Genomic DNA, 115,343 nt, shown 5'->3' with positions numbered 1-115,343 from the left:
ACCCTCGACCGGGACGGCCCGGCGGCCCTGCGCGTGGTGAACCTCCCCAACGCCTGCAGCAACGCCACCGCCTCCAGCGTGGCCATCCGCTTCGCCCTGCACGGCATCAACCTCACGCTCTGCAACGGCGCCACGTCCGGGCTGGACGCACTCGGCTGGGCAGCGCTCGCCCTCGCCACCGCAAGGGCCCGGCGGCTGCTGGTGATCGGCGTGGAACCCGCCGGTCCCGCGGCACGGCACTGCGCCGGCGCATCAGGAACGCTGGACGGCGCGGCAGCGCTCGTCCTGGAGTCCGCGGACGCCGCGGCCGGGCGTGGTCGCGCGACCCTCACCGGCTACGCCAGGCGCACGAACGCGGACGCGGCGATCGCAGCGGCCGCGGCCGCTGCGGGGCCGGCAGGCCGGGCCACCGGCTGCGGGCTGTGGCTGCCGCCGCAGGAGGGGGCGATCGGCGTGGGCGCCGTGTGCCACCCCGATACGCCGGAAGACCGGGCAGCCAGGGCCGCCCGGGCACCCCGGCCGGGGTTTGATCCCGGGCGCCGGGACCGCGACACGGAGGGGGACAGCCACCACCCGGACGGGATCGGCTACGCCACGGTCTGCGACCTCGGCCGGGCCCTCCCGCCGGCCTCCGGCGCCTTCGGGGTGCTCCAGTGCGTCGCGGCCACCGCCTGGATCACCGCCGGTACGCCCGCCGGTGTCCCGCCCACCGCGCTGGCCGTGGCCGGCGGCGGCCGCGCGGACGACGCGGCAGCGGCTCTTCTGCTCTCCGCCGCACACCACGCCGGCGCACCCGACGAAGGAGAAGAATGACGCAAGTCCTGATCACCGGAGCAGGAGCGGTGTCCTGCCTCGGTGCCGGGGTGGAAGCCATGTGGCAGGCCCTGTGCGCCGCCCCCGGCAGCCGCCCCCTGCGAGCGGCCGACCCCGGCGCCCGGATGCCGCTGCCCCTGGTCTACCGGGCCCCGGTCGGCACCGGACCCGGTGGCCGCGCGTCACGCCTGGCCGTCATGGCGGCCCGGGAGGCCGTCGGCGACGCCGGGCTCGACGACACCGACCACGCGCGGAGCGCGGTGGTCATCGGCACGGGCGGCGGGAACGCCGACCACTGGGAACGACCGCTGGACCCCGGGCGCACCGACACCACGCCCTTCCCGGTCGCCTCGGCGGTGGCCGCCGCACTGGGGGCGGGCGGCGGCGCGACGTGCGTCAGCAACGCCTGCTCGGCCGGCGGCTTCGCCCTCGCCATCGCGGTGGACATGATCCGCTCCGGGGAGGCCGACGTCGTCCTCGCCGGGGGAGCGGAGGCGTACAGCCGGGTCGGGCTCGGCTGCTTCAACCGCATGCGCGCCGTCGATCCGCACGCCTGCCGGCCGTTCCACCGCGACCGGGCCGGCACCATCCTGGGCGAAGGCGCCGCCGTCCTCGTCCTGGAGTCGGCCGGCCACGCCCGGCGGCGTGGAGCGGCGCGTCACTACGCGACGCTGGCGGGCTCGGGCTGGAGCTGCGACGCCCACCACCTGACCGCACCCGGACCGGACGGTGCCCAGATCCGGCGCGCCATGACGGCCGCACTGACCGACGCCGGGGCACCGGCGGATGCGGTGGGCTGCGTCGTACCGCACGGCACGGGCACGCGGCTGAACGACGTCGTCGAGAGCGAGGCCCTCGGCGCCGTCTTCGGCGAACGGCTCGCCCGGCTGCCCCTCTACAGCCTCAAGGCGCTGACCGGTCACACCGCGGGGGCCGCCGGCGCCCTCGGTGTCCTCACGGCCGCCCTCATCCTCGACCGCCGCACCGTACCGCCCAACGTGCCGCTCGGCGCGGAACAGGACGCCCAGTGCCCGGTCAGCCTGCCGCAGGAAGTGCCGGTCCCCTTGGTCGGACGCCATGCCATGGCCAACGCCTTCGCGTTCGGGGGCAACAACGTGTCGTTGGTTCTGGAAGGGCGGACGCCGTGAACCCCGACGACCTGGTGGTGACCGGCATCGGCGTCGTCTCGCCCCGCGGCTGCGACCCGGCCGCACTCGACCTGGACGGCACCGCCCCTGCCGACGACTCCTGGTTCGACGCCACGGCCGAACTCGGCGCCCGCGGCTACAAGTACGTTCCTCCGGCGGGCCGTTACCTGCTCGCCGCCACCCGCAGGGCCGTCGCCGACGCGGGCGACCCGCTGGCCGGAGTGCCGGAGGGTGAGCGCGGCATGGCCCTCGGCACCAACAGCGGCATCGCCGCGCTCATCGACGCCATGGACGCCACCATCACCGACGCCGGTGCGGAGCGGCTCAGCCCGGCGACCGCCCCGTACTTCTCCATCAACACCCTGGCGGGCCGGGTGGCCATGGACCACGGGGTCAAGGGCTGGAACCTCACGCTCACCTCACCGCGCACGGCCGGGATGGAGACGCTGCTCGCCGGCGCACGAGCGGTCGCCGCGGGGCGTTCCGCCGTCCTGCTGGCCGGTTCCACCGAAGCCCCTCTCCCCGTCCACCACCCCGGCCACGCCCTCTCCGAAGCCGGCGCGGCCGTGCTCTTCCTCGAACCCCGCGCCGCGGCCGCCGCCCGCGGCGCGACGCCCTACGGCACCTGCCGCACCGCCACGTTCTTCCTCACCACCGCAGAACGGACCGTGCACGAGGCACTCGCCCGACTCGTCGAGGACGCCGGCGCACCGGACGGCACCACCTTGCCGGCCCGCCTGATCTGCGACCCCTGCCCGGCGGGCACGGCCCTCGCCGGCCACCTGCGCCGTCTGGGCGTCCCCGCCGACATCGTCCCGCCGGGCGCCGGAACCCTCCTGCCGTTCCTGCACCTCACCCGGGGCCTCGCCCGTCCCGGCCCCCCGCACCTGGTCGCCGCCGCGAGCTCCGACGGTGCCTGCGCCCTGACCCTGGTCCAGCCCCTGCCGACTCCACGACCCCGAGCATCCGAACAGGAGCCACGATGAACGCCGAGAGCACCACCGTCGACCTTGAGCAGCTGCGTGCCGCCATCGCCGAGGTCCTCGAACTCGACCCTGCGGAGGTCACCGACGACGCCCACTTCGTCCGGGACCTGGGCGGCGACTCCTTGCTGGCCCTGGAGATGCAGATCGTCCTGGAAACGCAGTACGGCGTCCGGCTGACGGAGGACGACCTGGGCGAGGCGACGTCGCTGCGCGGCATGTACGAGTTGGTCCTGAAGAAGACCGCAGCCGGCTGACGGCGGAAGGGGGACGGACGTTCGCCGCCTCAGCCCGGTGACCGCCGCCGGAACGCGCGTCCCTCAAGGGGACGCGCGTCGGTGTGCAGCGTGCGGGTGCTGCTGCCTCAGGGGGCGGCGGTGCCGATCACTTGTCGCAGTCGATGTCGTTCCACCACCAGTGGTTCAGCTCGCGCCAGGTGTCCTTGCCGATGATGCCGTCGGACGCCAGCCCGGCGCACTGCTGGAACGCCTTGGTCGCGTTCTTGGTGTCGGTTCCGAAGACGCCGTCCACCACGACGTGCCGCTTCAGCACGCTGTCCAGCTGGCACTGGGCCTGCTTGACCGCCGCGCCTCTGGAACCGACCGAGAGGGTCGGTTCGTCGTCGGTGTGGTTGCATGCGTAGCGCGGGACGCCCGCAGGGGCCTGCGAGGATGCCTGGGCCTGGGTGGCGATCCCCCCGAGCCCCAGGAACGCGGTGGCGGCCACGATCCCCGCCGCCCTGACCGTACGTGTCAACTGCATGACGTTCTCCTCTGTGTCACGTGCCGGACTGGTCGTTCGTGCGGTTGCGCGGACCCAGCTTGCGGGCCGTGGCCACGCGACGTCGTCCTCATTCGGTCGTCGGCGAAACACCGCCGGATCCCCTGCACGGAGAGAGGGGTACCGAGCGCACCTGCGGCGACAAAACGTACAATGTTGCCTATAACGGAACTGCATCCAATAAAACGGTTAAAAATTGATGCCTATAGTATGGCGGGTGTTTTCGCGATCAAACTGCAGAATTAAGTTCGCCGCGTGGCGTCGACCACGGGCGATCCTGTGGGCCACGGCGGGTGTGGCGGCCCTCGGACTCCTCATCGCGCTGGAGATCGCCGCGCGTCGCTACGGCGGCGCGCCGGGGCCGATGACCAACCAGGCGAAAGAGGTGATATTCGCCCCCAAACCGGGGCCGCTGTACGGCGGCATGGCGTTGATGATGGTGGTGCTCACCTGGCGGCAACGGTTCATCGCAGCCGGTGCCGCGATCGGCATCGACGTCGTCTTCGTTCTGGTGCGGTGGGCGGTCGGCGCCGACATGACCGAAGGCCGGTACTTCGGCAACGGCGCGCTGTGGGTGATGCTGGGCTGTGCGGTCATCGCTGTCACGCGCCGCACCGGACGGGAACGCGTCCTGCTGCTGAAGGGCGTGGGGCTGGGCCTGCTCCTGGTGGCCGCCCGCAAAGCCGGCGACACCTGGCTCCTCATCACGTCGAAGACACGCCCGACGGTGCTCGACCCGTACGTGGCGACCGCCGACCACGCGCTGGGCAACCCGTCGTGGCTGGCGGGCCGGATCCTCAAGGCCACCGGCCCGATCGGCGACCATCTTCTCGGCGTGATCTACGCGCAGCTTGCGGTGGCCGCGGTCGTCGTCGCGCTGTACCAGCTGCGCAACGTGGCGGCCGAGCGCCGCTTCCCCAGCCACTACCTGGTGCGCACCTTTCTGGTGATCGGCGTCCTCGGGCCGGCCATCTACATGGTCTTCCCGGTGGTCGGACCGGTCTTCGCCTACGGGCCGGGCGCCTCCGGCACCGGCGGCGTGCACTGGGCGGTGGCCAACCTGTGGCCCAACACGCCGCCGCCGATCAACGTTCCGCATCCGGTGATCTACGACGACATCACCCCACGCAACTGCATGCCCAGCCTGCACACGGCCTGGGCCACCGCGATCTTCATCCACACCCGCAAGGGCCCGCGAATCCTGCGATGCGCAGGGGCGTTCTGGCTGATCGCCACCCTCAGTGCAACGCTGGGCTTCGGCTACCACTACGGCGTGGATCTCCTTGCCGGGGTGGTGTTCGCGCTCACGATCGAGGCGGGTCTGCGTTCGCTCGACCGTGGCTGGGACCGGTCGGGAACCCGGCTGGTCGCCTACGGCGCGACGGTCTTCGCTGCGCTCCTGGCGTCGTACCGCTATCTGCCGGTGGAGATGGCCGAGCATCCGTGGGTGTCCGGCCCCCTGCTCCTTCTGGCGATGAGCTCAGTGATCTACGGCTACGTGCGGACCACCCAACGGTGGGAGCAGAACGCGCCGAAGGCCGCACCGGCACGGCAACCGGAACCGCAACCCGAACTGGTTTGAGTCACGGTGCCGAGGCCAGGTCTTACGCCGTGCCTTCCGGGTGGCCGCCCGGAAGGCACGGAGCGGGTGGACTCGCCTGCCCGTCAATGGGTGTACAGCCACCAGTAATAGCGGTACTTGTCGTTGTTGTATTCACGCTTGCACCGGTAATCGCTCCAGGTGCCGTGGCTCTTGCCCTCCTTGCCGGCCTTCTGGCAGGAGTTCTCGTCGTCGTAGGAGCCGCGCTTGTCCCAGTGGCCCTTCGACAGGTCGTCGTCCTGCGGGCTTGAGGCGCTGCTGGCCGGGCTGGGGGACTCCTCCGACGGAGCTGCGACGGCCGCCCCCGCCGTTCCGGCCATCAGCAGCCCCGCGGTGACCGCCGCCACCACCGGCGCGAGGCGGAAGGTCCTCGATTTCATGAGGTTTCCCTCTCTCTTTGGCATCTTCCCTGATGGTGGCCGCGGAACGCAGCCTCCGGAAGGCCGGTGCCCGGGCGTGCGGGAGCGGGATCCCCGGGTCGTCCCGCGCGGGCGGGCCTGAACTTCACGCGGCGTGAGGAGGCAGGGCTGCCACATGACAACCTCTGCTTCCGCCTCGAAGGCCAAGGCCAAGGCCCGAGCCAGGACCAGGGCCATGCTGCCGACGCTGTGAGCGGAGCCATATGCCGGGGGAGTGCCCGTCTGCGATCATGCGCCGATGGGAGCGGGAGGCGAGCACGCACGGCTGTGGACCGCGGCCGGCAGCCCGCAGGTGGAGCTGCTGGCCGCCCGTTTCGAGCGCTTCGCCTTCGACCGGCACAGCCACGAGCAGCTCTCCGTCGGCGTCATCGAGCACGGCGCGGAGGGACTGCACGTGGCCGGCGGCAAGGTCGTCGTCCCGGCCGGGCACCTGGTGATCCTCAACCCCGGGCAGGTGCACACCGGTTTCGCCGCCGCGGAGTCCGGCTGGCGGTATCGGATGTTCTACTTCGACACCGCCATGGTCGACGAGCTGGCCCACGAACACCTGGGCGCCCGGGACGTCTGGTTCCCGGAGACGGCCGTGCGGGACGCCGGGCTGTTCTCCCGGCTGCGGTGCGCCCACCGGGAACAGGAGCGCGCCGCCGACCCCCTCACCGCCGAGTCCCTGCTGATCGGTGGCCTCGGCGCGGTGCTGCGCCGGCACGCCCGTACCGGCCGGGTGTCCGTCGCGGGGGCTCCGCGGGGCGTGCGCCGTGGACCGGATCTGGCCCGGCAGTTGCTGCACGACCGGTGGACCGAGCCCGTCACCGTCGCCGAGCTCAGCGCCGCCGCGGGCATGCCGCGGGCCTCGCTCATCGCCGCGTTCCGCCAGGCGTACGGGTTGCCGCCGCACGCCTATCTGCTGCGGCTGCGCGCCAACCGGGCCCGCCGCCTGCTGCTGGCCGGACAGCGGCCGGCCGAGGTGGCGGCCGCCACGGGCTTCGCCGACCAGGCGCACCTCACCCGTATCTGCAAGCGCTACTTCGGGGTGACGCCGGGGGCCATCCGCCCCTGAGCCTCGTGGCGTCGCCCGGTGATCGTTCCGCGACTTTCGTTCAAGACCGCCGCCCGCCCGCGCCGCCAGGCTGTGCCGCAGCCGTACGGCGAGAGAAGACGAAAGGCGGCTCGAACACATGGTGTGGGCAATAGCGGTGTCCCCGCTCGTCATGGTGCTGGGAATGATCACCGGGCTGCGCCGGCCGGCGCACTGGGCGGCGATCGCAGGCGCCGCGCTGGCGGCGGTGCTGATCTGGTGGCTGCCGGACTTCACGCTGCCGGGCGACGAGCTGGCCACGGGGGCCGGGGGAGCCGGCCTGCTGGTGCTGAACGCCGCCGCGGTGATGCTGCCCGGCGTCTACCTCAGTCAGGTGCTCACCCGCCGGGAGGTGCACCGGTCGCTGCAGGAGTGGGTGCGCGGCCTGCCGCTGCCGGGACCCGCGAAGATCGCCCTGGTGGTGGCGGGCATCGCCCCCACGGTGGAGTCGCTCACCGGCTTCGGGGTGTCGCTGCTCGTCACCGTGCCCGTCCTGCTCGCCCTCGCACCGGCTCCGACCGCCCTGCGGCAGGCCATGCTCGGCATGAACATCATGCCGTGGGGCACCCTCGGTCTCGCCACCGTCATCGGCGCCACGCTCACGGGGACGGGGGTGTCCGCTCTGGGCACCGCCACAGCGGTCACCAGCGCCCTCGTCTTTCCGCTGGTGACCGTGTGGGCCGCGCTACTGGCCCGTCCGCAGCGCCGGTTCCGCACCGCCGCCGTGGCCGCGGCTGCGGGCGGGGCGCTCTCGCTCGGGCTCCTGGCACTCGACGCGGCGGGCGTGGTCCAGCCGGCGGGTGTCATGGCCGGGCTGCTCACCACGGGCATCGGGCTGACGCTCTGCGCCGTCCGCCGGTCCCGCTCCGGCGGCGCGGAGCCCGCCGGCCGGCTGCTGCCGCCACGCGCGGTGCTGCACGCCTACGGCCTCGTCCTCGGCGGCATCGCCCTCACCCGCGCGGCAACGGCCGCCGGAGTCCCTGCCGTGGCACTGCACGCGGGCAACGCGAGCTTCGCGCTCCTCACGTCACCGGGCCTGCCGCTGCTGGCCGCCGCCCTGCTCCTGGACCGCGGGCGCCCGAACGGCCAGGACGCCCGCGCCGCGCTGACGCGCGTCGGCCGGCCGCTGCTCGCCCTGACCGGGTTCGTCACCCTCGGCCGGCTGATGGCCGACAGCGGCATGATCGGGGAGCTGGGCACGGCGGTCGCCGGGGCGCCGCCGCTGGTCATCGCGATGGCCGCACCCGCGCTCGGCATGCTCGGCGGCTTCATCACCGGCTCGAACGTCGGCGGCAACGCGATGATGATGCCGCTTCAGGAGCGGCTCGCCCCGAGCGGCGCCGGACTCGATACGTGGTTCGCTGCCTTGCAGAACAGCGCGGCGGGCCACACCGTCTTCACCTCACTACCGATGATCATGCTGATCCTGGCGGTGGCCGGCGACCGGGCGAAGAGCGGCGGCGTCTCGGAGCACACCCTCCTGCGCTTCGGCCTCAAGGTGGCGGCCGCGGTCTATGCGGCTCTGGCGGCGACGGCGGTGGTCATCGTCTCCTGCGCGTGACCACCGGGTCGGTGCGCCTGTCAGGAACCTGCCATGCGCCTTGTGGGGCCTGGTACCGGAGATCAAGATGGGCGTCTGTAACGGCTGCATGAATGGAATGTTTACCGGAACAGGCACCCACGGGGGGTATCTGCATGGTCGTCGATGTCCGTGAGGTCGCTCGGGCCTACCTGCGTCGCGTCAATTGGGGGAGCGGGGTCTTACACGCGGGATTCGAGGCTTCCGATATACCGGAAGAGCTGGTCCGGAAGATAGCCGGCCGTTTCCACGAGCAGCCGCACCGGCCCAACGACCCCGAAGCCCGGGACCAGTACCTGCAGATGGCCGACGAGGCGAGGGCTCAGCTCTCCTGCATGACCGACATGGGAATCAAGGTCCGCCTCTACCCGCACCCCGGGCAGCCCTACGGCACGTCCCGGGAGCTCTGCGACGCCCTCGACGCGGGAAAGGACCTGTACGTCTACCCCACCGAGCACGGGCACGGGCCGGCGGGGTACGAGGACCCGGACAACCCGCTCCTGCTGCGGTCGGGCGTCGAGATCGACGGTGCCCGCGCCCTCCACAACGACGTTTTGCGGGCCACGCACGACTACTTCGGACATTATCTGGCCCGGGCCCCGTTCAACCTCCCGGGCGAGCTGTCCGTGGCCTACGCGCATCTGGGGATGTTTTCCCCCGAGGTGCACGGAGCGGTGCTCAACGAGTTTGTCGGGCAGATTTCGTGGTTCTATTACGGACCGCACATTCTCCGGGCGGACGGTTCCGTTCCACGCTGTGGTGACGACGACTGGATCCCTCCCTCGGAGCGCCCGTTCGCGGATCAGAAAGTCAATCTCATGCCGTCCGAATGGGTTGCGGAATTCCTGGAGTGGGGTCGTGCCCAGAGCACTGCGCACGACGTCGTGGAACGTTGCGAGGAGTTGGTATGAGTCCGCGTCCGAGGATCCTCGACGGAGGTACGGCGACCGGCCTGCAGGCGGCCGGCATCGCCATCGCCGAGCCCTGGCTCACCAGCGCGGCGCTGCGCGACGCAGCGGGCACGGACGCGCTGGTGGGCGTCCACGCACAGTTCCTGCGCACCGGCAGCGACGTCCTCACCGCCAACACCTTCCGCGCCAACACCCGGGCCCTGTCCCGCATGGGCGTGGCGGAGAACGAGCACGCCGACTACGTCCACCGGGCCGTGGACTGCGCCGTACGGGCCCGCCGGGACGCCGCCGCGCCGCACGCCCTGGTAGCCGCCTCGGTCGCCCCCGTGGAGGACTGCTACACCCCGGCGCTCGCCCCGGACCAGGACACCCTGCGGCGCGAACACCGGTGGATGGCCGGCGTCCTGGCGGACTCGGAGGCCGATCTCATCCTGGTCGAGACGCAGTGCACCCGCCGGGAGGCGGTGATCGCCGTCGAGGCCGCCGCCGAGCGCGGGCTGACGGCCTGGGTCAGCTTCGTCGTCACCGCCGAGGCGACGCTCCCCGACGGCGACGCGCTCCGGGACGCGGCACGGGCCTGCGTCGAGGCGGGCGCGAGCGCCGTGTCCGTCAACTGCCTGCCCCACGCGGCCGTTCCCCGCGCCCTGGAACTGCTCGGCGGCCTCGGCGTGACCGTGGGCGTCTACCCCAACCTGGAGGACCGCGCGGCGCTCGACGAGTGGGAGCACAGCACGCACAGCCTGCCCCCGGCCCTGTCGCCCGCCGCCTTCGCCGACCTGGCACACGGCTGGGCCACCGAGTTCGAGCTCGGCTTCGTCGGCGGCTGCTGCGGAACCGCACCCGAGCACATCAGCGCCCTGGCCGCCAGGCGTCCCGCGGGGGCGACTTCGTGATATTCCTCGCGCGTGGCCCGGACGATCACCTCGGCTACGCTTCCCGGGGCGGGGAGGCCCCCGCCCCGGCGTGGTGGGGCCGGGTGCACGCGGCAGAGGGAGGGGTGGCGTGGTGACGCTCAGGGAGTACGCCACGGCGGACGGCCTGTCCGCCGGCTACTGGAGCGCCGGTCCGGAGGACCCCAGGGCCTCGGCCGCATGGCTCACCGCGAACCGGTGGCCCCAGGACGGCGTGCACTTCCTGGAGGTCCCTGCCGCCGGCGCGGCCTGCGCGGTGCGCACCCAGGACGACCACGCCGGCTTCCCCCGCATGAACTGCACCGACATCGTGGCCGGTACGGGCCGCGATGTGGCACAGCCGGAGGCGGAGCTGGCGCAGGCCCGGGCCGAGGGGCTGCGCCAGCTGAACGTCTGCGCCCTCGGCTACGGCCAGTCCGTCTTCCCCGCGCACGTTCCCGCGAACGCGGCGGAGTCCGGCCCATCGGCGGACGGCGCGGACTTCGACGGCTTCGACGCGTCGGCGGACGGTGCGGGCGACGCGGCGCCGGGTGCCGCGGGCCCCGCCCTCGACGCGGGTGCCCTGGTCACCGCTCTCGAAGAGCACGCGGAGTCCCGGGGACGGCTGCTCACCTTCCTCCACCTCGACGAGGCCGACCCGGTGCTGCCGGTCCTGAGGGAACGCGGCTGGCACGTGGGCATCACCGACCAGTACTTCCTGATCGAGGACACCGGCGCTGACGAGGCCGGCTACCTTGCCCGCTTCCCTGCGGACCGACGCCGCCGGCTGCGGCGGGAGTTGGCCTCCCTCGACGAGGCCGGCGCGACAGCCGAGATCCACCGGGGCGACACGGTGACCGACGAGATCCAGCAGGAGGTCGCCCGGCTGGAAGCGTGCGCGGACGAAAAGCACGGCATCCCCGGCGATCCGGCCCGCCTGTTGCGCGTCAACGAACGACTGCGTACCGCCCTCGGCTCCCGCTACGGTGTGGCGCTGGTCCGTGACCGTACCGGCCGGGCCGTCGCGAGCGCCACCCTGGCCCTGGGCACCCGCGACGTCCTGCTGCGCATGGTCGGGCTCGGCCCGGGCAGCGAGGAGACCGGCGCCTACTTCCACGTCGCCTACCACCTGCCCATGCGACTGGCCCGCAGCACGGGAGCGACCCGGGTCCTGCTCGGCCCCGGCAGCGGCACCCCCAAACTGCGCAGGGGGGCCACGGCGAAGCCGTTGCTGAGCGCCGTACCGCCCGGCGCCGCCGCGCACGGCGCACTGCTGCGCCGTACGGATGCGGCCTTCGCCGCCCGCCCCTGACGGCCCCTGGCCAGGGGACCGGCCCGGCGCGCGTGACCCTGTGAACCGGCGATCGTCCCGCCGACGCCGACCGTCCCGGGCCCGCCACGGCCTTCCGGACCCCACCCGTTCCATTCCGCCCCTCCTGCCACCCCTGAAGGATCGAGGTCGCCGTGCACCAACCTCCCACCGTCCTGATCATCGGCATCGGACCGTTGCGTGAACGATTCTTCGCAGCGGCGGAACGCAGGGGCGTCGACACGATCCTGGTGGACGAGACCGCCTACTCCCGCTACGACCGCCTGGCCACCGAGAACCACGCCTGGCGCCTGACGGACCACCAGGACCCCGGACCCGACCTGCACTTGCTGGACTCGCTCGCCGGCCGGGTGGACGGCGTGCTGGCCCTGACCGACTGGGGCACCCGCATCGCCGCCCGGCTCGCGAAGGAATGGGGCCTGCCCGGCGCCGGCACGGCCGTGGCCGACGGCCTGGCCCACAAGGCCGACGTCCGCCGCCGCCTGGCCGGCACCGGGGCCGAACTGCCCTTCGCCCTCACCGCGGACGCCGACGAGGCCGCGGAACTCCTGCGTTCCGCACCGTCCGGCGCCGTCATCGTCAAGCCCGTCGACGGCGCGGCCAGCCTCGGCGTCCGCCGGGTGTCCGACCCGTCCGGGCTCGCCGACGCGATAGCGGCCGTGAGGAACACGACGGGTCAGCCGCAGGCCCTCGTCGAGCACTTCGTGCCGGGGCCCGAGGTGTCCCTGGAGGCCGTCGTCTCGGGCGGACGCGTACGGTTCGTGGGAGTCACCGAGAAGACCTGCGCCGCACCGCCGTCGTTCGTGGAGACCCGGCACGTGATCGACCCCGCCGCCCAGGAGCGGCTGGCCCCCTCGGCGACCCGCTTCGTCGAGACCGTGGTGACGGCCTTGGACATCGACAGCGCCGTGCTGCACCTGGAGGCCAAGCACGACGGCGACCGCTGGCACCTGATCGAGGCGGCCTTCCGTCCCGCCGGCGGGCTGATCAGCGACGTGCTGCTGCGGGCCACCGGGCTGGACCTGTACGACGCCGCGCTCTCGATCGCCCTCGGCGACCAGGACCCCGCGCGCCCCCGCACGGAGCGGACGCCGCAGGTGGCGGCGGTGGAGTTCGTGGCCGCCACCGGCACCGTCGCCGACGCCCCCACGATGGCGGGTGTGCGCGACGGGCTGCCGCTCGTCTCGCACGCCGAACGCCTGCTGCCGCCCGGCACGACCCTGGGCGGCGTGGACGCCAACTGGTGGCGGGCAGGCTACGTCCTGGGCAGCGGACCCGACCGCGGCGAGCTGCTGGCACAGCTGTCCGAGGCCAACTCCCGGCTGCTCGGCCTCCTCGGCCTGACCAGGGTGCCCGACGCGTGAGCAGCACGAGTCAGGCACCGCTGCCCCGGCTCATGGTGTCGGCGATGGTCGTCGACGCGGTGGGTTCGGGGATGTTCATGCCGTTCGCGCTGCTGTACTTCGTACGGGTGCAGCACCTGGGCGTCGGAACGGTCGGCACCACGCTCACAGTGGCGAACCTCGTGCTGATCCTGGCGAGCGCCCCCCTGGGACGCCTGGTGCAGACGTACGGCTCGATGCGCTCGCTGATCGCGGGCAACGCCCTGCGTGCCCCGCTGTTCGTCCTCTACGCGCTGACCCTGCCCGCCCCCGTGGCCGTGGGCGCGCTGGTGCTGTCCGCCGTCCTGGACAAGGCGGTGTGGGTCTCCCTCGGCGCCACCATCGCCCGACTGGCGCGCGGCCCCCAGGCGCGACGGGCGTTCAGCACCGTGGGCTGGGCCCGGAACATCGGGCTGTGCCTGGGGTCCCTGGCCGGCGGCGCACTGGCCTCGGCCCAGAGCGCCACCGGCCTCCGCGTGATCGTGCTGATCAACGCGGTCAGCTTCGCCGTCACCGCGGCGGCGCTGCTGCGACTGCGTGGACAGGCCGACGCCGTGGCACCGGCTGCCCGGGAGAAGACCGCCCGGGACGACGCCGCCCGGGACAAGGCCGAGCGGGAGCCGGAGTCGGCTGGTGGCGGTGGCGCCCTGCAGGTGCTGCGCCTGCCGGGGTTCGCGCTGCTGAGCGCCGCCAAGACCTGCTTCGCGGTGTGCGCCACGGTCGTGTCGATGTTCACCGGCCTGTACCTCGTGGACCACGCCGGTCTGGACGGCTGGGCGGCGGGGACGGTGCTGGCGGTGAACGGCGGACTCGTCGTGCTGTTGCAGCAGTCGCTGGTCAAGCGCACCGCGGACCGTCCCGCGCCGCGGATGATGCTCGCCGGCGGCGCCCTGTACGCCGTGTCCGGCCTCGGCTTCGCGCTGATCGCCCCCCTGGGGGACACGGTGCTGCCCGCGGTCACACTGGCCGTCGCGCTCGTCGCGATGACGCTCTACACGCTCGGCGAGATCGTGATCGCCCCGGCCAGCGACGGCTACGCCGCGGACCTCGCGGAACCCGGCTCGGAGGCGACCTGCATGTCGGTCTATCAGGCGTCCTGGTCCCTCGCCTCGGTGGCCGTCCCGGTCGCCGGCTCCTGGTTGCTGGTCGCCTCGGCCTCCGCGATCTGGATCGCCTTCACCGCCGTGGCCCTGCTGGGCACCGTCCTCAGCGCCCTCCTCGCCCGCACCCGGGCACCGGCGCCCGCGCCGGCCTGACCGCCCGGCCGTGCCGCTACGGGGCACGGCCGGTCACCTCCGCCACCCCGGTCACCTTCGCTGCTGCGGTCCCCCGGACGGGCGGACGGGCTCAGTTCCCCGTCGGCTGCGTGCCGCCCCTCGCCCGGGCGGCCGCGCCGCCCGTAGCCGGTCGCTCCCCACGGCCTGCACACCGACGCACCACGGCCGTCGGCAGTGCCGGCAGGGAGGCGGCCCGGCCGGGCGTCGCGTCCGTCCCGGCATGCCGCCACCGCCGGACGGGAGTATGGTCCGAATGAGGACGGTGGAGCCGCGCTCACCAGGCGTAGCACGCCGTCCGCCACGACCCGCGTCCGGTGCTGCCGCGGGCGCGAGTGCGGGCCGGCGACGGCAACCGCAGGGCGTCCGGCGCAGGGTGTCCGGTCCGCTGCGCCCGGCTCCGCCCGCGCCGGCGGAGCCCCCGGCCGGTGAGGAGCTCCTCTGTGACTGGGCGCGGTGAGCAGCCGGGTGCGACGGATCCCCTGGGCGAGGCGCTGGCGACCGCAGTGCACCGCACGGGAGCCATGGCCGGGAGCGTCTACGTGCTGGACCCGGAGGAACCGGTCCTGAGCCTGGTGGTGATGTGCGGGACCGCGGTCGACGCCGCCGAGCCCTGGTGGCGGATGCCCCTGGCCGCCCAGGCCCCGCTGCCGGAGTCGGTACGGGAGGAACGCCTGGTGTGGGTGGGCTGCCAGGAGGACATGGCCCGCCGCTACCCGCGCGCCGCGATGGCCTTCCCTTTCCAGCTCGCGATGGCCGCCACCCCGCTCAGGGGCGTCAGCCGCTGCTGGGGAGCGCTGGTGCTGCTGTGGCCGCCCAGCCGTCCGGACCACCTCACCCTTCGCCGGCGCGGGCACATCGTCTTCAGCGCCCGGCGCATCGCCCGCGTTCTGGACGAAGCCGCGCAGCCGCCGGCCATACCGGAACGGCCCCGTCTGGTGCCCGTGCACCATCCCGACGCCGGACCGGGACGCTCCGCACGCGCGGTCTCCGGCTTCGTCGAACGTCTTCCCCTCGGTGCCCTCGCCCTGGATCTGGAAGGCCGTGTCTCCTTCGCCAACGCCGCCGCTGTCGAACTGCTGGGCCGGTCCGCCGAACAGCTGCTGGGCACCCTGCCCTGGCAGTCCCTTCCCTGGCTGGACACCCCCGACTGGGCGGACACCTACCGCACGGCCGTCAGCAGCCGTGAACCGCTCGCCATGACGGTCCTCCGCCCACCGGACCGCCGGCTCGATTTCCGTCTCTACGCGGACGACAGCGGTGTGAGCGTCCTCATCACTCCGTCCCCCACCGCCGCCCAGCCGGGCCGGCAGTCCCCCGATGCGCCGCCGGCCGGTACCCCCTCCACGGGCAGGATCTACCGCCTGATGCACCTGGCCGCCGCACTCACCGAGACCGTGAGCGTGCAGGACGTCATCGACCTGACCGCCGATCAGGTGCTGCCCGCCTTCGGTGCCCGCGGCATGATCATGTCCACCGCAGAAGCCGGCCGGCTGCGGGCCATCGGTCACCGCGGCTACGACTCCGACGTCATCGCGCACCTGGAGGGCCTGCCCATCGACGCCGACCTGACCCCCGTCGGCCGCGCCCTGGTCACCGGCGCCCCCTCCTTCTTCGCCAACCGCGAGGAACTGACCCGCAGCTATCCCGGGGCGCCCCAGATCAGTGACAAGCAGGCATGGGCGATCCTCCCGCTGATCACCTCCGGACACCCCATCGGCTGCTGCGTCCTCGCCTACGACCATCCCCACGTCTTCACCGCCGGTGAACGCTCCGTCCTCACGCCCCTGGCGGGCCTGATCGCCCAGGCACTGGACCGCGCCCGCCTCTACGACGCCAAGCACAACCTCGCCCACGCCCTTCAGCAGACCCTCCTGCCCCACACCCTGCCCACCATGAACGGGCTCGACGTCGCGGCCCGCTATCTGCCCGGCAGTTACGGCATCGAGGTGGGCGGCGATTTCTACGACCTCATCCGCCTCACCGACACCACCGCCGCCGCGGTCATCGGCGACGTACAGGGCCACGACGTGACAGCCGCCGCCCTCATGGGGCAGGTCCGCACCGCCGTCCACTCCCACGCCACCGCCGGCGCGACCCCCGACGAGGTCCTCACCCGCACCGACCGCGACCTCGCCGACCTGGACGCGGGCCGTTTCGCCACCTGCCTCTACGCCCACCTCGACCTCGCCCGCCACCAGGCGGTCCTCGCCAGCGCCGGGCATCCGCCCCCGCTCCTGCGACCTCCGGGAGGGCAGGGGCACGTCGTCGACATCGACCCCGGTCCACCGCTGGGATTCGGCCTCGGGGCGTCCTACCCGGTCACCACCGTGTCCGTGCCCGTCGGGGCCGTCCTCGCCCTCTACACCGACGGCCTCGTGGAAATCCCCGGCACCGACATCGGCCGGACCACCGCCGACCTCGCCCGGCACCTCACGGCCTCCGGCGACCTGGCCCTCCACCACCTCATCGACAGCCTCGTCCAGCACACCCGCCCCACCGGCCGGCACGCCGACGACATCGCCCTGCTCCTGCTCCAGCCCACGAACGGGGCGACCGACCCCCGATGACCGGCCGGACCGGATGCGTTGGAGGGCTCAGTCGTCGAGCAGCCGCCCTGCGGTGAGGGCGAGCCCGGCCCGTACCAGCCCGGTGGGCTCCAGGTGCGAACGCCTAGAGTGACGATATGGGTAACGTTTTCGGGGGCGGGGAGCTGGACCTCTCCATGAGCAACGGCGGAACGGCGGTGTTCGTCGAGGTGCTGACGCTTGCGGTGTCCGATCTCGTGGAGGAGCCGTGGGACTTCCGGTTCGCCGCCCTCCTCGCCCTCCAGGACCAGAGCTGCATGGGCCGGGGAGTCGTCGGGTTCGACCTCGAAGAGGTCGACTGGGGCGCGTCGTCCGGGGAACGGGCGAGGAACAAGGCGTTCGTCCTGCGCGTCATCGACCTCGCCCTGAGTGAGCACCGGTGGGACGAACTGACCTACGATCCCCCCTTCGCCGCCGACTACCTGCGCACGTTCAGGACGATCGTCGAGGCGTTCGACCCGGCGCTCCACGACAGCTCGGCCCACCGCTTCCCCGGACCGGAAGAAGCGGCGATGGCGTCGTGCGTACAGCACCGGGTCCTCACCGGGATGCCGCACTGGGAGGTGTGCGTCTTCTGCAGCGGGTAGCTCCCCTCAGAGCCGGTGCACCTGCGCGGCTTCCTGAATCCAGTGCCAGTCGACCGGCGCCCACTGCTTCTTCAGGGCCGTGCGCTCCTTGGCGTAGCCACGCAGTGCCGCTTCGACTGCCTGCCCCAGGTCGCCGAGGTCGTCGGGTATGGGCACGCGCAGGATCAGGTGCTGCTTCTTGTGGACGAGGAGCAGTTCGCCGGCGGGCGAGCAGGACATCAGGGTGAAGCGGGTCAGGGGCTTGAAGGTCTTGGTCCCGGCGTCCAGCTTCGCCCGTAGTTGCCCGCTCCTGTTCCAGGCGTAGAGTCCGTAGCGGTTGAGGTGGAAGGCGTGGCCGCGGCCCGGGTCGGCGACCACGGTGAAGCAGAAGCCGGTGAAGGGGCTGTCGCGCCACAGGTCCATTCCGTGCAGGCGTCCGGTCATCTCGCCCTGGTCGTTGAGCAGGGCGAAGACGAACGGCTGGCCCCGGCTTCCGCCACGGAACGTACGGGCGAAGACCGGAACGACGAAGAGGTCGTCGGAGAGCGGTGCGGGTCGGCCGAGCCGGGACTGGTCCCAGGCGAAGCGGTTCGTCTCCGGCGCCAGGAGCTCCGTGAGCGAGGGCCTCGGCCGGTTCTCCAGGCCCACCGGCTCCCCCTGGAACAGCACCTGCGGTCGCAGGTCGGCCTCGGTCTGGTGGGCCGGCCGGGGATCGAGCGAGGCGATCGCCCGCACGGTCGGCTTGGAATGCGCGCCCAGGGCGCCGCCGTCCGCCAGCCCGACGATGTTGGCGATGCTGTTGCCGTAGCGGTGGACCCCGTACTCCGTGGTCACGCACAGCAGGTGGCCCGACGGAGTGACGTTGATCGAACTGGCGAAGTGATCACCCGGCACCAACTTGTCCGAGTAATTCCGCCCGGGCGTCGCATAGGTGGCCGTGACGGCACTCAGATCCGGCGCCATCAGCGTGGTGCAGTCCGGATGGGCGTTCACCGAGAGCGTCCCGTCCGGCAGGACGCACAGGGTCATGTCGTTGCCGTTGGCCACGGCCGACGGCGTGCCGTCCGGCAGCGACGAGCAGCAGAGCGCGGTCGCCAGCGGGACACCCTCCGGCGAGTAGCGGGTGATGAGCCGGTACCCGAAGTTCGCCACGGCCGGATCCTCTTCGTCCCTACTGACGTTCCACGTGTGGCGGTACACCCCGTACAGCGCGTACGTATCGCCGGACGGGGCGACCACGACGTCGTACGCCTCGACTCCCCATCCGGTCGAGTAGAGCGCGGACAGGTCGATGCGGTGGTGCTCCACGAGGGATGCGGGCAGGGGCAGCGGAAGCGTGTGCAGCATGGCGACATTCTCTGTGGACCCACTGACAGTCGGCCGTCCCCGTGCCCCGGCCTCACGCCGCCGCCCCGTCGAACGCCCGCCGGGCCGCGTCAACGGGCCGGTAGGGCCCGGGGATTCGTGGTGCAGCGGCCGTGCCACCGCCCCTGATATGTCGTTGGTTTGTTACGGCGGTAGCGGGACCGCACGTCCGTTGCATGGATGGCGTATGCCACTGGAGTAACAAACGGTCAGCATGCGACAGTTGTGATCAGATGCTGAGCGTCTTTGTCCGTACTCAGTGGTCACTTCATGTGTTTTCCGCCGCGCTGGATACACCCTGCGCATTACGTTCCGTAGCGATGGCGATTCGGCGCGTCGACCGGGTAGCTTCGACCGCAAAGAAAACGCAAGGAGACCCCGGGCGGCAGCCAACCAGATCCGGGGTCCCTCACTGCAATGATCGGAGGACACATGTGTCCCGACCGTGGACGGTTTTGTTGCCGGGTAAAGCATCGCTTCCGTCGCCTTGAAGCTAGCATGGCCGCGCCCTGGGGCGGGAAAACCTGGCGGGCCAGTGTTTTTGAGGTCATGGGGCATGCGCCCCGGTTCGTCGCCGTCCCCGTCCTGCCCATCGTCTTGGTGGCAGGCGTCTCCTCCGGGACCGGCGGCGCCGACCTGTTCGGTGTGCTGATGGCTCTGGCCGGCGGTATGACCTGGCGCTACCGGCTGTTTTCCGTCACCACGCCTGTCTGAATCCGGTCCGTCGTCGTCGCAGTGGTGCCGGTCCGATGGGGGCGGGCCGGCACCACCACAGGCTCCGGGCACGACTGCGGAACATGCTCCTTTCCGGCACGCCGGACAGCCTTTACGGCCGCCGAGCGAGCGAGAAGCGCACTGTTCCGGGCTGAAAACCGCACAGCGAGTCCCTCGGAAGAGGTATCCCCATTGACGATCTCTCCAGGTCCGGGTCCGTCCTGCACCCGTTGCCGATCCTGCAACGCCGAGCTCTCCTACAGCGGGCGCGGCCGTCCCAAGACGTACTGCAACCGCTCGTGCGCCCGCCGCAAGGACAGGCCGCCGCCCGCCGTCCCGCAGTACGACATCGTGCGCCGCACCCTCATGGAAGGCGTGCACCAGGTGACCGGGGCACTGCTCGACGCAGAGTTCCAGCAGCAGAGCGACCTGACGGGCCGTCTCGCAGGGGCCAGGACCCTCTGGGAACGCATCGAAGCCTACGAGGCCATCATCGTCCGGCAGATGCGCGCCGAAGGAAAACCATGGGACGAGATCGCCCACGTCCACGGCATCAGCCCCTCGACGGCCCGCCGCCGCTGGGCGGCAGGCCGCACCGATCGCCTCATCCAGCGCCTCAGGACCATTGCGCCGGCGCCCGAGCCCGTGCATCCCGTGCATCCCGTGCACCCCGTCCATCCCGTGCCCCGGCAGCCCGTGCTTCCCAGGCAGCGACGCGACCTGGCCGAGACCGCCGGTACCGATCCCGGCGCTCCACCGGGGACCCACCACCCCGGCCCCGCCCCACGCGAAGAACCCCCCGGTCTGTCCAGTCGTCAGAAGCTGGCCCGCGCGCTGTCCCACCTTCAGCGCTCCAGCGACATTCCCTTACGCGAACTGGCGGACCTGGCGGACATCTCCGCCTCCTACGTCTCCCGCATCCTCTCCGCGGAGCGGCTCCCTTCGTGGAAGGTGACGCGAAAGCTGGTCCTCGCCTGTGACGGCGACCCCGCCGCCATCCGCACCTTGTGGAGCGCCGCCCGGGGCGTGACCACCACCGGAAAGATCCACCCCGACGACGCGGCCGCCGCCCTCCACGCCGCGCTTCGCGGTCTGCACCTCTCGGCCCGCAAACCGGACCCCGACACCATCCGTGTGCTGAGCGGCGACACCCTCAGCACGTGCGAGATCACGCAAGCCCTGGAGGGAAAAGCCGTGCCCGACTGGCAACAGCTCGGCAGCCTGGTACTCGCTCTCGACGGCCGCCCCGCCGACATCCGCCCCCTGTGGAACGCCGCCCACCGCGGCACCACCACCTCGACCCACGCATCCGATTCCCTGCCCAGCCCGCCCGGCACACCGCTGCACGCCTTCTCCTCGGCCAACGGCTGACGCGATCACCACCCAACCCCGGCTCCAGCCCCGACCCAACCCCGACTCCAGCCCCGCAGAGCACCCGGAGGGGAGACGAACATGACGCGCCCCACCACCTCACACCACCCACACCTCCTGGCGACGAACACGAGCGTGAACGCGAACGCGAACGCGAACGCGAACGCGAGCACGGGCGCAGGCGCTAGCACGGGCGCGAGCGTCAACCCGCTCCCCAGCCCCGGCGGCCCCCGGCTGCCGCTCGACTTCACGGCCTTCCACGAACTGTGCTCCGTGCCCTACCGGCACTTCACGTGCCTCCGTCTGGCCGACCCGGACGCCGCCGAGGCCACCGTCTGCCGTGCCTTCGCCGACCTGGCCCACCAATGGGCGCGCGTCCTGCGATGCCCCCGGCCGGCCGCTGTCGCCTGGCAGCTGCTGTCCGCCCACATAGCCGAAGCCCTGGTTCAGCAAGGTGCCGCCCTTCCTCCGACCGTGGCCCGCACTCTCTACGCCCTCATGCCCGAACACCAGGCCGACCTCGTCCTGCTCCGTCACCTCCAAGGGCTCTCCTGCGAAGCCATAGCCGAGCTCGTGGGCCGCGAGCCGGCCGACGTGGCCTACCAGCTGAAGGCGGCCCACCGTTGCCTGGCCGTCCGGCGTCTCCTCACCGAATCCCGCTCGGCACAAAGAGACTTGCCCGGCCACCACGAGTGAAGCAACCTATGCGCAGTGGCTGTACGGGCATCGCTCACGGGGGAATGAGGAATCGCCTTGCGCAAGCTCACGTACTTCATCGCCTGCTCGATCGACGGATTCATCGGCGACCCGAGCGGTGACGCCTCGTCCATGTACGCGTTCGTGACCGAGGAGTTCCTGGAATTCCTCAAGACGGAGTACCCGGAGACCATCTCGGTCGAGGGCCGCCGGATCCTCGGTGTCGACGACGCGGAGAACCAGCAGTTCGACACGGTAATCCAGGGACGCGGCAGCTACCGGCTCGCCCTGGACGCCGACATCACCAGCCCCTACGCGCACCTGCGCGAGTACGTGGCGTCGCGGACGCTCAAGGAGTCGCCCGATGCGAACGTCACGATCCTCTCCGAGAACGTGGTGGGTGCGGTGCGCGCGCTGAAGGCGGAGGACGGCGGGCTCGGCATCTGGCTCTGCGGAGGCTCCCGGCTCGCAGGCGAGCTGCTCGACGAGATCGACGAACTGGTGATCAAGACCTACCCGCAGGTGTACGGCTCGGGCATGCCGATGTTCGATTCGGACTTCGCGGTCACCGACTTCACGCTGGATTCGGTCCGCGCCTTCGACAACGGCGTGCTGGTGAGGAAGTACGTCCGTAAGCGGTAGCCCCGGCTGCCCCTGCCTCGACGGAGGACCGGCGAGAGCCGCCCGCGCGCCTCTGCCCGGTACCCGCCCGGCCGTGTGATCGTCGTTGTCACCACGACGGCCGGCGTCCGAGGCGCCGAACCGGAGGATTCCGTGCCAGCCCTGCTCTCCGCACTGTTCGCCCTGTTGACAGCCGTGGCCAACGCCACGGGTACGGTGCTGCAGCGGATTGCCGCGCGCACCGTACCCCCGGGAGACGCCTTCAGCGTCCGACTGGTGAGGCACCTGGTCCACAGCCCGGCGTGGCTCGGCGGCATCGCCGTGATCGTGGGCGCCGCGGCCTGCCAGGCGCTGGCCCTCAACCTCGGCTCGCTCTCACTCGTCCAGCCCATCCTGGTGACCGAGCTGCCCTTCACCCTCCTCATCGCCTGCGCGTTCTCCCGGCGGCGGCTGCCCGCGGCCGGCTGGGCCGCGTCCCTCCTGGTGGCCTTCGGGCTGGGCCTGGCGCTGGCGGCCGCCGCACCCTCCGGCGGTCACAGCCACGTCTCCGCCGGCATGTGGGTCCTGACCCTGACCTCGACGGCAGGCGCAATGACCGTGTGCGTCGTCGCTGCCCTGCCGAGACCGCGGGGCATGGCACGCGCCGCGCTCTTCAGCTCCGCCTCGGCCATCGGCTACGCCCTGACGGCGACCTTGATGTCGTCCGCCACCGACATCTTCGAACAGCAGGGAGCCGACGCCTTCTTCACCTCGTGGCAGACCTACGGATTCGTCGCTTCCGGGGCGATGGCGCTGTTCCTGCTCGCCAACGCGATGGAATCCGGGCCGCTGGTGGCCTCCCAGCCCGCCCTGACCCTGGGGGAGGCGCTGGTCAGTCTGGCCCTGGGCATGCTCGTCTACGGCGAGCGGGTACGCACCGGCTGGTGGCTGGTCCCGGAAGGCGTGGGCGCCGTGATGGTCACGTGGGGCATCCTGATCCTGCCCGGAGTCGACATGGAGAGCCGCGAGCCGTCGGCGACCTGACTCACAGGTCACTCACCTCCCGTCCCCTCACGTCACTCACTCAATCTCAATCACTCACCAGAGCCTTCACCGCCGCCACGAAGTCCTCGGTGCTGGGATGCGTGGGGTGCGCCGGACGGACGAGGTAGACGGTGGCCGCTGGTGCGTCGCTGACGCGGACGTACCGCACGCCCGGATGGGTGCGGCACTCCACGGTGCCTTCGGCGGCGATGCCGACGGCCCCGCCGACGGCGACGGCGTTGAGCCACTCGTCGACGTCGTGCACCTCGGTGCCGGCCGTCGGCCGTTCCTCGGGCCCCCACAGTTCCGGCCCCGACGTGCTCACTGCGCGCCACGTCACCAGCGTTTCGCCGGCCAGCTCGGCCAGGCCGACTTCCCGTCGCCCGGCCAGCGGATGGTCGTCGGGGAGCGCGGCGAAGCGGTCCTCCCGGTAGAGGGCCTCGGCGCGCAGCCGCGGGTCGCCCGGGTCCGCGCGGACCACCGCCACGTCCACGGCCCCGGTGGCCAGACCCGCCGTGCTCTCGTCCTGCCGGCGCAGCTCCAGCGGGACCTGCGGGTGGTCACGCTGCCAGGACCGCAGCAGCGGAGTCGTGGACCGCCCCAGCAGGGCGCAGTTGTAGCCCAGGCGCAGGGGCCGGGCTACGGCTGCGGCGTCGGCCAGGGCGGCATCGACGTGGGCGAGGATGGCCCGCCCGTGGTCGTACAGCGTCCGCCCGGCCTCGGTGAGGGCCGTACGGCGGGACGCTCCCGTGGACCCGCGGTCCACCAGGCGGGTGCCGACGCGCTGCTCCAACTGGGCCAGGGTCCGGGAGAGGGCCGGTTGCGTGATGTGCAGCAGGGCGGCCGCCGCGGTGACGGTGCCCTCGTCGGCGATGGCCACCAGGGCCCTGAGATGCCGCAGTTCCACGTCCATGCGTGGGAAGCATAGTCCCTGACCAGAAGGCATTTCCGGACGGGTGAGCGGGTCCGTACGGTCGGAGATGCGACGGCCGGTGAGGCCGTGGCACACCCCTCACGCTCCGGTCGGCGAAGTTCGCACCGGTGCGGCGAAGCAACGAAAGGGAACCCCTGTGAAGATCCTCCTCATCGGCGCCTCCGGCACCATCGGCAGTGCCGTTCACACCACCCTCATCGAGCGCGGCCACGAGGTGGTGACCGTCGGCCGCACCAGCGGCGACATCCGCCTCGACGTCTCCGACCCGGAGGCCGTCGGCCGGCTCTACGAGCGGACGGGCATGCTGGACGCGGTGGCGGTCGCGGCCGGCGACGCCGTCTTCGGGCCGCTGGACGCTCTCACCCACGACGACTTCACCACCACGCTGCGCGGCAAGGCGCTGAGCCAGCTGGAACTCGTCCGCCGAGGAACCTCCCACGTCGCACCGCGCGGCTCGTTCACGCTGGTCACCGGTGTGCTCACGCACGAACCCGTGCCCGGCGCGGCGGCCGCCGTGGCGGCGAACGGCGCAGTGGAGGCGTTCGTACGGGCGGCGGCGATGGAGCTGGCGCCGCAGCGGGTGAACGCAGTGAGCCCCGGCCTCGTCGAGGAGAGCGCCGCCGCGTACGAGGGAGTGTTCCCCGGCATGGAGCCGGTACCCGCGGCCCGGGTGGCGACGGCCTACGTGCGGGCGATCGAGGGAGCAACGACGGGGCAGGTGCTGCGAGTGGGGCACTAGCCCAGGTCACCGCGGCCCGGAGGTGCCTTCCGGCAGGTGGAAAACAGGTGTCCTGGCAAGCGCAGTTCCACGATCATGGGATCGGACACCGACCCGTAGCACCTGAGGAATTGCCCGCCCATGCCTGTACCTGCCGACCCCACCGCTCTCCATCCGATGCCCGAGCAGCCCCGGGTGGTGCTGCTCAGGCCGCTGGTGAAGTCCCCGTTGATCGAGGTCGGGGAGTACTCCTACTACGACGACCCGGACGACGCGACCGCGTTCGAGACCCGCAACGTGCTCTACCACTACGGGCCCGAGAAGCTGGTCATCGGCAAGTTCTGCGCACTGGGTACGGGGGTGCGGTTCATCATGAACGGCGCCAACCACCGTATGGACGGCCCCTCGACCTTCCCCTTCCCCACGATGGGCGGCTCGTGGTCCGAGCACTTCGACCTGCTCACCGGCCTGCCGAATCGGGGGGACACCGTCGTCGGCAACGACGTCTGGTTCGGCTACGGCGCGACGGTGATGCCCGGCGTGCGCATCGGACACGGCGCGATCATCGGCTCCGGCGCGGTGGTCACCACCGACGTACCGGATTACGGGATCGTCGGCGGTAACCCCGCCCGTCTCATCCGTACCCGGTACAGCGAAGAGGACGTTGCCCGGCTTTTGGCGGTGGCCTGGTGGGACTGGTCTGCCGAGCACATCACCGAGCATGTACGGACGATCATGTCGGGCAGCATCACCGACCTGGAAGCCGCCGCTCCGGGCACGCCTCACGCCTGACGCGGGGTTCCCTGCGGGACGCCACGGCTCGGTCCTGCTTGTAGGAACGGGGCATGACTACTGCATGCCTTGACCCCATGGATCGTCTGATGGCCGAGCGAGCGTCTGATCGTCGAGTTCGTCCGTGAGCTCGACCTGGGTGACCCGGGTGCGGTGGCCGGACTGTTCACGACTGACGGCGTCTGGGAGTGGCCCGAAGGCGACCGCAGGGTTGAGGGTCGTGACGCATTGCGGGCGTACTTCGGCTCGCGTCCTGCCGACCGGCTCTCGCGCCGTACATGCACCAACATTCTGGTGAGCGTCACGTCCCCGTCGACAGCCACGGCGACCTCCTACCGGTGGGGCACTACGAGGACACTTTCCGGAAGGTCGACGGCCGGTGGCTTCTCGCCACCCGCACCACGTTCCTGGCCTTCGCCGGACCGACGGAGCGTCTCGGATCGGCCGACAAGGCGTAGCGCGCCGTGCAGACGGCCGAACAGGGTGTTTCCCTAGGCCGCTCCCGTTACTGTCGCAGGGCGGAGAGGGCCTGAGGGGGCCTGGGATCCGAGTGCGCCCGGCCGGGCAGTGGCGCCTTCGCGCCAACCTGCCCGGCCGGGCGTCGTGCGTCTGCCGCTCCCGGTGCCGCGACGATAACCTTCGCCTGGTTCGCGCCCCGGCACCCGGGGCGCACCGGTTCAGTACGGCTCCTGGTCCGTGTACTTCCGTCCATCGACGAAGACAAAGGGGACACATGAAGTCGCACTTCCGCTTGCCCGGAATCCTGGCTGCCACCGCGGCACTGCTCCTCACCTCAGGTGTGACCGCGGCCTCTGCGAGCACACCGCAGGACACCGCCAAGCCGGAAAGACGCACGCAGAACGGGGCCGACAGCTACGGCTGGGTCCGCAACGCCAACAGCGCCCACTGCCTGGCCGTGCCGGGCGCCAGCACGGACAACGGCAAGGGGCTCATCCAGTGGGGCTGCGGTACCTGGCGTGACCACTACTGGCAGTTCGAGTACGCCTTCTCCAGCGGCGGGATGAGCTACTACCGCGTGCGCAACTACAACAGCGGCCAGTGCCTGGCGGTCCCGGGCGCCAGCACCACCGCCGGCACCCAGGTCATCCAGTGGCCGTGCGGCACGTGGCCCGACCACTACTGGGGCATCGAGTACACGAACAAGGGCAAGCGGCTCGTGAACTGGAACAGCAGGCAGTGCCTGGCCGTTCCCGGCGCGAGCACCGCGCAGGGCGAGAAGGTCATCCAGTGGCCCTGCGGCACGTGGGCCGACCACTACTGGAACTTCTGAGGCACGGTCCGAAGCGGCCTGACAGCGCGCACAGGCGTGCTCTGCGGGGGACGATGGCCCCCCGAGACGTCCTCAGGGCCGCGTCAGGGCAGGGTCAGGGCCGTCCCGGATGAGCAGGTGATCTCGGCGCGGGAGGCTTGGGAGCGTTCGTTCCCCCCTGATCGGAGTCACCATGCGCTGCTCATCGGCCCTGACCCTGGCCGCCGCGACCGTCGTATCGCTGGCCTTGACGGCGGGCGTGTCCGCAGAGGCCACGCCCGCCGTGCGCACACCTGCGAAGCTGGACAGCGCAGCGCTGCGCGAGGCGGTCGCAGTGCACCCGGGCGACGGCATGGCCGGTGCCGTGGCCCAGGTGTACAAGTCCGGGCAGACCTGGCGGGGCGCGTCCGGGGACGTCGTGACCGGCAAGCGGGTCACACCCGACGCGCGCTTCCGGATCGGCAGCGTCGCCAAGCCGATGGAAGCGGTCATCCTGCTGCAGCTCTCCGCCGAGGGCCGAGTGAACCTCGACTTAACCGTGCAGCACTACCTGCCCGGCCTGCTGCCGGACACCTTCGATGACATCACCGTGCGGCAGTTGCTCAACCACACCAGCGGCCTGCCCCAGGACTTCGACGGCGCTCCCGCACCGTCCCAGGACGAGGTCGTCGAAGGCCGTTTCGGCTTCTACACCTTCGACCAGGTCATTCAGCAGACGCTGCGGCCCGAGGGCCGCCACTGGCCGGGCCCGAGATTCGCACCCGGCAGCAAGCAGGAGTACAACTCCCTCGGCTACCGCATCGCCGGTGAGCTCATCGAGAAACTCACCGGCCGCTCGTTCCAACAAGCGGTGACCACCCGCATCCTGGCGCCTCTGAAGATGAAGGAAACGTCCGCCTCGACCCGCACCGCGCGGATACCGGGCCCGTACGTGCCCGGATACGTGCCGACCGGCAAGGGCGAGCGGGTCGACGTCAACGAACAGGGCGGCCTCCCGACCAGCATGATCTCCACGACCGCCGATCTCGACCGCTTCATGACGGGTCTCCTCAGTGGCCGCCTCCTGGGCCCTGCCCAGGCCGCCGAGCTGTTCGCCGTCCCGCGCGACGGGAACGGCAAGCCGCTGCCCTACGCGGACGGCTCCCATTGCAACACCGGTCCCGCGAAGGGCTCCGCCTGCTTCAGCACGGTCCTGATGTCCGTTCCGCTGCCGGACGGCTCGGTGATGTGGGGCAAGACGGGAGGCGACCTCGGCTACCGCAGCGCTGCCTTCGCCACGCCGGACCTGAACCGCCGCGTCGTCTACGGCTACGGCACAGCCGCTCTCGACGGCGGCGGCGCGCCTGGCATAGCCACCCGCCTCATCGCGGCGGTCAGTGCCGGCTGAGGCTGCTGGTGCAGTGCCGGCTCCCGGCTCCGAATCTGACCGACATTGCGCTTTCTCGATAGCCCTCTGGCAAGTGAACATTGCATGTGCACATCAGCTGGGATCGCTCGCAGTACGGCAACGACTGGCAGGGTGCCAGAGCCTGAAGCAGAGAGGTGACTCAGTGAGAGATCAGGCAGCGTTCGGATCCAGTGCATTCGGGAAGGCCCTCGTCGCGCTACTGATGGCCTTCCTCGGGCTCATGGCAGCGCCCAGCGCCTGGGCCGCAACCGGGCCGGCCGGCGGAAGTGCCGGTGCGGACTTCTCGGCGCAGGCCAGGAGCCTCGGGCTGAGCAACGCTCAGGCCAGTGACCTGCAAGACCGGGTGGACGCCTACCTGGCCAAGACGCACGGAACGCAGGTGGCTGCGAACAAGATTGCCCTGGACCGCGGCGGAGTGCTGCTGCTCACGCTGCCCGGGGAGGAACGGGCTCGTGACCTCGACGCCAAGGGTGACGCCCTCACGACGGCGCTCGCGCCCTGCCCGTACACCTACGTGTGTGCCTATAGCGGCCAGAACTTCACGGGCGACGAGCTGCGCCTTTTCACCTGCAATTACCCGGTCCGCATCTATTGGAACGGAACCGGGTCGTGGATCAACAACCAGCGATCCACCCTGTACGCCAGGTTCTACGACAGCAGTTACAGGGTCGGCTGGACCTCACCCGGTGGGTACAGCGAGGACCGCGCGGCCCCCTGGGGCTGGGTTTGGTGGCTCAGCCCCTGCTAGGAGCAGCAGGCCGGTCACCTGATCGCGGAATGACCGCGGAATGACCGCGGAATGACCGCGGAATACCGTGGAATTTCCGGGGAATTGAGCGGGGGCCGGGCCATAGGCCGGTTCGCCGCCGCTGGACAGTAAGACCGGCACGGAGAGCCGGCACGGCGCCGGGAAGCGGTGCCGTGCCGGTTGTGGGGCCGGGCGGGTCAGCTGAAGCTCACCGAGCTGGCCTGGTCGTTCATGGCGTCGCCGACATACGGCACGGCGCCGCTGTAGGTCTGGCTGAAGCCGAGGAAGTTGCTGTGCTGGTACAGGATGACGTTGCACTGGCCGGAGGCGACGGAGCTGATCCGGTCGTTCCAGTCGTACAGGTTCCCGAACTCGGAGTAGCGCGTGCAGCCGCGGCTGCCCAGCAAGGCGACCGATCCGCCGCCGAAGTCCTTGTCGCCGTAGATCGTGCCGAGCACGGACGAGGCGTTCATCGCGAGCTTGGCTCCGTGCTCGCCGCGCGGACCGCTGAGGCGTTCCTGGAACTTGGTGTCCCGCACGGCGGCCCGGATGTCGTTCGGGGCGTCGGTGACACGGCCGCCGGTGGCGAAGGCGACGGACTCTCTGTAGGTGGAGAAGCAGGACTTGGTGCCGTTGTCGGTGTCGACCACGCAGTGCCGGCTCGTCGTGGCGCGGGCGGAACCGGCATCCTGGGCGAGGGCGGGCGTGGAGACTGCGGCCAGGGTGGCCAAGGTGCCCAGGCCGAGGGCGACGAGGGTGCGTGCGGGCTTCATGGGGTTCCTCCCTGAGGAGAGTGCTGGGGCCGGCGCCGGTACGGGCGGTGGCCGTTGTGGCCACGTCGCAGACACTGCCGTCCTCCGTTCACCGCGGGATAAACGGTGGTGCTGGCGCTCGTCGACCGGCCAGCAAGTGGCGGATCTGCTGAGCGTCCTGGTGCGACCGGAGCCGCTCGAAGAGGTCCAGGGCACCGCGCAGGCAGGCATCGGCTCGGGCGTGCTGTCCCAGGTGGGGGAGGCTGCGGCCGAGGGTCCTGAGCAGGCCGCCCTCCAGCATGGCGCTGACACGGCGGGCCAGCGGCAGGAACGTCTCCGCGGTGTGCGCCGCGAGCGCGTACTGCCCCTCCTCGGCCTGCAGTTCGGCGATCAGATTGCCGGACGCGGCCTCGAAGGAGGACACGTTCAGGGCGCGGAAGAGGACCAGGCCCTCATCGGCCCTCCGCAGGGCCTCCTCCCGGACGTCGCACAGACGCAGGACCCGGGCCAGGTAGTACAGCCCGATGGCCTTGGACACCGATTCCCGTCCGCCGACCAGCCGGGCGCCGCGCTCGGCGGCCGCCCGTGCCTCGGTCAGGTGACCCTGCCGGGCGTAGTTGAAGGCCAGTTCGCCCAGTGCAGTGCCCTCGGCGGTCGCCGCACCCAGGGCACGGAAGAGCCGCACCGACGCCTCCCCGTGCACGACCGCCGCGTCGAAACGGCCGTGGACCCGGGCGTTGGCACACAGCGTGAGATGTGCCGAGGCGCGTAGCCGTACACCCGCTTGCCCGTCGCTGAGCTCCAGACTGCGGGTGAGTTCGGACTCCGCCTCGGGGAAGGAGTTGGCGTGCCACAGGGCGTTCCCCCGTACGTACCGTGCCAGGGCCTCGGACGGCCGGTCGCCGCGCCGCGCGGCGACCTCGGCGACCTGCTGGGCCTGTTCCGTCACCGCCGTGAGATGAGCGATGCCGGAGAGCACGGTGTTCAGGCGGTCGATCAGGTCCGCGGCCTGGGACAGCGGCAAGGTGTCGTCGGCGCAGGCGCGGGCGATCAGCATCCGCTGCAGGGCCGTTTCCTCCCGCATCCAGTCCGTGGCCTCCTGGGCGGTCCCGAAGGCGAGCCCGGGTGAGGCCACCGCGACGTCGATGAGCGTGCGTTCGCCGGGCTCCGTCGAATGCGCGACCGCGTCGGCGTTGCGGGCCGTGGCCAGAGCGAAGTCCAGGAGTCCGGCGACGGCCCGGGCCGTCGTGCCGGGGGAGTCCTCCCGGGTGCTCCTCGCCCGGGCGAAGGCGCGTACCAAGTCGTGGAAGTGGTAGCGGTCCAAGCGGTGCGACTCCAGCAGATTGAGCTCCACGAGGGATTCGAGGAGCTCCTCGGCCTCGTCGGTGCCGAGACCCAGGAGGGCGGCCGCGCTCGGCAGGGCGAGGTCGGGTACGTCCACCACGGACAGCAGCCGGAACGCGCGCGCCTGACCGGCGGTGAGGGTGGCGTAGGAGAGCTCGAACGCGGCCTCCACGGCGGTCTCCCCGGTGCGCAGTTCATCCAGGCGTCCGCGTTCGTCGGTCAGGCACCGGACCATGTCCACGAGCGTCCGGCCGGGTTCCGCCGCCAGGCGGGAGGCGACGATCCGCAGGGCGAGGGGCAGGAAGCCACAGGCGGCCGCGAGGGCGGCGGCCGCTTCGGGATCGTCGTCCACGGCGCGGTCGCCGACGGTCCGCCGGAGGAGGTCGAGCGCCTCCGCCAGGGGCATGACGTCCAGCCGCAGGTGGCGGGCCCCGGGCAGCCCGGTGAGCCAGGCGCGGCTGGTCACCAGGACGGTGCAGCCGGCTGCACCGGGTATCAGCGGCCTGAGCTGTTCGCAGGACGCCGCGTTGTCCAGCAGCAGGAGCATCCGGCGCTCGGCCAGCAGCGAGCGGTAGCGCGCCACGCGCTCCTCGGCGTCCTCGGGAATGTCCTCGTCGGCGGTGCCCAGCTCCCGCAGGAATCCCTCCAGTACGGCGTGCGGTTGCAGCGGCTCGGCGTCGGCGCCGCGCAGGTCGGCGTACAGGCGGCCGTCCGGGAAGGCGTCGACGAGCCCGTGGGCGGTGTGGACCGCGAGCGTGGTCTTCCCGACGCCCGCCATGCCGTTGACCGCCGAGATCACCACGGCCGCGGTGTCCGGCCGCGTGAGGCTCTCGGTGAGCTCCCGGACCTGCTCCGTACGCCCGGTGAAGCCGCCGACGGCGGAGGGGAACGCGTGGCCACCCGGAGGCTTGGGCTGGGGATCGGTCGCGGGAAGCCGCAGTGACGGGTCCGAGCACAGGATCCGCCGGTGCAGCGCGGCCAGTTCCGCGCACGGCCCGCGCTGCCCCGGCGGCACGTGCCCGAGCTCGGCGGACAGGTACCGCCGGGTGTCCTCGTAGACGCCCAACGCCTCGGCCTGGCGGCCGGAACGGTACAAGGCCAGCATCTGCACCGCGCGCAGCCGCTGGCTCGCCGGGTACTCCATGACCAGGGCACCCGCCTCCGCCGCGAGCCGCGGTCGGTCACCGAGCTCGGCGTCGAGTTCGAGCCGGGCCTCCAGCAGCGCCTGCCGCACCCCTGCGAAGCGTGCCCTCAGAGCGCCGGCGTGGGGACCGCGCAGGCCGGCCAGCGGCTCGCCCGTCCACAAGGCAAGGGCTTCCGAGAGGACCTCGCGGGCCTGCTCGGCCGGGCCGCCCGCGGCCCGGACCTCTCCGGCCCGCGCCAGCGCACGCTCGAAGGCCCAGGCGTCCACCGCCCGGGCGGGCACCCGCAACGCATAGCCGTCGCCGACCGTGACGAGCACCGGCTCGGGGGTGTGCCGGGCCAGGGCACGGCGGAGCCGCCAGATGTGGGTACGGGCCGAGTGCTCCGCCCGGGCGGGCCGGTCGCCCTCGTCCCACACGCCGTCGACGAGCAACGGCAGCGCCACCGTGCGCCCGGCGGCGGCCAGCAGGACCGCGAGGACCTCGCGCGTCCTGGGCGGGCCGAGGTCGACCGTCACACCGTCGTACCGGGCCCGCACCGGGCCGAGCAGGGTGAACTCGAACCCCGGGTCGCGGTCCTTCACCGGGCTGCGGACCCGCAGGGGAACTGGAGGCCGAGGCCCGCCGACCAGAGCCTGATCACGTACGGGGCCTCGCTGTTGGGCATCGTCAGGATCGACATGTCGCCGTCGGGCCGTACGGTGAGTCTGGTGACCGGGAGGTGGAGGCAGTCCGCGCCTCCGGTGCGGCTCTCCCACAGGACGCCGCCGTCCTTCGCCGTGACGACGAGGTTGCCGTCGGCCCGCATCACGGCCCGGTTGCCTTCGCCGGTGGTGCCGGAGCGCCAGCGCGGTTGCGGACCCGCGCCGTCGCCGCCGGCCGTGTAGAGGACGAGGTCGCCGTCGCCCTGCATGACGAGGTGGGCGTCGCCGGTGCCGAGTCGGTCCCCCGGGGACAGGGACTCGCCGCTGGAGAGGGTGGCCGCGGCGTTTCCGTCGGTGGTACGGGCCGCAGCCATGTCGCCGGTGGCCAGCAGCCCTGTCGTCGCGAGTACGGCCGAGGCGGCGATGGCCGCTGCGCGGGTGGTGGCCCTGCGGTTCGTTCTCGTCGTCATGGTGAGCCCTTTCCGATCGTGGTGCGTGCTCTTGCGTGCTGGGCTCGACGATCGGTGACGCCGATATATAAGCAATCAATGGTTCATAAACGAAAAAGTCGTTCGCCCTGCAGGTCGGCCGTCAGGCCACGTGCACCCGTGTGCTCACGGACCGTCAGCACGCGGGGGAGGGGCGTCCGGAACGAATTCTCGATCGAATCGCTGCTTTTTTGTTATGCGGCGGCCTCCCTCGGGTCTCCCAAGTGCCGGGACGCCACAGTGGCGCGGCAGGAACGAGGTGAGCGGAGCGTGACGGAAACGCATGTGACGGGCATGGTCGAGGCGGCGCAGGCAGGGGACGCGGCGGCGCGCGAGGAACTCGTCGCGGCCTGCCTGCCCCTGATCTACAACATCGTCGGCCGCGCCCTGAACGGGCACGCGGACGTCGACGACGTGGTGCAGGAGACCATGATCCGGATGGTCAGCGGCCTCGACGGGCTGCGCGACCCCGGCCGTTTCCGTTCGTGGCTCGTGGCGATCGCGGTCAACCAGATACGCCGGCACTGGCGCACCGAGCGCCACGACGCGCCCGTCACAGGACTGCAGGAGGCGGACGACGTGCACGACCCCGACGCGGACTTCGTGGGGCTGACGATCGTCCGGTTGAGCCTGGAGGGCCAGCGCCGGCAGGCCGCCGAGGCCACCCGCTGGCTCGACGAGGACGAGCGGGCCGTGCTGTCCCTGTGGTGGCTGGAGGCCGCGGGCGAGATCACGCGCACCGAGGTCGCTGCGGCGCTGGAGCTGTCGCCCCAGCACACCGCCGTCCGCGTCCAGCGCATCAAGGGCCAGTTGGAGACGGCGCGGGCCGTTGTCCGCGCCCTTTCCACGGCCCCGCGCTGCAGAGACCTGGCCGACGTCCTCGCCCCGTGGGACGGAGTGCCCTCCCCGCTGTGGCGCAAGCGCATCGCACGGCACGCACGCGGCTGCCCCGAGTGCGGGGGTCACCGGTCCGCCCTGGTCCCGGCCGAGGGATTGCTCGCGGGCCTCGGGCTGGTGCCCGTCGCCGCCGCGCTGGCCGACCGGGTCACTGCCGCCCTGCGCGTCGCCCCCACCGCCTGCGAGGCTTCCGAGCCGGCGGACACGGAGGCGGACGCGTCCACGGAAGGCGACGCGTCCCCGGGGCCGGACGGGCAACCGGACCTGGATCCGGATACGGACCCGGATACGGACCCGGACCCGGGTACGGACCTGGACCCCGGTACGGGACCGGACGCCGGAGCGGCCGGGCGCTCGCGCGCGGTCGCGAAACCCGTCGTGACGGGTGCCGTTCTCGCGGCCGTCGTCGGTGGCATCCTCGCCGGCTGCGACTACGTCACCACCGCGCCCGGCGACGCCGGCCGGCGCGAAGTGAGCGCCCCGGCCCGGACCGCCGCAGCCACCCCCGCCCCGTCGCGGCCCGCGCCGGCACAGCCCGCGCGCGGGGACGACACCCTGGCCGCGGACCGCTCCGCAGCCGCCGGCCGTGGTGCCGTACGGACGGCGGAACCCGCCACCGCGACCCCGCCGCCGTCAGCCACTTCAGCCATCTCGCCCACATCACCCACGCCCGCCACACCTCCCACGTCCGCCACGTCCGCCGCGCCCCGGCCGACCAGGCTTGCCGGCGAGCCGCACGAGCCGCGCGAACCGGTCGATGGCATCGAGCGCGAGGTCGTCCGCCTGGTCAACGCCGAGCGGGAACGGCGGGGTTGTTGCCCCCTGCGGCGCAGTGCCGAGATGACCGCTGCCGCGCGAGGGCACTCCACCCCGCCCGGCCGGTACGTCGGCCCTGACCACTGGGGCTTCTCGGGCGTGGCCACGGTCGGCGGCCGGCCCAGCGCCGCCGCGGTCGTGTCCGCGTGGATGGGGACGCCCGGCGGCCGCCAGGCGGTGCTCGACTGCTCGCGCACCGAGTTCGGCGTACGCGTCGACGTCACCGTCGGTGCCGGCGGCCCGCACTGGGACCAGGCCTTCACCATCCGCTGAGCCCTTCCCGGCCGTGCCGGCCCTCCCGGCCCCCGCGCCCCTTCCGGCCCCCGCGGCCACCCGCACCCCCTGAGCCACTGCCAGACCCGCCCGGACACCGTGACCTGTTCCGTCATGTCGCGGACACCCCCACCCCTGCCACAGCGGGCCCGGCGGTACCCGGGGCCTCACCGGCCCCACGCAGCACCGACGACCCTCCACACCGATGGGACTGCACCATGAGCACACACGCTCGCAAGAAACCCACCTCCCACCGCCGGAGCAGAACCCGGCGCCGGATAGGCGTCGCGGCGGCCTCCACGGCGGTCGCCGCCGCGCTCGCCGCGGGCCTCATCAGCATGGTGTCGGCGTCGACGCCGGACGACGCGCCGGCCGAGGCCAAGAACGTCGCCGCCGCACAGCCGGTGCACCGGACCGCGCCGGAGCCGCTGAAGAAGACGCCCAAGGCCGACACGGGCCGCGGCCTGGTCTACAAGGGCCTCGACCCGGCGCCCAAGGGCGACCCGTGCGTCGGCGTCTACCGGGTCTCCGACGCCCGCCTGTGCACCCACGGCCCGGACGCTCCCCCCAAGGGCATCGACATCACCAAGGACACCGCGCCCGTCGCCAAGGCCGCCGACAAGCCGGAGCTGACCGGCGACGGCAAGCAGGCGCCCGCCGCCGGCGAGGCCCTGCCGGGCACGACGCCCGCCCTCGACGCCCGCACCGGCAACAGCGTCGCCGCCGCCGGCCGCACCCCGGCCGGCCCGAACGCACCCGGGGGTGCGCGGACCCTCTGCGAGGGCGACGGCTCCACCGGCAACCGCGTCCAGGTGCTGTACGTCCACGGGCCCGGCCGGGACCGGTTCGGCCAGTACGCGGCCTCGTTCAAGCAGTGGGCCGCGGAGACGGACGTCATCTACAACGCGAGCGCCAAGGAGACCGGCGGCGAGCGGCACGTCCGCTACGTCACCGAGGCCGACTGCACCCCCTCCGTGCTGAACGTGGAGCTCACCGACGGCGCCCTCGCCGAGTTCGGCGCCATGAACAACGCCCTGGCCGCGAAGGGATTCAACCGCCGCGACCGCAAGTACATGATCTTCGCCGACGCCCAGGTCTACTGCGGCATCGGCACGTTCAACGGCGACGAGCGCCCGGGCCCGGACAACCTGAGCAACTTCGGCCCGTCCTACGGCCGCACCGACTCCGGCTGCTGGGGCGGCAGCACGCCCGCCCACGAGCTCGGCCACAACCTCGGCGCGGTCAACAACAGTGCCCCGCACACCAGCAAGGCCGCGCACTGCGTCGACGAGTGGGACATCATGTGCTACTCGGACGCGCCGTACTACCCCACGATGCAGACGATCTGCCCCGACCGGGCCAATGACGACCGTCTGGACTGCGGGCACGACGACTACTTCCACACCAATCCGAAGCCGGGCAGCTACCTGGCCACGCACTGGAACATCGCCAACAACCGCTTCCTGATCGCCGGCGGCGGTTCCACCGACCCGAACCCCAGCCCCACGCCCACCCCGAACCCCACCGGGACCCCCGACCCCGGCCCGTCCACCGGGCCCGCGGCGCAGGTCACCCAGATCACCCCGGACTCGGCCCTGGTCAGCTGGCCTGCGGTCGCCTCGGCCGCCGGCTACGACCTGCTGCTCAACGGCAAGAAGTACGCGGACGTCAAGGACGCCTCCGTCCGGCTCGTCGGCCTCACTCCCGACACGGCCTACAAGGTGACCGTCTCCGCGCGCGCCAAGGACGGCAAGGTCTCGGCCCCCGGCCGCGCCGCTTCCTTCCGCACCCTGGCCGCCGGCACCGGCACGACCAAGCCGGGCGGCAAGTTCCTGCTGGTCAACAGCCTCACCGGCCAGGCGGCCGACCTGTGGGGGAGCTCCACCGCGAACGGCACCGTCGCCATCGCCTACCAGCGGCACGGCTACGCCAACCAGCAGTGGACCTTCGAGGACGCCGGCAGCGGTGCCGTGCGCGTGAAGTCCGTCCAGTCCGGCAAGTGCCTGCAGCCGGGCAACGACGGCCGGGCGACGGCCGGCCAGTACGTGGCCCAGCAGCCGTGTGGCGGTGCGTCCGCCCAGAAGTGGAAGCTGACCTCCAACGGCGGCTCGTACGTCCTCCAGCCGCAGGGGTCCTCCCTGACGCTCGGCATCAGCAAGCGCTGGTACTACGGCGGCTACCTGCTCGAACTGCAGGAGCCGAACAAGCAGGGCTACCAGAACTGGACCCTGGCCAAGGCATCCTGACGGCCTGACCAGCACCCCGGAACGGGGCCGGCGACCGCGACCCTCACCCCACCCCCACCGCGGTCGCCGGCCCTCTCCCGTGGCCCTCCGCGCCCTCCCCCTACGCCCGAGGAGTACCTGATGACCTTCCGCCCCGCAGCACTCGCCCCGGCAGCCGGGCTGATCGCCGCCCTGACCGTGCTGGGCACGGCTGCCCCGGCCGCAGCGCACGGCGACACCATCCACTTCACCGTCACCGGCGACCGCCCCGACGGCCACGTACGGGCCGTCGCCGCCTGGGACAACGACGACGACCCCGTGGACGAGCCGGTCGCGGGCACCCTGACCGCCCAGGACCCCAACGGCGTCACGCGCGGGCCCTGGCCACTCGTCCGCGTCGAGGGCGCCAAGGCCACGTACACCACCCGCGAGACGCTCACCCCGGGCACCTGGAAGATCACCGTCCACTGTGGTTTCCCCGACCTGGGCCACGGTGAGGCCACCGTGAACGTCCCCGCCCTCACCGAAGGCCCCCCGGCCGCGTCACCGTCCGCCGAGCGGACGACCCCGTCGCCCGCGCCCCGGACCGGCGCCGCGGCCGCCACCGCCGACGACACGGAGAGCGCCGACGAGGCCGGCGGGAGCGTCACCGCGAAGGTGGTGACGGCGGCGGCCGTCGTGGCCGCCGCCGCGACGGCCGCCGCCCTCGTACTGCGCTCGCGCCGCACCCGCAAGCGCAGCTGACCGCCGGCACCCCTGGTGACGTGCGTCAACACGCCCCTGGGCACGTCATGCAGCCGCCCACAGGCCAACGGCCCCCGGCCCCGGCCCTGGTGCCGGGGGGGCGAACATCAGAGCCGCAGGGCCTGTACGCCCCCGGAGGACAGCCCGTACAGGACGTCTGATGCGACAAGCGGGTCGTCCATGACGGAAGAAACGCCGGGCAACCGCCAGCGAGGCTTCCCGGTGCGGGCGTCGTAGGACCACCAAGCCGAGTCATGCGTCACGATCACGTCGTCGCCGACGACCTCGGGGGCCGACCAGCACGCCTCCGTGCGGTCCACACGCCACAGTTCCTTGCCGCTGTCCACGGACAGCGCCAGCACGTAGCCGCGCTTGCTGCTCATGCTGAAGAGGCTGTCGGAGCCGAAGCCTTCCCCCGAGGCGACGAAGAGGCGGCTGTCGCGCTGGGTGACGACCGGGCGGCAGTAGCCCTTGGCCACGGTTCGCCGCCAGCGCAGGTCACCGTTCGTGGCGTTGTACGCGGCGAGATCACCGCGGTAGGTGCACACGTACACGCAGCCCCCGTCCCCGGCAGCGGTGATCACCCCGTCCATGGCGGGCGCCCGCCACCGCCGCTCGCCCGTTTCCGTGTCGTACGCACAGAGCCGGTGCTCCTCGTCGAGCAGGTAGACGGTGCCGCCGTCCGGCGCGACGGCGATGGTCTCCTCGCTCCCGGAGGCCGGGGCCTGCCAGCGCGCTTCGCCGGTGAGAGGGTCCAGTGCGCCTACGGAGCGGGCGTCGTCGGGGGAGCCGGCGGGCTTACCGGTACGGGCGAGGAGGAGCTGCCGTCGGGGCAGCGGCTGGAAGATCCCGGAGGCCGGGGCAGTCCAGCGCGTCTGCCCGGTGGCGGCGTCCAGGCCGCACAGAACGCCGGGCGCGGTGGGCGCCTCGTCGTCGGTGTTGCGGTGCAGGTGGACACAGACGGTGGAGCCGAGCACCACCGGCCGGTCGGGCGTCCCCGTGCCGAGCGGCCCGGCGGACCACACCGGCTCTCCGTCGTCGGCCCGGTGGGCCCGGACGACGCCGCTGCGGCTGACGACGTAAACGGTGCCACCGGCAACAGCGAGCGGGCCGGCCTCCCACGCTTCCGCGTTCACCCGCACACTCCAACGCCTGCGCCCGTCGGCGGCGTCCAGCGAGAGAAGGCCGGCGGGGGAGTCCGTGACGGCGTAGAGGTGGTGGCCGTCGCCGGCGAGACCGAACTGCAGCCGGCCGTCGAAGGTCCACAGCGCGCTCCGCTGCGGTGGCGCGTCGACGTCCTTGTCCCGGAAGACGTTCCACCCCGCGTAGCCGCCGGCGCCGAGGACCCCGGCCGTCGCGGTGAGCAGGAAGGCCCGCCGCGACGGGCGACTGCTGTTCGAATTCATGAGCACGCTCGGTAACGTACAACGGGGCGACGAGTGTTCCGTCGTGCCCGGGGTCGGCTCAGCCGAAGATGCGGAGGTTCTCGTCGACCCAGTCGCGCAGAGTCAGTGGGGCGCTTCCGGTGAGCTTCTCGACGGAGTCGGAGATCTTCCAGTCCCAGGCGGCCGACTGGCGCTTGGGCTCCAGCAGGGCTTCGAGGCGGGGACCGCCCCAGCCCAGGCGGTCGAACTCCGCCTGGGTCTCGGCCCGGGTGCGCTCGACGACCCGGACCTCTTCGCCGAGTGCAGCGCCGACGATCTCGCCCTGACGCCGCGGACGGCGGGGGCCGCAGACCACGCAATCGCGCATCACGCCGGGCCACCGTGCCGGTGTGGCTAGCCTGACGGCATGGAAGCAATCCTGGTCAGCGCGTGTCTGCGCGGCGTGCCGTGCCGGTTCGACGGACGTCACAAGGCGTCGTCGGAGATCGAGGAGGCAGTGGCCGGCCGCGAGGTCGTCTCCTTCTGCCCGGAGGTCGCGGGCGGGCTCGCAACTCCGCGACGGCCGGCGGAGCTGGTGGGTGGCGACGGGCACGACGTGCTCGACGGGACGGCGCGGGTCGTCGAGGACACCGGGCGCGACGTGACGGCCGAGTTCGTGGACGGAGCACGGCGCGCACTCGCGGCGGCACGGAACGGAGGCTGCACAGACGCGCTGTTGATGCCGCGCAGTCCCTCGTGCGGACGGGGCGTGGTGTACGACGGGTCGTTCGCCGGGGAGCTGATGCCGGGGGACGGGGTGACGGCGGCGCTGCTTGAGCGGAACGGGATCGCCGTTCGACCCGCACCCGGAGTGTGAAGCCGCCCCTCCCGGCGATCCACCGGGAGAGGGCGTGAAGACATGAGGGCTTCAGGACACCCTGATCTCAAGGTGCTTGATCTTGCCGTCGGTGTCGAGGCGGGCGACGTCCTGCCCGGCGAGAGCGAAGACCGCACCGGTCTGGCGACGCCCGGCGACAGCCCATGAGGCCGCGAGCCCGTCCGGGGCCCGGGTGACGGTCCATACGTGCTTCAGCTCGGCGTTGCGGGAGAAGAAGCCGCGGAAGAAGTCCGTGATGGCGACGGTGCCGTCCACCGCGGCCACCCCGTTGGGCTCGACGGTGGCGTCGGGTGCGAAGAGGGCGATCAACTCGGCGAAGGCATGCTCGTCGTTGCCGGCGACGTCGGACAGTTCGAAGTAGCGGTCCAGGATGGTGGGCACGACAACTCATTTCGACGATTGGCTAACTGTCTAAGTGACCGTAGCATGTCGGCATGAGCCGCCTTCACCACCCCGGACCCGACGAGATCGACCTGATCTCCGTGCTGCACGCGCTCGCCGACCCGGTACGCCTGTCGATCGTCACGGCCCTCGCGGACGGGCAGGAGCACCCCTGTGGGGGCTTCGACTGCGGCATCACCAAGGCGAGCCTGTCCCACCACTTCCGGGTCCTGCGTGAGTCGGGTGTGACCACGACCCGGCAAGAAGGCAAGCACCGGTTGATCTCGCTCCGGCATGCCGACCTGGAGCACCGCTTCCCCGGCTTGATCGATCCGCTCATCCGCGCTGCCGGACCCACCCCTCCGGCCGCCTGACCGACGAATGCCGGGAGGAACGAGGGCGGAGGGCTTGACCTCAAGTGCGCTTGAGGCAGGAGGGTTCTCGTCATGAACGCCGATGACATGCACCGAACGGTGCAGACCCTCACCGACCGGGCAGAGATCACTGACCTGATGGACCGCTACCTGCGCTCCCTGGACGACGGGGTTTTCGACGAGGAGTGGGCTCGTACGTTCCACACTGAGGACGTCACTGCGGACATGCCCATTGGCACTGTTCACGGTCGCGATGCCTTGCTGGACCACGTCAGCCGCGGGATGGCCATGTTCGACCGGACGGTGCACCTGAGCACCAACGCCGTCATCGAGATCGACGGCGACCGGGCTACTGTCCGTAGCGCCCAGCTGAGCACCCATGTTCTGGCAGACGGCTCGGAGAGCGTCTTCATCTCCGCCGGACATGCCGACAACGAACTGCTCAGGACGGCCAACGGGTGGCGAATCTCGGCTTCGGCTCTCCGCGTGGTGTGGACCCAGGGCACCCCGCCGCGGCTCCCGGACGTCGCGGCAGCCGGCTGACAGGCTTGATGCATGGCAGGCCGGAACACGAGCCGCACTCACTGACAGTGGGCCCGTCGGCGGGCCGGCGTCGAGCGCCGCCCCGTCCTCCAGGGCGTCTGAGATCCTGGAAGCAGAGGAAGGTCACGCGGACCGTCTGGCCGTCCTGAGCCGTGGACCGGGAGGAGCGTGCAGTGAGCGAGCGTGAGCGCGGCGTCGCGGACTTCGAATCGTGGGCCGATCGGCAGATCAGGGAAGCCGAGCGGCGCGGCGACTTCCGGAACCTCCCCGGGTTCGGCAAGCCACTGCCCGGCATCGATCAGCCCTACGACGAGGACTGGTGGATCAAGGCGAAGATGCGCCGCGAGAACATCTCCTTCCTGCCCCCGGCCCTCGTCCTGCGCAAGGAGGCGGAGGACGCCTTTGCCGCCGCGGTGGCGGCCAGGACGGAGGGGGAAGCGCGACGGATCGTCGGCGAGATCAACGACAAGATCGCTGCAGCCCTGCGCAGGCCGCCGCCCGGCCCGGCGCTGCATCTCGCCCCCTTCGACATCGACACCGTCCTTGCCGCTCGGCGCGATCAGCGCCGCGGCGGCTCGTAAGTGCCGGCCCGGTCGGGGCGTGCCAGGTCCATCGCCCTGGCGCGGTCGCGCGTTTCGAGGGCATCGATGAGCGCCGCGCAGTGGGCGTAGCGGTCCTGGAGCGAGCCATCCGCGTCAGGCCCGGCCAGGGGCAGGAGCGTTGCGAACAGGGAACGCAGCAGTGCGTTGGGGCTGACGGCCACCAGCCGGCTGCGCAGCCGGTGGTCGGCGGCGGCGAAGGCGACCGGGTCGGAGTCGCGGGCCGCTGCGGCCAGTTTGGCCAGTTCACGTCGCAGGTCGGCGATATCGGCCGGTGAGGCGTGCCAGAGGGCATCCTCGACGAGGAGCGGGCTCAGGGCGTCACGGATGCGCCGGGCCTCCTCGGCACGCACGCCGTCCGTCGGATGTGCGTCCAGGGCCAGAACGGAGTTGCCCAGGCGGCGCATGGGTGACTGTTCGGCGGCGAAGAGTCCGCCGCCCGGGCCCGGGCGTACGGTGACGAGCCCGCGGGACTGCAACAGCCGCAGGGTCTCGTTGAACGTACCGGCCGACACCCCGCACGCCGTGCGCAGCTCATCCTTGGTGCCCAGGCGCTGACCCGGCTCCGTCCGCTCGATCATCTCGGCGATCCGCTCGGCCGCGACCTCGGCGCGGGAGAGCGCGGTGCGTTCCCATTCGGCGCGCCGCAGCGCGGGCGGCTCCACGCCCTCATGCGTCTTGTGCATCTCATGCGTCTCGTGCGGCCCAAGGTCACTGTTCCTGGCCTGTTGGGCCGGCTTGACCGGCCCGGCAGGCTCCGCGGCTCCGGCCGGAAGACCTCTGCCCCTGCTGTCACGTGCGGCGTGCTGCACTCCGCCCCCTCGATCGATCCTCGTCCGTATTGATTATGACGAATATCCTCCCACCTCTTGACGTCTGAGGGAACCCATCTGCATGATCATCCTAATCATCATGATGAATAGAGGGGGCGGCGTGATGAAGACGAACGAGACAGCCCAAGCGGCAGTCGGCGAACAGGACTTCAGGGATCTGATGGCCGGGGTCTGCGCCCCGGTGACCGTCGTGACCGCCACCGAAAACGGCACGCCCCACGGAGCCACCGTCAGCGCCTTCGCGTCCCTGTCCCTGCGTCCGCCGATGGTCTCGGTGGCCCTGGACCGCACGTCACGCCTGCTGGCCCGCATCCAGAGGACCGGGCGGTTCGCCGTGAACGTGCTCGGCGCGGGACAGCAAGCGCTCGCACTGCGTTTCGCCCGCCACGCGGCCGACCGCTTCGCCGGCATTCGGTGGGAGTACGAGCACGCCCTGCCGCGGCTGCACGGCGCGCCGGGCCGGCTCGTGTGCGAGCTCGCCTCGGTGGCCGAGGGCGGCGACCATCTCCTGCTGCTGGGCGCGGTCGTTCACGCCCGTACCAGGACTGCGGCCCCGCTGGTCTACGGCCACCGCGCCTTCGGCACGCACTCCGCATTCACCGCCGACGAACAGCCGACCGCCGCCCCGTTGCGATGAGTTGCCCTGCTCTTCGTCGCCCTTCACCCCCAGCCCTTCACCTGTCCGACTCTGTGGAGACAGACATGACCATCACCAGCCGTTCCGTCCCGGCCGCCACCTCCACGGCCGTCCCCGACCGCGCCGAGCTGGTGGCGCGAGCCACCGCGCTGCAGCCGCTGTTGCGTGAACACGCCGCCAGGATCGAGGCGGACCGCAAAGTGACCGACGAGGTGATCGACGCCCTGACCGATGCGGGGCTGTTCAAGCTGACCGTGGCCCGTCGCTTCGGCGGACACGAGTCCGACATGCGCACCCTGCTGGACGTGTCGGCCGCGATCGCGGAGGGCGACGGCTCCACGGGATGGGTGACGGCCGTGGTCAACACCTGCAACTGGCTGGCCGGCCTGTTCCCCGTCGAGGCCCAGGAGGAGGTCTTCGGCGCCGACCCCGACGCGCGGGTCACCGGTGTCTTCACCCCCGCCGCCATCACCAACCGCAAGGTCGAGGGCGGCTGGCGGATGTCCGGCCGCTGGTACTACAACTCCGGTGCGTGGCACTCCACGTGGGCCGTGCTGGGCATACCGCTGACCGGCGAGAGCGGCGAGGTGGTCGACCAGGCGATGGTCCTGGTACCGCGTACGGACCTGGAGATGCAGGACGTCTGGCACGTCGCCGGAATGCGCGGTACCGGCAGCAACTGCCTGATGGCCGAGGACGTCTTCGTGCCCGGGCACCGCGTCATCTCCGTGCCGCGCGCCATTGACGGCGAGCTGCCCGCGGTGCACGGGCCGACGGGCCTGTTCCGCTCGCCGCTCTCGCCGCTCCTCGCCCTGGGCCTCGTCGGCCCCCAAGTGGGCATGGCGCGCGCCGCGCTGAAGCTGGTCACCGAGAAGACCGCGACGAAGCCGATCTCGTACACCTACTACGAGACGCAGGCCGAGTCGGTGGCCGTGCAACTCCAGGTCGCCGAGGCCGCCCTGCAGATCGACACCGCACAGCTGCATCTGTACCGGGCCGCCGCGGACATCGACGAGGCCGCCGCCCGCGGCGGGGAACTCGACGTGCTGACCCGCGCCCGGGTCCGGGCGGACAGCGGGCACGCCGTCAAGAACGTCCTTGAGGCCCTCAACACTCTGCTCGACGTGCACGGTGGCGGCGCCTTCGCCGACGCGAATCCGCTGCAGCGGATCTGGCGGGACGCGAGCATCGCCGGACGGCACGCGGTCGCCACGCCTGCGGTCGGCATGGAGATCTACGGCAAGCTGCTGCTGGGCGTGGACGAGCGGATCACGCCGTTCGTGTGAGCAGAGCGTGTGGGCAGAGTCAGCGCTGCCGGGCCTGGGGTGTGGTGAGGGCGTCGAGCAGGCCGGGGAACGCCTCGTCCATGTCGGCACGGCGCAGCGCGTTCATCCTGGCGGTTCCGACGTAGTACTGGCGGATCAGACCCGCTTCGCGCAGCACTTTGAAGTGATGGGTGGCGGTGGACTTGCTGACCGCAATGGCGAAGGCACCACAGGCGACGTCCGAGTCGGCGGCGCTCAACTGCGTGACGATGCTGCGGCGTACGGGGTCGACGAGAGCCTCCAGTACCTGCTGCAAGGCGAATTGCGCCACCTGTGGGTGCGGCGGTGTACGTTCCATGCCCTCATAGTACGACCGTCATCAAAGTTTGACGACGGTCGTACTTATGGGTCATGGTGGGACCGTGCTCACGACGAGCAACGTACGAGCAATCAGGGGGAGTCGGCATGGCAAGGACGGTGCAGTTCCACGAGACCGGTGGACCCGAGGTGCTCCGACTGGAGGACCTTGAGACCGGTGAGCCGGGGCCGGGCGAGGTGCGCATCCGGGTGGATGCGATCGGCGTCAACAGGGCCGAGGCGCTGTTCCGCAGCGGTCAGTACATCGAGCCGGTCAAGCACCTGCCCGCCAGGCTCGGCAACGAGGCCGCCGGCGTGATCGAGGCCGTAGGCCCTGAGGTCACCGGCTTCGAGAAGGGGCAGGCCGTCAGCGTCATACCCAACTTCTCCCACAACGACTACGGCGTCTACGCCGAGCGCGCCGTCGTCCCGGCGACCGCGCTCCTGCCTCGCCCCGAGGGAGTGGACGCCGTCTCCGGCGCGGCGGTGTGGATGCCCTACCTCACCGCCTACGGAGCGATGGTGGAAGTCGGCGGGATGCGGGCGGGCGACGTCGCCGCCATCACCGCGGCCTCCAGCAGCGTCGGCCTTGCCGCGATCCACACGGCCAACCGCATCGGTGCCACCCCGATCGCCATCACCCGTACCCGCGCCAAGAAGCAGCAACTGCTCGACGAGGGCGCGGCCGAAGTGATCGTCTCGGACGAGGAGGACGTGGCCGGCCGCCTGCTGGAGCTGACCGGCGGCAAGGGCGCCGAATACGTCTTCGACGCCGTCGCCGGCCCCGGAGCGAAGGAACTGGCCCGTGCCGTGGCCGCTGACGGAACCCTGCTGCTGTGGGGCGCGCAGAGCGGGCAGCCGACCCCATACCCCGGGTTCGACCTGGGCATGCCCGCACTGAACATGCGCACCTACACCATGCTGGAGATCACCAGAGACCCCCGGCGCATGCACCGCGCCACCGCGTTCATCACCTCCGGGCTGCGCACGGGTGCCCTGCGCCCGGTCGTGGACCGTCTCTTCCCGCTGGAAGACGTCGTGCAGGCCCACCGGTACATGGAGTCCAACGCCCAGTTCGGCAAGATCGTCGTCACCGTAGCCCACTGACACCGACATCCCCACCGCCCGTGAGCCGCCGCGGACGGGGGCGGTGGTTCGCCGCTTCAGCGTGTTCGTCCACCATGACGATGTTCTTCACGCCTCTCGTGCCGCACTTCAGGGCCGCTGCCCACTTCCGGCAGCTGTGGTGCCGGATGGTGTCGTCGTCGGTGCAGCCAGACGTACAGCAGCAGGCAGGGAAGCAGAAGTCCGACGGCGGTGAGGGAGACGAACGCCGTGAAGCTGCTGATGTGACTGGTCAGCCAGTCGAAGTTCTGCCCGAAGAAGCCGACCACGAAGGACAGCGGGAGGAACACGGTCGCGAGGACGGTGAGCCGTTCCACCGTGGCGCTCTGCCGCAGATTGATCTTGTTCTGCTCGACGGAGATCACCGCGATGTTCGCTTCGAGGACGGTGGTCAGGAGGTCCCGCTGGGCGGCGACCTCCTCGTTGACCAGCAGCAGGTGGTCGTGCACGTCACGGAAGTACGGCAGGAGCTCGGCTGCCGTCCTGCCGGGTTGCAGCCGTCGGGAGAGCACGGCCAGGAGCGGGTGCACGGCGCGGTAGAAGTCGGTGGCCTCGCGGCGGAGGGAGTAGATCCGCTCGGTCGGAGCAACCGCCCCGGAGAACACCGTGGCCTCGATCTGCTCGATGTCGTGTTCGAGTTCCGTGACGACCGGCGCATAGCTGTCGACGACCTGGTCGAGGATCGCCCACAGCGTCGAGCCGCTGCCGGTCCGCAACAGCTCCGGGCGGCGTTCGAGCCGGCTGCGGGCACCGTGCAGCTCGCTGGCGATGCCGTGACGGACCGTGATCACGAAGTGTTCGGCGAGGAAGATGCTGATCTCGCCGGTGTCGATCTCCTCGCGCTCGTCGTCGTAGCGCGCGGTGCGCAGGATGATCAGCTCGGTGCCGTCCTCGTACTGCTCGGCCTTCGGCCGCAGATGGAAGGCCCGGGCGTCCTCGACGGCCAGTTCGTGCAGCCCGAAGCACTCGCGCACCGTGGCGAGCTCTTCGGGGCCCGGCTCGAACATGCCCAGCCAGACGAACCCGCCCTGCGCGCAGCGCGCGGCCGCTTGCTCCAAGGGCATCGCGCCCTCGTGCTGCCGGCGCCCGTCGCGGTAGTGCGCGCAGTCGACGATCACGGTCCTCCACCTCCCGTCCAGCCGGCGTGCTGCACCACCCGGCACCCGCCGAGGGCGCAACACGCCACACACGCCTCACAGGAGCACATACTCCTACGTCGACGCCGTGGTGACGGGACAGTGGGCAGTCGTCGGCGTGCGGCGTGTCTGCCGAGCCGGTGTCCGCCGTACGGTCGTGGGCGGGGCGGGGCCGGCCCCGTGCCCGGCCCCGCCCTGCTCAACCCCCACCGCCCGGCACACCCGCTGACGACCCCTACTTGTCGGCGGTGAGCTTGCCCGCCACGCCCCAGCTGTCGGTGGGTACCTCGTGGATCCAGACCTGCACGGCCTCGGCCGGAATGTTCAGCGAGTCCACGAACGCGTCGGTGACGCGGGCGACCAGCTCGCGCTTGAGCTCGATGTCGCGGGGGCCCTGCTGGATGGTGACGATGGGCATGACGTGCTCCTCGGTCCCGGGCGTCGCACCGGCCGATCCGGTGCGTTTCGCTGCCGGGAACAGTTCACCGCGCGGGGGCGGGGCCGACCCAGACCCGAATCGCTCTCGCAGCGATCACGATTACTGATCGCTCCTGGTCAGCGGCCTGTCAGAGCCGTCAGAAGAAGATCGAGCAGGGGAGACGAGGCGCCGGAGCGGACCGCGAGTTCGACGGGCAGCCTCAGCCCGGGGGAGGCGAAGGGCACGAAGGCGACCCGGGGCGCCTGCACGCGCCGGGCGTTGCCGTCGTAGACCACCGTCCACATGGGGGAGCCCGAGCCGATCGCGGCGAGGGCGTCCTGGAGGCTGCTGGTCGCCGGGCCGGCAACGGGCGTGAAACCGGCCCGCTGGCAGCCGTCGAGGACGAGGTCGACGAGCGAGGGATGGTTGCGGTGCTCGGTGAGGCACAGTGGCAGTCCGGCGAGGTCGGTGAGCGAGACGCTCGGCCGTCCCGCGAGCGGGTGCCGGGAGGGTACGGCCGCCACGAGCTCCTCCTCCCACAGCGGGTGACGGACGGTCTCGGGAGAGCTGCTCCCCACCGGCCGGGCACCCCGGACGAAGGCGGCGTCGAGCCGCCCGTCGGCGAGCTGCGCGAACCGTTCCCGTACGGGGAGCGAGAGCAGTTCCACCCGCACGTCCGGGGCGTGCCGGGCGAAGTCGTCGAAGAGCCGGTCGAGTCTGTCCCCGAGTCCGGTGACGGTGCCGAGCCTGAAGACGCCGCTCCGGCCATGGGCGAGCTGCGCGGCCACCGACCGGGCCGCGCTCTCCGCTGCCAGGACGGACCGTGCGGCGGGCAGGAACGCCTCCCCGGCCGCGGTGAGCCGGACCGTTCGGGGCGTCCGGTCGAAGAGTTCGACCCTTAGCTCGCGCTCCAGCCGCCGAATCTGCTGACTGACGGCGGGCTGGCCGATCACCAGCCGCTCCGCCGCCCGCCCGAAGTGCAGTTCTTCTGCGACGGTCACGAAGTAGCGCAGCTGTCGCAGTTCCATGGTGCCCCCCTGTGGGTACGCGTGGGTCTCTTCCGGCCCTCGCCGGCCCCTTCCGGTCGATCTTGCCGGAGCTGCGCGGGGCGTCCCCGCCCGGGCCCCGCCGCCCGGCGCCGGATGCGATCGGGTGCGGCCGGAAGGGCCGAAGAGGGGCTCCGGTCGGACACCGGGACGGGACGGCTGCGTCACACGGCGAGGCCCTCAAGGACCTCGGCGCCCGGCAGCTGGGCGAGGGCCCGGCCGGGAAGGATCAGTTTGCCCCGGCGGCGGCCGCTGCCGACGAGGACGAACGGGGTGGCGGCGACCGCCGCGTCGATCAGGAGCGGCCAGCCGTCCGGCAGACCGATGGGGGTGATGCCGCCGTACTCCATGCCCGTCGCCCCGACTGCCGTGTCCATGGGGGCGAAGGACGCCTTCCGGGCCCCGAGGTGCTTGCGGACGGTGCTGTTGACGTCCACGCGGGTGCTGGCCAGGGCGAGGCAGGCGGCCAGGGTCGTTCGACCACCCCGCTTCGCGGCGACCACCACGCAGTTGGCGGAGACCTCCAACGGCACGTCGTAGGCCGCGCTGAACGCCGCGGTGTCGGCCTGCTCGGGGTCGCCGTCCACGTAGAGCACGGAACGGGCGGCCTCCGGCGCGTCCCAGCTCTTGAGCGCGGCGGCCACCGGCTCGGCGAGAACGTCGGGGATGTCCAGGGCCCGGTCGACGGCTACGAAGGCACCGAACGGGAGAGTGGGGCGATCGGTCATGGACCGACTCTAACGACCGAGAGGCAGGCTTCCCGCCCGGTGCCCTTCACCACCCCGCGGAGCCCCCGCCCGGGAACCTTCGCCGAGCCCCGCCGGTGGCCCGTACCGCTCACCGGCGGGGTTCGTACGGCTGCCGGTCAGCCGTCGGCGTGTCCGGGCCCTTCCTCCACCGCCAGGGGCGGTACCGGGCGGGGGCTCCCCTCGGCGTCGACGGCGACGAACGTCAGGCGGCCGGTGGCCACTTCGGCCGTCGGACCCGAGGCGTTCCAACGCTCTGCGGTCACGCGGACCGCCACCGTCATCGACGTGCGGCCGGCACGCTCCAGCTCGGCGTGTGCGCTGAGGAGGTCGCCGGCACGGACCGGGGCGAGGAACGTCATCCGGTCGACGGACACGGTCACGGCCGGCCCGTCGGCATGCCGACCGGCCGCGGCCGCCACCGCGTCGTCGATCAGCTTCATGACGACACCGCTGTGGATGGTGCCGTAGAGGTTGGTGTCGTGCTCGCTCATGATGTGGGCGAGGGTCACGCGGGACTCCGCCGTGCCCTTGGCGGCACGGACCCGGAGGACAGGGGTACCGGTGTCCGGGGTGTCGATCGTCACGTCAACTCTCCTTCGCGAGTCGAGGATCGGCCTCGGTGCACGCGAGGACGCGAGGGAACGGCCCGGTCCGCCCGTGCCGTCGCCGACCCGCCCAGGAGGTCACCGAGTGCTCCGCGTGCGACCGCCGCACGCGGGCAGCGGCAGGTCTTCGGACTCGCGGGCGTCTCTCGTGGGACACGAGCTGTCTACTGGCCGTCGCTTCCCAGGCCCTTCGGGACCCAGTGCTGATGACGGCGGTCGTTCCCGCTCACCGCTGCGGGGCAGTCCCGGATTCCCACCGGGTTCCCTCTTGCGACGCGCCCCGCCTGGCGGGCGGGTGCGAACCAGCTGCGTGATCAGCGTAACCGCCGTTGGAACGCCCTCCCCATGTGGTGGTTCTCAAGGAAGAAGAAGGAAGAAGAAGGACAAGGGCCGCGGCCCCGTGCGACGTCACCGCCCGCAGCGCCCCGTCCGTCGTTCAGAAGTAGTCCTCCGGGCCCGACCCTGCCCTGACGGTGTCGAGGGTGAAGCAGTGGAATCCGCCCGCGAACAGGCGCCGGTGACGGTGGCGGACCGGGACGACGGTGAACCCGCGCGTCTCCAGGGCCTTCACCAGGCGGGGTGCCTGGGAGTTGACGATCACGGTGGACTCGTCGAGGGAGAGCACGTTCATGTCGATGTAGAGGCCGGTGAGGGGCAGGTCCTGGGCTCCGTAGGAGGGGAACTCCCTGAGGTCGGGTTCGGGCACGTAGATCGTGTCCCAGCGCCTGAGCGGCTCGGGAAGGTGATCGAGGACGTGGGGGCCGCGCAGCAGGAGCGTGCCGGGACGCAAGGGCAGGACCTGGGTGTCGATGTGGTTGTTGTCCAGCCCCCGCATGAGGTGGACGCGGAACCGCTCGCCGAGGTGACGGCCGAGCCAGCGGGCGCCCAGCGCATGGTGCGCGGCGGAGACGTTCACCAGCAGGTCACGACCCAGGCGCAGGCATTGCGCCGCGTCGAACATCATCTCCACCCCTCCCCCCGCGCCCGTGTCGGCTCCCGCCATGCCGCCGTCGACGGGCAACGCGTGACCAGGGTCCATCGCCCGGTCGTGGGCCCGGGTGAGGTCGAAGGACGTGTCGGCCATGACGGGACGGGGCATCGACGTCCAGCGCGCCCCGCGCTCGAAGTAGTGGGCGAAGACCGGCTTCAGCAGGTCGTTCTCGAAGTAGCGGGCCCGTACCTGGGGAGCCGTTTCCACGATCTCGTCGCCCAGGATGATGGCCTGGTCGCGGATGTTGAGCGCGGGAGTGGTGGTGCTGCGCCATGCGGGGGTGCGGATCTCGGACGTGCCCCGGCGGGCGCGGGGCCGGTGGACGGTGACACCGGCCTGCTGCAGTGCGGTGACCAGTTCCTCGACGTCCTCGCACAGCTCCTCGGTGTAGCGGGCTGCGATCGGCATGGTGCGCTGCCCGGCGAAGTCGTCGAACGCTGTGAAGAACAGCCGGAACGACAGGTCGAGTTCGTGCGCGTCGTATCCGGCTGCCGATCCGACGACCACCTCCCGTAGGGGAGACCACTCGTCGAAGCTGTTGACACCCATTCCACCCCCGCTGAAGGTCGGCGCCGTCCGGAACGGACCGCTGCCGGCGATTTCCCGGCCTCCCCGTCTCTCCCCATCCCGGCCGGGTCACACACCGCACCTTCCACGGCGTGGCACGGCCGCCGCCGCGGCCGACGTCTGCTGTGCCGCGGCCACCTCCCGCAGGCCCCGGACCTGCTCGGATCCCGGCCTCCGCCCCCGACCGGTACGCCCGCGCCCTTGCCCTCATCGGTCGGAGCCCTCATCGGCCGGAGCCCTCATCGGTCGGATGACCGATGTGCGCGGCCCCCTGCAGAGCGCACAGTGTTGTCGGCCGCCGCGGGCCCCCACCACGGCGGCCGCCCTGACAGCTCAAGAGGAGGACACCGCCTTGCCCGGCACCCCGGCAGATCTCGTCTTCGTCGACGGCTCGGTCCTGACCGTCGACTCCCACTTCACCGTCGCCTCCGCCCTGGCCGTCACCGACGGTCTCGTCAGCGCCGTCGGTGACCGGGCAGCGGTCATGGCGCACGCCGGCCCCGCAACCCGCGTGGTCGACCTCAAGGGCGGCACCCTCCTGCCCGGCATCAACGACTCCCACCTGCACGGCTGTGCCTTCGGGATGACCAAGCCGCCGCTGTCCGTCGACGTTGCCCACCCTGCCGTACGGTCGGTGGCCGACGTGGCCGAGGCGGTACGGAAGGCAGCCGAACAGACCCCGGCAGGGGAGTGGATCACCGGCCACGGGTGGGACGCCGGGTACCTCGCCGAATGCGTTGCCGCCCCCTCCCGGCAGCCCACCCGCCAGGACCTCGACGCCGTCAGCCCGGACCACCCCGTCCTGCTGTACTCCGCCACCGGCCACGCCACTTGGGTCAACTCCGCGGCGCTCGCGCGGGCCGGAGTGGACGACAACACCCCGGCCCCGCCTGGTTCGGTCATCGTCACCGACGCGGCGGGAGAGCCCACCGGCCTCCTCCTGGAGGGTGCCCAGGACCTCGTCCACCGGGCGCTGCCCGCCCTCTCCCCGGAGGTGCGGGCCGACGCCATCAGGGCCACCCTGCGCGACCTGGCCCGGCTCGGCATCACGAGCTACACCGAGCCCGGCCTCGGCCCCGGCGGAGACGCCCTGATGCGCGGCGCCCTGGCCCACAGCACGCTCGACGTCTACCGGCGCCTGGTGGCCGACGGCGAACTGACCGCGCGCGTCAGCGTGCTGCTCCTGCCCACCGGCATGACGAGCACAGCCGAGGACTTCGTCCGGGCGCTGGCCGCCATGGACGAGGCCCCGTCCACCGACCCCCGCCGTCTGAACGTCGTCGGCGTCAAGCTGTTCGCCGACGGTATCCCGGTCAACAGGACGTCCTGGATGCACGAGCCGTACGTCGGCGGAGGCTGCGGCTCCCTGTGCGTCGGCGGGGACACCGACGAGGCACGCGTCGAACAGATCGCGGAGATGATCCGGTACACCCACGCCGCCGGATACCAGGCCGGCGTCCACGTCACGGGGGACCGGGCCATCGACACGGTCGTCGACGCCTTCGCCGCCGCGACCGCCGCCCACCCCCGGCCCGACGCCCGGCACTACGTCATCCACGGCGACTTCCTCAGCGCCCGCAGCATGCGCAAGCTGGCCGCGCACGGCTTCGGCGTCAACATGAACCCGACCATCAAGTGGACCATCGCCGACATCGAGGAGGAGTTCGTCGGCCCGGAAAGGGCCGCGTACGAATGGCCCTACCGGGACGCGATCGACGCCGGCGTCACCGTCACCAGTGGCTCCGACGCGCCCGTCACCCTCCCCGACTGGCGGCAGGGCGTCTCCACGATGATGCTGCGCGAGTCCAAGGCCAGCGGCCGCGTCAGCGGCCCCGACCAGCGCATCCGGCTCGCCGAGGCCATCCGCACCTACACCGTCGACGCGGCCTGGCAGGACTTCGCCGAGGAATGGAAGGGCTCGCTGGAGGTGGGCAAGGTCGCCGACCTGTGCGTCGTCGCGGGCGACCTGCTGACGGCCGACCCGCACGACATCCCGGGCATGCCCGTGGTGTTCACCGCCGTCGGCGGCGAGGTCGTGCACGACGAACTCGCCGTTTGACCCTTCTCCACCGGATGATCATGCTGAACGGATGACAGCGAACCAGAGCACGGCGGACGTGCTGAGCGCCGCCCTGCACGTCCGGGAGGCCGCGCGCCACGCCGTCGACGGCACCGGCGGTGCGGACTCCGTCCTCACCGCACTGTCCGCGGTGATCGACTACGACCACGCGTCGCTGTCCCGGTGGGATCCGCTGCGCGGCCGCCACCTGACGCTGGCCGGCAGCTACCCGGCCGGCGCCACCCGGTACATCGAGAACCGGCTCCACGACGACCCCGGCTTCTCGCTCATCCGCCACTCGGTGGACACCACGCGCTGGTGGCACGACGTGCCCGGGCCGGTGCGGCGGACCTCCACCGGGTTCCACGAGGTCCTCGAACCCCTGGGCGTCGAGGACGGCGTGGCCCAGTGCCTGTTCGCCGCCGACGGCAGGTACGTGGGGATCCTCAACGTCAGCACCACCCGCACCCGGTGCGACCAGCCGGCCGTCCGGGCCGTGATGACCCTGCTGGGGGAGTGCCTGGCAGCCGTCACCGACCCGCTGCTCGGACCCCGCTCCTCCGGCGGCCCCGCCCGGAACGGCGACGCCTCCGCCCTCTCCCCGCGTGAACTGGAAGTCCTGGCGGAACTCACCCAGGGCCGGACCAACCGGCAGATCGCCGACCGCCTCTTCCTCAGCCCCCGCACGGTCGCCACCCACATCGAGCACATCCTCGCCAAGCTCGACGTCCCCAACCGCGCGGCCGCGGCGGGGCGTGCCGTCGCCTGGGGCCTGGAGCCCGCTTCCTGACCGCTCCAGGTGGTGGCCGGAGACGGAGGACACGGGTGAGGCGGTCCGCCAGGGCGGCTCAGCGGACGGTTTCCCGTCCGAGTTCTCCGGCCCAGGCCAGCAGTTCGGGTGCGGCCAGGCTGGTGCCCAGCCAATCGTGGTCGAGGCCGGTTCCGGGAAGGGACGGGACGACGGCCACGTAGAGCCCGGCAGCGCGTGCGGAGGCGATGCCCGTGGCCGAGTCCTCAAAGGCGACGGACCGTTGCGGAGCCACGCCGAGCGCTGCGCACGCCGTGAGGTAGAGGTCCGGCGCGGGCTTGGGGGAGTGCACCTCGTCGGCTGCGAACGAGTGGGGGAAGCAGTCGGCGAGGCCGGCCGATCCCAGTGCCGTGTCCAGGAGTTCCCGCGGGCTGTTGCTGGCGACGGCTACGGGGACGGCCGCCCGGCACGCGCGCACCAGCTCGATCGCCCCGGGGAGCGCCTTGGCGCCCCCGGCCAGTTCGTCGCGGACCCTTCTGAGGAGCTCGGCGGCGATCTCCGTACCGGCTCCGGGCCGCCCGAAGTAGTGGGCCATCGCCTCCCCGGCGGCTTCCACGGTACGGCCGATGACCAGGGCCTTCTGCGCGGGGCCGAAGGGGTGACCGTGTGCTGCGAAGATCGCTGCTTCCGCCACGGTCCAGCAGTCTTCGGTGTTGACCAGCAGGCCGTCGCAGTCGAAGACCACGGCCTCCGTGCCGGTGGGGAGCGAGCGCATGAGCGTTCCCTTCCGCTCGGGTGGTGCAAGGTTGCCCGCTCGGCGGCTGCCGGAGCAGGTGATCATGAACGATCACCCTAGGGCGGGAGTCATGGAACTTCCACGTTCCTGCCCGCAATCGGGCAGGAAATCGATTGTTTGGTCTTTGTTCAGTCGCTCAGCCTGCCGGCGGCCCCGCTCCCCACCAGGTTGCGCCTCCCCGGTCCCGTGGTTCGATGGAAACCGGGCCGTATGACGTCCGCGCTCCCCTTCCCTTCCCTTTGCCGAGACACCCGGAGGGAGGAGGGGCGATGACGAAGGTGGTCCGGCGTCCGCCCGGCAAGGAGCGGCCGGGCAGGGTTCCCGTGGCAGGACTGCGGCTGCGCCGGTCGGCGGCCCGCGTCCGGTGTGCGGTGCAGTCGTTCCGGCACGGCCTGACGCTTCGCCGGGAGGTGCGCCGGGAGCGCACCCGGCCCGCGAAGTGGCGTCGCTGGGGTTCCTACACCAGCTTCGCGCGGGCGCTGTCCATAGCGGCCGGCCTGCTCGTGCTCGCCTGGTGCGTCGAGGGGCTCTACGGCGTCTTCCACGGCACGACCGCGTTCGAGAAGTGGATCACCCAGACTACGGGGCTGGACGCCATCCTGCGCTTCGTGGGGCCCGTCCTCACCGCCGGAGCCGCCGCCACCGTCTTCCTGTTCGTCTGGTACGGATACACGAAACACCGGTACCTCACCAGAGCCCGCAGAAGTCCCCACACCCTGGTCCCCACGGCCGGGCCGAACACCGGCCAGGTCGTCGGGCGCCAGGAGATCGCCCAGGTCATCGCCGAACGGCTGCGGGACCGCGCCACGCGACGGCCGTATCTGCTGGTCGGCGGGGTGGGCACCGGGAAGACCGCGGTGATGGTGCAGCTCACCCAGCTGCTGGCCCGGCAGGGCGCCGTGCCCGTGCCCGTCCGGCTGCGGGACGCCGCCGGACAGACCGACCTCAACTTCGAGGAGATGGCCAAGCGGCGCTTCGCCGAGGAGGCCCCGCAGGGCATCCTGGCCCGCAGCAAGAACGACAAGGTCTGGCAGCAGCTGCTCGCGGACGACAAACCGGTCGTCATCGCCGACGGGCTGGAGGAGGCCCTGCTGGACGAGCAGCTCCAGGACGACCGGGACAACATCATCCGACGGGCGATCGACCGGGCGTACGAGGAGAAGCTGCCCCTGGTCATCGCCTCGCGCCCGCACAGCCCCCTGGAGGGGACCCGTGCTGCGATCATCGAACTGGAGCCGTTGAGCGAGGAGGCGGCGCTGCACTTCGTGGAGGCGCAGGCCCCCGAGGCCGACGAGCGCCGTCTCGACTGGATCGTCGAGACGGCAGAGGTGACCGAGTCGCCGCTCTACCTGCAGATCGCGCGGGAACTCCACGACCACGGCGTGCTCGAACGCGACCGTCCGCAGACCGACCCGCGGCGGCTCGACACCCGCAGCTGGGACCGCTCCACGCTGCGGCTGTGGCTGCTGGAGACCTGGGAACGGGCGTTGGCGGAAGGGCGGCTGCGCCACGAGGTGGTCCTGTCGCCGCAGGACCGCCGCGACACCATCGAGGTCGTCTCCGCGCTGGCCTGCGTGGGGCTGCTCCAGGACAAGCTGGAGGTCGGCTTCACGGACCTGCTGGGCGAGCATGCCCGTCCCGCCCCGGTGCACCGGGCCGGGGCCGAGGCCGAACGCCTGTGGAAGCGGGTCCGCGACTTCGATCCGACCGGCAGACGCGGGAACGCCCTGTCCGAGTGGCAGCGCGAGCAGATCTGGAGCTCGCTGTGCGGGCGGGTCAGCAGCGAGGAGAGGCGGTCACTGCTCGGCGGGACCGTCGGTCAGCGCCAGGCCGCGCTCGCCCGGTGCGTGGCCAACGCGGACGCGCTGCGCCTGGTCGAGGGCTTCGAGAAGAAGGTGCGCTTCCCGCACAGCATCCTCCAGGTGTACTTCGGCTTCCGCGCGCTCCACGACCTCGGGGAGAGCCGCGCGAACGAACTGGTCGACCAGGCCCTGCAACCACCCGGCCCGGGCCGCGAGCTGCTCATCGCCCTGGTGCTGCTCTCCCGGCGGTGCGCGGCCGAGGCGGAGGCCCCCGAGGCCGGTGTCACGGCGGCGGTGAAGAAGGACCTCCAGCAGCGGTACCGGCGCCTGACGCTGAACGGCCGGCCCCTCGCCCTGCGGCTGTGCCGCGCAGCCGGCCGACGCACGGACCCCAAGGCCCTGGACATCTACGCGGCCGCCCTGGAGATCGGGAGCGTGGCGGAGCCGGAGCAGCTGGACGAGATCACGGACATGCTCCTCGAACGCTGGCACGGCATCAAGGGCGACGCACGGACGCTCGACGAGGCGAAGCTCGGCTGCGTGAAGCAGCTGGGCGCGGCCTTGCGCACGGCAGCGGGCAGGGCCGACACCACGCCGCTGTACCAGAAGCTCTTCAAGCTCGGCGTCACGGAGACCTCGTACTCCCTCCGCATGGCCGTTTCCCAGGAGTTCGGGAACGGCGGGGACTCGGCGTACGCGGTGATCCGCCCCTGGATCCACGACATCAACCGGGACCCCATGGAGGAGTACGCCCACCGGATCGACGTCGCCGACGAGGCGCAGAGGCGGCGCTTCGACGCGTGGGCGGCCGACATGCAGAAGGCGGCGCGGACGGATGGCTCGTCCCCGGCGGCGCACGAGGAACGCGTGGCCCGGCTGTACCGTGCGCGGCACGCCATCGTCCAGGAGTACCGGCGACAGCGGGTGGACATGTGGCGGGAGTTCGTCATGCGGGCCTGGGTGCTGCCGATGCTCCTGGGCTCCGTGAGCGACGGGCTGCGGGACGAGGCCCGCAACCGTCTCATGCTGTGGCTGCGGCATCTCGACCCGAAGTACACCGAGGGAAGCCCCGACCTGCCGCTGTCCCTGGAGAACGCGTTGGCGCAGGGCTTCAAGTACGCGGCCAACCGCCGCAAGAGGCATCCGTTCACCTACCCGGGTGGCCGGGCGGACCTCATCCGGCAGGCGGAGACCATGCTCCGGCAGACGCGGTGCTGGTACGCGCAGCTGTGCCTGCTCCACGCCCTGTGCCTGTGGGAGCTTCCGGACACCGCCGCCCGCCACAAGGGGCTCGACGGGCAGGGCCGGCAGCGTGCCGAGAGAAGTGCCGGGGGGAACGGCCTGGTGGAGTCCCCCGGCGAGACGCGCCCCACCACAGCGGTGCAGAGCGTGGAACGGTGGCTGTCCATGGCCGGTACGAACCACACCGTCACCCCCAACGCGGTGGTCGACGGCAGGGCGCCGCGCCAGCCCCTGCACCCGTTCGTCGCGGAGGCGGGCGATCTGGCGGCGCTGGCCCTGGAGACCAGGAGACCGGACCGGTTCCTGTGGATCGACGAGAAGGGCGTCGCCGACACCATCGGCTCCCGCAGCAGCGGCCGGCAACGCTACCGGAAGCACAATCTGTGGGTCCCGCCCTCGACCGGCTGGAGCGCCCTGGACGCGCGCGCCCAGCGGTTGGTCGCCGATGTGCTCGTCATGCTCAACCTCATCGAGCGCGACGGACACCCGGACGAGGTCGAGGACCGCCTGGCCGCCTCCAGCAGGCCGGGCACGGGGCTGCCTCCCTGCATGACGACCGACCGCACCCCGCTGCACCCGGAGCTGACCGCCGGCTCCTCGGGGCCGCCGGCACCGGGCACCACCTGCCTGCCCAGCTGCGTCTTCCAGCTCTGCCCGTACCCACCGCGTGGCACCCGGCCCCGCTCCGAGATCCGGGAGCCCTTCTGCCGTCAGCAACAGGCCCTGCTCCGCCGCCGGGTCCGCAGAAGGACCCCCGACTGGGCCGGCATGCGCGCTCCTGAACTCCACGGCTTCTGGGAGACGATGGCCCATCGACTGCGCGGCTGAGCGCCGCCCCCTCGCGGACTTCTGGACTTCCGGACTTCGCAGTCCTAGGCGCGCCAAGCGGCTGCCCGGATGACGTGCGTGGCGATCTCCTGCACCGACCGGCCGTCCGTCGGAATGCGGACGGTGCCCGCTGGGGCCTCGTCCTCCAGGCGCCGTCGCATGTGCAGGCTCCGTTCGATGTGGGGGCCGAGCTGTGACCCGATCTCCCGTTGGGCGAGCCGTTGTCTCACGGTGGCGTCGTCAGCCGTGAGCAGCACGCAGGTGGCTCTCACCTCGTCACCGCCCATGGCGCGACTGACCATGGGCCCTTCGAGGATGCTCACCGTGTTGGTGTAGATCAGTCGACGCTGACCGAGAGCCGCGTAGTTGGCCCAGACCGCCGCGATGTTCCGTTCGGTGATCGCTGAGCGGTGAGGGTCACCGGCGGGGGCGGGATGGATCTGGTCCATGAAGTCGCCCTCGATCAAACAGTGCGCTGTGCCCTTCCTCTGCAAGGCTGCGGACACTTCCCAGGAGACGGTCGTCTTCCCGACACCTGCACCGCCACCGATGAGCAACAGTTCGTAGGAAGTCATGGTTGGTCAGCATGGCAGAGCCCACGCTGGCCCATGGGCAGGGCGGAGCCAGGTCGTCGCGGAGCTGCTCCTTGATGACTCCAGGTACAAGCCCTCCAGCTTGGCCTCCTGGCCGCCGGACGTCTTGCCGGACGCGGGGTGATGTTCTTCAGGGTCGGCCAGAACGACAGTTGCTCGTCCTGGTGGTGGTGGCCTTGTGCATCGCGTTCATGGCGTACAGCAGCGGCCGGGGATGAAGGGGGGCGGGGGCCCGGTGCCCTGCGCCGTGCGGCTGCGGACGGTGCTACGGGACTGCCGCCCCCGACCGCCCCGACCCCCTGGCCGAAACCGCGTTCTGGCCGTGCCCCGCCCCCGTCGCGCATAACGGTGGTTCACGGCATCGACGAGGAGGGCGCTCATGCCGACCACGGATGACCAGCGGGTGACCGACCAGCGTTCCCCGTACGAGCGCGTCGCCGCGGACCTGCGGGACGAGATCCTCTCCGGAACGGTGCACCCGGGCACCGCCCTGTCCTGGGACGGGCTCCGGCACCGCTTCGGCGTCCCGCCGGACGAGCTGGGGCGAGCCTTGGAGGTGCTGCGCGGCGAGGGACTGGTGAGCGGTGGCACAGGTGGGACGCCCGAGATGCCGGAGATGACGGTGCTGGGCCACCGGCAGCGCACGATGCGCCCGTCGCGCAGCGTCGCCCCGGCTGCGCCGGGCGAGCCCTACCGCTGGGTCACCGAGGCGCGTCGCCGCGGGGTGCGGGCCCGGAGCTCGATACTCGACGTCACGGTCGTGGAGCCGGCCCCGGTCCCGGTGGCCCGGGCACTGGAACTGCCCGAGGACGGGCCGGTGGTGCTGCGCTCCCAACTGCTGACGTTCGACGACGAGCCGGCAGGGCTGGTCAAGTCCTACTTCCCGCCGGAGATCGCGCGCGGAACGGCACTGATGGAACGCCTCCGGATCCGCGGCGGGACGCCGACGCTGCTGGCCCGGCTGGGCCACCCACCACGGCGGTGCGTGGACTCGGTCTCGGCCCGTGTTCCCACGCAGGAGCAGCATGCGCTGCTGAGGCTTCCGGACGGGACACCTGTGTTGCGAACGTTTCGCGTCGTGTACTCCGACGGTGATCGTCCGGTCGAGGTGAACGACACGGTGGAGGCGGGGCACCTGTACGAGCTGCAGTACGAGTTCACGCAGGCGCCGTGAGCAGGGTGGTTCCAGAAGGCTGCCGGGCGGCAGCTCGTGCTCGGTGTGGGCGTGCACCTGGTGCGGGCCCAGGCCCAAGGGCGGTCCCGGTTCGGCGTGCAGGGGCCGGGCCGGCGCGCCCCCGGGCGGTCAGGCGCGGAGGAACGCCTCCAGGGCGGTTGCGAAGGCCACCGGGATTTCGTACATCGGGTAGTGGCCCGAGTTGGCCAGGACTTCCAGATCGGCCTGCGGGTAGTGGGCCAGCCAGGTGCCGCGCATCGCCTCGGCGGTCAGGGCGAGGTCGTGCTCACCGACGAAGACCTTCACCGGGAGGGAGCTGCCGGCCACCTTGGCTGCGAAGTCCTGGGTGGTCCACTCGGCCAGGTAGGAAGCGAACGCCTCCGGCCGGGAGCCGGCCACGGAACGGGCCGTCATCGCGTCCAGCCACCGGCCGCACGCCCGGTGCCCCGTGACCAGGTCGAGGATGGCCCGCCGGTTGGCGGGACTCTGCGCCGCGCCGTGGAAGAGGTCGTACGCGTCCCCCTCCAGCGAGTAGGCACTGGCCGGAACCGGCGTCACACCGACCAGCCTGCGCACCCGGCGCGGCGCCTCGGCCAGGACGCGCTGCGCCGCCTTGCCGCCCATCGAGTGCCCGACCAGGGAGAAGGTGTCCCAGCCCAGCTGGTCGGCGAGGGCGAGCGCGTCCGCGGCGATCTCGGCGAGGGTGAACTCGCCTGCCACTTCCCGCCGGTCGCCGTAGCCGCGGTAGTCGAGGAAGGCGTAGCCGAAGGCATCCGGGTCCAGGTGGTCGAGGAACTGGCCCCAGGCCGCGCTGGTGCCGAACCAGTCGTGCAGGACCAGGACCTTGTGCGCGCCGGTGCCGATGGTGCGATGGCTGATCGTCATACGAGCTCCTGTCGGATGGAGTGACGGCCGTTACCTTCCCAACGGGCGCGGCACTACTCCGCTCCACCCGCCCGGCCGCACCACCCGACAGATCACGCCGTCCGTGCGGCAGCGCCGCCCTGCTTGCGGTACTGGCCGGGCGCCACCCCGTACTCCCGCTTGAACGCCTTGGCGAAGGCGAACTCCGAGGCGTAACCCGTACGTTCGGCGACGGCGCGCAGCGGGTCGTCGGTCTTCCGCAGGAGCGTGCCTGCCGTCGTCATGCGCCACCAGGTGAGATAGGCCAGCGGGGGCTGGCCGACCAGAGCGGTGAAGCGGCGGGCGAACGCGGCGCGGGACAGGCCCGCCCGGGCGCCGAGTTCCTCGACCGTCCAAGGCCTGGCCGGCGCCTCGTGGATGGCGTGCAGGGCAGTGTTGACGGCCGGATCGTTCAGGGCTGCCGCCCATCCCGTCGGCCCCTCCGGCCGCTCGGCCAGCCACCAGGTGCGCAGCAGATACAGCAAGAGCGTGTCGAGGAGCGCGGGCACGACGGCATCGGAGCCGGGCTGGGGGTCGGACAGTTCGGCCCCCAGCAGATCCACGGCGGAGCGCAGCCGGTCGGTGACGCCCACGCGGGCGGGGAGGTGGATGAACGGCGGCAGGTCGGTGAGCAGTGGATGCGCCCGCGCCTTGTCGAGCCGATAGGCGCCGCACAGCATGAGGGTGTCGTCGCCGTGGACGGGCCCGCGGTGGCGGAGCGTGGGCCAGGAGCCGTCCGGCTGCAGGAGGGCGTCCTCCAATGGGGTTCCGGGCCGGTCGGCGAGCCCGTGCCCGTATCCGTGGGCCAGGAAGACGACGTCGCCGGGGCCCAGCCGGACGGGTTCGGCACCCTCGGGCGGCAGCAGCCACGCCGACCCCTGCAGCACCACGTGGAATCCGGCGCCGTCGGAGGCCGGGAAACGCACGCCCCAGGGCGCGTGCTTGACCGTGCGCGAGGAGTGGGGGCGTCCGGTGCGCATTGCAGCGATCGCATCGCTCAGTACGTCCATGACGGCACCGTACAGCAGGACCAGCAAGACGATCGGACATGAAGAGGAGCGTTGGTGACATGGATCGTCTTCCGTCGGGTGCGTACGGTCTCTCTCATGACAACTTCCTCTGCATACACGGCAGTCACAGTCACCAAGGCCGTTCTCTTCCACGAGCTCGGCGGACCCGAGGTCCTGAAGGTCGAGGACGTGACACTGGCCGGCCCCGGTCCCGGCGAGATCCTCTTCCGCGTCGAGGCCATCGGCCTCAACCGCGCCGAGGCCCTCTTCCGCGCGGGCTCCTACTACTACCAGCCGACGCTGCCCGGCTCCCGGCTCGGCTACGAAGCGGCCGGCGTGGTCGAGGCGGTGGGCGACGGCGTGAGCGCCTTCGCGCCCGGCGACGCGGTGATGGCCGCGGCCAACTTCGACTTCGGAGTCCACGGGGTGTACGGCGAACGCATCGTCCTGCCCCAGGAGTCGGTGGTGCGCCGGCCCGCCGGAGTGGACGCGGTGACGTCCGCGGCGGTGTGGCTCACGTACTCGACGGCGTACGGCGGCATGGTGGAGACGGGCGGGCTGGCCCCCGGCGACCACGTGGTGATCACGGGCGCCTCCAGCGGCGTCGGTACGGCCGCGATCCAGACGGCCCTGCGGGTGGGCGCGACCCCCATCGCCACCACACGCGGCGAGGCCAAGCGGCAGCAGTTGCTGGAACTCGGCGCGGCCCACGTGATCACCACCGACACCCAGGACCTGGTGCAGGAGGTCAGACGGATCACCGCAGGCCAGGGCGCGCGGCTCGCCTTCGACGCGGTGGGCGGCCCCGGCTTCGCGACCCTCGGCGACGCGCTCGTGCCGGGCGGTACGGCGGTCGTCTACGGCACGCTGGACCGGCGCCCCGTCGAGCTGTCGCTGAACTGGCCGCTCACCGTCCACGCGTACTCCAACGGAGCCCGAACCCGCGACGAGTCCTACCGCCACCGCGCCGCCGCCTTCATCGGCACGGGCCTGGAGAGCGGCGCACTGGCACCCGTCGTCGCCGAGACCTTCGACGGCCTGGAACGCATCACCGACGCCCACCGCCTGATGGAGTCCAACACCCACACCGGCAAGATCGTGGTGAAGGTGTGACCCCCGGCCACGCGACGTGAACCACCGGCCCCGCCCCGGGGAAGGGCGGAGCGACCGGCGGCTACCGCCGCCGCGTCGATAACCTGGCGGCGTGACACGCGTGCGACAGTCCGCTGATCCGCCTGCCGCGCGGAACCGGAGTCCGCGCGGCCCGGGCGCTCCTCGACCGCCTGCGTGAGGCCCTGCCGATCAGCCCCTTGAGGCGCTGACGTCTCGTTGGCGAAGGTCGGTGGGCCCAGCTCGGTACACGCCGGACTTCCGGTAGTGCCAGGCCGCCACGCCCCAGCACGTACCGAAGAGCAGCCAGTACGGAGACCAGAGCAGGAGGTCCCAATGCGCTTGGAAGCGCGCGAGGTCCTCGTGGGCGGGCGGTACGGAAGCACGGCCGGTCAGCAGGCGCAGGTCTCCGGCAAAGCCGTAGCCCAGGAGGCCGACTGCTCGCGCGGTCATGAACGCACACCCGGCCCAGGAGCCGGCGAGCAGCGCCACGCGGCGGAACCTTCCGTGGGGCCCGAAGCGGCCGGACAGATGGAGGGCAGCCGCCATGCCGACCAGCGCCAGCGCGACGGACGCCCAACTCCCGGCGACCGTGCCCGGGGTGCCGTTCAGCAGGTCGTCCCGGGCATCCGCAGGCAGCGGGGTCTCCCGCATCAGGAACTGGCCGCCGAGTGCCCAGCCGAGCTTCATCGCGCCGTAGGCGAAGGCGCACCCGAAGGCGATGTGGGCAGCAGCCGCTGCGGGGCCACGGCGGCTGCGTCGAGCGGTCACGGGCGTGCCTCCGCCACTGCGCCGGCGTGAGGACGGCTACGCAGGCAGTACGACACCAGCACCACGATCCACGCCGCGATACCGACGCCGCCCGCCACCGCCTCGTAGGCGGAGCCCCAGCCGAGATGCGCCAGGTCGAGGTCCGCGCGCTGCAGGGTGATCAACCCTCCCAGCAACTGGAGCACCGTGGCGAGTGCCAGCGCGCACAGCAGCGCCCAGCGCGGGATGCGCGCTCCCCAGTGCGTGATGGTCGACCATGGCACCAATGCCGCGACGATACCCAGCGCAGCATTGCCCGCCTGAGCCCATCCCGGGTGCTCGAACTGCGCCTGTACGTGTGCGGGTGCGGGATGACCGGGCATACCGATCTCCCCGCGCGCCGCCATGTACACCTTCTGCCCCGCGTACACCAACGAACCGGCCACGGTCAGCCACACCGCCACCCGGACACGGAACCCCGCGGGCGCCGGCCGGGCCGGCCGGAGCAGTGTGCGGCGGATCAAGGTCATAAGGGCCGTCGGTTCAACTCTCATGGAGGCCATGCTGTCCGGCTCCGGAGCCGACCACTTCCTGCCGTAGAACCAACACGCTCCACCGAGCGGACGAACATCGCATCCACCTGAAGGGCTACAAGTACCCTGCGGGGAATGGCTGGGGTCTGATCAGCTGATGCCATGGAAGCCATAGGGACAAGCGCTGTAGCGGTCGGGGGCACGCTCATGGGTGCCGTGATCACGCACTTCTTCCAGCGTCTCGCGTCCAGACGCAGTGAGCTGTTCGCGCGGTCCGAAGCGCTCCGGCAGGAGCGCATCGCCACGTACAGTTCGTTCGCCGCAGCGGCGGAGGACTACCGCCATGGCCAGGCGGACCGCTGGTACCGCAAGCAGCAGGATCCGGACGGAGAATCCTTCATCACGGCACGTGATGAAGCGCACCGCCTCCGAGCAGCGACACGGCAAGTGCTCTATCGGGTCAAGCTGCTCACTGATGACCGGGAAGTGACCCTGGCTGCCGAGCGGGCCTATCAGTGCACACGGGATGTATCGACCGCACGGGACCAAGCGGAGCGGGACGCACTGGACGTCCGGGCGAGACGCGCAATTGAGGCGTTCGTAGCCCATGCGTCACTACTGGTCCGGTGAACTGTTCCGGATCTTCCAAGATGGCAACCGTGGCCGCAGTGCGGCCACGGGACAATTCGGGTCTTGGGCCGGGTCGCGGATGTGGCGGGCCCGAAGGGTAATCGTGCGCTCAGCCGGTGAGCGTCACGCAGGGAAGGCCGACACTCGCGCCACCGCGGAAGCCTTCCGCGCACAGCCGGGTGCCCGCTGGAAAGTGGCGTTGGGGGTATGCCTGGTCGCGGTAGGTCCGGAACGCGGCGACGTTCTCGGTCTTCGTCCTCGCGCTCCAACCGTTCGTGGTCCACACACGTGCGGAAATCGTGTGGGGCTGGTTGGTGTTGACGACCGACACCTCCACCCTGCCCAGGTACGTCCCCGTGTCGTACGTCTCGATGCAGACCGAATGGTTGCACCACTTGCCGGCTGCCGCGGCGGGCGGCCCAGCGGCGAAGACGATGCCGATCGCTGCAGCCGTTGCCGAAACAGCTGTGATGATCTTCCGAAGAGCAGTCATATCTTGATCAACGAAGGCTCGGACCCTTCGTTACGCCGGGCCGCTCACCACGATCTTCGTAGGGGGTTAGCCCTACCCGGAGCCGGGCGGCTAGCAGGATCGTTGCGGGCAGTCGCAGCCGGACATGCTGGGTCCGGCACTTACCGCTGGTTTCCCCACGACTCCCAAGGATCTGACTCATGCATCAGCAGGCATGGCAAAGGTTTCGTTCTCCCAGGCAGCAGCGAAGTGGTCGGCGCAGAACCGTGCCGGCCGCGGTCGCGGTGGCCGTCGGCGTCATGGCGATGGGTGCTCTGGCGCCGCCCGCGGCGTTCGCCGCCGCCAGGCCGGACACCGTTCAGCAGGGCCTGAACGCGCTGGTGCACTCCGACGGTCTGCCCGCAGCGTTGGCGAGCGTCAAGGACCGCGAGGGCCGTATGCGTCACTACACCGCAGGGGTCGGCGACCTGGCCACCGGCGCGAAGGTGCCCAAGGACGGGCAGGTGCGCATCGGCAGTAACACCAAGACGTTCACCGCGGTGGTCGTGTTGCAACTGGTCGGTGAAGGGAAAGTCGGCCTCGACGCCACGGTCGACACCTATCTGCCGGGCCTTGTCCGCGGAGAGGGGATCGACGGACGCCACATCACCGTCCGTCAGCTCCTGCAGCACACCAGTGGACTTCCCAACTACACCAAGTACCTCGGTGACGACGTCCGGTACTACGACCCCCGCGAGCTCGTCGACATGGCGCTCCAGCACAAGGCCGGATTCGACCCCGGGACGAAATGGGAGTACAGCAACACGAATTACGTGCTGGCCGGTCTGATCGTCCAGAAGGTCACCGGCCGCTCCCTCGCCGAGGAGATGGAACAGCGCATCATCAAGCGCATCGGGTTGCGCCACACCTACTTCCCCGCCCGCGGTGACGCGACCATCCGAGAGCCCCATCCCCAGGGCTACTACCAGGATTCAGCAGGCGCGCCTCTGCGCGACGTCACGGAAATGGACCCCTCCTGGGGCTGGGCGGCAGGTCAGATGATCTCCACCAACTCCGACCTCGACCGGTTCTTCACCGCGCTCCTGGCCGGGCGTCTCCTCCCGGCGGCCCAACTCGCCCAGATGCGCACCACCGTCCCCGCTGAATACTTCGGCTCCGGCGTCCGCTACGGACTGGGGCTCGTGAGCAGGCCGCTGTCGTGCGGCGGTGTGTACTGGGGCCATGGCGGTAGCCTCCCGGGATACGAGACCCGGGGCGGAGCCACCGACGACGGACGCGCCGCCAACGTCGCGGTGACCGTCCAGCCGGCCGACGAAGCGGTCATGAAGCGTGTCGAGGGTGTCGTGGACACGGCTCTGTGCCGCTGAATCGCGCCTGACTGCCCTGCACAGCGCCGCCGTATTGTGAGGAGGTCGTCCGTCTCCGGCGGACGACCTCCAGCGGCGACAAAAAACAAAAGGCAAGGAGCGCCCGCTCCTTGCCACTCTCAACATATATCGCACCCGGGGCCTTGCCGCAAGGCCCCGGTCGTGCGGCAGAATCTCCGTTCGAAGCCAGGACCTGCGGAAATCGGGGTTTCGTGCAGCTGGCCGGTATCCAATCTCGTGTGAATGGGCGTTTGATGATTGATGTGATCGTGGTCGGCAGCGGACCGACCGGCTTGATGCTGGCCGGCGAGTTGCGGCTGCACGGCGTGCACGTGGTCGTGCTGGAGAAGCTGGCCGCGCCGCCCGAGGAGTCCCGCGGGCAGGGTCTGCACGCGCGCAGCGTCGAGATGATGGACCAGCGCGGCCTGCTGGACCGGTTCCTGGCGGTCAGTGAGAAGTTCAGCGTCGGCGGGCTCTTCGGCGGCATCATGAAGCCGTGGCCGGACACGTTGGACACCGCGCACCCGTACGGCGTGGCCACCCCGCAGCCGGTCACCGAACGGCTGCTCAACGAGCGTGCCCTCGAACTCGGTACCGAGATCCGGCGCGGCTGCGAAGTGGTCGCGCTGAGCCAGGACGACGACGGGGTGACCGTCGAGCTGGCGGACGGCACGCAGCTGCGCTCGCGCTACCTCGTCGGGTGCGACGGCGGCCGCAGCCTGGTGCGCAAGCAGCTCGGCGTCGGTTTCCCCGGCGAGCCCGCCAAGGTCGAGACGCTGCTGGGGCACATGGAGGTGACCGAGGACCCGGAGACGGTTGCCGCCGTCGTCGCGGAGGTCAACAAGACCCAACTGCGGTTCGGCGCCGTCCCCCTCGGGGACGGGCTGTTCCGCATCATCGTGCCCGCCGACGGGGTGGCCGAGGACCGTACGGTCCCGCCGACCCTCGAAGAGTTCAAGCAGCAGCTGCGGGCCTTCTCGGGCACCGACTTCGGCGTGCACTCGCCGCGCTGGCTCTCCCGGTTCGGCGACGCCACCCGACAGGCCGAGCGCTACCGGGTCGGCCGGGTGCTGCTGGCCGGCGACGCGGCCCACATCCACCCGCCGACCGGCGGGCAGGGCCTCAACCTCGGCGTGCAGGACGCGTTCAACCTCGGCTGGAAGCTGGCCGCCGCGGTCGACGGCTGGGCGCCGGAGGGGCTGCTGGACAGCTACCACGCCGAACGGCACCCGGTGGGCGCCCGCGTGCTGGAGAACACCCGCGCGCAGATCACGCTGCTGGGGACCGATCCGGGTGCGACCGCGCTGCGGGAGCTGTTCGCGAAGCTGATGGACTTCGAGGACGTGAACCGGTACGTGACCGAGATGATCACCGCTGTCGGGGTCCGCTACGACTTCGGCGAGGGCCACGAACTGCTCGGCCGGCGCATGCGGGACGTGAAGCTGAAGCAGGGCCGCCTCTACGAGCTGATGCACGGCGGCCGCGGGCTGCTGCTCGACCAGACCGGCCGGCTCTCGGTGGAGGGCTGGGCCGACCGGGTCGACCACGTCGTCGACGCCGGCGAGGAACTGGACGTGCCCGCGGTGCTGCTGCGGCCGGACGGCCACGTGGCGTGGGCCGGTGAAGACCAGCAGGAGCTGCTCGGCCAGCTGTCCAGGTGGTTCGGTGCTGCCGCCGGCTGAACGCGCAGCTGCGGCCCGCGAAGGGCGGGCCGCTGTGTCGGGGGCCGCGACAGCGTGGCGACGATCCAAGCCGAGCAGGCCGAGTGCGTCGAGCAGGCGGTAGGGAGCGTCAGGTCCGCGCGTGCCCGTACCGAGCACTGAGCGGTGCGAGGTCCGGCTCGCCGAACCGGTCGCGCAGGGCGTGGAACGCGGCGACCTTTTCCGTGCCGAACCGGCCCACGTGCGCGGCATAGGCGTCGAAGGAGAGGAAGGCCGGGGGAGTGGTCTTGGTGTGGAACTTGTCCGCGTACATCACCAGCTGCTCCTCGCCGGTCTCCGCCACGTAGTCGGCCACCGGCAGGGGCAGCCCCTGCCGCTCGACGTCGTGCCGCGTGAGCCCGACGCCGGTGTGGCAGGAGCAGAAGCGACGCAGCCGCTCGGGGAAGCCCTCCTGGCGGAGGATCTCGTCCCCGAGCACCCCGTGGCGGATGTAGGCGTCGGGCAGGCGCCGGCCCGCGTCGTCGTAGAGCCGGTAGACGCCGATGTCGTGGAGGAGGGCACCCGCGCGGACGAGGGCGGCGTCCAGCCGGTGGCCGCCTGCAGCCAGCAGCTGCTCCGCGACCTGCCAGACGATCTCGCAGTGCGTGTACACGAGGTCGAGCACCTCGCGCGTCGGCGCGTACTTCTCGTGCAGCGCGCGTATGTCGTCGACCGTCGGCAGCATCACGGCGGGAGCGTAGCAAGCCGCCGATACGCCCCCGTGGACAGGGAACGGCCGAGGGCCCCGGCGACGCCGGGGCCCTCCCTTCCGTTGTGCGCGGCGCGGCGTGCCCGAGAGCGTGCGTCAGACCTCCGCGACGGCTTCCAGCGGGCTCAGGGCGGCGGCCCGGCGGGCCGGGACGGCGGCCGCGACCGCGCCGATCGCGAGGGACAGCAGGCACACGAGGAGCAGCGTCCCCCAGGGCAGCGCCAGGGAGTACTGCTCCATCGCGCCGTTGGCCAGCGAGCCGACGGCCCAGGCACCGAACAGGCCGCCCGCCAGACCGAGGAGGGTGCCGAGCGCGGCGACGGTCACCGACTCCAGGCGGATCATCCGGCGGATGCCGGCGCGGTCCATGCCGATGGCGCGCAGGACGCCGATCTCACGGGTGCGTTCGGCGACCGACATGGCCATGGTGTTCACGATGCCGAGCGCGCCGATCACGACGCCGATGGCGAGCAATCCGTACATCACGTTCAGCAGGTCGGCCATGGTGCCGGCGGCCTCCTGGACGAGCTGCTTCCGGTCCTGCACCTTCAGGAGCGGGCTGTTGCCCACGGCGGTGCGCAGCCGCTTCTCGGTGGCCTTCGAGACCGTGCCGCCGTCGGTGCGGACGAGGATCCGCTGGACGGAGCCCGGCTTGAAGCTGCCCTTCGCGACCTCGGTACGGGCACCGAGCGCGTCGTGGGCGATGGGATTGTCCTTGTAGACGCCCACGACGGTGTACTGCGTGAAGCCCTGGTCCAGGCCGATGCGGGCGTCGAGTCGGCCGCCCGTGCTCACGCCGTTCTCCCGGGCGACGGTGCTGGAGACGGCGATCCGGCCCGGTCCCAGATCCTTGACCGAGCCGCTGACGAAGTCGAGCTTCATGACGGCGTTCACGGTGTCGGGGTCGACCCCGAAGACGTCCCGGACACCACCGCCGATGAACAGGGTGGAGTCCGTGACGGCGGTCGCGGTCCGCACCCCGGCGGTGTCGGCCACCCGCCGTACGGCGGCCGGATCGATGCCGGTCGTGGCGGTGCGGGAGCTGATCACGTAGTCGGCGCCGAGCCCGGCCGCGGTCTGGCGGTCGAGGGCCTGCGCGCTGGAGTTCCCGATGACGGCGAGCCCGGCGACGAGGGCAGTGCTGATCATCAGGGTGGCGGCGGTGGCCGCGGTGCGCCGCGGGTCGCGCAGTGCGTTCTCGCGGGCGAGATGTCCGGTGATCCCGAAGCGGCCGGTCAGCCGTCCGGTCAGCCGGATCACGGGGGCGGCGATCAGCGGCGCCAGCACGATCAGGGCGGCGACGAGGACGGCGCAGCCGAGCATCGCGCTCTGCAGGTTCTCCTCCGAGGCGTCCTTCGCCCCCGAGAGCGAGATCAGCCGGCCGGCGCCGAGGACGAGGAGGGCGAGGCCCGCCGCGCCGCGGATCCGGGACCGGGTGGCGGAGGGCGGTTGTCCGGCCGTGCGCATCGCCTCGACGGGCGCGACCTTCGCCGCCCTGCGGGACGGCAGCCACGCGGCGAGCACGGTGACGCCCACGCCCACGCCGAGCGCCGCCACGATCGAGCGCGGGCCGATCACCAGGGGGCCGTGGGGCAGTGTGTTCCCGCCGGTGCTCAGGACGTCGGGCAGCACCGAGGCGATGCCGAGGCCGAGCAGGAAACCGGCCGCCGATGCGACGAGGCCGACCAGGAGGGCCTCCAGGAGGATGGAGCGGGACACCTGGCGGCGCGAGGCGCCGATCGCCCGCAGCAGAGCGATCTCACGGGTGCGCCGCGCCACGAGCATGGTGAAGGTGTTGATGATGAGGAACGAGCCGATGAACAGCGAGACCCCGGCGAAGACCATCGGCAGCTTCTCGTAGCCCCGGGTCAGGGTGTCGACGAGGACGGCCTGCTGGCCAGCCTGGGCGGCGCCGGTGGTGGCCTCGGCCCGGCCTGCCGGGAGTACGGCGGTGACCCGGCGGGAGAGCTCGAACTGGTCGGTGCCGGGCGCGGCGGACAGGTCGATGCCGGTGTAGTGGCCCGGGGACGCGAAGAGCCGCTGGCCGGTCGCCTTGTCGAACAGGGCGAGGGTGCCGCCAGCGGTCACCCGGGTGTCCTTGGTGGTGACGATGCCGACGAGTCGCTTGGTCATGACCGGGCCGTCGGTGGCCAGCGTGACCGAGTCGCCGATGCGGAGACGGCCGGCGGCCGCGGTGCCGCTGTCCACGGCGAGTTCATCGCCGTTCGCCGGGGCGTGGCCCTTGAGCAGGGGGTAGCGGCTGTCCTTGCCGTCCTTGCCCGGTACGTAGGCTGCGGCCAGGTTCGCCCCCGCCTTGACCCGCAGCGGCGTGCCGTCCGCCGCGTTCAGGGCGGCCGAGCCGTCGGCCGACGGGCGTACGGCGGCGACACCGGGCACGGCGGCCAGTTTCCGTACGAGCGCGTCGTCGAGCACGCCGGTCTGCTGGTCGGCGGGGCTCCCGGACGGGGACTCCTTCGCGGTCACGGTGACGGCGATGCCGGCGAAGTTCTTCGACGCGGCGGCGCGGTGGGCCGCGGCGGTGGAGTCTGCGAAGACGAGGGTGCCGCTGACGAACGCGACGCCCAGGCAGACCGCGAGGACCGTCATGGCCTGACGGGCCTTGTGCGCCAGGACGTTGCGCAGAGCTGTTCTCAGCATGAGGAGCTTTCGGGGACGTGGGCTCGACGGATGCGAGCGGGTGGCGGAAGGCGGAAGGCGGGTGGTGGCGGGCCGGTCCTGGGACGAGGGCGGTCAGCTGGTGCGGGAGCGGGGGTCGAGAGCCTTCATCCGGTCCAGGACCCGGTCCGGGGTGGGGCGCGTCATCTCGTCGGCCAGGCGGCCGTCGGAGAGGAAGACCACGCGGTCGGCGTAGCCGGCGGCGACGGGGTCGTGGGTGACCATGACCACGGTCTGGCCGAGCTCGCGCACCGAGTCGCGCAGGAAGCCGAGGACCTCGGCCCCGGCACGGGAGTCGAGGTTGCCGGTGGGCTCGTCGCCGAAGATGATCGCGGGGCGTGAGGCCAGGGCGCGGGCGACCGCGACGCGCTGCTGCTGCCCGCCGGACAGCTGTGCGGGACGGTGGTCGAGGCGCTGGGAGAGGCCGACCATGGAGATCACGCGGTCCAGCCACTGCTGGTCGGGGCGGCGTCCGGCGATGGTCAGCGGCAGCGTGATGTTCTCCAGGGCGGTCAGCGTCGGCAGCAGGTTGAACGCCTGGAAGATGAAGCCGATCCGGTCGCGGCGCAGCTGGGTGAGCTGCCGGTCGTCGAGCGTGCCGAGTTCGGTGGTGCCGATGCGCACGGAGCCGGAGCTGGGCGATTCGAGCCCGGCGGCGCAGTGCATCAGGGTGGACTTGCCGCAGCCGGAGGGGCCCATGATCGCGGTGAACTCGCCCTCGCGGAAGCCGATGCCGACCCGGTCCAGGGCCACGACCTGGGTGTCGCCGCTGCCGTAGACCTTCGTCAGGTCGGTGGCGGCGGCCGCGATCCCGGGCGTCGTGTGCAGCGCGTGCAACGCGTGGGGGGCAAAGGGATCGACGGTCACAGGGACTCCTCTTCGGGTGCGGGAAGGTGCACTCCGAAGGGTGTCGGGGGAACGTATCGGGGCCCCGGTCTGCTGTGTATCGGCGCCCGCGCTGCTGTGCGGCAGTTCTGTAGCGGCCGTTGTGCAGGGGGGGATGGACGAGGCGCGGGCCGGTCGGGGCCGGGGCCGCGGTCAGGCCGGCAGGCGCAGGGTGGCGACGGCGCCGCCGTCGGGGGCATTGTCGAGGCGCAGCTCGGCGCCGAGGAGCCGGGCCTGTCCCAGGGCGATGGTCAGGCCCAGGCCGTGGCCCGAGCCGCGCTCCGCCGCGCCCGTGTGGAACCGGCGCGGGCCGTGGAGCAGCAGGTCCGCCGGGAAGCCGGGGCCGTGGTCACGCACGACGACCGTACGGCCCTCGACGCTGACCTGCACCGGGGTTTCCCCGTGCCGGTGGGCGTTGACGACGAGGTTGCTGACGATCCGCTCCAGGCGGCGCGGGTCGGTCTCCACGGTCGCGGCATCCTCTGCGCCTGTGCCTGTGCCTGTGCCTGTGCCTGCGTCTGTGCCTGCGTGTGCGTGCTGCGTGCCGGCGACGGTGACCTCGGTGTCGAGGCCGGTGCGCACCACGGCGTCGGCGACGACCGCGCCGAGCGGGACGTGGGCATGGACCGGCTGTTCGGCGCCCGCGTCCAGCCGGGAGATCTCCAGCAGGTCCTCGACCAGGCCGCGCAGGTCGCGCACCCGGGCCCGGAGCAGGTCCTCCGTCTCACCGGGCGGCAGCAGGTCGGCGGCCGCCAGCAGACCGCCGACGGGGGTGCGCAGCTCGTGGGCCACGTCCGCGGTGAACTGGCGCTCGATGCGCAGCCGACGGCCGAGGCTGTCGGCCATGAGGTCGACGGTGGCGGCGATGTCGGCCACCTCGTCGTGGCCCTTGGTGGGCCCGGTCCGGGCGTCGAGGTCCCCGGCGGAGATCCGGCCCGCGGTCTCGGAGACCCGCCGCAGCCGGCGGGCGAGCAGCCCGGCACCGTAGGCCGCCAGGGGCACGGCCGCTGCGAGCGCGACCAGCGAGGCCACCATCATGCTCATGTCGAGCCGGCGCAGGGTGTGGAGCTGCGGGCTCATGTTGACCCGGACGGCCAGCACCCGGCTGCCCGGGCCGCCGGTCCGCTGGGCGGCCCAGACGCTCGGACCCAGATTTCCCTCGACGTGCTCGTCGTAGGCCGTGTGCCGGTCGTCGTCGGCCGGGTGACGCAGTACGGCGGGCAGAGCGGCCGGATCGAGCTCGGCACCGTCCGCCAGCGTTCCGGTGCGACGGTAGACGTCCATGGCCGAGTACACGCTGTTGAACGCCTGTGCTTCGGCCCGGTCGCGGATGTCCTGCGCGGTCCACACGTGCACCAGCACGCCCACCGCCACCGCCACCAGGCACGCTGTGGCCGCGGCCAGGGCGGCGATCTTCCAGCGCAGGGACGCGCGGGCCGGCCGCGGCCGGTGGAACGGGCGCACCGGCCTCAGCGCCTGAGCTTGTAGCCGAAGCCGCGGACCGTCTCGATCCGCTCCCGCCCCAGCTTCCTGCGCAGCCGCTGCACGCACAGGTCCACGACCCGGCTGTCGCCGTCCCAGCCGTAGTCCCAGACGTCGCGCAGCAGGGTGTGCCGGTCGAGGACGACGCCGGGGTGGGCGGCGAACTCAAGGAGCAGCTTCAGCTCGGTCGGGGTCAGCGCCACCGGGCTCCCGGAGAGGAACACCTCCATGCCGGCGGTGTCGATGGTCAGGTCCCCGAAGGCCAGCACTTGCACCTCGGACGCCGGCCCGTCGACCGTGGCCTGCCCGGGTGCCGGGACGGGTGCGTAGGTCGCCCGTCGCAGCAGCGAGCGGATGCGGGCCACGAGCACGTAGGTGTCCACGGGCTTGACCACGTAGTCGTCCGCTCCGGCCTCCAGGCCGGCGACGACATCGAGCCCGTCGCCGCGGGCGGACATCATCAGGACGGGCACCAGGCTGGTCTCCCGGACCCTGCGGCACAGGCCGATCCCGTCCAGGCCGGGCAGCATCACGTCCAGGATCAGGAGGTCGAAGCTCTCGTCGCGAAAGAACTCAAGCCCGGCCAGACCGTCGGCCGCGGCCTTCACCTCGTAGCCGTAGCGTTCGAGGGCGACGGCGAAGGACCGGCGCATCAGGTCGTCGTCCTCGACCAGCAGGACGCGAACGGCGGGCGGCGAGGCCCCGGCCGGGGCGGACGAGGACACGGGCGGATGACTCCTGTTCGGACGGTCCGGGTGGGATGACGATCCCGGCTGCACGCGCAGCCGGCGACCGCCGCGACCTGCGGGGAACGATACGGCAGACACCGGGCGCGGCGACCGTGTCGCACGGTCGTCGGGGGCCCGCGTACTGATCCGATGGGCAACCGAGCGCTGCCTGATACGGAGCGGATACAAAACCCGCCCAGGGCGGCGTGCCCCTCCGGGAAGTGCGGGAAGTCCGGGACAGCCGGCCGGCTGCCGGCCCTCAGCCGGACAGCCGCGACTGCAGCAGTCGCTTGTCCGGCTTGCCCGCGGCCGTCAGCGGAATGGTGGGCACCAGGTGCAGGGCGTCGGGAGCGTAGAGGCGCCCCTTGCGGGTGGTGACGAAGTCCCGGATCTCCTCCAGCGAGGGCTGCTGTCCGGCGGCGGGCACCACCGCGGCGTGGACGTGTTCCAGGGACTCCTGGTCCCGGCTGCCGAAGACCGCGCACTGGGCGACGCCGGGATGGCTCAGCAGCAGCTCCTCCAACTCCGCCGGATAGACGTGGCCCCCGACGACCACGATCATCTCCTTGATCCGGTCCACGATGTAGAGGTAGCCGTCCTCGTCGAGGTAGCCGACGTCACCGGTGTGCACCCAGCCGTCCCGGAGCACCTCGGCGGTCAGGTCCGGCCGCTTCCAGTAGCCGTGCATCACATAGGGCGAGCGCACCTGCACTTCGCCCCACTCCCCGGCCGGCAGGGTGGTGCCGTCGGCGTCCCGGACGGCGATCTCCACGCCGGGCAGGGCCCGGCCGACCGTCAGCTGCCCGCCGGGACCGGTCACCTCCTGGTCACCGGGGCCCGCTTCGGTGATGTGCTGCGCCTCGGCCTGCCCGTACAAACCGTAGAGCACGGGCCCCAGGGCTGCGGCCGCCTGTCGCAGCCTGGCCGGTGAGGCGGCGGTGCCGCCGTAGGTGACCCGGCGCAGGCTGGACAGATCGGCGCCGGGCAGGCCCGGGTGATCCAGCAGCTGGTAGAGCAGGGGCGGCAACAGCCACGTGAGGGTGATGCGCTCGCGCTCGATCGTGTCCAGTACGTCCCCGGGCTCGAAGCCGTGCCGCAGGACCACCGAACCGCCCTGGTAGAGCGTCACGTCGGTGAAGATGCCGGCGAGGTGGGCGAGCGACGTGCAGGCCAGGTAGCGGGGCGGGTCGCCGGCACCGGTGAGCCACTGGTCCAGGCTTCGCCGGTAGGAGCCGTGGGTCATCTGGATGCCCTTGGGGATTCCGGTGGTGCCGCCGGTGTGCCGGATGCACCAGTCGTCGTCCGGGCCCACCAGGCCGCCCATCGGCCGCACCGGGCGCCGGGCGGCCGCGGCGAGCACGTCCTCGGCGAAGCCGCTCGGGCCCAGGGAGAGCATCGGGGGTACATCGGGGAGCTGCAGCAGCTCCTCGGCGGTGGCGTGCCGCTGGTCGTCCACCAGCAGGAGGGAGCAGTCCACGCTCGCCATGATGGCGGCCATGGTCGGCGGGCTCATGCCCTCGTAGAGGCCGACCACCCGGGCACCGGCCACATTGGCGGCGTAGCGGGCGACGACGGCCTCGGCGGTGTTGCCGGTGAGCAGGGTGACCGTGGTGCCGCGGCCCGTGCCGCGCTCCGCCAGCTCGCCGGCGAGCCGGTGGACCTGGTCCCGGAACTCCGCCGCGCTGATCACCAGCCCCTCGGCAGTGGTGATGACCGTCCGACGCGGCGCGGCGGACAGCACGTCGAGGACGGCCTCCGCATAGCTGCTGAAACCGCCTTCCGTAGCGGCGTGTCGCTGGCTCATCGCTGTTCTCCCTTGCCGGAACCCGCTGGATGCTGGACGCCCTCGACGCTAGTGCCGCTCGATCATGCCTTCCACGACCGGTTGCGCCATGTGCTCATGACCCATGAGGCATGAGTCGTTCCACGGCCAGGCGGCGGAAGTCCTGGGCAGCGGGGGAGAGGTAGGCGTCCCGGCGCCACACGAGGGTCAGCGTGCGGTGACAGTCCGGGGCGTCCAGCCGCAGCCAGGCCACCGGGCTGCGCTCGCCGAGGGTCCGCCGGGCGACCTCCGGCATCAGGCCGATGCCCAGCCCGGCGCCGATCAGCTCCGGGGTGGCGGCGGCTTCGTCGCCCTCGCAGACCACCTGCGGCGTCAGCCCCTCGCGGGCGAAGAGCCGCTCCAGCAGCGCACGCTGCCAGTGGCCGGTGCGTGTGCTGACGAACTCCTCGCAGGCCAGCTCGCCCACCGCGACACGCTCCCGGCCGGCCAGCGGATGCCCGGGCGGGACGGCCAGCAGCACCTCCTCCCGCAGGAGTTCCACCGAGCACAGTTCAGGCCCGGCCAGCGGCTGGGAGGCGAGCGCGAAGTCCACCTCGCCGGAGCGCAGGTGGCGTCGCATCGAGTCCACAGGGGCCTGGAACAGGTGCACCCTCACCCCGGGGCGGTGCGTGCGGAAGGCAGCCAGCACCCCGGCCAGCTGAGGCAGGGTCTCGGCGGCCACGGCGACCCGGCCCGGGCCGGCACCGGCGGCATCGGACATCTCGCGCCGGGCGTCGTCGAGTTCGGCCAGCGCCCGCTCGACCCGGCGCAGGAAAGCCGCACCGTGCTCGTTGAGCCGTATGCGGCGGCCTTGGCGGTCGAAGAGCGGAACGCCGAGTTCGGATTCCAGCCGGATGATGGTCCGGCTCACCGACGGCTGGGCGACCCGGAGTTCCTCCGCGGCCCGGCTGATGTGCTGGTGACGGGCCACGGCCTGGAAATAGCGCAGCGACAGAAGATCCATGAGGGCAGTCTCGCCACTGATCAGCCGACGACGACCTCCAGGCCGCCGGTCTCCGTGATGCGGACGGTGACAGCGGTGAGGTCGGCGGCCACGGCATCCGCCTTCAGCTCCTCCTCGAGGTGCGTTGTGGTCAGAGCGATGGTGGCCATGCCGGCTGCCCGCGCGGCCTCAAGGCCGACCGGTGCGTCCTCGACGACGATGCAGCGGGCGGGATCCACCCCGAGCCGCTCGGCGGCGACGAGGAACGGCGCCGGATGGGGTTTGTGCTCGGGGGCATCCTCCACGGCGATCAGGCATTCCGGGGTGATGCCGGCCCGGGTGAGGCGCGCCATGGCCACCCGCCGGGTGCCGGATGTCACGACGGCCCAGCGGTCCGAAGGCAGCGAGGCCAGCAGCTCGACGGCACCGGGAACCGGCGTGACTCCGCTCGCGGCGGCGACCTCGGCGTCCTCAAGGCGCCGGAGGGCCTCGGGGACCTGACCGGCCGGGAGGAGATCGCCTGCGATCGCGGCGGCCGGGCGGCCGTGGAACCCGACGCGAAGGACGTCCTCAGGGGTCAGGCCGTACGACTCGACCCACCGGGTCCACGCCGGAACGACCGTGCGGACCGAGTGGACCAGCGTTTCGTCGCTGTCGAACAACAGGGCGTCTGCCGAAAAATGCATACCGGGAAGCGTATATGGGTTCGAATGGCGGCAGGTTGCGGACGTGGTGGCCGGCCGCACGCCACTCAGCCGCGACCGTTCAGTGCGGCCACAGCTGGAGCAGCCACTCCTCCGTGCCGTGGAAGTGGGTCTCTCCCGCCGCGTGCCGGAGCCGTGCCGCCTCGCGGCCCCGGCTCGCGGCACGCAGCCGGTAGGTGCCGGGGCCGCCGAGGTCGACGGGATCCCCCGCCGGGCGGCCGTCCCATTCCTCGACCCGCACGATGCCGCTGTCGTGCAGGCGGAACTCGACCGTCTCCAGCGTGTCCCAGTCACCCGGCGACGCGGGCGGTTCCCCGGACCACGCTTCCAGCCGGACCCGGGGCCGGAAGTCGGTGCTGCCGCACCGGAAGACGGCTCCGCCCGGTCCCCGGACGACGGTCCAGCGCTTGGGCGCGGCTCCGCAGGCGCTCTGCGGATCCGCACCGTCCTCCACGCCCCTCAGCAGAAAGGTGAAGTACGCGATGCGCGGCTGGACGTCACGGGTCGCGAACGGTTCGGTGGGAGGCGGCACGGCCGTCACCGGATCTCCCTCCAGCGGTCAGCTCCTGATGTGGACGTAGAACGGGTCGCTGTCGAGGATACGGTCCAGCTTGTAGAACTCGGCGATCTTCTCGCCGCCCTTGCGGTTGTCCTCGGCCGGAATGGCCTTGACCGCGTAGTTGAGGTGCGCCGGGTTCGCCCCCGCGCTCTGATAGGTCGAGGCGAACGGGTACTCGTCGCACTGCAGACCGCGCTGGGCGTAGCCGGGCCAGTAGCGCTCGCAGGCGGCGCGGACGCGGGTGCGGCTGCGGTCCTGCGTGGCCTGGTCGTAGTAGTTCCGCGTCAGCGGCTCACCGCTGCTGGGGGCACCGGGAACGTCCTTGGCCGCGTAGACGGGCATGGTGCGCCTCGGGCGGAACTGCGCGTCGCGGATGTTGCCCGCGGTCTGCCGCACCTCGCGGTCGCGGATGCTGATGCTGCTCATGACGGGGATGACGACGTCGAAGACGCAGGCGCTGCTGCGGCCGGGGATGTAGGTCGCGCTGTCGCAACGGAAGCCGCCGCGCCCGGTGGTGAGGGACTTCGTGCGGCTGCCCTGGATGCCGGTGAAGGACTGGGTGATGTTGTAGTACGCCCGCTTGTCCGGCGAAGCGCCCTCGTGCGCGGTGTTGAACCAGTGGTACGAGGCGTTGAACCGCTGCCATTCGGCGAGCGTGTCGGTGCGGCCGTTGCCGGTCTCGGCGTTGCAGTGCGGGGAGCCGGTCAGGTTGTCGCAGCTGATGCCGTGACGGAGGCGGAGCCCGCTGACGTCGCCCTTGACCTCGATCTTGTCCAGCAGAGTGCCGTAGTAGATCCGGCGCTGGTTGTCGTAGCCCTGGCCTATGGTGGTGGCGCGGAACGTGAAGGATCCGACGGGGTAGCACCCGAAGATCCAGCACCGCTGCTTGTAGAGGGTCTGCGTGGTCCCCTGGCAGTGGAAGAAGTGGTCGATCGTCCAGCCGTAGGTGCGGTACGTCTTGTCGTTCCCCATGCAGACGTTGATGTCCGGCGTGGCGCGGCGGATGCCGACGCCGCCCTCTGCTTCTCCGCTTCGCCCGCCCTGCTGGGCGAGCGTGCGCGCCGTGCGGCCCTCGCGTTCCAGCGCGTGCAGTGTGACCGCGGCGTCCATGCGTTCCTGGACGTCCTGGGGACTCTCCTTGGGCAGCCCCTTCTGGGCGCGCCGGTCGTCGAGGCGGAACGAGGGAGCGGTGCCGGGGGCCTGGGCGGGGTCCTCGCCGACGATGGTGACGTCGGTGTAGCTCGTCGGCTCCGAAGAGGCGTTCGCGGCGCCTGCCGGTACGGCCAGGGCGAGGCAGAGCCCTATGGCGCCGGCTGCTGTGGCCAGTGAACGTTTCACGAGACGGTGTCCTCCCGTTTGTCGGCGGCGCCACCGCAGGGCAGGATGCGACTCGCTCCGACCCCAGCGGTACGCCATGGGCATGACACCTCGCGGAGCCTAGTGCCCGTGCCGTGCTGCCTTCGGTGCGACGCCTGCACTTGGCCGGTTCTGTGCGGGGCGTTCCGTCGTACGTCCTGCTCACGGGCGGTCCCGGTCGGCCGACGCCGTACGGATCCGGTCACTGGGAAGGGGAGGGACCGGACCCTGCACGGACAGGGGAGCCGCAACGTGACGGCCCCCCGATGTCGCGGCGTCAGGAAGGCACCGCGTAGTTCCCCCAGGAGATGGTGACGCCCGCGGATCCGGTGTTGTCCGCGGCGGCGTGCGTCAGCGTGGCTTTGCCGGCGTCGAGGTAGCTGTCGCCGCCCGGGCCGCCCTGACCGCCGTGGCCACCGGCGCCGCCGCCACCGCCCCCACCGCCGCCGGCGCCGGAGTAGACGCCCCACAAACCTCCGCCCCAGCCGCCACCTCCGCCGCCACCGCCACCGAAGCCGGTCGGCCCGCCGCTCGCGTCACCTGCCCGTGCCTCTCCGCTCCCGTTGGCGCCGGCCCGGCCTCCCCGGCCGCCGGAACCACCGGAACCACCGGAGCCACCCCGGCCACCGACGGGTGAGTTGCCGTCCCTTCCCCCGTGTCCTCCGGAACCGCCCTGCCGTCCGTTCCCGGAGTCTCCGTCGCCGGTGTCCTTGTCATTGGCCTTGCCGCCGCTGCCAACGCCGGAGGTCGTTCCTCCGCCTCCTCCGCTGCCTCCCCAGCCCGGGTTGTAGGCACCCCATTTGTGGCCGTCGCTGCCGCCTCCGCCGCCGCTGCCGTCGCGTCCGCCGCTCCCTTGTCGGCCCGTGCCACCGGAGGCCCTGCCGCCGGCGCTGGAGATCACGCCCGCGTCGCCTCCCGCGCCGCCGCTGCCGCCGTCGCCACCGGTGCCTGGCCCTCCTCCGGAACCGCCGTCGGCGCTGGCGTTTCCGCCCTTGTTGCCGCTGCCGCCGTTATCGCCCCGACCGCCCGGCTCGCCCGCGTCTCCTCCGCTGCCCGCGCCCACGATCAGGGCACCGCCGTGCGAGATCGTCGCCGAGGGCCCCGCGGCGCCGTCGCGGGCGATGCGGACGGTGAGCCGGTCGCCCGGCTTCACGTACAGCAGGGCCTTGATGCTCGCCCCCTTGCCGCCGCTGACGCCTCCGGCGGACCGGCCGGCGGCACCGCGCAGGTCGAGGCGGAGGAGGGTGACGCCGTCCGGGACGGTGAAGGGCTGGTTCTGGTCCTGGCCGGTGTCGGGGAAGTCCTTGCTGCCCTCGGGGTTGAGGATCGTGTAGTGACCGCCGGTGAGCGTGACGGTTCCGTTGACGGTCACGCGACCGCCGATCGTGACGTTTCCGGCCATGTCAGTTGCTCCGCAGCGGGAGGCCGTTGGGGTCGATGAAGTGGGCGTGCGTGGTGATGTCCTCGGTGGCACCGAGGGTGCCGGTGACGTTGGTGTTCTTCCCGACGTTCAGGTCACCGACCACGTCGGCGTTCTTCTCCACGTAGAGGCCCTTGTCCCCCATCACCTTCAGGCCCGCGATCACCGGGTTGGTGACGACCGCCGTCGTCGTCTGGTAGTGGGTGGCGCCGGCGATGACGTACGACAGCTGGAAAGTGGTGTCGCGGGTGACCGTTCCCTTCCATGCGAAGTCCTTGACCGGTTCGTCCTTCGCGCCGTTCTTGCCGTTCTTCCCGTTCGGCTCCATGTTCCCCGTGGCCCCCGAGCTGTGGGTCACCGTGTAGTCGAGCGTCGACGGGCCGCGCCAGGTCAGCCGGACCTCGCCGCCGGCCTCCACCTCGTACGGCTCGGCGTGGAAGTCGGTCACGACCTGCACGGGAATGGCCGGTGCCGGGAACTTGGTGATCGGGAGAGTGGTGAAGCGCGGGCTGTCGGGCCACTTGCCCTGGTCGAGGGTCGCCATCTCGCGGATCTCGACCCGCGCCGTGCCCGGCTTCGTGCCGATGCGCAGGTTCTTGAGCGTGATGGTGACGCCCGATACGTCCAGCGGCGTCGTGTCGGTGGGCGGCTTGACCTGGAAGTGGGCGAAGTCGCCCGGCGGCAGGACGATGCTGGCGCCGTCCTGGATGTTGGCCACCGTCCAGCCCTGGGCGCTGCCGTCCCCGTCGCCCGCGGTGGCCGCGACGAGGCTCTGGGCGAGGTCGCCGTGCGGCAGGGAGATCAGGAACTCCCGGCAGTAGACGGTGCTGCCACCACCGTTGGAGATCACGATGTGCAGGGTGGAACGCGGTGTGTCGTCGCTGACCGCCGCGTAGAGCGGGAACGGCTCGCTGATGATCGCGTAGTCGAGCAGGCAGCCCTCGTTGGCCGACTCGTTCACTGACGCTGTCCTTTCGAAGATGAGGCTGATGCGGGAGCTGGCTGCTGCTTACGAGGCGTTGATGCCGCCGGACAGCCGCAGGAATCCGGTCCGGATGACGGGGCCGTCCTCGTCCAGGCGGGCCGTCTGGTCGATCTGGACGATCCGCTCGTGGTGCCACGTCGGGGCAGGCCCGCCGTCGCCCGAGCCCGAGCCCGACCCCTTGGACTTGGGGTCCGGAACCACGAGTTCGGACCAGTCCCAGACACCCTGCGGAGACGAAGGGTGGGGCAGGGCCAGGGCGTTGACGAAGGTGGCGGGCTCGCCGCCGGTCGCCGCGCCGGCCTGCTGCCCCTCGGTCTTCTCGGCCGGCACCTTCCTGACCGTGGTCAGTACGGGGCTGAGGCGCAGCGCCACCTGCATCGCGGCCATCGCCGTACGGGTGAAGCGCGACGGCAGGCCCAGCTCCGTCACCGGCAGCAGGTCCGTCGTCGCGTGGACGGCCGCCTGGGGGTCGAGGAGGAGGGTGAGGTGCGTCCGCCGTACGGAGTCGGCGGGCAGGCGGGGCCAGTTGCCGTGGGCGATCTCGTCGACGTATTTGGTGGGCGCCGACGTATGCGGTGCCGCCACGGCGTAGAACTTCTTGTAGTCACCCTCCGAGAAGTAGCCGACCAGTCCGTCACCCCGCTGTCCGGCATTGCCGAGCCGGACGGGCCAGGAGTAGGTGAGGTGGTCCATCTCGGCGGGTGCCGTGCCGCCGGCGATGCGCTCGCGCCAGTCGGCGAGGGCCTTCCAGTCCAGGGCGTACCGCCAGCCCGGGTCGGCGGTCGGCGGGCCGTCGAGTTCGAAGCCGAGGCGGGCCCGGACGAGGGCGAGGGGCCTGCCGAGCAGCGCGCCGAGGACGTCGTCGCCGTAGGGGTTGCCCGGGTCGATGCCGGCCAGCGCCTGGTCGACGGTGGACATCAACTCCGCGAAGGCGTCCGGGCCCTTGGCCGCCAGCTCCCGCGCGAAGGCGTACAGGTGCGGTCGTACGGTGCGCAGGTCGTCGAGCGTGTGGACCTCGGAATCCGGGAGCGGTCCCCAGCCCACGACGGTCGTCGACGGGCCGCCGTTCTCCCCGGCCCGGAGCTTGAGCCGGAGTTCGCCCAGGGGGGCACCCGTGGGGGCGTAGCAGAGCAGGGAGCGGTCGACGTAGTTGGGGATGATCCACGCGCACACCGGGGTGGTGTTCGCGGTCAGGTCGACGAGCTGCTCGTCGTCGTGTTCGTCGACGAAGTCGAACCGCAGCCGTGCGGGCTGGAGCAGGCGCGGCGGCAGCTGCACGAAGCGGTCCCGCAGCGCCTCGACGGCGTACCGGCCGGTGGTGTGCAGGCTGTCGGCGACCTTCGGGGCCAGGTAGTCGCTGTCCTCGGACAGCAGGATGTCGAGGTTCTGGCCGAACTCGTCGATGACGGTGAGCGCCTTCAGAGCGAACTGTCCGGCCCGGATCTGGGTGAATCCGGACGGCTTCCAGCCCTCGAACGGTACGGGCAGCGGCCCGGTCTTCGGCAGGTGGCCGTAGACGTCGCCGACGAGGTCGCCGATCTCCCCGGGCGGGCTGAGGTTGGGGGCCGCGTCCCGGCAGGCGAAGGAGTCGGTGAGGCCGTCCAGGCTCTGCGAGAGCAGATCGAGGTCCTTGATCCGGTCCGCGGCCGCCTTGAACGCCTCCTCGGATGCCTCCAGGTGGTCGGCGGCGTACTTCTCCAGCTCGCTGCCCAGGGCGTACTGCGGCAGTGGTACGAGGAAGCGCCGTCCGGTCACCTCCGCCTGCTCGTCGGCGGTGCCGCGCTCCCAGCGGTAGGTGCTCCCGGTGAACTCCCAGTTGGGCGCGGCCTTGTCCCCGTAGGGAACGTTCCAGTGCCGGACCCGCCACTGGAACAGCAGCGGCTTCCACGGCTGCTGCCACTGCTGCGGCGCCGCGCCGGGCGGGATCACACCGGCGTTGGCCGGGTCGAGCAGCCAGGTGAACTCGCCCAGCAGGGCGGCCACGACCGCCGGCAGCCCCGTGGCCTTCAGGGTGTCGAACGGGGCGGGGAGCCGGCCGCCGGGCACGACGCCGCCGAGGATCTGGCCGGGCGTCCGGCAGGTCAGTGCGCCCTGGCCGGTCAGCGGGGCGTGCGCTTCGTGGCTGTTCGCACCGGCCAGCACCACGGTCGGGTCGGTCGGCTGGTGGAACGGCGGCAGCGCTTCCCTGCGGAGTTCGTATCCGTCGGGCCGCTTCATGTGCGCGCCCAGGTACGCGGCGACGGACCGCGCGAGCTCGGCCTCGTTCGCACCGTGCGGGATCTTGTCCTGGAGCTGCAGGAGCTCGTCCTTGCGCCGCTTCACCTCGGCTGCCAGGCCGGCGGCGTTCGCCGGGTCGATCTCGGCGCGGAACTGTTCGCGCCGGTACTGCGGGGGGATGAGAGGCAGGCCGTGCATCCACCACAGCGCGTACAGCCGCTTCTGCAGCGCGGCGAGCTCGCGCTCCGCCGTGTCGTAGGCGGCCTGGTCGCGGTTGAGCTGCGCCAGCCACTCCTCGTGCTCGTGCCCCGCGCCGGACCAGGTGACCGAGGCCGGGGTGCCGGAGGCGTTGCCCTTGTCGGAGGTGTCGGACAGCCGCCACACGTAGCCGCCGGGCAGCTGCTCGAACCAGCCCTTGTGCAGGGCCTGCGCGGTGCGGACGGCCCCGTCGGGCCCGTCGAGGGTGTTGGCCAGGCCGCTGCCGAGCGCGTGCAGCAGGGTGGGATCGGCGTGTACGACGCCCTCGGCGGCACTGGAGCCGGCACCGGCACCGGCACCGGCACCGGCACCAGCACCGCCATCGGCACCGGTGCCGATGGCGGCCGCATGGGCGGCCTGGGAGGCGCCGATCAGGGCGGCGAGCGCTTCCTTCGCGCTGCTGCCGACCGCGATCTTGTCCTTGACCTTGTCCTTCGTCGGCCGGGCGGAGTCCGGTGCCTGCCCCTGCCGGTCCCACTGGACGCCGACGGTCCGGCCGCAGTAGGCGGTCCTGCCGGGCGTCCAGCTCTTGGGCAGGTCCGCCACGGTCCAGCCGAGCCGCTTCAGCGCCGCGTCCGGCGTGGCGTCGCCGTCGAGCAGCTTCTCCTGCGCCGGGTCCGAGTACCAGCCGGTCACCTGGTAGTGGACGGTCGCCTTGTCGATCCCGGTCAGCGGGTCGTGCAGCGAGAAGACGTTCTCGTTGTACGGCTGATAGACGTGGAAGGTCATCAGCCCCGGCCCGACCGCCGTCAGGAACAGGTCGTTGCGGGCGTTCGGGTGTCCGGGATCGGAGGGCTCGTTCCACGCCGTGCCGTCGCGTCCGACCTCCTGGGAGCGCCCGATGCGCGTCGTGATGACGGTCGAACGGTAGGGGGTCACCGACGGGTCCGTGACGTTCGGCCGCACGGGGTGCACGAAGGGGTTGGTGCCGGCCGTGGGGTCCAGGAAGTCGCTCTCCACCATCCAGCCGGTGAGCAGCTCCGGCCGGTCCTGCACCTGCCGCACGACCAGCCAGCGGTTGGGTACGAGCGGGAACGCGCTGCGACCGCCGTCCTTGGGCGCGCCCGCCCGGCGCAGCGCCTCGGGCAGCTCCCAGCGCAGGTGGACGCCGTCGTGCCGCCGGTACGGGCCGTCGCCTTCGGAGCCGGTGGCGTTCCACTGCTCCTCGTTGGTGAACGGCTCGGGTTCGGGCGTCCTGTTGTGGCGCAGCAGCTGGTAGTTGGGCTGCCAGCGGCGGAAGCCCTGGCCGTCGCGCTGGCGGAGGTTCTGGTTGACCACCAGGGCGTCGATGGTCACCGGGACGATGAGTGCGTCGTCGCGGTCAGCCATGGGGGTGGTCTCCTGTCGTGAGGGCGGGGGTGTGCGATGCGGGTTCGGTGGTGAAGGTGCGGCGCTGGGCCGCGTTGATCATCTGGATGGCGAACTGGCTCGGTGTGATCGGCCGGTCCAGGCCGAGGGCGTCCTTCAGCCCGTTCGCCAGCCGCTCGACCCGCAGGACGGTGTCGGGGTTGCCCGCGCCGGGGGCACGGACGTATGCGCGCAGGCCGGGCCGGTCGGGGTAGTGCCGGTCCTCGCCCAGCTCCTTGCCGAGGGGGGCGGTGAGCGAGCGCAACCGGATGACGCCGTCCTCCACCGGGTCGTCGCTGCCGCCTTCCTCCAGCTCGTCGATGCCGAAGTGGAGGCCCTGCTGCGGCTCGGCGATCTCGACCCGGGCGGGTACGCCCTCGACGATGACGAGCAGGACGTCCTCGGCGAGCGTCGCGCGGCGCACGACCGGCAGGGCCGTCTCGCCGTCGGTGGGACGGGCGTTGGGGTACGGGCGGATCTCCAGGCCCGGCCAGCCGCTGACGAGCTTCGAGCGCAGCAGTAGTCCGGTGAGCGGCGCGGCGGGTTCGGGCAGGGGCGCCTTGCCTGCCGGGCCGAAGAGCAGGTCGTCGGCCGCGAGGTCGAAGGAGTGCGCGAGCCCGACGCTCAGCGCGCCCTCGACCAGGGTCGCGGTCCAGTCGGTGTCCACGTGGAAGAAGCGCAGGCTCTCCGCGGGGAGCATCCGGGCGTCGGGGACGAGGTGGGCGAAGGGTACGCCCTCCAGGTCCCGTAGCTTGATCAGCCACTGCTGGACGGCCTTGAGGTCCTCGTCCGGCCGGGCCGGACCCGCCTCCGGGCCAGGGCTGGTCTCCGGGTCGGGGCTGGTCTCCGGGCTGGGGCCCGCCTCTGGGCGGGTACTCGTCTCCGCTCCGGGGCCCGACTCCGGGCGGGTACTTGTCTCCGGTCCAGGGCCCGACTCCGGGCGGGTGTTCGTCTCCGGTCCGGGGCTCGTCTCCGGCCCGGTTACGGCGAAGCTGCTCGCCGTGCCGTTCACCACCCCTTCCGGCGTCACCGCCCCGGTGAGGGCCGCGACGGCCGAGCCCAGCCGCTCCCGCAGTTCCGCGTCCTCGCGCAGCCGCCCCACGGTGAGGCCGGCCGTCGCGGGCAGGTCCGTCGCCGCCGGCAGCGGCGTGACGGGAGCGTGCGGCACGGTCACGGGCGCGGCCAGGGCACGGGCGGTGCCAGGCGCGGCATCTCCGGCCGCGACCGGTTCGGGGGCCGGGGCGGCGGCCAGGACGCGCCCGAGGTGGTCGGCGAGCCCGTTCGTGACGAGGTGTTCGAGGTGGGCCCGGGCCCCGCCCGTTGCCGCGGCCGGGGTGCCGGAGGCCACCGGGCCGGCCCCGGGAGCCACGGCCGCGAAGGTCACGGCGGCGCCGTGCCCGTGGGCGCGCAGGGCGGCATCCGCCACCTGCCGCACCTTGCCGCGCAGCCGCAGCAGCGCGGCGCTGAACTGATGGTCGGCAAGGGCGACGCCCCGGCCCGCCGTGAAGGCGGTCGCGAGGCTGACGTCGAAGACGCCGTACTGCTGAAGGTGGATCAGTGCCTCGGCGGCGCAGCGGCGGCGCTCGCGGGTGGTCTGCGGTGGGGCGTACTCCGGGATGAGCGGCCCCCGGTACCAGCCGAAGGTCGCCCGCCCCGACTCGGTGCGGCACGACACGGGCAGATAGCCGCCGCGCAGCCGCGTGGCGACGTCCTGTTGCTCGGTCCCGGACAGCGGGCGGTCGGCCACCGGTACGCGCAGCAGCAGCGCGGACCCCTTGTCGCCCTCCTGCTCGACGAAGTGCTCGGTCAGAGCGGCGAACCCGGGCGCGTGATCGGCCAGCGTCTCGAACGCCCAGGAGTGCAGCGACACCAGCCGCAGGTCGTGCTCCGGGCCGTCGTACGTCTCCTTGCCGCCGTCGGGCAGGTCGGGCAGCCATCCCTCCAGGGAGACGAGGTGGGCGACGTAGCGGCCGCCGGCCGCGCGGGGCAGCCGGTTGGCGACGACCACCGCGTAGTCGCCGAGCTGGATGCGGTCCAGTCCCAGGGTCACCCCCTGGTGCCGGGTGTCGACCCGGCGGACATGCGTCAGGTACGGGAGCTCCGCCCGGGTGGGCGCGACGGCGTGGAAGATCCGGCCCGGGACCCGGATGGTGCGGCAGACCTCCTGCCCCTGGGCGCCCTCGGTGGGGACGGGGTCGTCGTGGTCGAAGCGCGGCAGGGTCACGTCCGCCCCGTCCTCGGGGTTGCGGGCGCTCTCGACAGCGAGCTCCGCGACCGTCCGCGGATCGGTCCGCCCCAGGCAGTGCGGGTCGGCGGGCAGCTCGCCCTCGCCGAAGACGAGGACCGCCAGCCAGGGCAGCGGTGCCGCGTCCCCACCGTCGCCGCCCGTCCGGTCGATTCTGCGTTCCCAGGGCAGCGTCGGCCGGTTCAGCGTCATGTGCGGCAGGACGTCCGAGTACAGGCCGGTGGCCCCTGCGGGCGGGTACGCGCCGTGGACCCGGTCCGGCTCGACGCCGAAGCGCGGCGCGCGTACCTCCACCAGCTGTTTCACCGGTGCGGCGGCAGGCGGCAGGTAACCCTCGTCGACGGAGCTGCCGTTGCGGGTGAGGGTCTGGTACGCGGTGAGGGTGTGGCGCCCGGCCGTGAGCCGGGGCACGAGGGTGTCGAAGAACTGGACGTTCAGCCGCTCACCGGGCTGTGGAGTCTGCTGAGGGTGGCTCATGCCGTACCGCCTTCGGTGGTTCGTGTGTCGCTGGGGGCAGCCGGTGGCTCCGGGGCCTTCGGCGGCACGGTGACGGCGAGCGCCACCGGATCGTCGGTGAGCGGAACGGTGACGGGCAGCAGGACCGGCGGGGTGGCGGTGGTGTCCACCACCTGGACCTGCCGGGCCTTCGACCGGGCCACGAACAACCGCGCGCCGTCGGCCGACACCGCGAGCGCGACCGGCTCCGGTCCGACCCACACGGGCTCGCCGACCTCCTGCGGTGCGGCGCCCGACACGTCGAACACCGAGACCGTGCCGGTGGTGACGGCCGCCACGTAGAGGCGGTTGCCGTCCGGGGACACGGCCAGGGCGCTCGGGTCCGTGCCGGTGCGCAGGGTCGCCACGATGCCCGTCGCGGCGAGGTCCACCACGGTCACGGTGGAGTGGCCCTCGTTGAGCACGTAGATCCAGCGGCCCCGGGGGTCGACGGCCAGGCGCGTGGGGTCGGGGCCGGCGGGCAGGTCGCCCAGCTCGACGGGCCACTTGCCGCCCGTGACGTCGATCCGGGTCACGACGCCCTTGTCCGGCTTGGCGAGGTAGACCACCTGCGACGCCGTGTCCCACCGCGCGGCGGGGACCGCCTCGCCGGGCCGCGTCTGCGCGCCGAAGTCCTGGTGCTTGCGGGGCGGTGTGGAGGCCAGGTCGAGCACCAGCATCTGGTTCGACTGCGCGGAGGTGACGTAGGCCCACTTGCTGTCGGGCGACACCGAGGCTCCCCGGGCCTTCTGGTAGCCCCAGATGCGGTCGGTGAACAGGGACGGCACGTCGGTCCGCGGCGGATTCTCGGAAATGTCGCGGACATCGATGCGCTGGTCGTCGTCGACGGCGCACAGCCGGCTGCCGTCCGGTCCGACGGCCATGTGGGTGGCGCCGGAGAACTGCAGCGTGAACGGCTCGTACGCGGTCAGGCCGTGCACGTCGACCGGCGTGACGGTCTTCCCCGCGCCCAGGACGTACAGCCGCTCGCCGGTGGGCAGCGGGTGCTCGCCCTCGGTCTTGGCGATCTTGGCCTTGACGTCGCCGGCCACCAGGGTGTCCTCCGCCGCGAGCCGCTCATTGGTGCCGGGGCTCACGTCCAGGTAGTCCATGGCCGCGAACAGCCGGTCGCGGGCCCAGTCGACGGTGGTCCCGGACATGCTGTCCGTGGCGTCGCCCATGTCCCCGGTGTCCTGCACCGCTGCCTCGGCCGGCACCGATGCGACCGTAGCGGCTTCGGCCGTAGCCGTCCCGACCGGCACCGCTTCGGACTGCAGCTCCAGCTGCAGTGCGACGGGCGTGGCGTCGACGGGGGGCCGGAGCGGCAGGGCGCCGTCCGGCGTGCGGTCGTCGAACGCGAGGGTCTCCGCTTCGATGGGCCCCGGCGTGCCGCCTTCCTCGGGCGGCGGCAGCCGCAGGTCGACGCCCACGAGCTGGTCGTCCACCCGCTGGGGGCCGTTGGGGGTCAGCTTCCCGTCGTACGGGCCCCACAGCGCGGCGGGCAGGCTCTGCCGGACGTCCGAGCTCTTGCCTGCGTACCATGCGCGCAGGTCCAGGGTCTCCACGGTCCCCTGTCCGCGGGTCAGCGTGACCGTGAGGACGGACTGCAGGCCCTTGCCCTCGTCGCGGCGGGGGCGGATGTCGACCGCATGACCGCTGATCCGCCGGGGGTCCTCGGGCGCGGCGAGGATCAGCGTGGTGACGGGCACGGCGGTGCGGACGGCGAAGGAGAACGCCCCGGGTCCGACGACCCACAGCTCCTGCTGCCCGTCCTTGGCGCGCGTCGGGGAGAGCCCGTCCAGGGCGGACAGCCGGACGGCGTCCTCCCGGGCGGGCAGCTGCTTGACCACGTCCGGCCACGGCGCCGGGGTGTCGTCGCGGGCGTTGCCGTCGCCGAAGGCGATGGTGAACGAGATGAACCACAGGTGGATGGTGACCTCGCCGGCCGTCGGCGGGCCCCACAGCCGCAGCGACGCCCCGACCTCGACGCGGATCGTCTCGCGCACCAGCCACAGGTCGAGCACGTAGCTGACGCCGATGCTGATGCCGATCTCGACGTCGAAGCGGAACGGAGCCCACTCGATCAGCATGTCGGCGTGCGCGGTGAGCCAGGCGTGCAGGTCGCCGGAGCGGTAGTTCACATCCAGCGCACCGCCGGCCATGACGGCCCCGGGGGTGAGCGCGAAGTACGCGCCGCCGCTGATCGTCAGCTCCCGGGTGACGGGCCACGAGAAGCCGAGCTTCGGAACCTTCGGGTAGTGCGCGGGCACCGTGTACTTGGGGTGGTAGCCGCCCAGGGTCAGCACGAAGTCGCCGGCGTGCGCGTCGTCGAACCACGTGTACAGCGCGAAGCCGCCGGTCAGTACGCACGCCTCGTCGATGAGGTACGAGCCGGGCGCCAGCTGTGCCGTGATCTTCAGGACCTGTTCGCTGGCCCGGTACTTGGCCGACAGGCCCAGCCGCACGCGCGCGTACTCGGGCAGTCCGGCGTCCTTCGGGAACCGCGCCTCGGCCGTGCCCAGCAGCGCGACCGCGAAGTCGTCCCCGACCTCCAGGGCCAGCAGGGCCTGGCCGTCGATGAACTCGAAGACCTTGAACGCCAGCCCCGCCGCGAACCACATCTGCCCGGAGGCCGGGCGCACCCAGGCCCCGTCGCCGCCCATCAGGGTGTCCAGCACCTTCAGCGGATCGGCGTCCGGGCTGGTCGAGGTCATGTCCTTCAGGAACGGGAACTCCAGCACCTGGTCGCCCTCGGGGAGCCGCAGCGTGGTGTTGAGCCCGAACCCGGCCATGATGCCGGTGATCTGGACGGGCGGCGGCCCGCCGAACTGCCCGCTCACCCGTCCGAACAGGAACAGCGACGGCACGTCGGGGGTCGCCTCGGCCCGGGCGTACGCGCCCAGCGCCGTCAGCCCGAACTTCTCGGCCGAGACCACCAGCACACCCTTGACCAGCGTCTCGTACGGCGTGCCCGCCGTCGCCTGGTTCACGAGCGCGCCCTTGATGGCCAGCGGCGGCCGGGAGTAGCCGACGGAGAGGCCGTCCAGGCGGAACTCCGGGTGCGCCGGGTCGGCGAGTGGAATGCCCAGGCCGAGCCCCTCGACGCCGAGTTCGAGCCCGGCCATGCCGAGCGAGGCGTCGAAGAGCACCCACACCGTCTGGTCGGCGAAGCCGACTCCGACCCTGCGCAGGTTCAGGGGCCCGACGGCGCGCTGGACGTCCACCCAGGCGACGAGCGGCACCCCGCTGGCGGAGGCGCCGGCGGAGGCGTCGGCAGGGGCGCCGGCGGGGGTCCCGGCGGGGGCTGCGTCCTTCGACGCACCGGACGGCAGGGCGGGATGCTTGCTGCTGCTGCTGCTGCTGCCGCTGCTGCCGCTGCCGCTGCCGCCGCTGCTGCCTGCCCGGACCAGGACCGAGACCGGTGTCGTGCGGCCGGGCAGCAGCAGGTCCACGGCGAACGTCGCGCCCTTGGCGACGCCGTCGGCCGGCAGCGCGGGCAGGGCCGAGTCGCACGCGGTGAGGGCCTCGCCGAGCTCGCGCAGCCGCGCACCCGTCAGCGCCTCCGAGGCGAGCACGACGCCCAGCCCGCGGACGCCGAGGTCCTGGCCGTCGGGGATCTGGCCGTGCAGTAGCGGCACTTGCGACAGGCTCGCCTGCAGCCCGATGGTGGCTCGCACCACCCAGGCGCGTGGGCCGCCCTTCGGCTGGACGGAGGCCACGACGAGCGACCCGCCGCTGCCCTTGTCGTGCACCGAGAACACGACGGACCTGCGGACGGAGGAGTATCCGATGATGATCTTGTCGGCGGTGCCCAGCCGGCTCAGGATCTGTGCGGCCGTAGCGTCCTGGACACCGAGCAGTGCGGCCAGGTCGGCCAGGGACACGCCCTCGGTGTCCGTCCACTCCGCGGTGAACTCCGCATGCTGGGCGTTCTTGACGGTGAAGGTCAGCGTCCGCGGATCGGTTCCGGCGCGGGGCACTTCCAGGGTCAGGCCGCCGGTGTAGTTCTGGTCGTAGCCGGACTGCCCGCCGGTCCGCTTCGTGAGGGTCACGTCCAGGCTCAGCCAGGCGCTGATGTCCCCGAGGGGGAACTGCGCGCCGGCTTCGAGCCCGAAGGTCTTGCCGGCGCTGTCGTAGGTCACGGCCAGCCGCTCGACCATGAGGTCCTTGAGCACGGGCGGCGGCGCGATGCCGAACAGACCGAAGATCTCGGCGGGCTTGAGGTGCGAGGCGCGCGCGGACAGCAGCCAGCCGCCGCCCTTCTCCCATTCGCCGTGCACGTTCAGGGTGGCCGAGTCGCCGAGGGTCCACAGCGCGTCGCACGCCGCCCGTGTGGTGCCGCCCTCCTTGCGCACCGAGAGGGCGACCTGGGAGAGCTCCACGCCGTCGGCGATCTTCAGCACGTCGTCCAGGAGCAGGTCGACCCCGTACCCGGGGTTCTCGCCGCCGAACTCGCCGTGGACGGACAGCTCGCTCACGGTCAGGTCCGAGCCGACGGGGAAGCCGGGAAAGTGCTTCTCCAGCAGGGGCTGCACCCGCACCGGCCGCAGCAAGGTGCCGCTGACGCGGGACTGCCGGTCCTTCCAGTCGACCTGCACGGCGACGCCGATGTCGTCGGTCAGGCCGATCGTGCCGCCGACGAGGCCCTGCAGCCGGGGGGTCGGCCCGAACGGTTGGATGGCTCCGAATTCCGCGTGCAGGTCGCCCACGGTGAGCTCGTCGAAGACCTTCCAGGAGCCGGCGACGTCGACGCGCAGCCACACCGACTGCACGAAGCCCGCCGTGCGGGCCGCGCCGGGCGGGGCGAAGGTGACGACAAGGTCGGTCAGCGACAGCGCGCCGGCCACCGCGGCCAGGTCCGGCGGCAGGGCGAAGGTGGAGTCACCGGTCTTGTGGGCGAACTGCTGGAGGTCGTCGAGCCGGTCCACCTTCACGGGGTGGAAGCTGCCGGCCAGGCTCCAGGCGTGGGACGCGCTCAGGGGCGGGTAGCCCCACAGGTAGGGCCGCGCGCCGGCGCCGGTCGGGAAGTCCAGTTCCACGCCGAAGCCGATGCGGGGTTCGAGCTCGCCGGTGGGGCCGGGCTCGACGCCGAGGACGAGGTGCACGGTGGATATCGCGAGGGCGTCGAGCACGCCGCGGACCGGACGCAGGGTTTCGGGGAGCTCGTCGGAGCCGGCCAGGGGGACGTCGATCCGGATGCCGACCACGTCCTCCCCGCCGTCGCCGCCGTCCCCGGTGAGGAAGGAGACGGTGCCCGGACGCGGCTCGTGGCCCGACAGCTGGATCAGGCCCGTCACCGTGAGGCGGTCCTGGTCGGCGACCGCGTCGAGGACGCGGAGCACTCCGTCGGGTAAGTGGGTCGTGAACAGATCGGTCGCCGGCGGGAGCTGCAGGAACTCCGGCGTGACGACCAGCATGCCGTGCGGCAGCACGAGCTTCTCGCGCAGGGCGCTGACCGGCAGTGTCATCGGGGCCTCCTCAGTGGTGCCACAGCTCGAAGCCTCCGGCGTCGTCCAGGATCAGATGCCAGTCGGTGCCCTGGCCTTCGAAGTCCATGAGTTTGCGTTTCTTGGCGGCGCTCGGGCCGGGGCCCGGCTTCGGCTTCTTGGCCGCGGTGGCCTTGTCGGAAGCCGTGGGGGTCAGGCTGGTGCCCAGGGCGAGCGGAGTGGACTTCCACACGAGGGCGAAGTCCGGGTTCTTCGCGTCCGGGTCCTGCCAGTAGGCGTAGTCGTGCTGCGGGGCGGTGGGACTGGGGTCGGGCTTGGTGGCGCCCGGTTGCTTGTCGGGCGGCGCGATGACGGGCGGGGAGGTCTTGTTCCAGGCGGTGATGACCGTGTCCTGGAAGTGGCTGGCCTTGGGGATGTGGTAATCCTTCTTGCCCGAGCTGACGAACATGCCCGTGGGCTTGAGGAACGTGATCCAGGCGGCGGACGTCGAGGTGCCGCTGCCGTGGTGCCCGACCTTGAGCCACCGGTTGCGGGCGTGGTCCACGAAGGCGTCCCCCGTGTACCGGCTCCGCAGCAGATCCTCGTTGATCATGACGGCGTCGGCCATCAGCCACACCTGCTGGTGCTTGCCGTCCGCACCCGGCTTTCCCTTGAGGACGAACACCATGCTGCTGGCGTTCGCCCAGTCGGTCTTGTGACCGCCCACCCACTGGTCGTGGGTCTTCTTGCGGTAGTCGGTCAGTAATTCCTCGGTGTATTCGGCGAAGAGCTTGGCCTTGGCGAGCTCGGTGAGGTCGTCGCCGGACGGGACGGGCCGGAGCTTGCTCATGGTGTCGAGCGGGATTTTCCGCTTGCCGTCCGCGGCATGCTTGTCGTTGAATGCGGCGACGTCGGCGTTGTACCGGTGCACCTGTTCGTTGTACGTGCCGATGGCCGTGTTGTCGGCCGTTACGTCTCCGGTGAGGGCCGGTGGCGTCGGCAAGGGGGCGAACTTGTCGTCCTTCTCCACGGCCGTGTTGTCCGCATCGGTCTTCTTGTTCCGGTCCACGACCTTGGCGTTCACGGGGCCGAGCGCCGTGTTGCTGTCCTTGCGCTCCTTGGCGATGTCAGCGGCGTACAGAGCGACGACGTGGTCGATCACGCCCGACGGCTCCTTGGCGAGGAAGTCCTCCGTGACCTTGCGGACGGCCGCGGTCTCCAGATGGTCCTCGTACTCGTCGTCGCCCATCGTGTACGTCGTGGACCGGAGGCTGTCGACATACGCGTCGAATTCCTTCTGGTGGCCGGCCGCGACGTAGTCGCTGCCGAGTTTCCGCACCCCCTCCGCAGCGAACCACTCCTTCTGCCGGTCCGCCGCCTCCTTGCTGTCCTTGGCGGAGCGGATCAGCCAGCGCGGCGCGCCCGTTCCGGCGTTGCGGACGGCCAGCGTGGCCTTGTCCTTCGCCGCCTTCCGCTCGGTGTCGGACGCAAGGGACTTCAGGAACCTGTTGCCGAACTCCGTTCGGCCTTCGGCCAGCAGACGCTGCTCCAGGAGGTCACCGGAGAGGGTGCGCGGCGTGGAGGTCCGCAGGCTTTTGACGGCATCGCTGACGTCGAGGAGTCTGTCCAACAGCTTGGCGAGCTCCGCCTCCTTCGGCAGGGTGCTCGGCGGAATCACCTGGGCGGGGTGCTTGAGCTTGTTGCCGGCGTCCGGGGACTTGCCGGCACCCGTGGGCGACCACTTGTCGGGATGCGGGCCGAAGGGCTGCGAACTCACGAGGAAGAGGTTCGGGAGTTCCGGCTCGGCGCCGATGACCTTCGGGGGGAAGAGCGCCACGGGGTCGCTCGGCGACTGCACGCGCAAGGGCATGCTGTGCACCTTGTGGGCGGGGTGGTCGGGACAGGCGGACGCAGCGGGTTCGGTGAGCAGCCGCCCGACGAACCCCTTGCCGTCACCGCCCTTTCCCTTGGCGCCCCGGGCGTTGCCCTCGCGGTAGTTGTCGGGATCGCACGAGTACCAGACCTGGCCCACCTGGTACTGGAGCTTTCCCGTGGGCAGCTTGGTCTTGGCATCCAGGTGACACAGGATGTCTTCGAGGTTCCGGTAGTGGTCCTGGTCCGGATGGCTGATCAGCAGGGCGTCGAGAACGCCCCCGTTCTCAGTGATGCGCGTGCCTATCTCGTGCCGCAGGTGCGCCAGGAGACGGGCCCTGTCGGTGCCGCTGGCCACGGGCGCGCTCGTCCTGCCCGGAGGAACGTCGCAGCCGCTGAACGTGCCGCAGTCCAGGAGCACCGTACGTTTGCTGATGCGCGTTCCCCCAGGCCCCGGTTCGTAGAAATGGAGGAACGTGCAGTCGCCTTGACCGACGTTGAAGAAGACAACCTCGACGGGCATGAAGCCTCTCCGCGGGACGAAAGAAGTACGGGACCGCCCGACTTCTCCGCAACGCCCCCGGAGACGGGCCGAGGCAGAATGATGGGCCACCCACACCGGCCTCCCCGGCACCCGCCGGGCCTTTCCGGACAGCCCGGTAGGAGGCCGTATCACTGGCCCGTGACGGGCAAAGGCACCCAAGAGCGGTCCGCAGTGCACTGGTTACTGCCGGTCACGCACGCCTGGAGCGGCGTGCCGCGACGCTCGCGCGAGGGGGAACATGACCGAAGATCGCTGGCCAGGGCTCAGGGGGCCAGGAGGCGCCGACGCGCCGGGGGAGGGAGGGGCGACGACCCCGCCGCCCTCGTCCGCCCGGCCGCCCTCGTCCCCCGCCGCACCCACCCTTGCGGGACCTGCCGCTCATGACCTGACAACACCGGATCGGCCGGCTGCGGCCCGGACGGCCCGTGCCCGGCCAACGACGGATCACAAAGGTGCCGGCGGCGGCCCCGGCGGACAGCCGCGCGTCCGCCCCGGTTGTCACCTGAACGAGCGAGAGCGTCTCGCGGATTGACCCCGGGGCCCGGCCCTCCCTACGGTGACGGCCATGGGGTACGACATCACCCGCCTGCACCACGTCGGCCACATCGTCGACGACGTGGCGCAGGCACTCATCCTTTACGAGCGGCTGGGCTTCGTCGTACCACCGCCCAGCTGCCCCGCGATGTCCCTCCGCGAAGGCGCTGCACCCGAGCCCTTCGGCGCCGCCAACACCCACGCCGACTTCCCGCGTTCCTTTCTGGAGCTCGCGACGTGCGTCAAGGTCGGCGACACCGACCGCCTGCCACCGGGCACGCGCCTCGTGCCGCTGCAGGCGCCGGCCGAGCTGTTGCCCCGGCTCGTGGAACGGATCAGCGAGACCACCGCCAACCTCTCGGCGTTCCTGAACCGCTTCGAGGGCCTGCACATCCTCATGTTCTCCTCGCCGGACATCGACGCCACCGCCGCGAGGCTGATCGCGGCCGGCGTGCGCCACGGCGGGGTGAACACCGTGCGGCGTGCCGCGCCGCCGGGCGCCGCAACGCCGGTGGAGACCGTCCGCTACCTGGAGATCGACGGCGACGAGCCCGACGCCAGGCCGGGTTCCGTCGCCGAGGGCCGGGTCGGCATCGTCGCCGACCTGGACCCGGACGTCCAAGGCGCGCGCCACCCCGGCCACCCCAACGGCGCCGTCGATCTCGTCGAGGCCGTGCTCTGCGTCGCCGATCAGGAACTGGCCGCAGTCCAGCAGCGGTACGAGACCTACCTCGGCCGACCGGCACGGCCCAAGGGACCGGCCCGGGTCCTCGACCTCGACGGTGCCGCCCTGACCCTCGTGCCCGCCTCCGGCCTCGCGGCCCTCCTGCCGGGGGAACGGCCCGCTGCACTCCCGGCGCTCGCCGGCTACACCGTCGCCGTACGCGACCTGGCCCACACCCACGGCCTGCTGCGCCGCAACGGACTCGCTCCGCGCGAGAACCCGTCCGGCGACCTCTTCGTACCGGCCGACTCCGCGCTCGGCACCGCTGTCGTCTTCCGCCAGGCTGCTCCACCCACGGCTCCTGCGTAATCCGCCACCACTGCGCCCCACACTCCCATGCGCCGCCCTCACGCTCTGAGCGCTGCGGGACGCGCGGTCACAGCGCGCACACGCTGCAACGAGGACGAGCGCTCCCCGCGCGCGGACGGGGCAACGCTCGAACGAGGTCCTGGGGTCCGGTCCGGATGTATTGGCCGAGTTGACCACCCCAGTGGCACTGGCGAGCACGGACCTGAGAGGTCTCATGCTCCTGTGTGGTTACCAGGTCCCACCGCTGAAACCTCCGCCCACGCAGCGGGCGACCGGCGGCGGTGAGTAGTCAGGGAGGAAGCACCGGGCTTGCCGTCACCGACGTCACACCCGTACCGAATGACGGGCTCCGCCCCTACGGTGCCTCGCCATGGACACCACGCGAAGAACGATCCTGCGCGGCCTGGCCGCAGCGCCCCTGGCAGCAACCGCCGGCGGCCTGCTCGTACCGTCCACGGCACACGCCGCGCCCGGCGGCTTCGCCCTCGCGATGCGGCTGAGCCCGTCCGAGTACCACCGCAACTGGTCCGCCGCGGCGGACACCCTCCGCCGCCGCCTCCAACACGCCGACCTGGTCAGGGACGTGCTGCGCCAGCCCAAGCGCGCCGGTGGCCCCGTGGGCGACTGGCGTGACGGGCCCGGCGAGGGCGTCAAGCCGACCGGTTTCGACTACGGCTTCTCCTGGGACCCGGACACCAAGGACCCGCACGGCAAGCTGGACGGTGAGACCGCCCAGTGGTATCCGCAGGGAATCAGCACCAGCGTCGACGGCTACGGCGGCACCGTGGGCGGCAAGAAGGTCGTCGCGGTCAGCTGGTACGGCTACGGGGACTACGAGTCCCGGGGCGCCCGCATCAGTTTCATCGACGTGACCGGAGATCCTCAGCGGCCGCGCTACCAGCACGTGCTGCTGGTCGAGCCCGTCCAGCTGCACGACTCGGACACCGCCACCTTCAATCCGGTGATCATGCACGCCGGTGGCGTGGCCTGGGTCGGCGATTTCCTCTACGTCGCCAACCTGCCCGGCCGGCTCGCCCCCTTCAAGCAGGGTGGGGTCAGCGCCTTCGACCTCAGCAGGATGGTCAAGGTGGCGGGAGCGGACAAGCGCAAAGCCTTCGGCTACGACTACGTCCTGCCGCTGCACCACCTGTACGAGAACCAAGGCGGCAGCACGCTGCGGCACTCTCAGCTGTCGCTGGACCGCACGCGCCGCAACGAACCCCGCTCCCTCGTCGTCAGCGAGTTCCAGGAGGACCGGGTGGGAAGGGTCGTGCGCTGGAGCCTGGGCCCGTCCGGCTACCTGGCCGACGGGCGGTCCGACGAGAACTGGACGTCCAAGCCCTACGTCCAGGGGGCGGTCGCCGTGGGCAACGACGCCTACTACGCCGCCAACGACCGCGGCACGAAAGGCCCCGACGACGGCAGAGGATTCGCCCCGAGGGCAGGACAGCTGTGGCTGCACAAGGGCCGGACGGGCAGCCCGGCAAGGAGCGGAACGCTCGCCATCGGGCCCGAGGACCTCAGCTACGACGCCGGCAGGCTCTGGTGCCTGGCCGAGCATCCTGACCTGCGACGTGTGTACCGGATCAAGCTCCGCCGCTGACGGCGGGGCCGGGCCGGCGCCCGCGGCGCGGCCCTTCGATCACGCTCGAAGCCCTTCGCAGGCATCACCGAGGGTGTGGAGGATGTTGCTGTCCGTGGTGACGGGTGGACCCCAGGCCACCCGTCGTCCCCCGCGGACGGTTCCGTCACCAGCGGCTCCTCGGTGAGCCGCCGTCAGAAGGGAAGAACATGAGAATGATCAGCAACCGTCTGCGGAGCATCGGCATCACACCGCGCACATGGTCCTTCGCCGCCGCGCTGTCCCTGACCGCCGTGCTCATGCCGGCCACGAACGCCATGGCGGCCCCGCCCGCCGGCCCACCACCATGTCCGGGCGGCTCGGTCTGCTTCTTCAGCGGAACGGACTTCAGCGGCAGCAGCTGGGAGTGGACGGCCAACAGCGGCTACCGCGACCTGCCGCCATCACTCCACGACAAGGTGGGCTCTTTCGTGGCGAGCACCGACGCCTGCTTCATCAACTGGAGCCCGAAGGAGACGCGCCAGGTGCACACCGGCGACTGGCGCCGCACCTACCGGGGCGACTTCGGCGGCCGGATCGACGGCGTCAACGGAGGCGGATGCTGACCTCGTGACCGGCAGGGGTCCCGTGATCAGCGGCACGGGCCCCCTGCGCCGGGCGCCCCGCCCGGCACGGGGACACCTGCGCGGGTCGGCGAGGGGGGATGGGGGGAATCAGGCAGGGAGGGCGTCGACGGTGGGGACGACGGTGCCGAACAGGTCGGTGATGGTGGTCAGGGCGGCCGCCTGGAGGGTGGCGGCCGGCAGGGGTGTGCCGTCGGGTGTGGCGAGGGCGCGCGTGGCGGTGGCCTCGGCGACGACGGTGGGGCGGTAGCCGAGGTTGAAGGCCCCCTGCGCCGTGCAGCTGACGCACATGTGGGTCATGAAGCCGCCGATGACCAGGTCCTTGCCGCTGCCCGGGGCGGCGCCCAGGCCGGTCAGGGTCTTCTCCAGTTCGGTGAGGTGGAAGGCGTTGGGGAACTGCTTGACCACGACTGCCTCGCCGTCCGCCGGGGCGACTTCGTCGCTGATGGCGCCGATGCGGGCGCGGATGTCATAGGGGGTGTTCTCGCCGCCGTCGTTGATGATGTGGATGACAGGGATGCCCGCGGCGCGTGCGCGCTCCAGGAGACGGGCGCCGGCTGCGAGCGCTTCCTCGGCGCCTTCCAGGGCCATGACACCGCTGCGGTAGGTGTTCTGGAAGTCGATCATGATCAGAACGGAGTCGCTCAGCTTGGGCGGCTGGTTGTCCAGGCCGATGACGTCGCGCAGGGTCGCGGAGGGCTGATTGCTGCTCATGGGGCACCTTTCATGAGGGAACGAGGCATGGCGGAGCCGCCCGCCTTGCCTTCGCAGGGGGATATCGGTGGGGCAGAGGGTCAGGCGGTCCGGGTGCGGAAGCGGCGGCGGTAGGCGGCAGGGGTGATGGCGAGCTGCCGTTTGAACGCCCGGTGCAGGGACTCCACGGAGCCGAGCCCGGCCGCGGCCGCGACCTGATCGAGCGGGCTGTCGTTGGTCTCCAGCAGGCGCCGGGCCACTTCGACCCGGGCGGCTTCGACGTAAGCGGCGGGGCCGACGCCGGTCTCCTGCGTGAAGACCCGGGCGAAGTGGCGCTCGCTCAGGCACATCCGGGCCGCCAGCACCCCCGCGGACAGGTCCTCGTCGAGATGGTCGGCGATCCACAGCCGCAGCTCGTCGATGTCACGGCGGGCGGAGGCGGGCCGGCTGAGCGGCACGGAGAACTGGCTCTGCCCGCCCTGCCGCTTGAGGTACATCACCAGCTGTCGGGCCACCGCCAGGGCCACGTCCTCGCCCAGGTCCTCGGCCACCAGGGCGAGCGCGAGGTCCAGGCAGGCGCTGATTCCGGCACCCGTCCACAGCCGGCCGTGGTCGGTGCGTACGAAGATGGGATCCGGGTCCACCGTGACAGCGGGGTGGTCGGCGGCGAGCTGGGCGGCCGTCGACCAGTGCGTGGTCGCCGTTTTCCCGTCCAGCAGCCCGGCCGCCGCCAGTACGTGCGCACCCACGCACACCGACGCCACCCGCCGGGCATGCGTGGCGGCTTCCTTCACCCATGCCACGACATCGGTGTCGATCCTGGCCGAGGGGCCGTCCTCGGTCATGTCGACCGCACCGGGCACCAGCAGAGTGTCCACCTGCCCGCCGACCTCGTCGAAGGCCAGATCGGCCAGCAGCCGCACGCCCGCCGACGTCCGCACCTCGCCGGCGACCGGCCCGGCGAGGCGGACCTGGTAGCCGGCGCGGCCCGCGGTCTCCCGGTTGGCCAGCGCGAAGACCTCGGCCGGGCCGGTGACGTCGAGGAGGTCGACATCGGGGAAGACCACGATGACGACACGGTGCGAAAGGGGCATGAGCTCATCCTCACCCCGGCCCCCCGTGACCGCAATGACGGCTGTCTGTCACATCCGGACATGCGGGCTACCGCGCCCGCGAAACTCACCAGGTCACAGGCAGCCCGGCCGGCATGATGGCCATGCGGTTGGGGTGCCACGGAACCTCCGCGGGTGGCACGGCGAGGCGGATTCCGGGGAGTCGGTCCAGGAGGACGCGGAAGGCGACGTCCGACTGCCGGCGGACCAGGTGCGCGCCGGGGCAGTGGTGGCGGCCGTAGCCGAAGCGCAGGTGCGGGTTGGGGGAGCGGGCGGGATCGAAGGTCTCGGGGTCGGAGAACGCGGCGGGGTCGTAATTGACCGCGTCCAGGGAGAGCAGGATCATGTCGCCCTCCTTCACCTGCGCCGATCCGAGTTCCGTGTCCCTGGTGACGAAGCGGGGGATCGCGTTCCCCAGGACGACGCTGCAGCGCAGGAGCTCTTCGACGCACTGCGGCATCGTCTCCGGACGGGCCTGCACCGCGTCCATCACGTCGGGCCTCTGGAGGAGGTTGAACGCCGCCACTCCGAGGAAGCTCGCGAAGTCCTCGTAGCCGCTGACGAAGAGGACGGACACGATGTTCGACAGCTGCTCGTCCGTCAGCCCCTGGTGCTCGGCGTTGAGGTCCGCGAGGCGGTCCGCCAGGCCGCGCGGCTCGCCGGGGCGGCGAGCCGACATGTGCTCGTGCATGTACACGCGGATCTCCTCCCAGTTGCGGGCGAGTTCCTCGTGCGTGGGCGTGACCATGGTCAGGTCCAGGTCGGCGCGTACGGCGAGCCAGGCGTGGTCCTCGAAGGGCAGGCCGAGCAGCCGGCACATGCACTGCCCGGCGACCCACTCCGCGAAGTGGCGCTGCAGGTCGCCGGAGCTGCCCTCCCGGACCATCGCCTCCAGGCCCTCGCGGGTGACGGTCTCGACCCAGTCGGCGGGCAGTTCGGGCTGGTTGCGGCCGAGGGCCTTGAGCACCTCGTCCCGCAGGCCGGCCTTCTGCAGGTGGTTCATGGCGTCGAGCAGTTCGGGCGCCAGGATCGGGGCGTCCTGCCCCGGGCTGTCCGCCTCGGCCAGCACCGAGCGGGCGAAGGCGCGGTCGCGCAGCACGCGCTGCGTCAGCTCGTAGCCGGTGACCAGCCACGCCTCGTCGCCTGAGTTGGTGCTCACCCGGGCCACGGGGCAGCGGCCGCGCAGCTCGGCGAGTTCGGGGGCGAGCCGGTCGCCCCGGGTACTGAAGGGGTAATGCGGGAGCGGCTCTTCGTTCGGGGCTTCCTCGGAGGACGCCGGTGCTTGGGGTGCGGTCACGGGGTGCGGGCCTCTTTCATGGGTGCGTGTGCGTGTGCGGTCTTGCAGGGGTTGCAGAAGTTGCTGGGGTTGCGCAGGGGTGCGTCGGCGGCGCCGGGTCTCACCAGCGCACGGGCAGCCGGGCAGGTGCGCGCAGCGGGGTCGACTCGTCCCAAGGGATGGTCTCCGCCGGCACCGCGAGCTCGATATCGGGCAGTCGTTCGAGCAGCACCTCGATCGTGATGGCGAGCTGCATGCGGGTCAGGTGCCCGCCCGTGCACGCGTGCGGGCCGTGCCCGAACGCGACGTGCGCGTTGGGGGTCCGGGTCAGATCGAGGCGGTCGGGATCGGCGAACGCCTGCGGGTCGCGGTTGGCGGACGCCGGCACCGGGATCACCGCGTCACCGGCACGGATGTGCTGCCCCTGCAGGGTGAGGTCCTCCGTCGCGACGAGGATGTTGATGGCGTTCATCAGCGGGACGTAGCGCAGCAGCTCATCGACCGCCGTGCCGATCCCCTCGGGCGCCTCGCGCAGCCTCCGCAGCTGCTCGGGGTGGGTGAGCAGCACCAGCAGCGCGTTGCTCGTGTGCTGGATGTTGGTCTTGTAGCCGGCCATGAGCATGGTGACGACGAAGCTGACGACGTCGTCCCGGACCAGCTCGCTGCCCGGGCGGCGGGTCTCGGCCAGCAGCAGACGGATGTAGTCCTCGCCCTCGCTGTCCTTCTCCCTGAGGGAGATGAGCCCGTCGGCGTAGTCCTGCAGGGCGTACAGCGCCGCGAGCACCTCCTCCATCGTCAGCCCGGCGGCGCCGAGGAGCGCGAGGGTGTGCGGCAGATAGATCTCACGGTCCTCGTACGGCAGCCCGGTCGTCTCGCACAGCACGCGCAGCGGCAGCGGGTCGGCGTAGGCGGCGACGAGGTCCGCCGTGCCGTCCCCGGCTTCGGCACCGGCCACCATCGCGTCGATGAGCTCCCCGGCCATCGCCCGGATCCGGGGCTCCATGAACTTCAGCCGGCTCCGGCCGAACATCGGCAGCACGGTGCGGCGTACGCGCTCGTGGTGCCCGCCCGTCATCTCCAGGAAGGTCGGCAGGGCCGGCGGCGGGGCGTCGTCCCCTTCGCGGGGCGGCCAGGCCGACAGCAGCGGCCGGACGAGCCGGGGGTCGGCGAACGCGGCGCGCGCGTCCTCGTAGCGGCTGATCAACCAGCCCGTCTCGCCGTTGGGGAGCAGCGCCTTGACGACGGGCTGTTCGGCGCGCAGACGGGCGTAGGCGCACGGCGGTCCGGCGGTGCCGGGCTCGACCTCCGGGACGGGGATGACGTCTTCGGGGTGGTTCATGCGGCGTGCTCCGATCCCGCCGCCGCGGTGCGCGGCGTGCCGCGACCCGGCGTGTGCGTGGGGCGTGCGATGTAGCCGGAGGCGAAGAAGTAGTCCAGGTAGCGGTCCAGCAGCGCGGAGTCGACCGGCGGGCAGTGCAGTCCGCTGCCGGTCAGCGCTTCCTCGGCGTTGCGCCGGCCCAGCACCGGGAAGACGTCCTTGAGGTACATCTCCTTGACGGACATGTCGGCGTTGCGGCTGCGGTCGACGCACAGGGACACGAACGGCGCCGTGGCGCTCGTCGGGTTCTCGGCGACGTGACGCACCAGCTCGCCGACCCAACGGTCGTACGGCAGCGTGCGCAGGGTGAAGCCCGCCGCACGCATCCGGTCGAGGACGTCCGAGAACATCGCCGGGCGGGGGTTGGTGACGTGGTAGACCCGGCCGTCGGCAGGCTGGTGCGTGGCGATGTGGACCAGGGACTCGGCGAGGTGGTCGACGGGGACGAAGTCCATCGGCAGCTCGATGTCGGGGGCCAGCCCCGTTTCGGCGACCGTCTTGAACAGCGAGCAGATGGCCGTCTCGGTGTTGCACGCGCCGGTCGCCCGGTCGCCCGTCACCTCGTACGGCCGGTACACGGCCACCGGCAGGCCCTGTGCGGCGGCTTGCTGCAGCACGCCCTCGGCGACCCACTTGCTCTCGGCGTAGCCCATGGTGAGCCCGTCCGCGTGGGCCAGCGGCAGGTCCTCGTCCACCTCGCGCACCCCGGCGGTGCCGAACCCGGCGACGACGGCGACGGTCGAGACGAAGTGCACCGGGACCCGGCGGGGCGCCGCGATCCGGATGACCTCCCGGGTTCCGTCGACGTTGGCCGGCCGCAGCTGCTCGTACGGGTAGAGGAAGTTGACCCGGGCGCCGTTGTGCACGATCAGGTCCATCCGGCGGGCCAGTTCGGCGGCGTGCTCGGCCGACAGACCCAGCCCCGGCTCGGTGAGGTCCCCGGGGAAGCACTCGACGCGCCGCCACTCGGCCTCGTCGAGGTGCAGCCCGTAGCGGGCGAGCGCGGTACGCACCCGCTGCTCGGCGTGCGCCGGGCTCGTCGCCCGTACGGGGCAGTGGACGCGGGCGGCCGTCGAGCGCAGCAGACGGTGCAGCAGGAACACCCCGACGAACCCGGAAGCGCCCGTGAGCAGCACGTCCTTCGGGTCGTGCGGGTGCGGTGCCGGGCCTTCGGCGGGCGGGAGGTCGAAGCCGAGCTCGGTCTCGGCGGCGAAGTCGACGGCCGGTTCCGCGTCGTCCGCCCGGCCGAAGCCGCCCCGGGCCTCGCGTACGGCGGCGGTGAAGCCCTCGAGGGTGGGCGCGGCCAGCAGGGCCCTGATGAGGGTGGAGCCCAGGGCGGCGTCGAGGCTCAGCACAGCGAGGGTGCGGGTGACGGCCTCCGAGGCGAGCAGGGAGTCGCCGCCGAGGAGGAAGAAGTCGTCCTGGGGCGTGGGGCGTACGCGCAGCACCCGCTGCCACACCTCGGTGAGGACGTCGAGCAGGCCCTCGACCTTCGGCTCTTCCGTCTCCGCCACCTCCATGTCGTCGTCGCGGCCGGTCAGCGGCGCGGCGGACTTCAGGCGGGCGCGGTCGACCTTGCCGCCGCTGGTCACCGGGAAGTGGTCCATCGGCACCAGGACCGGGACGGCCTGCGGAGGCAGCCACTGCGCGCAGTACGCGCGCAGCTCGGGCAGCGGCAGGGGGCGGCCGGGTACGGCGGCGGTGACGTAGGCGGTCAGGGCACCCGACTCGACCTCGACGACGGCCTCGCCGACCTCGGGGTAGGCCCGTAATCGGGCTTCCACCTCGTCGAGCTCGACGCGCGCGCCGCGCAGCTTGACCTGGCGGTCCAGGCGGCCGCGGTACTCCAGCAGGCCGTCGTCGGTCCGTACGACCCGGTCGCCGGTCCGGTACAGCAGCCCGCCCGGTTCCACGGCGGGCAGCGGGACGAAGCGGTCGGAGGTCAGCCGGGGGTCGCCGAGGTATCCCAGGGCCAGTCCGTCGCCGCCGACGTACAGCTCCCCTTCCTCGCCCGGCTCCGCGACCGAGCCGTCGGCGCGCAGGACGTGGCAGGTGGAGGCGCCGAAGGGGCGGCCCAGGGGAACGTGCGTGGCGTCCTCGGGCAGCGTGCTCAGCACATGGGCGGTGGAGACCACGGAGTTCTCGGTCGGGCCGTAGAAGTTGACCACCGTGGTGCCGGGGCAGGCCGCGAGGACGGCGTTCGCGAGGTGCGGGTCCATGGCCTCCCCGCCGGCGGAGACGAAGCGCAGGGTGGACAGCGCCTCGGGGCGGGTGCGGGCGAGGAGGTGGAAGACGCTCGTCGTCAGGTACGCCACGGTGACGCCCTGCGTGCGGAAGAGCTGCTCAAGGGCGAGGGGCGAGAGCAGCTCTTCCCGGTCGGCGATGACCAGGCAGGCGCCGGTGAGCAGCGCGCCCCAGATCTCGATCGTCGAGGCGTCGGACGACAGCCCGTAGGCGTGCAGCACCCCGTCGCCCGGGGCGGGCGCGGCCAGCTCGGCGTCGGACAGCACGAGGCGCACCACGCCCCGGTGGGGTATCGCGACGGGCTTCGGGCGGCCGGTCGTACCGGACGTGAAGACCACGTAGGCGCAGTCGGCCGCGGAGCCGGTACGGGGGTGGTCGGCGCCAGTGGCAACGTTGTCGGCGTGAGGCGCGGAGCCGTTGCCGGGAGGGTGGTTGAGGGAACCGACCTCGACTGACGCGCGTAGACCTCGCACGCGGCGCGTACTGCCCGGCAGAGTGACGGCGGCGCTCAGCCCCGCGTCCTCGGCCATGGCCCGCAGGCGGGCCGGCGGAAGGTCGTCGTCGAGCGGTACGTACGCGCAGCCGGCCTTGAGTATGCCCAGCAGCGCCACCAGCGCCTCCAGCGAGCGGCTGCCGCACACGCCGATGAGGTCACCGGGCCGGACGCCGCGTGCGAGCAGGCGCGCCGCCAGGGCGTCGGCGTGGGCGTCGAGTTGCCCGTACGTCACGGTGCGCTCCCCGTGCCGGGCCGCCGGCGCGTCGGGCCGCGCCGCGGCCTGCGCCTCGAACAGCTCGGGGATGAGCCTGTCCCGGGGATAGCCGGTCGCGGGCGCGGTCGCGCCGGACGCCGTCGGCGACGGGCCGGCAGCCGGGGCCGGCGAACGGGGTAACAGCAGGCGTGACGAAACGTCGGTGTCGGTCATCAGGTCCTTCTTGCTTGAGCGGTTTTGGTGCGGTGCGCACGGGGTGTGCGGTACGCGCCGTGTGCGCGGTACGGCGGTGGGGATGATGTGCCGGCGCTCAGCCGGCGCTGCCGTCCTGGCCGGCGCCCGCTTCGGCGAAGTCCGCCGCGAAGGCGGCGAAGTCGGCACTGCGCCAGTGCTGCGGGCGCATGCGGAAGACGACGTCGTCCTTGAGCTGGTCGGAGGTCGCCGCCAGGTAGGCGTCCGCCTCCTCGGGGTCCAGGTACCGCCGGGTCAGTGCCTCGCGCACCGCCGGGTCGACCGGGTCCTCGATCGCCGTGACGGGCCCCTCGACGCTGACGTAGCGGTACGGCCGGCCCTCGTCCTGCGCGCAGAGGCTGAACCGGCCGGCGGCGCGCAGGAGCCGCGCCTTGATCGTCTCCCGGCCCATCTGGACGACGACGTCGCCCCCGGGCTCGTAGCCGTACCACACCGGCACGATCAGGGGCGCGCGGTCGCCGCCCCGGGAGTCGGTGACCCCCAGGACGCCGACGCGCGGTTCGGCGAGGAAGCGTTCGCGGTCGGGGCGGGACATGGAGGGCAGCATGCGTCGGGTTCCTGTCTGGGGTGGCTGGGACGTCGCGGCCGGAATGGTGCTGTTGCGACGGCGTCGTCGTGAGCAATCTTGAGAGCGAGTGATCAATCCCCGACCGAATAGCCGATAAACACGGGATTTAGGCGGTTTTGAGCCTCTTCTTGTCGGAGTGTGGCAGGAAGTGTGCGTTCGGTGATCATCGCAGGCAGGAACGGTCGCGAGGCCGGAGAGAGCGAGGAACGCACACCGCGCCGGGCGGCCGTTCGCTCTTCTGCTGCGGGGCCCTGTCGATCCGCCGACGTGTCCGGATCGCGCCGGCAATGGTGTCCCGTCCCGACGGCCGGCCGTCGGGACGGCATCGCCACTTGATCTCAAGCATGGTTGAGGTTCTAACGTTCAGGGTGAACCGAGAACCCGGAGGAACCCCGTGGACATGGAAGTCACCGCGTGGACATCGCTGCACAGTGCGATGAACGCCCAGCAGGACCGGCGGCCCTTCTCGCGGGCGAGCGTGGCCCGAATCGCCGCGTTCGCGCGGCCGCACCGCCGGCAGCTGGGCTGGTTCCTGCTGGCCAGCGTGGTCACCGCGCTCCTGGCGGTGGCGACCCCCATCCTGGCCGGCCGCGTCGTCGACGCCATCGTCAAGAGTGAGGACGCCGGCGCGGTCACCCGCCTCGCCGTCCTCATCGCCGTGATCGCCGTGGCGGAGGCGGGCCTGGCGCTGCTGACCCGACGGCTGTCGGCCACCCTGGGCGAGGGGCTCATCCTCGACCTGCGCACCGCGGTCTTCGACCACGTCCAGAAGATGCCCGTCGCCTTCTTCACCCGCACCCGCACCGGGGCCCTGGTCAGCCGCCTCAACAACGACGTCATCGGCGCGCAGCGCGCGTTCAGCAACACCCTCTCCGGCGTCGTCTCCAACCTCGTCACCCTGCTGCTGACCCTCGTCGTGATGCTCGGCATCTCGTGGCAGATCACGCTCCTCGCGCTCCTCCTGCTGCCCGTCTTCGTCGTGCCCGCCCGCCGCATGGGCTCGCGCATGGCCGCCCTCCAGCGCGAGGCGGCCCGTCACAACGCCGACATGAGCACCCAGATGACCGAGCGGTTCTCCGCCCCCGGCGCCACCCTCGTCAAACTCTTCGGCCGCCCCGCCGACGAATCAGCCGAATTCGCCGCCCGTGCCCGCCGCGTCCGCGACATCGGCATCCGCACCGCCATGACCCAGTCGGTGTTCATCACCGCCCTCACCCTCGTCTCCGCCCTGGCCCTGGCCCTGGTCTACGGACTGGGCGGCTTCTACGCCCTGCGCGGCCACCTGCAGGCCGGAGCCGTCGTCGCGCTCGCCCTGCTCCTGACCCGCCTCTACGCCCCGCTGACCGCCCTCGCCGGCGCCCGCGTCGAGGTGATGAGCGCCCTGGTCAGCTTCGAGAGGGTCTTCGAGATCCTCGACCTCAAGCCGCTGATCACCGAAAGGCCGCACCCCGCGACCGTGCCCGACGGGCCGGTGTCCGTGGAGTTCGACAGCGTCGACTTCGCCTACCCCGCCGCCGACAAGGTCTCCCTCGCCTCTCTCGAGGACGTCGCCACCCTCGACACCCGCGGCGGCACCCCCGTCCTGCACCACATCTCCTTCCGCGCCGAACCCGGCCAGATGGTCGCCCTGGTCGGCTCCTCCGGCGCCGGAAAATCGACGATCGCCCAGCTCCTGCCCCGCCTCTACGACGCCGACGCCGGAGCCGTGCGCGTGGGCGGCATCGACGTCCGCGACCTGAGCGCCGCCTCCCTGCGCGAAACCGTGGGCATGGTCACCCAGGACGGCCACCTCTTCCACGACACCGTCCGCGCCAACCTGCTCCTGGCCCGCCCCGAGGCGAGCGAGGAGGAGATCTGGGACGCCCTGCGCCGCGCCCGCCTCGATGCGCTGGTGGCAGCGCTGCCCGACCAGCTGGAGACGGTCGTCGGCGAACGCGGCTACCGCTTCTCCGGCGGCGAACGCCAGCGCCTGACCATCGCCCGCCTGCTCCTGGCCCGCCAGCGCGTGGTCATCCTCGACGAAGCCACCGCCCACCTCGACTCCACCTCCGAAGCCGCCGTCCAGGAAGCACTCGACGAGGCCCTCGAAGGCCGCACCGCCGTCGTGATCGCCCACCGCCTGTCCACCGTGCGCGCGGCCGACCTCATCCTGGTCCTCGAAGACGGCCGCATCGTCGAACGCGGCACCCACACCGACCTCCTCGCCGCCGGCGGCCGCTACGAGGAACTCCACCGCACCCAGTTCGCCCAGCCCACCCAGGCGGCCGCCGCCCCCCAGCCCCAGCCCGCCGTCTGACCCTTGGGGCCCGCCACCGCGATCGAGCGCTGTCGGGCCACCACAGGACCGGTCAGGCGACCTGGCGGCCGGTGACATAGCCGACCAGCGGTGTGGTGGAGTGGATACGGACCTTGTCGACGTTCGTGCCCGCCGGTAGAGGGAGGACGTACTTGCTGCCCGTAACGGTCAGGGTGAACGGCCTGGCGGGGGCGTCCCATGCGCCGTCTTCGTGGTGGAGGGTGATGGTCACCTGCGCGTCTGCGCCCTGCGGGGCGAGGATGAGCCAGAGCGGCCCGTTGCGGGTTCCGCCCTGCGGCGCCGTGAGCGTGCCGGCGGGCTCGACGGGCAGGTCGAAGTCGTCGTCCCGGGGCACGTTGAAGTAGGCGAGCATGTCGTCCTCCGTGTATCGGGGTGCAGGAGAAGGGGGTGTGGGCGGCGTCGGCTGAAACGCCAGGGCCCAGTCGCGCAGCGCTGTCCGACTCCCGAGGTGGCAGTAGTCGCGGTCCACACCGGAATCCGAATACTGATGGAACAGCCAGGCTGCTTGAATTCCCGGGTCGCCTGCGACGCGGCCGGCTGTGGCGATCCAGAGGAAGTCTGCGCAGTACGAAGTGGTATCGACGTTGCGCCAGTAGTCGAGATTGGCGTACATGCCGACAGGGTGGTGCGGCATTCTCCCCTTGACGTAGCGGAGCCATTCCTCCTTGTAGGCAGCCTGGGTCCTGCGGGGAACGTTCCGGTTCGCGTCGTCGTAGCCTTCCCAGTCGAGGACGATGATGTCCCCCGGCTTCCAGGCCACTTGGGCGAGGAAGTAGTCGGCCTCCGCACGAGGAGCGTTGGCCATATGGGGGTAGTGGTAAGCGCCCCACACGAGGCCGTGGGCCTTGGCGTGGTCACGCTGCCTCACCCACTTCGGGTTGATGTAGGAGAGCCCTTCGGTGATTTTGACGAAGGCGAAGCTGAGCCCCGTCGTGTCGGGGGTTGACGACTGGTACGAGGCCCAGTCCTGACCGTAGATGCCCATTGATCAGAGCCCCTTTGCAGTGAGTCAGAGCGCAGGGAGGTGGCGAGCGTGTGGTCGACGTCGGTCAGCGCCGGGATAGCGTCGTACAACGGTTCGCCTGCGGCAAGCGCTTCGTCAGTGTTGCCTGTAGACCGGCGGACGTCCTTGTGGCGGCCGAGGGCCGGGGGCATACGACGTAGGCATAGGGGGAGGGAAGGTCAGCAGCTGGGCCAGCATTGCGGGGGCGAAATCCTCGACGGGCAGGGCGCGGAGTAGCGCTCGGCTCCCGGATCCCGCCCCGTGAATCGAGTAGCGGCAGCATGCCAGGTGTGGATCTGGGCGGCGGGATTGGCCGAGAGGCGGTCATGGATCTCGGCGGCCGCCGGGTGGTCGGTCAGCGCCCAGTCCAGGTGCGCTGCAAGAAACCGTACCGCGGAGGTGAGCGCCGCCCCCTCCGCGAAGCCGGGGGACCGACGCCTGAGGCGGCGCCGGTCGCGAATGCCATCTTCGAGGTCGAACATGGCGCCGGTGATGTGATCCGTCAGCAGCCGGGAGGCTTGTCCGGGCAGGGGGGCGGGCGGTGTGTCCGATCGTGCCGGTCTTACGTCCAGGGAACCGTTCAACGACTGCAACCCCCAAGAAAAACGACGTCTTAACGGGTCGGCGATCGTCAGGCGGGCGGTGGCGCCGGGGGTGACGATCACTGGTGGGCGGCCGCGCCGAGCGGACCTCCAAGCTGCCGGACTGCGACGGTGAGTTGCAGTAGCTCCCGCTGCGCCCCCGCCGTGCGCCATCGGCGCGGCCGGGGCCCTCTCAAGGCGCACGCATTGGTAATGCTTCATGCGTGCGAACACTGTCAAGAAGTGGCCTTGAGTTGCTACGTTCTGCCCGTCATGACAGCGGCATAAGCCGCCGTCCTTACAGGGAGGGTATGCATGAGCATCGGAGAATGGCAGTCGAGGCAGCATGGTGTGTTAGGGCGGGCGCAGAGCTGTGAATCGGCCGGCGCCTTCCGCGGGGTGGGGAGAAGACGTATGGGGGTGGCGGTCGCCAGAGGCAGAATCGCGGCGGTGATCGGAGCGATCGCGCTGATTGCCACCGCGATGCTCGCCGGTACGGCGGGGACGGCCGCCGCTGCGGAACGGGGGTCGCAGGCCGCGGCAGCCGGGTGGGCCTGCTCCGGGACGCCCGTTCCGCCCCTGTACGTCACCACCGACTACAACCGTAACGGCTGCAACGGCATGGGCGCCTGGTACCAGGAGCCCGTCCGTGACGGCATATGGGCTTGCTCGGGCTCAACCCTCGCGCCCGGGTACGTCTACACCGACCTCAACCGTATCGGCTGCAACGGCCAGGGTTCGTGGTACAACGAACGGGTCCGTGACGGCATATGGGCTTGCTCGGGCTCAACCCTCGCGCCCGGGTACGTCTACACCGACCTCAACCGTATCGGCTG

At 71.8% G+C, this 115,343-nt stretch carries 96 protein-coding genes, 1 pseudogene and 1 riboswitch (1 of these 98 cut by a window edge); of the genes and pseudogenes, 48 read left to right on the top strand and 49 right to left on the bottom strand.

Annotated features, from left to right (window positions below; all coding sequences use genetic code 11):
- The 4 genes in view from IE182_RS06455 to IE182_RS06440 are tightly spaced (each overlapping or abutting the next) and all read left to right on the top strand, a layout consistent with a single transcriptional unit that may run on beyond the window.
- A protein-coding gene (locus tag IE182_RS06455; protein ID WP_190108654.1) for a beta-ketoacyl synthase N-terminal-like domain-containing protein crosses the window boundary here: on the top strand, positions 1-813 show its 3' portion. 297 nt of this gene lie to the left of the window's left edge; only the last 813 of its 1,110 coding nucleotides appear in the window; its start codon lies off the left edge, out of view; the stop codon is at positions 811-813.
- A complete protein-coding gene (locus IE182_RS06450) occupies positions 810-1,961 on the top strand; it encodes a beta-ketoacyl-[acyl-carrier-protein] synthase family protein (protein ID WP_190108653.1) in 1,152 nt (383 codons plus the stop codon). Before IE182_RS06455 ends, IE182_RS06450 begins: the two co-directional genes overlap by 4 nt.
- Positions 1,958-2,947: a beta-ketoacyl synthase N-terminal-like domain-containing protein gene (locus IE182_RS06445; RefSeq protein WP_229844615.1), complete on the top strand. Its 990-nt coding sequence runs from the start codon at positions 1,958-1,960 to the stop codon at positions 2,945-2,947. Before IE182_RS06450 ends, IE182_RS06445 begins: the two co-directional genes overlap by 4 nt.
- Positions 2,944-3,201, top strand: coding sequence for an acyl carrier protein (locus IE182_RS06440; RefSeq protein WP_190108652.1), 258 nt, complete (start codon positions 2,944-2,946; stop codon positions 3,199-3,201). Before IE182_RS06445 ends, IE182_RS06440 begins: the two co-directional genes overlap by 4 nt.
- A gap of 127 nt (positions 3,202-3,328) precedes the next feature.
- Here IE182_RS06440 and IE182_RS06435 read toward each other — a convergent pair whose 3' ends face one another.
- Entirely contained in the window at positions 3,329-3,706 is a 378-nt protein-coding gene (locus IE182_RS06435; RefSeq protein ID WP_190108651.1) for a peptidoglycan-binding domain-containing protein, read from the bottom strand.
- Between the two features lie 217 nt (positions 3,707-3,923).
- Here IE182_RS06435 and IE182_RS06430 point away from each other — a divergent pair, with 217 nt between their 5' ends.
- Positions 3,924-5,306, top strand: a complete 1,383-nt coding sequence (locus tag IE182_RS06430; protein ID WP_190108650.1) for a phosphatase PAP2 family protein — start codon at positions 3,924-3,926, stop codon at positions 5,304-5,306.
- A gap of 83 nt (positions 5,307-5,389) precedes the next feature.
- Here IE182_RS06430 and IE182_RS06425 read toward each other — a convergent pair whose 3' ends face one another.
- Positions 5,390-5,704: a hypothetical protein gene (locus IE182_RS06425; RefSeq protein ID WP_190108649.1), complete on the bottom strand. Its 315-nt coding sequence runs from the start codon at positions 5,702-5,704 to the stop codon at positions 5,390-5,392.
- A 277-nt stretch (positions 5,705-5,981) separates the two neighbouring features.
- Here IE182_RS06425 and IE182_RS06420 point away from each other — a divergent pair, with 277 nt between their 5' ends.
- The 9 genes from IE182_RS06420 to IE182_RS06380 all read left to right on the top strand — a co-directional run bounded on the left by IE182_RS06420 (position 5,982) and on the right by IE182_RS06380 (position 17,359).
- Entirely contained in the window at positions 5,982-6,800 is an 819-nt protein-coding gene (locus IE182_RS06420; protein ID WP_190108648.1) for an AraC family transcriptional regulator, read from the top strand.
- 118 nt (positions 6,801-6,918) lie between these two features.
- Positions 6,919-8,379, top strand: coding sequence for an L-lactate permease (locus tag IE182_RS06415; RefSeq protein WP_190108647.1), 1,461 nt, complete (start codon positions 6,919-6,921; stop codon positions 8,377-8,379).
- A 134-nt stretch (positions 8,380-8,513) separates the two neighbouring features.
- A complete protein-coding gene (locus IE182_RS06410; protein WP_190108646.1) occupies positions 8,514-9,308 on the top strand; it encodes a crotonobetainyl-CoA--carnitine CoA-transferase in 795 nt (264 codons plus the stop codon).
- Positions 9,305-10,201, top strand: coding sequence for a homocysteine S-methyltransferase family protein (locus IE182_RS06405; RefSeq protein ID WP_190108645.1), 897 nt, complete (start codon positions 9,305-9,307; stop codon positions 10,199-10,201). Before IE182_RS06410 ends, IE182_RS06405 begins: the two co-directional genes overlap by 4 nt.
- A gap of 109 nt (positions 10,202-10,310) precedes the next feature.
- Positions 10,311-11,510, top strand: coding sequence for a peptidogalycan biosysnthesis protein (locus IE182_RS06400; RefSeq protein ID WP_190108644.1), 1,200 nt, complete (start codon positions 10,311-10,313; stop codon positions 11,508-11,510).
- Between the two features lie 152 nt (positions 11,511-11,662).
- A complete protein-coding gene (locus IE182_RS06395; RefSeq protein ID WP_190108643.1) occupies positions 11,663-12,892 on the top strand; it encodes an ATP-grasp domain-containing protein in 1,230 nt (409 codons plus the stop codon).
- The gene (locus IE182_RS06390; RefSeq protein ID WP_190108642.1) at positions 12,889-14,166 is read left to right on the top strand and encodes an MFS transporter; all 1,278 of its coding nucleotides are present in this window, start codon (positions 12,889-12,891) and stop codon (positions 14,164-14,166) included. The genes IE182_RS06395 and IE182_RS06390 overlap by 4 nt, the downstream gene beginning before the upstream one ends.
- A 461-nt stretch (positions 14,167-14,627) precedes the next feature.
- Positions 14,628-16,754 (top strand): SpoIIE family protein phosphatase, encoded by a 2,127-nt coding sequence (locus tag IE182_RS06385; protein ID WP_229844614.1) that lies wholly within the window; start codon positions 14,628-14,630, stop codon positions 16,752-16,754.
- Between the two features lie 116 nt (positions 16,755-16,870).
- Positions 16,871-17,359: a hypothetical protein gene (locus IE182_RS06380; RefSeq protein WP_190108641.1), complete on the top strand. Its 489-nt coding sequence runs from the start codon at positions 16,871-16,873 to the stop codon at positions 17,357-17,359.
- A gap of 6 nt (positions 17,360-17,365) precedes the next feature.
- Here the strand turns inward: IE182_RS06380 and IE182_RS06375 are convergent, their stop codons facing one another.
- Positions 17,366-18,685, bottom strand: a complete 1,320-nt coding sequence (locus IE182_RS06375; RefSeq protein ID WP_190108640.1) for a hypothetical protein — start codon at positions 18,683-18,685, stop codon at positions 17,366-17,368.
- Between the two features lie 516 nt (positions 18,686-19,201).
- Between IE182_RS06375 and IE182_RS06370 the strand changes: the two genes are divergently transcribed.
- The 5 genes from IE182_RS06370 to IE182_RS06350 all read left to right on the top strand — a co-directional run bounded on the left by IE182_RS06370 (position 19,202) and on the right by IE182_RS06350 (position 23,128).
- Entirely contained in the window at positions 19,202-19,417 is a 216-nt protein-coding gene (locus IE182_RS06370; protein WP_190108639.1) for a hypothetical protein, read from the top strand.
- 192 nt (positions 19,418-19,609) lie between these two features.
- Positions 19,610-20,788 (top strand): helix-turn-helix domain-containing protein, encoded by a 1,179-nt coding sequence (locus tag IE182_RS06365; protein ID WP_190108638.1) that lies wholly within the window; start codon positions 19,610-19,612, stop codon positions 20,786-20,788.
- Positions 20,789-20,923: 135 nt separating this feature from the next.
- A complete protein-coding gene (locus IE182_RS06360) occupies positions 20,924-21,484 on the top strand; it encodes an RNA polymerase sigma factor (RefSeq protein ID WP_190108637.1) in 561 nt (186 codons plus the stop codon).
- Between the two features lie 57 nt (positions 21,485-21,541).
- A complete protein-coding gene (locus IE182_RS06355) occupies positions 21,542-22,126 on the top strand; it encodes a dihydrofolate reductase family protein (RefSeq protein WP_190108636.1) in 585 nt (194 codons plus the stop codon).
- A 132-nt stretch (positions 22,127-22,258) separates the two neighbouring features.
- Positions 22,259-23,128: a DMT family transporter gene (locus IE182_RS06350; RefSeq protein WP_190108635.1), complete on the top strand. Its 870-nt coding sequence runs from the start codon at positions 22,259-22,261 to the stop codon at positions 23,126-23,128.
- A gap of 46 nt (positions 23,129-23,174) precedes the next feature.
- Here IE182_RS06350 and IE182_RS06345 read toward each other — a convergent pair whose 3' ends face one another.
- Complete coding sequence (locus tag IE182_RS06345; protein ID WP_190108634.1) at positions 23,175-24,041, bottom strand: LysR family transcriptional regulator; 867 nt, start codon at positions 24,039-24,041, stop codon at positions 23,175-23,177.
- 157 nt (positions 24,042-24,198) lie between these two features.
- Here IE182_RS06345 and IE182_RS06340 point away from each other — a divergent pair, with 157 nt between their 5' ends.
- The 6 genes and pseudogenes from IE182_RS06340 (at position 24,199) to IE182_RS06315 (ending at position 28,998) form a co-directional block, all read left to right on the top strand.
- Complete coding sequence (locus IE182_RS06340; protein WP_190108633.1) at positions 24,199-24,801, top strand: short chain dehydrogenase; 603 nt, start codon at positions 24,199-24,201, stop codon at positions 24,799-24,801.
- A gap of 120 nt (positions 24,802-24,921) precedes the next feature.
- Positions 24,922-25,572, top strand: a complete 651-nt coding sequence (locus IE182_RS06335; protein WP_190108632.1) for a CatB-related O-acetyltransferase — start codon at positions 24,922-24,924, stop codon at positions 25,570-25,572.
- 53 nt (positions 25,573-25,625) lie between these two features.
- Positions 25,626-26,030, top strand: a pseudogene (locus tag IE182_RS06330) (nuclear transport factor 2 family protein).
- Between the two features lie 275 nt (positions 26,031-26,305).
- Positions 26,306-26,863 (top strand): RICIN domain-containing protein, encoded by a 558-nt coding sequence (locus IE182_RS06325; RefSeq protein WP_190108631.1) that lies wholly within the window; start codon positions 26,306-26,308, stop codon positions 26,861-26,863.
- A gap of 172 nt (positions 26,864-27,035) precedes the next feature.
- Positions 27,036-28,229, top strand: a complete 1,194-nt coding sequence (locus IE182_RS06320; RefSeq protein WP_190108630.1) for a serine hydrolase domain-containing protein — start codon at positions 27,036-27,038, stop codon at positions 28,227-28,229.
- A 163-nt stretch (positions 28,230-28,392) separates the two neighbouring features.
- The gene (locus IE182_RS06315) at positions 28,393-28,998 is read left to right on the top strand and encodes a peptidase inhibitor family I36 protein (protein WP_190108629.1); all 606 of its coding nucleotides are present in this window, start codon (positions 28,393-28,395) and stop codon (positions 28,996-28,998) included.
- Positions 28,999-29,195: 197 nt separating this feature from the next.
- Here the strand turns inward: IE182_RS06315 and IE182_RS06310 are convergent, their stop codons facing one another.
- From IE182_RS06310 to IE182_RS06300, 3 genes are all read right to left on the bottom strand, one after another.
- Positions 29,196-29,771, bottom strand: a complete 576-nt coding sequence (locus IE182_RS06310) for a beta/gamma crystallin family protein (protein ID WP_190108628.1) — start codon at positions 29,769-29,771, stop codon at positions 29,196-29,198.
- An 88-nt stretch (positions 29,772-29,859) separates the two neighbouring features.
- Complete coding sequence (locus IE182_RS06305) at positions 29,860-32,820, bottom strand: AfsR/SARP family transcriptional regulator (RefSeq protein WP_190108627.1); 2,961 nt, start codon at positions 32,818-32,820, stop codon at positions 29,860-29,862.
- Positions 32,817-33,350, bottom strand: a complete 534-nt coding sequence (locus tag IE182_RS06300; RefSeq protein WP_190108626.1) for a hypothetical protein — start codon at positions 33,348-33,350, stop codon at positions 32,817-32,819. Before IE182_RS06300 ends, IE182_RS06305 begins: the two co-directional genes overlap by 4 nt.
- A gap of 288 nt (positions 33,351-33,638) precedes the next feature.
- Between IE182_RS06300 and IE182_RS06295 the strand changes: the two genes are divergently transcribed.
- The 3 genes from IE182_RS06295 to IE182_RS06285 all read left to right on the top strand — a co-directional run bounded on the left by IE182_RS06295 (position 33,639) and on the right by IE182_RS06285 (position 38,323).
- Positions 33,639-35,354: a sigma-70 family RNA polymerase sigma factor gene (locus tag IE182_RS06295; RefSeq protein WP_308432078.1), complete on the top strand. Its 1,716-nt coding sequence runs from the start codon at positions 33,639-33,641 to the stop codon at positions 35,352-35,354.
- A 218-nt stretch (positions 35,355-35,572) separates the two neighbouring features.
- Complete coding sequence (locus IE182_RS06290; protein WP_229844613.1) at positions 35,573-37,600, top strand: RICIN domain-containing protein; 2,028 nt, start codon at positions 35,573-35,575, stop codon at positions 37,598-37,600.
- A gap of 120 nt (positions 37,601-37,720) precedes the next feature.
- A complete protein-coding gene (locus tag IE182_RS06285; protein WP_190108625.1) occupies positions 37,721-38,323 on the top strand; it encodes a hypothetical protein in 603 nt (200 codons plus the stop codon).
- Between the two features lie 107 nt (positions 38,324-38,430).
- Here the strand turns inward: IE182_RS06285 and IE182_RS06280 are convergent, their stop codons facing one another.
- Positions 38,431-39,729 carry an outer membrane protein assembly factor BamB family protein gene (locus IE182_RS06280; protein ID WP_229844639.1) on the bottom strand — a complete coding sequence of 433 codons (1,299 nt, stop codon included), beginning with the start codon at positions 39,727-39,729 and terminating at the stop codon, positions 38,431-38,433.
- 58 nt (positions 39,730-39,787) lie between these two features.
- Positions 39,788-40,078: a hypothetical protein gene (locus tag IE182_RS06275; protein ID WP_190108623.1), complete on the bottom strand. Its 291-nt coding sequence runs from the start codon at positions 40,076-40,078 to the stop codon at positions 39,788-39,790.
- 36 nt (positions 40,079-40,114) lie between these two features.
- On the opposite strand from IE182_RS06275, the gene IE182_RS06270 reads away from it, so the two are divergent.
- Positions 40,115-40,564 (top strand): 2-thiouracil desulfurase family protein, encoded by a 450-nt coding sequence (locus tag IE182_RS06270; protein ID WP_190108622.1) that lies wholly within the window; start codon positions 40,115-40,117, stop codon positions 40,562-40,564.
- 51 nt (positions 40,565-40,615) lie between these two features.
- Here IE182_RS06270 and IE182_RS06265 read toward each other — a convergent pair whose 3' ends face one another.
- Positions 40,616-40,966: a nuclear transport factor 2 family protein gene (locus IE182_RS06265; RefSeq protein ID WP_190108621.1), complete on the bottom strand. Its 351-nt coding sequence runs from the start codon at positions 40,964-40,966 to the stop codon at positions 40,616-40,618.
- Between the two features lie 53 nt (positions 40,967-41,019).
- Between IE182_RS06265 and IE182_RS06260 the strand changes: the two genes are divergently transcribed.
- The 3 genes from IE182_RS06260 to IE182_RS06250 all read left to right on the top strand — a co-directional run bounded on the left by IE182_RS06260 (position 41,020) and on the right by IE182_RS06250 (position 42,464).
- A complete protein-coding gene (locus tag IE182_RS06260) occupies positions 41,020-41,340 on the top strand; it encodes an ArsR/SmtB family transcription factor (protein WP_190108620.1) in 321 nt (106 codons plus the stop codon).
- Between the two features lie 72 nt (positions 41,341-41,412).
- Positions 41,413-41,883, top strand: coding sequence for a nuclear transport factor 2 family protein (locus IE182_RS06255; RefSeq protein WP_190108619.1), 471 nt, complete (start codon positions 41,413-41,415; stop codon positions 41,881-41,883).
- A gap of 173 nt (positions 41,884-42,056) precedes the next feature.
- A complete protein-coding gene (locus IE182_RS06250) occupies positions 42,057-42,464 on the top strand; it encodes a DnaJ family domain-containing protein (RefSeq protein WP_190108618.1) in 408 nt (135 codons plus the stop codon).
- On the opposite strand, the gene IE182_RS06245 is transcribed toward IE182_RS06250, so the two are convergent.
- Positions 42,443-43,168 (bottom strand): FadR/GntR family transcriptional regulator, encoded by a 726-nt coding sequence (locus IE182_RS06245; RefSeq protein ID WP_190108617.1) that lies wholly within the window; start codon positions 43,166-43,168, stop codon positions 42,443-42,445. The genes IE182_RS06250 and IE182_RS06245 overlap by 22 nt on opposite strands.
- Before the next feature lie 208 nt (positions 43,169-43,376).
- Between IE182_RS06245 and IE182_RS06240 the strand changes: the two genes are divergently transcribed.
- A complete protein-coding gene (locus IE182_RS06240) occupies positions 43,377-43,952 on the top strand; it encodes a flavin reductase family protein (RefSeq protein ID WP_229844612.1) in 576 nt (191 codons plus the stop codon).
- A gap of 65 nt (positions 43,953-44,017) precedes the next feature.
- Positions 44,018-45,238, top strand: coding sequence for an acyl-CoA dehydrogenase family protein (locus IE182_RS06235; RefSeq protein WP_190108616.1), 1,221 nt, complete (start codon positions 44,018-44,020; stop codon positions 45,236-45,238).
- Positions 45,239-45,257: 19 nt separating this feature from the next.
- Here IE182_RS06235 and IE182_RS06230 read toward each other — a convergent pair whose 3' ends face one another.
- Entirely contained in the window at positions 45,258-45,575 is a 318-nt protein-coding gene (locus IE182_RS06230) for an ArsR/SmtB family transcription factor (RefSeq protein WP_190108615.1), read from the bottom strand.
- Between the two features lie 107 nt (positions 45,576-45,682).
- Between IE182_RS06230 and IE182_RS06225 the strand changes: the two genes are divergently transcribed.
- Positions 45,683-46,681 (top strand): zinc-dependent alcohol dehydrogenase family protein, encoded by a 999-nt coding sequence (locus tag IE182_RS06225; RefSeq protein WP_190108614.1) that lies wholly within the window; start codon positions 45,683-45,685, stop codon positions 46,679-46,681.
- Between the two features lie 56 nt (positions 46,682-46,737).
- Here IE182_RS06225 and IE182_RS06220 read toward each other — a convergent pair whose 3' ends face one another.
- From IE182_RS06220 to IE182_RS06195, 6 genes are all read right to left on the bottom strand, one after another.
- The gene (locus IE182_RS06220; protein ID WP_190108613.1) at positions 46,738-47,817 is read right to left on the bottom strand and encodes a magnesium and cobalt transport protein CorA; all 1,080 of its coding nucleotides are present in this window, start codon (positions 47,815-47,817) and stop codon (positions 46,738-46,740) included.
- 253 nt (positions 47,818-48,070) lie between these two features.
- A complete protein-coding gene (dmpI, locus tag IE182_RS06215) occupies positions 48,071-48,253 on the bottom strand; it encodes a 4-oxalocrotonate tautomerase DmpI (RefSeq protein WP_190108612.1) in 183 nt (60 codons plus the stop codon).
- Positions 48,254-48,390: 137 nt separating this feature from the next.
- Positions 48,391-49,281 (bottom strand): LysR family transcriptional regulator, encoded by an 891-nt coding sequence (locus tag IE182_RS06210; protein WP_190108611.1) that lies wholly within the window; start codon positions 49,279-49,281, stop codon positions 48,391-48,393.
- A gap of 182 nt (positions 49,282-49,463) precedes the next feature.
- A complete protein-coding gene (locus IE182_RS06205; protein ID WP_190108610.1) occupies positions 49,464-50,027 on the bottom strand; it encodes a YbaK/EbsC family protein in 564 nt (187 codons plus the stop codon).
- A gap of 137 nt (positions 50,028-50,164) precedes the next feature.
- Positions 50,165-50,632 carry an acyl-CoA thioesterase gene (locus IE182_RS06200; RefSeq protein ID WP_229844611.1) on the bottom strand — a complete coding sequence of 156 codons (468 nt, stop codon included), beginning with the start codon at positions 50,630-50,632 and terminating at the stop codon, positions 50,165-50,167.
- Between the two features lie 122 nt (positions 50,633-50,754).
- A riboswitch (cobalamin riboswitch) is annotated at positions 50,755-50,976 on the bottom strand.
- 113 nt (positions 50,977-51,089) lie between these two features.
- Positions 51,090-52,193, bottom strand: a complete 1,104-nt coding sequence (locus IE182_RS06195; protein WP_190108609.1) for a glycine amidinotransferase — start codon at positions 52,191-52,193, stop codon at positions 51,090-51,092.
- A 268-nt stretch (positions 52,194-52,461) separates the two neighbouring features.
- Between IE182_RS06195 and IE182_RS06190 the strand changes: the two genes are divergently transcribed.
- Both IE182_RS06190 and IE182_RS06185 read left to right on the top strand, forming a co-directional pair.
- The gene (locus tag IE182_RS06190) at positions 52,462-54,270 is read left to right on the top strand and encodes an amidohydrolase (RefSeq protein WP_190108608.1); all 1,809 of its coding nucleotides are present in this window, start codon (positions 52,462-52,464) and stop codon (positions 54,268-54,270) included.
- Between the two features lie 31 nt (positions 54,271-54,301).
- Entirely contained in the window at positions 54,302-55,060 is a 759-nt protein-coding gene (locus tag IE182_RS06185; RefSeq protein ID WP_190108607.1) for a helix-turn-helix transcriptional regulator, read from the top strand.
- A 58-nt stretch (positions 55,061-55,118) separates the two neighbouring features.
- Here IE182_RS06185 and IE182_RS06180 read toward each other — a convergent pair whose 3' ends face one another.
- Positions 55,119-55,793, bottom strand: a complete 675-nt coding sequence (locus tag IE182_RS06180) for an HAD family hydrolase (RefSeq protein WP_190108606.1) — start codon at positions 55,791-55,793, stop codon at positions 55,119-55,121.
- A gap of 290 nt (positions 55,794-56,083) precedes the next feature.
- On the opposite strand from IE182_RS06180, the gene IE182_RS06175 reads away from it, so the two are divergent.
- Complete coding sequence (locus IE182_RS06175) at positions 56,084-59,686, top strand: NACHT domain-containing protein (protein ID WP_190108605.1); 3,603 nt, start codon at positions 56,084-56,086, stop codon at positions 59,684-59,686.
- Positions 59,687-59,730: 44 nt separating this feature from the next.
- Here the strand turns inward: IE182_RS06175 and IE182_RS06170 are convergent, their stop codons facing one another.
- The gene (locus IE182_RS06170; RefSeq protein WP_190108604.1) at positions 59,731-60,261 is read right to left on the bottom strand and encodes a nucleoside/nucleotide kinase family protein; all 531 of its coding nucleotides are present in this window, start codon (positions 60,259-60,261) and stop codon (positions 59,731-59,733) included.
- A gap of 397 nt (positions 60,262-60,658) precedes the next feature.
- Between IE182_RS06170 and IE182_RS06165 the strand changes: the two genes are divergently transcribed.
- Positions 60,659-61,453, top strand: coding sequence for a GntR family transcriptional regulator (locus IE182_RS06165; protein ID WP_190108603.1), 795 nt, complete (start codon positions 60,659-60,661; stop codon positions 61,451-61,453).
- Positions 61,454-61,582: 129 nt separating this feature from the next.
- On the opposite strand, the gene IE182_RS06160 is transcribed toward IE182_RS06165, so the two are convergent.
- Positions 61,583-62,338, bottom strand: a complete 756-nt coding sequence (locus IE182_RS06160) for an alpha/beta fold hydrolase (RefSeq protein ID WP_190108602.1) — start codon at positions 62,336-62,338, stop codon at positions 61,583-61,585.
- A 92-nt stretch (positions 62,339-62,430) separates the two neighbouring features.
- Complete coding sequence (locus IE182_RS06155; RefSeq protein WP_190108601.1) at positions 62,431-63,366, bottom strand: AraC family transcriptional regulator; 936 nt, start codon at positions 63,364-63,366, stop codon at positions 62,431-62,433.
- A gap of 96 nt (positions 63,367-63,462) precedes the next feature.
- On the opposite strand from IE182_RS06155, the gene IE182_RS06150 reads away from it, so the two are divergent.
- Positions 63,463-64,479: a zinc-dependent alcohol dehydrogenase family protein gene (locus IE182_RS06150; RefSeq protein WP_190108600.1), complete on the top strand. Its 1,017-nt coding sequence runs from the start codon at positions 63,463-63,465 to the stop codon at positions 64,477-64,479.
- Positions 64,480-64,668: 189 nt separating this feature from the next.
- On the opposite strand, the gene IE182_RS06145 is transcribed toward IE182_RS06150, so the two are convergent.
- Both IE182_RS06145 and IE182_RS06140 read right to left on the bottom strand, forming a co-directional pair.
- The gene (locus IE182_RS06145) at positions 64,669-65,247 is read right to left on the bottom strand and encodes a DUF3995 domain-containing protein (protein ID WP_190108599.1); all 579 of its coding nucleotides are present in this window, start codon (positions 65,245-65,247) and stop codon (positions 64,669-64,671) included.
- On the bottom strand, positions 65,244-65,780 hold the full coding sequence (locus tag IE182_RS06140; protein ID WP_190108598.1) for a hypothetical protein: 537 nt from the start codon (positions 65,778-65,780) through the stop codon (positions 65,244-65,246). The genes IE182_RS06145 and IE182_RS06140 overlap by 4 nt, the downstream gene beginning before the upstream one ends.
- Positions 65,781-65,966: 186 nt before the next feature.
- Here IE182_RS06140 and kilB point away from each other — a divergent pair, with 186 nt between their 5' ends.
- The gene (kilB, locus tag IE182_RS06135) at positions 65,967-66,389 is read left to right on the top strand and encodes a plasmid transfer protein KilB (protein ID WP_506417119.1); all 423 of its coding nucleotides are present in this window, start codon (positions 65,967-65,969) and stop codon (positions 66,387-66,389) included.
- Between the two features lie 109 nt (positions 66,390-66,498).
- Here the strand turns inward: kilB and IE182_RS06130 are convergent, their stop codons facing one another.
- On the bottom strand, positions 66,499-66,882 hold the full coding sequence (locus IE182_RS06130; RefSeq protein ID WP_190108596.1) for a hypothetical protein: 384 nt from the start codon (positions 66,880-66,882) through the stop codon (positions 66,499-66,501).
- Positions 66,883-67,127: 245 nt separating this feature from the next.
- On the opposite strand from IE182_RS06130, the gene IE182_RS06125 reads away from it, so the two are divergent.
- Both IE182_RS06125 and rox read left to right on the top strand, forming a co-directional pair.
- Positions 67,128-68,228 carry a serine hydrolase domain-containing protein gene (locus tag IE182_RS06125; RefSeq protein ID WP_229844610.1) on the top strand — a complete coding sequence of 367 codons (1,101 nt, stop codon included), beginning with the start codon at positions 67,128-67,130 and terminating at the stop codon, positions 68,226-68,228.
- 254 nt (positions 68,229-68,482) lie between these two features.
- A complete protein-coding gene (gene rox, locus IE182_RS06120) occupies positions 68,483-69,910 on the top strand; it encodes a rifampin monooxygenase (RefSeq protein WP_190108594.1) in 1,428 nt (475 codons plus the stop codon).
- A 109-nt stretch (positions 69,911-70,019) separates the two neighbouring features.
- On the opposite strand, the gene IE182_RS06115 is transcribed toward rox, so the two are convergent.
- The 16 genes from IE182_RS06115 to IE182_RS06040 form a co-directional block, all read right to left on the bottom strand.
- Positions 70,020-70,613 carry an HD domain-containing protein gene (locus IE182_RS06115; RefSeq protein WP_373303510.1) on the bottom strand — a complete coding sequence of 198 codons (594 nt, stop codon included), beginning with the start codon at positions 70,611-70,613 and terminating at the stop codon, positions 70,020-70,022.
- 120 nt (positions 70,614-70,733) lie between these two features.
- Positions 70,734-73,295, bottom strand: coding sequence for an ABC transporter permease (locus tag IE182_RS06110; RefSeq protein WP_190108592.1), 2,562 nt, complete (start codon positions 73,293-73,295; stop codon positions 70,734-70,736).
- Positions 73,296-73,388: 93 nt separating this feature from the next.
- Positions 73,389-74,150, bottom strand: coding sequence for an ABC transporter ATP-binding protein (locus IE182_RS06105; protein ID WP_190108774.1), 762 nt, complete (start codon positions 74,148-74,150; stop codon positions 73,389-73,391).
- Positions 74,151-74,351: 201 nt separating this feature from the next.
- Positions 74,352-75,662 (bottom strand): sensor histidine kinase, encoded by a 1,311-nt coding sequence (locus IE182_RS06100; RefSeq protein ID WP_190108591.1) that lies wholly within the window; start codon positions 75,660-75,662, stop codon positions 74,352-74,354.
- 5 nt (positions 75,663-75,667) lie between these two features.
- Positions 75,668-76,333, bottom strand: a complete 666-nt coding sequence (cseB, locus tag IE182_RS06095) for a two-component system response regulator CseB (RefSeq protein ID WP_229844638.1) — start codon at positions 76,331-76,333, stop codon at positions 75,668-75,670.
- A gap of 334 nt (positions 76,334-76,667) precedes the next feature.
- Positions 76,668-78,212, bottom strand: coding sequence for an AMP-binding protein (locus tag IE182_RS06090; protein ID WP_190108589.1), 1,545 nt, complete (start codon positions 78,210-78,212; stop codon positions 76,668-76,670).
- A 94-nt stretch (positions 78,213-78,306) separates the two neighbouring features.
- On the bottom strand, positions 78,307-79,194 hold the full coding sequence (locus IE182_RS06085; RefSeq protein WP_190108588.1) for a LysR family transcriptional regulator: 888 nt from the start codon (positions 79,192-79,194) through the stop codon (positions 78,307-78,309).
- A 20-nt stretch (positions 79,195-79,214) separates the two neighbouring features.
- Positions 79,215-79,859 carry an HAD-IA family hydrolase gene (locus tag IE182_RS06080; protein WP_190108587.1) on the bottom strand — a complete coding sequence of 215 codons (645 nt, stop codon included), beginning with the start codon at positions 79,857-79,859 and terminating at the stop codon, positions 79,215-79,217.
- A gap of 79 nt (positions 79,860-79,938) precedes the next feature.
- A complete protein-coding gene (locus tag IE182_RS06075) occupies positions 79,939-80,418 on the bottom strand; it encodes a hypothetical protein (protein WP_190108586.1) in 480 nt (159 codons plus the stop codon).
- 18 nt (positions 80,419-80,436) lie between these two features.
- A complete protein-coding gene (locus IE182_RS06070; protein WP_190108585.1) occupies positions 80,437-81,774 on the bottom strand; it encodes a NucA/NucB deoxyribonuclease domain-containing protein in 1,338 nt (445 codons plus the stop codon).
- Positions 81,775-82,069: 295 nt separating this feature from the next.
- Positions 82,070-83,194 carry a hypothetical protein gene (locus IE182_RS06065; protein ID WP_190108584.1) on the bottom strand — a complete coding sequence of 375 codons (1,125 nt, stop codon included), beginning with the start codon at positions 83,192-83,194 and terminating at the stop codon, positions 82,070-82,072.
- Between the two features lies 1 nt (position 83,195).
- Positions 83,196-84,173, bottom strand: coding sequence for a hypothetical protein (locus IE182_RS06060; protein WP_190108583.1), 978 nt, complete (start codon positions 84,171-84,173; stop codon positions 83,196-83,198).
- Positions 84,174-84,221: 48 nt separating this feature from the next.
- Complete coding sequence (locus tag IE182_RS06055; protein WP_190108582.1) at positions 84,222-88,001, bottom strand: hypothetical protein; 3,780 nt, start codon at positions 87,999-88,001, stop codon at positions 84,222-84,224.
- On the bottom strand, positions 87,994-90,741 hold the full coding sequence (locus tag IE182_RS06050; RefSeq protein WP_190108581.1) for a hypothetical protein: 2,748 nt from the start codon (positions 90,739-90,741) through the stop codon (positions 87,994-87,996). Before IE182_RS06050 ends, IE182_RS06055 begins: the two co-directional genes overlap by 8 nt.
- On the bottom strand, positions 90,738-96,227 hold the full coding sequence (locus tag IE182_RS06045) for a DUF6603 domain-containing protein (RefSeq protein WP_190108580.1): 5,490 nt from the start codon (positions 96,225-96,227) through the stop codon (positions 90,738-90,740). The genes IE182_RS06050 and IE182_RS06045 overlap by 4 nt, the downstream gene beginning before the upstream one ends.
- A gap of 10 nt (positions 96,228-96,237) precedes the next feature.
- Positions 96,238-98,580, bottom strand: coding sequence for a ComEC/Rec2 family competence protein (locus IE182_RS06040; protein ID WP_190108579.1), 2,343 nt, complete (start codon positions 98,578-98,580; stop codon positions 96,238-96,240).
- Positions 98,581-99,166: 586 nt separating this feature from the next.
- Here IE182_RS06040 and IE182_RS06035 point away from each other — a divergent pair.
- The 3 genes from IE182_RS06035 (at position 99,167) to IE182_RS06025 (ending at position 102,355) form a co-directional block, all read left to right on the top strand.
- On the top strand, positions 99,167-100,168 hold the full coding sequence (locus IE182_RS06035; protein ID WP_190108578.1) for a VOC family protein: 1,002 nt from the start codon (positions 99,167-99,169) through the stop codon (positions 100,166-100,168).
- A 370-nt stretch (positions 100,169-100,538) separates the two neighbouring features.
- Positions 100,539-101,771 (top strand): hypothetical protein, encoded by a 1,233-nt coding sequence (locus IE182_RS06030; RefSeq protein WP_190108577.1) that lies wholly within the window; start codon positions 100,539-100,541, stop codon positions 101,769-101,771.
- Positions 101,772-101,965: 194 nt separating this feature from the next.
- The gene (locus tag IE182_RS06025; RefSeq protein WP_190108576.1) at positions 101,966-102,355 is read left to right on the top strand and encodes a peptidase inhibitor family I36 protein; all 390 of its coding nucleotides are present in this window, start codon (positions 101,966-101,968) and stop codon (positions 102,353-102,355) included.
- A gap of 108 nt (positions 102,356-102,463) precedes the next feature.
- Here the strand turns inward: IE182_RS06025 and IE182_RS06020 are convergent, their stop codons facing one another.
- The 6 genes from IE182_RS06020 to IE182_RS05995 all read right to left on the bottom strand — a co-directional run bounded on the left by IE182_RS06020 (position 102,464) and on the right by IE182_RS05995 (position 110,573).
- Positions 102,464-103,087 carry an isochorismatase family protein gene (locus IE182_RS06020; RefSeq protein WP_194548290.1) on the bottom strand — a complete coding sequence of 208 codons (624 nt, stop codon included), beginning with the start codon at positions 103,085-103,087 and terminating at the stop codon, positions 102,464-102,466.
- 80 nt (positions 103,088-103,167) lie between these two features.
- Complete coding sequence (locus tag IE182_RS06015) at positions 103,168-104,160, bottom strand: GlxA family transcriptional regulator (RefSeq protein ID WP_190108575.1); 993 nt, start codon at positions 104,158-104,160, stop codon at positions 103,168-103,170.
- 85 nt (positions 104,161-104,245) lie between these two features.
- The gene (locus tag IE182_RS06010) at positions 104,246-105,475 is read right to left on the bottom strand and encodes a cytochrome P450 (RefSeq protein WP_190108574.1); all 1,230 of its coding nucleotides are present in this window, start codon (positions 105,473-105,475) and stop codon (positions 104,246-104,248) included.
- 100 nt (positions 105,476-105,575) lie between these two features.
- Positions 105,576-106,793 (bottom strand): cytochrome P450 family protein, encoded by a 1,218-nt coding sequence (locus IE182_RS06005; RefSeq protein WP_190108573.1) that lies wholly within the window; start codon positions 106,791-106,793, stop codon positions 105,576-105,578.
- On the bottom strand, positions 106,790-109,999 hold the full coding sequence (locus tag IE182_RS06000; RefSeq protein ID WP_190108572.1) for a non-ribosomal peptide synthetase: 3,210 nt from the start codon (positions 109,997-109,999) through the stop codon (positions 106,790-106,792). The genes IE182_RS06005 and IE182_RS06000 overlap by 4 nt, the downstream gene beginning before the upstream one ends.
- A 97-nt stretch (positions 110,000-110,096) precedes the next feature.
- Positions 110,097-110,573 carry a pyridoxamine 5'-phosphate oxidase family protein gene (locus IE182_RS05995; RefSeq protein WP_229844609.1) on the bottom strand — a complete coding sequence of 159 codons (477 nt, stop codon included), beginning with the start codon at positions 110,571-110,573 and terminating at the stop codon, positions 110,097-110,099.
- A gap of 427 nt (positions 110,574-111,000) precedes the next feature.
- On the opposite strand from IE182_RS05995, the gene IE182_RS05990 reads away from it, so the two are divergent.
- Positions 111,001-112,902, top strand: a complete 1,902-nt coding sequence (locus IE182_RS05990; RefSeq protein WP_190108570.1) for an ABC transporter ATP-binding protein — start codon at positions 111,001-111,003, stop codon at positions 112,900-112,902.
- 52 nt (positions 112,903-112,954) lie between these two features.
- Here the strand turns inward: IE182_RS05990 and IE182_RS05985 are convergent, their stop codons facing one another.
- A complete protein-coding gene (locus tag IE182_RS05985) occupies positions 112,955-113,908 on the bottom strand; it encodes a glycoside hydrolase family 25 protein (protein WP_190108569.1) in 954 nt (317 codons plus the stop codon).
- 197 nt (positions 113,909-114,105) lie between these two features.
- Positions 114,106-114,591, bottom strand: a complete 486-nt coding sequence (locus tag IE182_RS05980) for a hypothetical protein (RefSeq protein WP_190108568.1) — start codon at positions 114,589-114,591, stop codon at positions 114,106-114,108.
- Positions 114,592-114,957: 366 nt separating this feature from the next.
- Here IE182_RS05980 and IE182_RS05975 point away from each other — a divergent pair.
- Positions 114,958-115,343: hypothetical protein (locus IE182_RS05975; protein WP_190108567.1), on the top strand; the 386-nt coding region annotated here is incomplete at its 3' end.

It is taken from the genome of Streptomyces cinnamoneus, from assembly GCF_014650495.1.
Lineage (GTDB): Bacteria > Actinomycetota > Actinomycetes > Streptomycetales > Streptomycetaceae > Streptomyces > Streptomyces cinnamoneus.
Note: the sequence above shows the minus strand (reverse complement) of the source record. Positions and strands in the feature narration are given on the sequence as shown.

Coding starts and splice junctions, on each gene's coding strand:
- IE182_RS06225 (WP_190108614.1), top strand. CDS start 45,683: ATGGCAAGGACGGTGCAGTTCCACGAGACCGGTGGACCCGAGGTGCTC.
- IE182_RS06160 (WP_190108602.1), bottom strand. CDS start 62,338: ATGACGATCAGCCATCGCACCATCGGCACCGGCGCGCACAAGGTCCTG.
- IE182_RS06065 (WP_190108584.1), bottom strand. CDS start 83,194: ATGGCCGGAAACGTCACGATCGGCGGTCGCGTGACCGTCAACGGAACC.
- IE182_RS06380 (WP_190108641.1), top strand. CDS start 16,871: ATGGGTAACGTTTTCGGGGGCGGGGAGCTGGACCTCTCCATGAGCAAC.
- IE182_RS06055 (WP_190108582.1), bottom strand. CDS start 88,001: ATGGCTGACCGCGACGACGCACTCATCGTCCCGGTGACCATCGACGCC.
- IE182_RS06030 (WP_190108577.1), top strand. CDS start 100,539: ATGGACACCACGCGAAGAACGATCCTGCGCGGCCTGGCCGCAGCGCCC.
- IE182_RS06345 (WP_190108634.1), bottom strand. CDS start 24,041: ATGGACGTGGAACTGCGGCATCTCAGGGCCCTGGTGGCCATCGCCGAC.
- IE182_RS06045 (WP_190108580.1), bottom strand. CDS start 96,227: ATGACACTGCCGGTCAGCGCCCTGCGCGAGAAGCTCGTGCTGCCGCAC.
- IE182_RS06245 (WP_190108617.1), bottom strand. CDS start 43,168: ATGCACAAGACGCATGAGGGCGTGGAGCCGCCCGCGCTGCGGCGCGCC.
- IE182_RS06230 (WP_190108615.1), bottom strand. CDS start 45,575: ATGGAACGTACACCGCCGCACCCACAGGTGGCGCAATTCGCCTTGCAG.
- IE182_RS06195 (WP_190108609.1), bottom strand. CDS start 52,193: ATGGGTGTCAACAGCTTCGACGAGTGGTCTCCCCTACGGGAGGTGGTC.
- IE182_RS06450 (WP_190108653.1), top strand. CDS start 810: ATGACGCAAGTCCTGATCACCGGAGCAGGAGCGGTGTCCTGCCTCGGT.
- IE182_RS06310 (WP_190108628.1), bottom strand. CDS start 29,771: ATGAAGCCCGCACGCACCCTCGTCGCCCTCGGCCTGGGCACCTTGGCC.
- IE182_RS06435 (WP_190108651.1), bottom strand. CDS start 3,706: ATGCAGTTGACACGTACGGTCAGGGCGGCGGGGATCGTGGCCGCCACC.
- IE182_RS06205 (WP_190108610.1), bottom strand. CDS start 50,027: ATGACCGATCGCCCCACTCTCCCGTTCGGTGCCTTCGTAGCCGTCGAC.
- IE182_RS06190 (WP_190108608.1), top strand. CDS start 52,462: ATGACCGATGTGCGCGGCCCCCTGCAGAGCGCACAGTGTTGTCGGCCG.
- IE182_RS06015 (WP_190108575.1), bottom strand. CDS start 104,160: ATGCCCCTTTCGCACCGTGTCGTCATCGTGGTCTTCCCCGATGTCGAC.
- IE182_RS06240 (WP_229844612.1), top strand. CDS start 43,377: ATGATCATCCTAATCATCATGATGAATAGAGGGGGCGGCGTGATGAAG.
- IE182_RS06430 (WP_190108650.1), top strand. CDS start 3,924: ATGCCTATAGTATGGCGGGTGTTTTCGCGATCAAACTGCAGAATTAAG.
- IE182_RS05995 (WP_229844609.1), bottom strand. CDS start 110,573: ATGTCCCGCCCCGACCGCGAACGCTTCCTCGCCGAACCGCGCGTCGGC.
- IE182_RS06080 (WP_190108587.1), bottom strand. CDS start 79,859: ATGCATTTTTCGGCAGACGCCCTGTTGTTCGACAGCGACGAAACGCTG.
- IE182_RS06255 (WP_190108619.1), top strand. CDS start 41,413: ATGAACGCCGATGACATGCACCGAACGGTGCAGACCCTCACCGACCGG.
- IE182_RS06150 (WP_190108600.1), top strand. CDS start 63,463: ATGACAACTTCCTCTGCATACACGGCAGTCACAGTCACCAAGGCCGTT.
- IE182_RS06300 (WP_190108626.1), bottom strand. CDS start 33,350: ATGACGACGAGAACGAACCGCAGGGCCACCACCCGCGCAGCGGCCATC.
- IE182_RS06165 (WP_190108603.1), top strand. CDS start 60,659: ATGCCGACCACGGATGACCAGCGGGTGACCGACCAGCGTTCCCCGTAC.
- rox (WP_190108594.1), top strand. CDS start 68,483: ATGATTGATGTGATCGTGGTCGGCAGCGGACCGACCGGCTTGATGCTG.
- IE182_RS06155 (WP_190108601.1), bottom strand. CDS start 63,366: ATGGACGTACTGAGCGATGCGATCGCTGCAATGCGCACCGGACGCCCC.
- IE182_RS06320 (WP_190108630.1), top strand. CDS start 27,036: ATGCGCTGCTCATCGGCCCTGACCCTGGCCGCCGCGACCGTCGTATCG.
- IE182_RS06025 (WP_190108576.1), top strand. CDS start 101,966: ATGATCAGCAACCGTCTGCGGAGCATCGGCATCACACCGCGCACATGG.
- IE182_RS06110 (WP_190108592.1), bottom strand. CDS start 73,295: ATGCTGAGAACAGCTCTGCGCAACGTCCTGGCGCACAAGGCCCGTCAG.
- IE182_RS06270 (WP_190108622.1), top strand. CDS start 40,115: ATGGAAGCAATCCTGGTCAGCGCGTGTCTGCGCGGCGTGCCGTGCCGG.
- IE182_RS05985 (WP_190108569.1), bottom strand. CDS start 113,908: ATGGGCATCTACGGTCAGGACTGGGCCTCGTACCAGTCGTCAACCCCC.
- IE182_RS06180 (WP_190108606.1), bottom strand. CDS start 55,793: ATGCGCTCGCTCCCCACCGGCACGGAGGCCGTGGTCTTCGACTGCGAC.
- IE182_RS06020 (WP_194548290.1), bottom strand. CDS start 103,087: ATGAGCAGCAATCAGCCCTCCGCGACCCTGCGCGACGTCATCGGCCTG.
- IE182_RS06290 (WP_229844613.1), top strand. CDS start 35,573: ATGAGCACACACGCTCGCAAGAAACCCACCTCCCACCGCCGGAGCAGA.
- IE182_RS06115 (WP_373303510.1), bottom strand. CDS start 70,613: ATGCTGCCGACGGTCGACGACATACGCGCGCTGCACGAGAAGTACGCG.
- IE182_RS06130 (WP_190108596.1), bottom strand. CDS start 66,882: ATGACTGCTCTTCGGAAGATCATCACAGCTGTTTCGGCAACGGCTGCA.
- IE182_RS06415 (WP_190108647.1), top strand. CDS start 6,919: ATGGTGTGGGCAATAGCGGTGTCCCCGCTCGTCATGGTGCTGGGAATG.
- kilB (WP_506417119.1), top strand. CDS start 65,967: ATGGGTGCCGTGATCACGCACTTCTTCCAGCGTCTCGCGTCCAGACGC.
- IE182_RS06000 (WP_190108572.1), bottom strand. CDS start 109,999: ATGACCGACACCGACGTTTCGTCACGCCTGCTGTTACCCCGTTCGCCG.
- IE182_RS06140 (WP_190108598.1), bottom strand. CDS start 65,780: ATGAGAGTTGAACCGACGGCCCTTATGACCTTGATCCGCCGCACACTG.
- IE182_RS06440 (WP_190108652.1), top strand. CDS start 2,944: ATGAACGCCGAGAGCACCACCGTCGACCTTGAGCAGCTGCGTGCCGCC.
- IE182_RS06285 (WP_190108625.1), top strand. CDS start 37,721: ATGACCTTCCGCCCCGCAGCACTCGCCCCGGCAGCCGGGCTGATCGCC.
- IE182_RS06210 (WP_190108611.1), bottom strand. CDS start 49,281: ATGGAACTGCGACAGCTGCGCTACTTCGTGACCGTCGCAGAAGAACTG.
- IE182_RS06260 (WP_190108620.1), top strand. CDS start 41,020: ATGAGCCGCCTTCACCACCCCGGACCCGACGAGATCGACCTGATCTCC.
- IE182_RS06335 (WP_190108632.1), top strand. CDS start 24,922: ATGCCTGTACCTGCCGACCCCACCGCTCTCCATCCGATGCCCGAGCAG.
- IE182_RS06170 (WP_190108604.1), bottom strand. CDS start 60,261: ATGACTTCCTACGAACTGTTGCTCATCGGTGGCGGTGCAGGTGTCGGG.
- IE182_RS06040 (WP_190108579.1), bottom strand. CDS start 98,580: ATGCCCGTCGAGGTTGTCTTCTTCAACGTCGGTCAAGGCGACTGCACG.
- IE182_RS06005 (WP_190108573.1), bottom strand. CDS start 106,793: ATGAACCACCCCGAAGACGTCATCCCCGTCCCGGAGGTCGAGCCCGGC.
- IE182_RS06175 (WP_190108605.1), top strand. CDS start 56,084: ATGACGAAGGTGGTCCGGCGTCCGCCCGGCAAGGAGCGGCCGGGCAGG.
- IE182_RS06235 (WP_190108616.1), top strand. CDS start 44,018: ATGACCATCACCAGCCGTTCCGTCCCGGCCGCCACCTCCACGGCCGTC.
- IE182_RS06185 (WP_190108607.1), top strand. CDS start 54,302: ATGACAGCGAACCAGAGCACGGCGGACGTGCTGAGCGCCGCCCTGCAC.
- dmpI (WP_190108612.1), bottom strand. CDS start 48,253: ATGCCCATCGTCACCATCCAGCAGGGCCCCCGCGACATCGAGCTCAAG.
- IE182_RS06425 (WP_190108649.1), bottom strand. CDS start 5,704: ATGAAATCGAGGACCTTCCGCCTCGCGCCGGTGGTGGCGGCGGTCACC.
- IE182_RS06370 (WP_190108639.1), top strand. CDS start 19,202: ATGGCCGCGCCCTGGGGCGGGAAAACCTGGCGGGCCAGTGTTTTTGAG.
- IE182_RS06420 (WP_190108648.1), top strand. CDS start 5,982: ATGGGAGCGGGAGGCGAGCACGCACGGCTGTGGACCGCGGCCGGCAGC.
- IE182_RS06050 (WP_190108581.1), bottom strand. CDS start 90,741: ATGAGCCACCCTCAGCAGACTCCACAGCCCGGTGAGCGGCTGAACGTC.
- IE182_RS06035 (WP_190108578.1), top strand. CDS start 99,167: ATGGGGTACGACATCACCCGCCTGCACCACGTCGGCCACATCGTCGAC.
- IE182_RS06325 (WP_190108631.1), top strand. CDS start 26,306: ATGAAGTCGCACTTCCGCTTGCCCGGAATCCTGGCTGCCACCGCGGCA.
- IE182_RS06085 (WP_190108588.1), bottom strand. CDS start 79,194: ATGGATCTTCTGTCGCTGCGCTATTTCCAGGCCGTGGCCCGTCACCAG.
- IE182_RS06090 (WP_190108589.1), bottom strand. CDS start 78,212: ATGAGCCAGCGACACGCCGCTACGGAAGGCGGTTTCAGCAGCTATGCG.
- IE182_RS06375 (WP_190108640.1), bottom strand. CDS start 18,685: ATGCTGCACACGCTTCCGCTGCCCCTGCCCGCATCCCTCGTGGAGCAC.
- IE182_RS06280 (WP_229844639.1), bottom strand. CDS start 39,729: ATGAATTCGAACAGCAGTCGCCCGTCGCGGCGGGCCTTCCTGCTCACC.
- IE182_RS06410 (WP_190108646.1), top strand. CDS start 8,514: ATGGTCGTCGATGTCCGTGAGGTCGCTCGGGCCTACCTGCGTCGCGTC.
- cseB (WP_229844638.1), bottom strand. CDS start 76,333: ATGCGCCGGTCCTTCGCCGTCGCCCTCGAACGCTACGGCTACGAGGTG.
- IE182_RS06405 (WP_190108645.1), top strand. CDS start 9,305: ATGAGTCCGCGTCCGAGGATCCTCGACGGAGGTACGGCGACCGGCCTG.